The organism is Allobosea sp. Root381 (assembly GCF_001429395.1).
Classification (GTDB): Bacteria; Pseudomonadota; Alphaproteobacteria; order Rhizobiales; family Beijerinckiaceae; genus Allobosea.
The window spans coordinates 446,455-558,329 of record NZ_LMJT01000001.1 but is presented as its reverse complement, the minus strand read 5'-3'; the positions used below and the strand labels follow the sequence as shown (position 1 = coordinate 558,329).

107 protein-coding genes and 1 riboswitch (1 of these 108 running past the window's edge) are annotated in these 111,875 nt (G+C 68.3%); of the genes, 54 read left to right on the top strand and 53 right to left on the bottom strand.

The features are described 5' to 3' along the window. Positions 1-31, bottom strand: partial view of an Mrp/NBP35 family ATP-binding protein gene (locus tag ASE63_RS02635; protein WP_056795989.1) — the 5' portion only. It extends 1,088 nt beyond the left edge of the window; only the first 31 of its 1,119 coding nucleotides appear in the window; it begins with the start codon at positions 29-31; its stop codon lies beyond the left edge, outside the window. Positions 32-58: 27 nt separating this feature from the next. Then, positions 59-289, bottom strand: a complete 231-nt coding sequence (locus tag ASE63_RS02630; protein WP_056795987.1) for a sulfurtransferase TusA family protein — start codon at positions 287-289, stop codon at positions 59-61. 101 nt (positions 290-390) lie between these two features. Between ASE63_RS02630 and ASE63_RS02625 the strand changes: the two genes are divergently transcribed. Further along, positions 391-1,668, top strand: a complete 1,278-nt coding sequence (locus tag ASE63_RS02625) for a c-type cytochrome (protein WP_056795985.1) — start codon at positions 391-393, stop codon at positions 1,666-1,668. Between the two features lie 140 nt (positions 1,669-1,808). On the opposite strand, the gene ASE63_RS02620 is transcribed toward ASE63_RS02625, so the two are convergent. Beyond that, on the bottom strand, positions 1,809-3,848 hold the full coding sequence (locus tag ASE63_RS02620) for a 4Fe-4S binding protein (protein WP_056795982.1): 2,040 nt from the start codon (positions 3,846-3,848) through the stop codon (positions 1,809-1,811). Between the two features lie 291 nt (positions 3,849-4,139). On the opposite strand from ASE63_RS02620, the gene ASE63_RS02615 reads away from it, so the two are divergent. The 12 genes from ASE63_RS02615 to glp all read left to right on the top strand — a co-directional run bounded on the left by ASE63_RS02615 (position 4,140) and on the right by glp (position 15,519). Beyond that, on the top strand, positions 4,140-4,883 hold the full coding sequence (locus ASE63_RS02615) for a biotin/lipoate--protein ligase family protein (RefSeq protein WP_244491244.1): 744 nt from the start codon (positions 4,140-4,142) through the stop codon (positions 4,881-4,883). Further along, a complete protein-coding gene (locus tag ASE63_RS02610) occupies positions 4,880-5,443 on the top strand; it encodes a DUF6505 family protein (protein WP_056795977.1) in 564 nt (187 codons plus the stop codon). Before ASE63_RS02615 ends, ASE63_RS02610 begins: the two co-directional genes overlap by 4 nt. A 22-nt stretch (positions 5,444-5,465) precedes the next feature. Continuing rightward, positions 5,466-6,476 (top strand): DUF6352 family protein, encoded by a 1,011-nt coding sequence (locus ASE63_RS02605; RefSeq protein WP_056795974.1) that lies wholly within the window; start codon positions 5,466-5,468, stop codon positions 6,474-6,476. Between the two features lie 10 nt (positions 6,477-6,486). Next, entirely contained in the window at positions 6,487-7,005 is a 519-nt protein-coding gene (locus tag ASE63_RS02600; protein WP_056795971.1) for a DUF3305 domain-containing protein, read from the top strand. Next, positions 7,002-7,724, top strand: coding sequence for a DUF3306 domain-containing protein (locus ASE63_RS02595; RefSeq protein ID WP_056795968.1), 723 nt, complete (start codon positions 7,002-7,004; stop codon positions 7,722-7,724). The genes ASE63_RS02600 and ASE63_RS02595 overlap by 4 nt, the downstream gene beginning before the upstream one ends. A 109-nt stretch (positions 7,725-7,833) precedes the next feature. Further along, positions 7,834-8,619, top strand: a complete 786-nt coding sequence (locus tag ASE63_RS02590) for a Cro/CI family transcriptional regulator (protein ID WP_056795966.1) — start codon at positions 7,834-7,836, stop codon at positions 8,617-8,619. A 62-nt stretch (positions 8,620-8,681) separates the two neighbouring features. Beyond that, on the top strand, positions 8,682-8,882 hold the full coding sequence (locus tag ASE63_RS02585; protein WP_056795963.1) for a twin-arginine translocation signal domain-containing protein: 201 nt from the start codon (positions 8,682-8,684) through the stop codon (positions 8,880-8,882). Between the two features lie 14 nt (positions 8,883-8,896). Beyond that, positions 8,897-11,875, top strand: coding sequence for a formate dehydrogenase subunit alpha (locus tag ASE63_RS02580; RefSeq protein WP_056795961.1), 2,979 nt, complete (start codon positions 8,897-8,899; stop codon positions 11,873-11,875). Between the two features lie 14 nt (positions 11,876-11,889). Then, entirely contained in the window at positions 11,890-12,486 is a 597-nt protein-coding gene (gene fdh3B / locus ASE63_RS02575) for a formate dehydrogenase FDH3 subunit beta (protein ID WP_056795959.1), read from the top strand. A gap of 128 nt (positions 12,487-12,614) precedes the next feature. After that, complete coding sequence (locus ASE63_RS02570; protein WP_056795948.1) at positions 12,615-13,628, top strand: formate dehydrogenase subunit gamma; 1,014 nt, start codon at positions 12,615-12,617, stop codon at positions 13,626-13,628. Between the two features lie 102 nt (positions 13,629-13,730). After that, positions 13,731-14,261, top strand: coding sequence for a molybdopterin-guanine dinucleotide biosynthesis protein B (gene mobB, locus ASE63_RS02565; RefSeq protein WP_056795945.1), 531 nt, complete (start codon positions 13,731-13,733; stop codon positions 14,259-14,261). 7 nt (positions 14,262-14,268) lie between these two features. Beyond that, positions 14,269-15,519 (top strand): gephyrin-like molybdotransferase Glp, encoded by a 1,251-nt coding sequence (gene glp / locus ASE63_RS02560; protein WP_056795942.1) that lies wholly within the window; start codon positions 14,269-14,271, stop codon positions 15,517-15,519. A gap of 151 nt (positions 15,520-15,670) precedes the next feature. Here the strand turns inward: glp and ASE63_RS02555 are convergent, their stop codons facing one another. The 3 genes from ASE63_RS02555 to ASE63_RS02545 form a co-directional block, all read right to left on the bottom strand. Next, positions 15,671-16,450: a TIGR02186 family protein gene (locus ASE63_RS02555; RefSeq protein ID WP_056795939.1), complete on the bottom strand. Its 780-nt coding sequence runs from the start codon at positions 16,448-16,450 to the stop codon at positions 15,671-15,673. Continuing rightward, a complete protein-coding gene (locus ASE63_RS02550; RefSeq protein ID WP_056795936.1) occupies positions 16,447-17,376 on the bottom strand; it encodes a sulfite exporter TauE/SafE family protein in 930 nt (309 codons plus the stop codon). Before ASE63_RS02550 ends, ASE63_RS02555 begins: the two co-directional genes overlap by 4 nt. Before the next feature lie 278 nt (positions 17,377-17,654). Beyond that, positions 17,655-21,008: an SEL1-like repeat protein gene (locus tag ASE63_RS02545; protein ID WP_082609578.1), complete on the bottom strand. Its 3,354-nt coding sequence runs from the start codon at positions 21,006-21,008 to the stop codon at positions 17,655-17,657. Positions 21,009-21,369: 361 nt separating this feature from the next. On the opposite strand from ASE63_RS02545, the gene ASE63_RS02540 reads away from it, so the two are divergent. From ASE63_RS02540 to ASE63_RS02520, 5 genes are all read left to right on the top strand, one after another. Continuing rightward, the gene (locus ASE63_RS02540) at positions 21,370-21,822 is read left to right on the top strand and encodes a MerR family DNA-binding transcriptional regulator (protein ID WP_244491243.1); all 453 of its coding nucleotides are present in this window, start codon (positions 21,370-21,372) and stop codon (positions 21,820-21,822) included. 248 nt (positions 21,823-22,070) lie between these two features. Continuing rightward, the gene (locus ASE63_RS02535; RefSeq protein WP_056795926.1) at positions 22,071-23,867 is read left to right on the top strand and encodes an acyl-CoA dehydrogenase C-terminal domain-containing protein; all 1,797 of its coding nucleotides are present in this window, start codon (positions 22,071-22,073) and stop codon (positions 23,865-23,867) included. Between the two features lie 137 nt (positions 23,868-24,004). Then, positions 24,005-25,213, top strand: coding sequence for an acetyl-CoA C-acetyltransferase (locus ASE63_RS02530; protein ID WP_056795922.1), 1,209 nt, complete (start codon positions 24,005-24,007; stop codon positions 25,211-25,213). An 11-nt stretch (positions 25,214-25,224) separates the two neighbouring features. Then, a complete protein-coding gene (locus ASE63_RS02525; protein WP_056796601.1) occupies positions 25,225-27,429 on the top strand; it encodes an FAD-dependent oxidoreductase in 2,205 nt (734 codons plus the stop codon). Positions 27,430-27,445: 16 nt separating this feature from the next. Next, positions 27,446-27,955 carry a peptide deformylase gene (locus ASE63_RS02520; RefSeq protein ID WP_056795918.1) on the top strand — a complete coding sequence of 170 codons (510 nt, stop codon included), beginning with the start codon at positions 27,446-27,448 and terminating at the stop codon, positions 27,953-27,955. On the opposite strand, the gene ASE63_RS02515 is transcribed toward ASE63_RS02520, so the two are convergent. Next, the gene (locus ASE63_RS02515; RefSeq protein WP_056795916.1) at positions 27,945-29,150 is read right to left on the bottom strand and encodes an ABC transporter substrate-binding protein; all 1,206 of its coding nucleotides are present in this window, start codon (positions 29,148-29,150) and stop codon (positions 27,945-27,947) included. The two genes, ASE63_RS02520 and ASE63_RS02515, sit on opposite strands and share 11 nt — an antisense overlap. 244 nt (positions 29,151-29,394) lie before the next feature. Then, positions 29,395-30,735, bottom strand: coding sequence for an aspartate aminotransferase family protein (locus tag ASE63_RS02510; RefSeq protein WP_056795909.1), 1,341 nt, complete (start codon positions 30,733-30,735; stop codon positions 29,395-29,397). Between the two features lie 178 nt (positions 30,736-30,913). Between ASE63_RS02510 and ASE63_RS02505 the strand changes: the two genes are divergently transcribed. The 3 genes from ASE63_RS02505 to ASE63_RS02495 all read left to right on the top strand — a co-directional run bounded on the left by ASE63_RS02505 (position 30,914) and on the right by ASE63_RS02495 (position 35,517). Further along, positions 30,914-32,701, top strand: coding sequence for a hypothetical protein (locus ASE63_RS02505; RefSeq protein ID WP_156410149.1), 1,788 nt, complete (start codon positions 30,914-30,916; stop codon positions 32,699-32,701). 445 nt (positions 32,702-33,146) lie between these two features. Continuing rightward, the gene (locus ASE63_RS02500) at positions 33,147-34,532 is read left to right on the top strand and encodes an EAL domain-containing protein (RefSeq protein WP_156410148.1); all 1,386 of its coding nucleotides are present in this window, start codon (positions 33,147-33,149) and stop codon (positions 34,530-34,532) included. Between the two features lie 115 nt (positions 34,533-34,647). Further along, positions 34,648-35,517 (top strand): TIGR01459 family HAD-type hydrolase, encoded by an 870-nt coding sequence (locus ASE63_RS02495; RefSeq protein ID WP_156410147.1) that lies wholly within the window; start codon positions 34,648-34,650, stop codon positions 35,515-35,517. Positions 35,518-35,529: 12 nt separating this feature from the next. Here the strand turns inward: ASE63_RS02495 and ASE63_RS02490 are convergent, their stop codons facing one another. Then, positions 35,530-35,913, bottom strand: a complete 384-nt coding sequence (locus ASE63_RS02490) for a response regulator (protein ID WP_056795901.1) — start codon at positions 35,911-35,913, stop codon at positions 35,530-35,532. 262 nt (positions 35,914-36,175) lie between these two features. Here ASE63_RS02490 and ASE63_RS02485 point away from each other — a divergent pair, with 262 nt between their 5' ends. The 8 genes from ASE63_RS02485 to mutL all read left to right on the top strand — a co-directional run bounded on the left by ASE63_RS02485 (position 36,176) and on the right by mutL (position 46,987). Then, positions 36,176-36,619 carry a MaoC family dehydratase gene (locus tag ASE63_RS02485; protein WP_056795899.1) on the top strand — a complete coding sequence of 148 codons (444 nt, stop codon included), beginning with the start codon at positions 36,176-36,178 and terminating at the stop codon, positions 36,617-36,619. Between the two features lie 83 nt (positions 36,620-36,702). Then, complete coding sequence (locus ASE63_RS02480) at positions 36,703-37,674, top strand: bifunctional riboflavin kinase/FAD synthetase (RefSeq protein WP_056795897.1); 972 nt, start codon at positions 36,703-36,705, stop codon at positions 37,672-37,674. Between the two features lie 207 nt (positions 37,675-37,881). Beyond that, on the top strand, positions 37,882-40,881 hold the full coding sequence (gene ileS, locus ASE63_RS02475) for an isoleucine--tRNA ligase (RefSeq protein WP_056795890.1): 3,000 nt from the start codon (positions 37,882-37,884) through the stop codon (positions 40,879-40,881). After that, entirely contained in the window at positions 40,878-41,360 is a 483-nt protein-coding gene (gene lspA, locus ASE63_RS02470; protein WP_056795883.1) for a signal peptidase II, read from the top strand. Before ileS ends, lspA begins: the two co-directional genes overlap by 4 nt. Positions 41,361-41,435: 75 nt before the next feature. Then, the gene (locus ASE63_RS02465; protein WP_056795880.1) at positions 41,436-42,083 is read left to right on the top strand and encodes a hypothetical protein; all 648 of its coding nucleotides are present in this window, start codon (positions 41,436-41,438) and stop codon (positions 42,081-42,083) included. Between the two features lie 210 nt (positions 42,084-42,293). Continuing rightward, entirely contained in the window at positions 42,294-43,586 is a 1,293-nt protein-coding gene (locus ASE63_RS02460) for a pitrilysin family protein (protein WP_056795878.1), read from the top strand. Positions 43,587-43,632: 46 nt separating this feature from the next. Next, entirely contained in the window at positions 43,633-44,925 is a 1,293-nt protein-coding gene (locus ASE63_RS02455; RefSeq protein WP_056795875.1) for a pitrilysin family protein, read from the top strand. A 256-nt stretch (positions 44,926-45,181) separates the two neighbouring features. Next, a complete protein-coding gene (gene mutL / locus ASE63_RS02450) occupies positions 45,182-46,987 on the top strand; it encodes a DNA mismatch repair endonuclease MutL (protein WP_056795872.1) in 1,806 nt (601 codons plus the stop codon). On the opposite strand, the gene ASE63_RS02445 is transcribed toward mutL, so the two are convergent. The 3 genes from ASE63_RS02445 to ASE63_RS02435 form a co-directional block, all read right to left on the bottom strand. Continuing rightward, entirely contained in the window at positions 46,984-47,895 is a 912-nt protein-coding gene (locus ASE63_RS02445; protein WP_200962510.1) for an EamA family transporter, read from the bottom strand. The two genes, mutL and ASE63_RS02445, sit on opposite strands and share 4 nt — an antisense overlap. A 77-nt stretch (positions 47,896-47,972) precedes the next feature. Continuing rightward, the gene (locus tag ASE63_RS02440; protein ID WP_056795866.1) at positions 47,973-48,716 is read right to left on the bottom strand and encodes a F0F1 ATP synthase subunit A; all 744 of its coding nucleotides are present in this window, start codon (positions 48,714-48,716) and stop codon (positions 47,973-47,975) included. A gap of 182 nt (positions 48,717-48,898) precedes the next feature. After that, a complete protein-coding gene (locus tag ASE63_RS02435) occupies positions 48,899-49,216 on the bottom strand; it encodes a multidrug efflux SMR transporter (protein ID WP_056795864.1) in 318 nt (105 codons plus the stop codon). A gap of 512 nt (positions 49,217-49,728) precedes the next feature. Between ASE63_RS02435 and ASE63_RS02425 the strand changes: the two genes are divergently transcribed. Next, positions 49,729-49,974 carry a hypothetical protein gene (locus ASE63_RS02425; RefSeq protein WP_056795858.1) on the top strand — a complete coding sequence of 82 codons (246 nt, stop codon included), beginning with the start codon at positions 49,729-49,731 and terminating at the stop codon, positions 49,972-49,974. A gap of 219 nt (positions 49,975-50,193) precedes the next feature. On the opposite strand, the gene rsmD is transcribed toward ASE63_RS02425, so the two are convergent. Both rsmD and ASE63_RS02415 read right to left on the bottom strand, forming a co-directional pair. Beyond that, on the bottom strand, positions 50,194-50,754 hold the full coding sequence (gene rsmD, locus ASE63_RS02420; RefSeq protein ID WP_056795855.1) for a 16S rRNA (guanine(966)-N(2))-methyltransferase RsmD: 561 nt from the start codon (positions 50,752-50,754) through the stop codon (positions 50,194-50,196). Between the two features lie 10 nt (positions 50,755-50,764). Beyond that, positions 50,765-52,921, bottom strand: a complete 2,157-nt coding sequence (locus ASE63_RS02415) for a pseudouridine synthase (protein WP_082609576.1) — start codon at positions 52,919-52,921, stop codon at positions 50,765-50,767. Between the two features lie 196 nt (positions 52,922-53,117). On the opposite strand from ASE63_RS02415, the gene ASE63_RS02410 reads away from it, so the two are divergent. Then, a complete protein-coding gene (locus ASE63_RS02410; protein WP_082609630.1) occupies positions 53,118-53,546 on the top strand; it encodes a nucleoside deaminase in 429 nt (142 codons plus the stop codon). 103 nt (positions 53,547-53,649) lie between these two features. Here ASE63_RS02410 and ASE63_RS02405 read toward each other — a convergent pair whose 3' ends face one another. Further along, positions 53,650-54,021: a hypothetical protein gene (locus ASE63_RS02405; RefSeq protein ID WP_056795849.1), complete on the bottom strand. Its 372-nt coding sequence runs from the start codon at positions 54,019-54,021 to the stop codon at positions 53,650-53,652. A 279-nt stretch (positions 54,022-54,300) separates the two neighbouring features. Here ASE63_RS02405 and ASE63_RS02400 point away from each other — a divergent pair, with 279 nt between their 5' ends. Together ASE63_RS02400 and ASE63_RS02395 are read left to right on the top strand one after the other, a co-directional pair. Then, positions 54,301-54,681: a hypothetical protein gene (locus ASE63_RS02400; RefSeq protein ID WP_244491242.1), complete on the top strand. Its 381-nt coding sequence runs from the start codon at positions 54,301-54,303 to the stop codon at positions 54,679-54,681. Between the two features lie 75 nt (positions 54,682-54,756). Further along, positions 54,757-55,461 (top strand): DUF882 domain-containing protein, encoded by a 705-nt coding sequence (locus ASE63_RS02395; RefSeq protein WP_156410146.1) that lies wholly within the window; start codon positions 54,757-54,759, stop codon positions 55,459-55,461. Positions 55,462-55,482: 21 nt separating this feature from the next. Here the strand turns inward: ASE63_RS02395 and ASE63_RS02390 are convergent, their stop codons facing one another. Further along, complete coding sequence (locus tag ASE63_RS02390) at positions 55,483-56,226, bottom strand: sulfite exporter TauE/SafE family protein (protein WP_056795840.1); 744 nt, start codon at positions 56,224-56,226, stop codon at positions 55,483-55,485. A 289-nt stretch (positions 56,227-56,515) separates the two neighbouring features. Between ASE63_RS02390 and ASE63_RS02380 the strand changes: the two genes are divergently transcribed. Next, positions 56,516-57,259, top strand: coding sequence for a helix-turn-helix transcriptional regulator (locus tag ASE63_RS02380; protein ID WP_082609574.1), 744 nt, complete (start codon positions 56,516-56,518; stop codon positions 57,257-57,259). On the opposite strand, the gene ASE63_RS02375 is transcribed toward ASE63_RS02380, so the two are convergent. From ASE63_RS02375 to purD, 5 genes are all read right to left on the bottom strand, one after another. Beyond that, positions 57,219-58,091 carry a patatin-like phospholipase family protein gene (locus ASE63_RS02375; RefSeq protein WP_056795835.1) on the bottom strand — a complete coding sequence of 291 codons (873 nt, stop codon included), beginning with the start codon at positions 58,089-58,091 and terminating at the stop codon, positions 57,219-57,221. The two genes, ASE63_RS02380 and ASE63_RS02375, sit on opposite strands and share 41 nt — an antisense overlap. Positions 58,092-58,115: 24 nt before the next feature. Further along, a complete protein-coding gene (locus ASE63_RS02370) occupies positions 58,116-58,841 on the bottom strand; it encodes a haloacid dehalogenase type II (protein WP_056796591.1) in 726 nt (241 codons plus the stop codon). 203 nt (positions 58,842-59,044) lie between these two features. Next, a complete protein-coding gene (locus tag ASE63_RS02365) occupies positions 59,045-59,959 on the bottom strand; it encodes an alpha/beta hydrolase (RefSeq protein ID WP_056795831.1) in 915 nt (304 codons plus the stop codon). Then, positions 59,956-60,159 carry a type II toxin-antitoxin system VapB family antitoxin gene (locus tag ASE63_RS27660; RefSeq protein WP_162261703.1) on the bottom strand — a complete coding sequence of 68 codons (204 nt, stop codon included), beginning with the start codon at positions 60,157-60,159 and terminating at the stop codon, positions 59,956-59,958. The genes ASE63_RS02365 and ASE63_RS27660 overlap by 4 nt, the downstream gene beginning before the upstream one ends. Positions 60,160-60,217: 58 nt before the next feature. After that, positions 60,218-61,501, bottom strand: a complete 1,284-nt coding sequence (gene purD, locus ASE63_RS02355) for a phosphoribosylamine--glycine ligase (protein WP_056796586.1) — start codon at positions 61,499-61,501, stop codon at positions 60,218-60,220. Positions 61,502-61,730: 229 nt separating this feature from the next. Here purD and xseA point away from each other — a divergent pair, with 229 nt between their 5' ends. Further along, positions 61,731-63,320, top strand: coding sequence for an exodeoxyribonuclease VII large subunit (gene xseA, locus ASE63_RS02350; RefSeq protein WP_056795826.1), 1,590 nt, complete (start codon positions 61,731-61,733; stop codon positions 63,318-63,320). A 150-nt stretch (positions 63,321-63,470) separates the two neighbouring features. Here xseA and ASE63_RS02345 read toward each other — a convergent pair whose 3' ends face one another. Beyond that, entirely contained in the window at positions 63,471-64,376 is a 906-nt protein-coding gene (locus ASE63_RS02345) for a dienelactone hydrolase family protein (protein ID WP_244491241.1), read from the bottom strand. A gap of 56 nt (positions 64,377-64,432) precedes the next feature. Here ASE63_RS02345 and ASE63_RS02340 point away from each other — a divergent pair, with 56 nt between their 5' ends. Beyond that, the gene (locus ASE63_RS02340; RefSeq protein WP_056795822.1) at positions 64,433-64,654 is read left to right on the top strand and encodes a DUF2093 domain-containing protein; all 222 of its coding nucleotides are present in this window, start codon (positions 64,433-64,435) and stop codon (positions 64,652-64,654) included. Here ASE63_RS02340 and lpxK read toward each other — a convergent pair. The 5 genes from lpxK to ASE63_RS02315 all read right to left on the bottom strand — a co-directional run bounded on the left by lpxK (position 64,622) and on the right by ASE63_RS02315 (position 68,896). Continuing rightward, a complete protein-coding gene (gene lpxK, locus ASE63_RS02335) occupies positions 64,622-65,650 on the bottom strand; it encodes a tetraacyldisaccharide 4'-kinase (protein ID WP_056795820.1) in 1,029 nt (342 codons plus the stop codon). The genes ASE63_RS02340 and lpxK overlap by 33 nt on opposite strands. Then, positions 65,650-66,954 carry a 3-deoxy-D-manno-octulosonic acid transferase gene (locus ASE63_RS02330; protein ID WP_056795818.1) on the bottom strand — a complete coding sequence of 435 codons (1,305 nt, stop codon included), beginning with the start codon at positions 66,952-66,954 and terminating at the stop codon, positions 65,650-65,652. The genes lpxK and ASE63_RS02330 overlap by 1 nt, the downstream gene beginning before the upstream one ends. Then, complete coding sequence (locus tag ASE63_RS02325; protein ID WP_056795817.1) at positions 66,951-67,691, bottom strand: lysophospholipid acyltransferase family protein; 741 nt, start codon at positions 67,689-67,691, stop codon at positions 66,951-66,953. Before ASE63_RS02325 ends, ASE63_RS02330 begins: the two co-directional genes overlap by 4 nt. 18 nt (positions 67,692-67,709) lie before the next feature. Next, a complete protein-coding gene (locus ASE63_RS02320) occupies positions 67,710-67,946 on the bottom strand; it encodes a DUF4170 domain-containing protein (protein WP_056795814.1) in 237 nt (78 codons plus the stop codon). A gap of 128 nt (positions 67,947-68,074) precedes the next feature. Beyond that, positions 68,075-68,896 carry a 3'(2'),5'-bisphosphate nucleotidase CysQ gene (locus tag ASE63_RS02315; RefSeq protein WP_056796583.1) on the bottom strand — a complete coding sequence of 274 codons (822 nt, stop codon included), beginning with the start codon at positions 68,894-68,896 and terminating at the stop codon, positions 68,075-68,077. Between the two features lie 255 nt (positions 68,897-69,151). Here ASE63_RS02315 and ASE63_RS02310 point away from each other — a divergent pair, with 255 nt between their 5' ends. After that, the gene (locus ASE63_RS02310; protein WP_056795812.1) at positions 69,152-69,673 is read left to right on the top strand and encodes a DUF6101 family protein; all 522 of its coding nucleotides are present in this window, start codon (positions 69,152-69,154) and stop codon (positions 69,671-69,673) included. Between the two features lie 257 nt (positions 69,674-69,930). Here ASE63_RS02310 and ubiA read toward each other — a convergent pair whose 3' ends face one another. Further along, positions 69,931-70,836, bottom strand: a complete 906-nt coding sequence (gene ubiA, locus ASE63_RS02305; protein WP_244491240.1) for a 4-hydroxybenzoate octaprenyltransferase — start codon at positions 70,834-70,836, stop codon at positions 69,931-69,933. 81 nt (positions 70,837-70,917) lie between these two features. Further along, positions 70,918-71,382 carry a hypothetical protein gene (locus ASE63_RS02300; protein WP_056795806.1) on the bottom strand — a complete coding sequence of 155 codons (465 nt, stop codon included), beginning with the start codon at positions 71,380-71,382 and terminating at the stop codon, positions 70,918-70,920. Positions 71,383-71,621: 239 nt separating this feature from the next. Here ASE63_RS02300 and ASE63_RS02295 point away from each other — a divergent pair, with 239 nt between their 5' ends. The 4 genes from ASE63_RS02295 (at position 71,622) to ASE63_RS02280 (ending at position 75,733) form a co-directional block, all read left to right on the top strand. Further along, entirely contained in the window at positions 71,622-72,368 is a 747-nt protein-coding gene (locus ASE63_RS02295) for a 16S rRNA (uracil(1498)-N(3))-methyltransferase (RefSeq protein ID WP_056795803.1), read from the top strand. Between the two features lie 160 nt (positions 72,369-72,528). Beyond that, positions 72,529-73,698: a carboxylate-amine ligase gene (locus ASE63_RS02290; RefSeq protein ID WP_156410145.1), complete on the top strand. Its 1,170-nt coding sequence runs from the start codon at positions 72,529-72,531 to the stop codon at positions 73,696-73,698. Positions 73,699-73,905: 207 nt separating this feature from the next. Then, complete coding sequence (locus tag ASE63_RS02285; protein ID WP_056795796.1) at positions 73,906-75,303, top strand: glutamate--cysteine ligase; 1,398 nt, start codon at positions 73,906-73,908, stop codon at positions 75,301-75,303. Between the two features lie 256 nt (positions 75,304-75,559). After that, positions 75,560-75,733, top strand: coding sequence for a Flp family type IVb pilin (locus tag ASE63_RS02280; protein ID WP_156410144.1), 174 nt, complete (start codon positions 75,560-75,562; stop codon positions 75,731-75,733). A gap of 25 nt (positions 75,734-75,758) precedes the next feature. Here ASE63_RS02280 and ASE63_RS02275 read toward each other — a convergent pair whose 3' ends face one another. Continuing rightward, on the bottom strand, positions 75,759-76,640 hold the full coding sequence (locus ASE63_RS02275) for a LysR substrate-binding domain-containing protein (RefSeq protein WP_056795790.1): 882 nt from the start codon (positions 76,638-76,640) through the stop codon (positions 75,759-75,761). A gap of 168 nt (positions 76,641-76,808) precedes the next feature. On the opposite strand from ASE63_RS02275, the gene ASE63_RS02270 reads away from it, so the two are divergent. After that, positions 76,809-77,216, top strand: a complete 408-nt coding sequence (locus ASE63_RS02270; protein ID WP_056795788.1) for a DUF1127 domain-containing protein — start codon at positions 76,809-76,811, stop codon at positions 77,214-77,216. Positions 77,217-77,273: 57 nt separating this feature from the next. Here ASE63_RS02270 and ASE63_RS02265 read toward each other — a convergent pair whose 3' ends face one another. Further along, positions 77,274-78,188: a DUF937 domain-containing protein gene (locus ASE63_RS02265; RefSeq protein WP_056795786.1), complete on the bottom strand. Its 915-nt coding sequence runs from the start codon at positions 78,186-78,188 to the stop codon at positions 77,274-77,276. Then, positions 78,185-79,618, bottom strand: a complete 1,434-nt coding sequence (locus tag ASE63_RS02260; RefSeq protein WP_056795781.1) for an MATE family efflux transporter — start codon at positions 79,616-79,618, stop codon at positions 78,185-78,187. The genes ASE63_RS02265 and ASE63_RS02260 overlap by 4 nt, the downstream gene beginning before the upstream one ends. A gap of 206 nt (positions 79,619-79,824) precedes the next feature. On the opposite strand from ASE63_RS02260, the gene ispH reads away from it, so the two are divergent. From ispH to ASE63_RS02240, 4 genes are all read left to right on the top strand, one after another. Further along, positions 79,825-80,790, top strand: a complete 966-nt coding sequence (ispH, locus tag ASE63_RS02255) for a 4-hydroxy-3-methylbut-2-enyl diphosphate reductase (protein WP_200962509.1) — start codon at positions 79,825-79,827, stop codon at positions 80,788-80,790. A gap of 27 nt (positions 80,791-80,817) precedes the next feature. Continuing rightward, positions 80,818-81,783, top strand: a complete 966-nt coding sequence (locus ASE63_RS02250) for a homoserine kinase (protein ID WP_056795775.1) — start codon at positions 80,818-80,820, stop codon at positions 81,781-81,783. Beyond that, entirely contained in the window at positions 81,780-82,226 is a 447-nt protein-coding gene (gene rnhA / locus ASE63_RS02245) for a ribonuclease HI (protein WP_056795772.1), read from the top strand. The genes ASE63_RS02250 and rnhA overlap by 4 nt, the downstream gene beginning before the upstream one ends. 88 nt (positions 82,227-82,314) lie before the next feature. After that, entirely contained in the window at positions 82,315-83,535 is a 1,221-nt protein-coding gene (locus ASE63_RS02240; protein WP_056795770.1) for a sensor domain-containing diguanylate cyclase, read from the top strand. Between the two features lie 21 nt (positions 83,536-83,556). Here the strand turns inward: ASE63_RS02240 and ASE63_RS02235 are convergent, their stop codons facing one another. From ASE63_RS02235 to ASE63_RS02220, 4 genes are all read right to left on the bottom strand, one after another. Further along, positions 83,557-84,006: a GNAT family N-acetyltransferase gene (locus ASE63_RS02235; protein WP_056795767.1), complete on the bottom strand. Its 450-nt coding sequence runs from the start codon at positions 84,004-84,006 to the stop codon at positions 83,557-83,559. A gap of 99 nt (positions 84,007-84,105) precedes the next feature. Then, positions 84,106-84,948, bottom strand: a complete 843-nt coding sequence (locus tag ASE63_RS02230) for a hypothetical protein (RefSeq protein WP_056795765.1) — start codon at positions 84,946-84,948, stop codon at positions 84,106-84,108. A 368-nt stretch (positions 84,949-85,316) separates the two neighbouring features. Then, the gene (locus tag ASE63_RS02225) at positions 85,317-85,802 is read right to left on the bottom strand and encodes a peroxiredoxin (protein WP_056795764.1); all 486 of its coding nucleotides are present in this window, start codon (positions 85,800-85,802) and stop codon (positions 85,317-85,319) included. Positions 85,803-85,851: 49 nt separating this feature from the next. Next, the gene (locus ASE63_RS02220) at positions 85,852-86,703 is read right to left on the bottom strand and encodes a protein-disulfide reductase DsbD domain-containing protein (RefSeq protein ID WP_244491264.1); all 852 of its coding nucleotides are present in this window, start codon (positions 86,701-86,703) and stop codon (positions 85,852-85,854) included. Positions 86,704-86,882: 179 nt separating this feature from the next. Between ASE63_RS02220 and ASE63_RS02215 the strand changes: the two genes are divergently transcribed. Next, the gene (locus tag ASE63_RS02215) at positions 86,883-87,494 is read left to right on the top strand and encodes a YqgE/AlgH family protein (RefSeq protein WP_056795759.1); all 612 of its coding nucleotides are present in this window, start codon (positions 86,883-86,885) and stop codon (positions 87,492-87,494) included. A 148-nt stretch (positions 87,495-87,642) separates the two neighbouring features. Here ASE63_RS02215 and ASE63_RS02210 read toward each other — a convergent pair whose 3' ends face one another. The 12 genes from ASE63_RS02210 to coxB form a co-directional block, all read right to left on the bottom strand. After that, positions 87,643-90,582 carry an EAL domain-containing protein gene (locus ASE63_RS02210; protein WP_082609572.1) on the bottom strand — a complete coding sequence of 980 codons (2,940 nt, stop codon included), beginning with the start codon at positions 90,580-90,582 and terminating at the stop codon, positions 87,643-87,645. Positions 90,583-90,665: 83 nt separating this feature from the next. Next, positions 90,666-91,265: a GNAT family protein gene (locus ASE63_RS02205; RefSeq protein WP_056796579.1), complete on the bottom strand. Its 600-nt coding sequence runs from the start codon at positions 91,263-91,265 to the stop codon at positions 90,666-90,668. 33 nt (positions 91,266-91,298) lie between these two features. After that, on the bottom strand, positions 91,299-92,660 hold the full coding sequence (locus ASE63_RS02200) for a pitrilysin family protein (protein ID WP_244491239.1): 1,362 nt from the start codon (positions 92,658-92,660) through the stop codon (positions 91,299-91,301). Then, a complete protein-coding gene (thrC, locus tag ASE63_RS02195; protein WP_056795753.1) occupies positions 92,657-94,072 on the bottom strand; it encodes a threonine synthase in 1,416 nt (471 codons plus the stop codon). Before thrC ends, ASE63_RS02200 begins: the two co-directional genes overlap by 4 nt. Positions 94,073-94,372: 300 nt before the next feature. Continuing rightward, positions 94,373-95,146 (bottom strand): SURF1 family cytochrome oxidase biogenesis protein, encoded by a 774-nt coding sequence (locus ASE63_RS02190; protein WP_056795749.1) that lies wholly within the window; start codon positions 95,144-95,146, stop codon positions 94,373-94,375. Continuing rightward, positions 95,143-95,517, bottom strand: coding sequence for a DUF983 domain-containing protein (locus ASE63_RS02185; protein WP_056795746.1), 375 nt, complete (start codon positions 95,515-95,517; stop codon positions 95,143-95,145). Before ASE63_RS02185 ends, ASE63_RS02190 begins: the two co-directional genes overlap by 4 nt. A gap of 65 nt (positions 95,518-95,582) precedes the next feature. After that, positions 95,583-96,440, bottom strand: a complete 858-nt coding sequence (locus ASE63_RS02180; protein WP_056795743.1) for a cytochrome c oxidase subunit 3 — start codon at positions 96,438-96,440, stop codon at positions 95,583-95,585. A 52-nt stretch (positions 96,441-96,492) separates the two neighbouring features. Beyond that, positions 96,493-97,107, bottom strand: coding sequence for a cytochrome c oxidase assembly protein (locus ASE63_RS02175; protein WP_056795742.1), 615 nt, complete (start codon positions 97,105-97,107; stop codon positions 96,493-96,495). Then, entirely contained in the window at positions 97,107-97,271 is a 165-nt protein-coding gene (locus ASE63_RS27850; RefSeq protein WP_056795739.1) for a hypothetical protein, read from the bottom strand. Before ASE63_RS27850 ends, ASE63_RS02175 begins: the two co-directional genes overlap by 1 nt. Next, positions 97,268-98,215 carry a heme o synthase gene (locus tag ASE63_RS02165; protein ID WP_056795736.1) on the bottom strand — a complete coding sequence of 316 codons (948 nt, stop codon included), beginning with the start codon at positions 98,213-98,215 and terminating at the stop codon, positions 97,268-97,270. The genes ASE63_RS27850 and ASE63_RS02165 overlap by 4 nt, the downstream gene beginning before the upstream one ends. A 144-nt stretch (positions 98,216-98,359) precedes the next feature. Further along, a complete protein-coding gene (gene ctaD, locus ASE63_RS02160) occupies positions 98,360-99,988 on the bottom strand; it encodes a cytochrome c oxidase subunit I (RefSeq protein ID WP_056795734.1) in 1,629 nt (542 codons plus the stop codon). Positions 99,989-100,080: 92 nt separating this feature from the next. After that, positions 100,081-100,866 carry a cytochrome c oxidase subunit II gene (coxB, locus tag ASE63_RS02155; protein WP_244491263.1) on the bottom strand — a complete coding sequence of 262 codons (786 nt, stop codon included), beginning with the start codon at positions 100,864-100,866 and terminating at the stop codon, positions 100,081-100,083. A gap of 493 nt (positions 100,867-101,359) precedes the next feature. Between coxB and ASE63_RS02150 the strand changes: the two genes are divergently transcribed. The 7 genes from ASE63_RS02150 to ASE63_RS02120 all read left to right on the top strand — a co-directional run bounded on the left by ASE63_RS02150 (position 101,360) and on the right by ASE63_RS02120 (position 108,834). Beyond that, positions 101,360-101,869, top strand: a complete 510-nt coding sequence (locus ASE63_RS02150) for an invasion associated locus B family protein (protein WP_056795729.1) — start codon at positions 101,360-101,362, stop codon at positions 101,867-101,869. After that, positions 101,866-102,477, top strand: a complete 612-nt coding sequence (locus ASE63_RS02145; protein ID WP_056795726.1) for a hypothetical protein — start codon at positions 101,866-101,868, stop codon at positions 102,475-102,477. Before ASE63_RS02150 ends, ASE63_RS02145 begins: the two co-directional genes overlap by 4 nt. 113 nt (positions 102,478-102,590) lie before the next feature. After that, a riboswitch (glycine riboswitch) is annotated at positions 102,591-102,690 on the top strand. 159 nt (positions 102,691-102,849) lie between these two features. After that, complete coding sequence (gene gcvT, locus ASE63_RS02140) at positions 102,850-104,010, top strand: glycine cleavage system aminomethyltransferase GcvT (RefSeq protein WP_056795723.1); 1,161 nt, start codon at positions 102,850-102,852, stop codon at positions 104,008-104,010. Positions 104,011-104,052: 42 nt separating this feature from the next. Continuing rightward, positions 104,053-104,427 carry a glycine cleavage system protein GcvH gene (gcvH, locus tag ASE63_RS02135; protein WP_056795721.1) on the top strand — a complete coding sequence of 125 codons (375 nt, stop codon included), beginning with the start codon at positions 104,053-104,055 and terminating at the stop codon, positions 104,425-104,427. Positions 104,428-104,567: 140 nt separating this feature from the next. Beyond that, a complete protein-coding gene (gene gcvPA, locus ASE63_RS02130; RefSeq protein ID WP_056795717.1) occupies positions 104,568-105,908 on the top strand; it encodes an aminomethyl-transferring glycine dehydrogenase subunit GcvPA in 1,341 nt (446 codons plus the stop codon). Continuing rightward, on the top strand, positions 105,908-107,482 hold the full coding sequence (gcvPB, locus tag ASE63_RS02125) for an aminomethyl-transferring glycine dehydrogenase subunit GcvPB (RefSeq protein ID WP_056795714.1): 1,575 nt from the start codon (positions 105,908-105,910) through the stop codon (positions 107,480-107,482). Before gcvPA ends, gcvPB begins: the two co-directional genes overlap by 1 nt. 92 nt (positions 107,483-107,574) lie before the next feature. Then, entirely contained in the window at positions 107,575-108,834 is a 1,260-nt protein-coding gene (locus tag ASE63_RS02120; protein ID WP_056795712.1) for a L,D-transpeptidase family protein, read from the top strand. A gap of 377 nt (positions 108,835-109,211) precedes the next feature. Here the strand turns inward: ASE63_RS02120 and ASE63_RS02115 are convergent, their stop codons facing one another. The 5 genes from ASE63_RS02115 to ASE63_RS02095 form a co-directional block, all read right to left on the bottom strand. Next, positions 109,212-109,688: an ATP F0F1 synthase subunit B gene (locus ASE63_RS02115; protein WP_056795708.1), complete on the bottom strand. Its 477-nt coding sequence runs from the start codon at positions 109,686-109,688 to the stop codon at positions 109,212-109,214. 11 nt (positions 109,689-109,699) lie between these two features. Then, complete coding sequence (locus ASE63_RS02110; RefSeq protein ID WP_082609570.1) at positions 109,700-110,317, bottom strand: hypothetical protein; 618 nt, start codon at positions 110,315-110,317, stop codon at positions 109,700-109,702. An 88-nt stretch (positions 110,318-110,405) separates the two neighbouring features. Then, a complete protein-coding gene (locus ASE63_RS02105; RefSeq protein ID WP_043231023.1) occupies positions 110,406-110,633 on the bottom strand; it encodes a F0F1 ATP synthase subunit C in 228 nt (75 codons plus the stop codon). A gap of 79 nt (positions 110,634-110,712) precedes the next feature. Beyond that, positions 110,713-111,477: a F0F1 ATP synthase subunit A gene (locus tag ASE63_RS02100; protein WP_056795705.1), complete on the bottom strand. Its 765-nt coding sequence runs from the start codon at positions 111,475-111,477 to the stop codon at positions 110,713-110,715. 46 nt (positions 111,478-111,523) lie between these two features. Continuing rightward, on the bottom strand, positions 111,524-111,874 hold the full coding sequence (locus ASE63_RS02095) for an AtpZ/AtpI family protein (protein WP_082609569.1): 351 nt from the start codon (positions 111,872-111,874) through the stop codon (positions 111,524-111,526). Position 111,875: the final 1 nt, after the last annotated feature.

Here is a 111,875-nt window from a genome sequence, read left to right as displayed (position 1 = left end):
CGCGCAGGATGTCGGCTTGGGTCAGGGCCACGTCGGCTAACTCCGTTCGGCGTGGCCGTCAGGCGGCCGCCTTGCGAATATGGAAGACGAGAAGGTCGCCATCGCTGCGGCTCTCCTCGATCGCGTCTCCGGTTTCGCGCATCAGGTTGGGAATGTCGATTGCCGCCATCGGATCGGTGCATTCGACGACGAACAGCGCGCCGGGCTCAGCGCCTTTCAGCGCCTTGCGCACCCGCAAGGCGGGCAGGGGGCATTTGAGGCCACGGAGATTGAGCGGGGTCGCGGTCATGGGCGGAGCCGGTTGCAGGTCGGATCGCTTCATAGGATGGCTCCTCGCGCGGGAGCAACTGTCCGCTTTGTCACGCCGACGAGCCGGTCCATGATGGTGCGATGCTGAAACCCGCCTCTTGCCTCGTCTTGCTCATGCTGGCCGTCTCGCCTTCGTCGGGGGAAGAGCTGCGCGGCCATGGCGGGCCGGTGCGGTCGGTCGCGGTATCGGGCGACGGGCGTTCCGCGATGACCGGCTCCTTCGACCAGTCGGCGATCCTGTGGAACCTGGCCGATGGCACCGCGCAGAAGGTGCTGCGCTTTCATCAGGGGGCGGTGAATGCGGTGGCGACCGTTCCGGGCGCAGGCTTCGCGACCGGCGCCGAGGATGGTCGCATCGCGCTCTGGCGGGGAGATGCCGGTGAGCCGGCGCAGGTCTTCGAGGGCCATAAGGGCCCGATAGCCGCGCTCGCAATATCGCCGGACGGCCGCCTGATCGCCTCTGCCTCCTGGGACGAGACATTACGCGTGACCGCGCTGGCGGACGGCAAGGCCCGCCTGCTGCAGGGCCATGCCGGCCCGGTCAACGGCGTCGCCTTCCTGCCCGGCGGCGCCATCGTCTCCTCGGGCTATGACGCGACGCTGCGGATCTGGCCGTCCGAGGAGGCGGGAGCGCCGCGGATCATCGCCCTGCCGGCGCCGCTCAACGGCGTCGTGGTCGCGCCCGACGGCGAGATCGCGGTCGCGGCCGCCGATGGCCGGCTGCGGCTGTTCTCGCCCGATAGCGAGGCGCAAGGCGAGATCGCGATCGGCCAGACGCCGATCATCGCGCTGGCGATCTCGGCGGACGGCGCCACGATCGCGGCAGGCGGATTGCGCGGCCAGGTCGCGCTGATCGACCGCAAGACCCGCAGCATCCGCGCGACGCTCGTCGGGCCGGGCCTGCCCGTCTGGTCGCTCGCCTTCCTGCCTGATGGCAGGCAACTCTTGTCGGGCGGAGCGGACCGGTTGGTCCGACGCTGGAACGCGGTCACCGGCGAGCATGTCGGCACGGTCGTGCCGCGCGCCGGGGCCGATCCGCTCGCCGCCTTCAACGGCGAGCGCGGCGCCGAGGTCTTCCGCGCCTGCGCCGCCTGCCACACGCTTACCCCTTCGGACGGCAACCGCGCCGGCCCCACCTTGCACGGCCTCTTCGGCCGCAGGATCGCGAGCGCGCCGGGCTACGCCTATTCCGAGGCCTTCAAGACGATGGACATCGTCTGGACCAAGGAGACGGTGGCGAAGCTTTTCGAGATCGGCCCGAACGCCTACACCCCCGGCACCAAGATGCCCGAACAGACCATCGGCTCGGCGCAGGACAGGCAGGCCCTGGTCGATTGGCTGGAGAAGGTGACGCGCTGAGCGTCCGTCATTCCGGGGCGCTGCGCAGCGGCGAACCCGGAACCCAGGACTGGGCGAGCCGTCGCAGCGGCCAGTCGTAAGCTTTCACCCTGTCGTGGGTTCGGGGTTCATCGCTGCGCGATGCCCCGGCATGACATCTGCTACTGCAGCGGGTCCTCGCCACGCTCGGCCCGCTCGCGCAGATAGTCGTCCGTGGTGCGGACATTTGGCCGCTGCGGCGAGAGATGCGGGTCGAAGCTCTCGTTGACCACCACCTCGACGCGGCAGTCCTCGCACATCCGGATCACCGAGATGCGCCGGGCGGCGTCGCCCGAGAACATCCAGTGCTTGTTCTCCAGCTTCGCCGCGATCTTCTCGATCGTGCTGCGGACGCCGAACGGCTTGGCGCAATTGATGCAGTGGAACGGTTCCTCCTGCTTGAGCACGCGCCGGCCGCCCTTCCACGCCGCGAAGTCGAGCCGTGGCTCCTGCGTGATGACCTTCTCAGGGCAGGTGGCCTCGCAGAGACCGCATTGCACGCAGAGATCTTCCTGGAAGCTCAGCGTCGGGCGGTCGGGATCGTCTGAGAGCGCCTGGACGGGGCAGGCCGAGACGCAAGCCAGGCACAGCGTGCAGCCCTCGGTATCGACATGCACCGCCCCGAACGGCGCGCGCTCCGGGAGTGCGACGGAGGCGACCGGGGTGGGAGCTGCGGCATGGAGCTCGCCGATCGTCTGGCGCAGCAGCGGGCGGCCTTCGCCCATGGGCCGGAAGCGGGCCGGCGTCGGCGAGACGGTGCCCGGCACGAGGCGCGCGAGCGCTGCGGCCAACTGGTCGGGATCGTCGGTTTCGATCAGCCCGGTGCTGCCGGTCCCGAAGCCGAGCGCGGCTGCGAGCGTATTGGCGTAGGAGAGGTTGCGCTGCAGCCCGGAGAGGTCGTGCTTCGGCCTGGCGCGGCCGAGCACGCGCACCGCGCTCGCGCCGAAGGAGAGCGCGGCGGCGAAGGTCTCGAGCCCGATCTGGGTGATCTCGTTGACGCGCAGCGGCAGCACGCGGGCCGGCAGCCCCTCGCCGAAGCGGGCGAGGGCGTCGATCAGCGGCTCGCCATGCTCGCCGTCATGCAGCAGCACGACCGGGGCCCGCCCGCCGGCCTCGGCATAGGTCACGAGCAAGGTGCGCAGGCGGCGCAGCAGGGCGTCGCTCGGCGGCAGGGCGTAGGTCACGGCGCCGGTCGGGCAGACGGCGGCGCAGGCGCCGCAGCCGGCGCAGATCTCGGCCGAGATCGCGACATGGTCGCCATTCGGCGTGATCGCGCCGGTCGGGCAGAGCTCGAGGCAGCGCGTGCAGCCCGTCTTCTTCGAGCGTGAATGGGCGCAGAGATCCTCGTTCAGCCGGACGTAAGCAGGCTTGTCGAATTCGCCGACGAGATGGCCGGCTTCCGCGATCAGCTTCTCGATCGCGGCCGGGCTGTGCGGGTCGGCGCGCAGATAGCCGGCGCGCAGCTCGTCGGCCGGGAACAGCGGGGTTCCGCCGGAGACGTCGATGACGATGTCGCAATGCGAGGTGGCGCCATCTCGCGGCGCGCCGAAGACGAGTTTCGCGCGCGAGGACGGGGCGGGGGCGGCATAGTCGTCTATCTTCAGCTCGAAGGCGCCGAGCCAACCGGTCGCGGTCGCGATCGTGCCCTTCAGCACCGGCGTCTCGACGACGCGCGGCGGCGTGACCTCGCCCGGCCGTGACAGCAGGATGGTGACGTCGAGATGCTCGGCCAGTCGTTGGCCGACCGAGATCGCGGTCTCGTCGCGGCCATAGACCAGGGCCACGCCCTTGCTGGTCAGGGTGGTGAAGGAGATCGGCGGCATCGGCTCGGCGGCGGCTGCGAGCAGCGCCGCCATCTTCGGGCCCGTCGCCTTGGCCTCATGCGCCCAGCCGGCCGCCTCGCGGATGTTGGCGAAGACGAGGTCGCCCGCATAATCGAGATCGGCCGCGATCTCCTCGAAGAGCGGCGCTTCCTGCGTGCAACCGACGGTGACGGCGCCGCTCTCGCCCAGCGCCTTCGTGAACAGCTCAGTCTGCGTCCGGCAGAGATGCCGCGCCGAGCGGATGTCGGCGCCCTTGCAGCCGCGCGCCAGCGCTGCCCCGTCGAGCGGCATCGTGTCCTCGCACGAACAGACCAACAGCGTGCGGGTGGCGTCGGGCATTGGCGGCGTATCCTCGGGCAGGCGGCGTTGTGTCGCCTCTCTTGCGATAATCCATGCTTATATGGAATTGGAGTGGTTCAAAAGAAGCGACGCTTGAGCAATTCGTCGCGCTTTCGGAGGAAACGGTTCGGTGAATTCGATCAACCCTCATCCTGAGGAGCAATTCCGTGGGGAATGGCGTCTCGAAGGATGTTTCAGGAGGCTCCGGAACCAACTGGGGCATCCTTCGAGACAGCCCTTCGGGTTGCCTCGGGATGAGGGCTGGCGGGGGCGGGATCGGAGGAGTTGCCCATGGCCATGACTTCCCAGCGCCCCGACGATCTGCGTCGCGAGCCGGTGCTGCCGCCGGGCTTCTCCCTCGTCTCCCTGCGCGAATCAGGCGATGCCTTCGCGCATGCCTGCGGCATCGCGGCGCAAGCCGGCGCGGCAACGATTGTGTGGACGCGGCGCTTCGACATCATCGAGTTCGCGGTCGTGCTGGAGCCTGAGAATCCGCTGCGTGAGGCGCGGCTCGCCCATTACCTGGCGATGAATGCGCTTGCCGATGCGCTCGCCGTCCACAGCCCGCCCGAGCGGCCGATTCTCTTCCGCTGGCCGGACGCGCTGGTCTACGATCTCGGCCTGATCGGCGGCGGCAGGCTGGCCTGGCCGGAAGGCTGCGCCGAGGACGAGGTGCCGGACTGGCTCGTCTTTGGGGCGATGCTGCGCGCGACCACGATGACGCCTTTCGCGCTCGGGCAGGTCGGCGTCGGCATGGCCGAGGAGGGTTTTGAGGAGGTCGATGCGGTCGACCTGATCGAGGCTTTCGCCCGTCATCTGATGCTCGGAGTCACCCATTGGCAGGAGGATGGCCCCAAGGCCGCGGCGCTGCGCTGGCTCGACCGGCTCGACAAGGTCGTCGGGACGCGCCACGGCATCGAGCCGAATGGCGATCTCGTCGCGACGACGCAGGCCGGCACCGAGCGCCGCAGCCTCAATGAGGCGCTGGGGCGGGTTGACTGGCTCGACCGCGAGAGTGGCGGGCCGAAGCTGTGACCGGCCTCAAGCTCCCGCGCGCCATCCGGCTCGACCCGTCGGACACGTTCGTCTTCCGGCGGGCGGCTGAGCCGGGCGAGTGGCTGGTCACCGGTTCCTTCCTGTTCGATGCGGCCACGCTCGGCAGCCTGGATGCCAAGTGGAAGGCTGCCTTCCGCTCCGGTTTCCTCGGCGTCGCGAGCTTCGGCTGGAGCACGCTGGCAGTGGTCACGGAGGCGACGGAGGCCGAGTATGAGGCGGTCGTCGCGCAACTCGCGGAGCAGCTTGTCGAGAAACTCGGCGCGCCCGATCTCGCGACGGCGCGCGCGGCGGCGGAAGAGGAGATCGCCTTCGCAGCCTCGCTCTGCGATCATCCCGCCCAGACACTGCTGGCTCTGCACCGGGCGCTGGAGGAGGGCGAGATCCGCGAGCGCTTCCGCACGCTCACCCCGCGCGATGCGAGCCAGAGTGAGGGTTTTCGCGCCTTCGAATTCATGGAAGTCGCGGGCGAAGACGACGAGCCCGCCGAGCGGGTCGACCTCGTGAACCTCGGCAAGACAAATCTCGGAAGGTCCCGATGAGGCACGGAAAGATCAGGCTGCCATGACGCATTTCTGGGCCTCATCGGGCCATCTGCTGCTGGACCGCGAGCCGGGCGGCGGGCTCAAGGTCACCGACGACTTCCTCAAGGCCTATCTCGCCCGGCCCGAACTGCTGCCGCCGGAGGAAGCCTGCGCGGCCGAACGGGCCCTGCATGCCCGGCTGATGGACGCGCCGCAGCGCGATGTTTCGCAGGCAGAGCTCGGAGCGATCCTCGATGCCGATGCGCGCGAGAACTGGCGCTTCATGCTGGGCTGGCGCGACCGGCTGCTGGCCGCGCCGACGCTCGAAGCGGCCTATGCCGGCATCATCCGGCAGGGCGTCTCGGGCATTCCGCCGCTGTTCCTCGACCAGCTCGCCCATGTCATCCTGCGCGCCGCGCTGGACGAGGTCGGCGATCCCTTCGTGGTGCGCGCCGCCGAATGCCTGTTCAGGCCCCAGCGCGTGACTCATCACGAGAACACGATCCTGCTGGCCGACGCCGAGATGATCGAGGGCCATGAGGCGGACCGCCACGCCTCGCCGCTGCTGGCCATGCTCGGCGGCCCGGCCGCGACGGCGCTCGACATCCTGAAGACCGCCAATGCCGACCAGTACTGGCAGCGGTCGGATGGCTTCGACATGGTGCTCGACCTTGGCGGGACGCCCTCGGGACGGGCCGCGCTCGGCCAGGCGCTGCGGCACTGGCTACGCCAGATCCATGGCTTCGACGTCGCCATCGAGCCGCTGGACAAGGTCAAGGATGCCGATTGGCGCTGGTTCGTTGGGCTCGATGCGCAGGCGACCACGATCGGCAACGCGCTCTGGAAGGGGCAGGCGGTCGATGAAGAGGCGCTGTCGCGGGTGCTCGCGCTCTACACGATGACGCTGCCCGAGGACGTGCCGGTCTTGCCGGCGGCGAAGGGCAGGCCGATCTATCTGATCATGGCGATGTCGCCCGACAAGGTACTCCGGCTGAAGCCGCAGAATCTTGTCACGGGCCTGCCGCTCGCCGCCCGCGAGATGGCGAACTGAGGAGGGGTCGATGCCCCAGCAGCACATTCAGGTTGGCATCGTGGTCGAGCGCCACACGGTCGATTCGCCCTGGGTCGACCATGCCTGGGCGCCGCTCGCGGTGCTGCCGGAGCCGCCGCCGCTTGCGCCGTGGACAGAGCTGCCGGGCACTCCCGAACGGCGCAGCTTCTATCTGGGTTCCGCGACCCTGACGCTGTATTCCGTCGATACGGCGCATTTCCGCGAGAACTTCCAGGCCGGGGCCGCCAAGCTCTGGGTCGCGATCAGGCCGACCGGCATCGAGCCGGCCCTCGAACTCGTCGGCGTCACGGCGGACCCGTTCGAGAGCGAGGTCTATTCCGAGAATCCCGGCGACATCGTCGAGGCGCTGCCGATGCCGCTGGCGATTGCCGAGCAGGTGCTCGCCTTTTTCGAGGCGCATCATGTCGAGCGCGAATTCGTCAAGCGCCAGCGCAGCGAGCATGATCCGCGCAAGGGTGGGCCCCAGCGTCCCGAACCGGGTGTGCGCCGACGGGAGGTGGGCTCATGAGTGCCGGCGCTCCCGAGGACGAAGGCTTCCTAGGCCGCTGGTCGCGGCGCAAGCGAGAACTGACCGAGCCGGAAGCGACACGTGCTCCCGCCGCCGTTGAGATTCCGGTTCCCGCCGAAGCCGGCCTCCCGGCGACCGAGCCTGCCCAGGCCGAGCCGGAGCCGGAGATCGAGCCGCCCTCGCTCGACCTCATCGACAAGGATTTCGAGCTCGCCCCCTGGCTCAAGCGCAACGTCCCGGAGAGCTGGAAGCTCGCCGCGCTGCGGCGGGCCTGGGAGAGCGATCCCGCTATTCGCGACTACGTCAACCCGGCGCGCGACTATGCGCTCGAATGGAACACGCCCGGCGGCGCGCCGGGATACGGGCCGCTGACGGAATCGGACGATGTCGATGCGATGCTGCGCGCCATTTTCGGCGAGGCGCCAGAGCCCGAAAAACCAGCGGAGGAGGCTGCCGACGCGGCAGGCGACGCAATGCCGCACCAACTTTCGTCTAACGACGAAACTGCGGATTTCGATGCTGCGGTGCGGGATCAGCCGGTGGCGCCCGCCGAACTGGCGTCGGTCCGGTTGAGTGCAACGGGCGACAATCGCGGGGATGCCGGTGATGTGCCGGCGAAAACGCCCCCTCCCTCGCATGTTGCGGTGCAAGATGTGCCCCCCGAAAAGGACACTTCCCTGCGAATTCGCAGACGTGGAGGTGGCGCCGTTCCAATCTGACCACAGATTAGAATGATTGAATTTCGGAGCGATAAGGAGTCATTATCACCACTTGGTGATTGACCGGCCTCCGGGCCGATCGACGAGAAGAGGACGACGGCCAGATTTGATGCGCGACGCGGCACTCGAAAGAGCGATCGACAGCGCCGGCGGTGTGAGAGCACTGGCGCGCAGCTTGGGTGTTTCGCAGCCGGCGATCTCGAGCTGGAAGCGCGTTCCGGCGGACCGCGTGCTCTCTGTCGAAGCCATCACCGGCGTCGCGCGCACCGATCTGCGGCCCGACCTTTATCCCGACATTGCCGTAAACGATGCGCCGCTGGCGCTGGACGAGATCGACGAGGCGCGCGCCCGCGAATGCGAGTTGATCGGCGCCTTGCTCTGGCGCGCCCCGACCGCCGCCACGCTGGCCGCTCTGCGGAACCTCCAGGGCGACGCCTCGCCGCTCGGCATGGCGCATCTGGCCCTGGCCGAGGCCGCCGACGAGGCGACGCCCGAGAGCCTGCGTGACGAGTTCTTCGAGCTCTTCATCGGCGTCGGCCGTGGCGACCTTCTGCCTTACGCCTCCTATTACCTGACCGGCTTCCTGCATGAGCGGCCGCTCGCCCTCGTCCGCGAGGACATGGGTGCGCTCGGCCTCGCGCGCGCCGAGCGCGCCGGAGAGCCGGAGGACCATATCGCCGTCCTGCTCGACATCATGGCGCGGCTGATCCGCGGCGAGGTGGCAGGCGAGGGCATCGATGCCGACCGCTTCTTCGCCCGGCACATCGAGCCCTGGGGCGAGCGTTTCTTCGCCGATCTCGAAATCGCGAAGGCCGCGAAATTCTACAAGGCCGTCGGCCGAGTCGGCAGCCTGTTCGTCTCGATCGAGGCGCAGGCCGCGAGGCTGCCGGCATGACGGCAGCAAGAGTGACGAACGCCAGAGTGACGAACGCAATGCACGATGCGTGGGAGACGACGATGTCGAAGACCAGAGAGCCAGGCAAGCCCGCGGTCGACCGGCGCAGCTTCTTCAAGGCGCTCGGCGCCGGCGCCGCGCTGGCCGCAACGCCCGCGATGGTGACGCCCGCCGCCGCCGTCGATCCCGGCGCGGAGGAGACCAAGGCGCGCTACCGCGAGTCGGAGCACGTCAAGGACTTCTACCGGGTCAACCGTTACTGAGAGGCGCGAAAACCATGCTGATCAAGCGCAAAACGGCCGATGTCCAGCGCGGCCGGCTCCAGTCGGCGATCGCCGGGCTGTCTTCCGGCGTCATGGACCGCCGTGCCTTCCTGCGCCGCTCGGGCCTTGTGGCGGGCGGCATCGCCGCTGCGGGCGCGCTCCAGATCGGCTCCGTGCGCAAGGCGGAAGCCGCTGGCCTCGGCCCGGCGACGGGCACCAAGATCGTCAAGAACATCTGCACCCATTGCTCGGTCGGTTGCACGGTCAAGGCCGAGGTCGCCAACGGCGTCTGGGTCGGCCAGGAGCCGGCCTGGGAGAGCCCGATCAACCGCGGCTCGCATTGCGCCAAGGGCGCCTCGGTGCGCGAGCTGGTCCATGGCGACCGCCGCATCAAGTACCCGATGAAGCTCGTCGACGGCCAGTGGCAGCGCATCTCCTGGGATGTCGCGATCGACGAGATCGGCGACAAGATGATGGAGATCCGCGCGAAGTCGGGCGCCGACTCCGTCTATCTTCTCGGCTCGGCCAAGTTCTCCAACGAGGGCTCCTACCTGTTCCGCAAGTTCGCGGCCTTCTGGGGCACGAACAACGTCGATCACCAGGCGCGCATCTGCCACTCGACCACGGTCGCAGGCGTCGCGAACGTCTGGGGCTACGGCGCCATGACGAACTCCTACAACGACATCCGCAATTCCAAGACCGTCCTGTTCATGGGCTCGAATGCGGCCGAGGCCCATCCGGTCTCGATGCAGCACATCCTGACGGGCAAGGAGATCAACCGCGCCAACGTCATCGTCTTCGATCCGCGCCTGACCCGCACCGCGGCCCATGCGACCGACTATGTGCGCTTCCGCTCCGGCACCGACATCGCGGTGATCTGGGGCCTGATGTGGCACATCTTCAAGAATGGTTGGGAGGACAAGGCCTTCCTCGCCGCGCGCGTCCACGGCATGGACGACGTCCGCAAGGAGGTCGAGAAATACGACCCCAAGACGGTCGAGGACATCACCGGTGTTCCCGAAGCACAGATGAAGCGCGTCGCCGAGACCTTCGCCACGGTCAAGCCGGCGACCTTCGTCTGGTGCATGGGCGTGACCCAGCACTCGGTCGGCACGGCGAACGTCCGCGCCATCTGCAGCCTTCTGCTCGCGACCGGCAATGTCGGCGGCATGGGCAACGGCGCCAACATCTTCCGCGGCCACTGCAACGTGCAGGGCGCGACCGATTTCGGCCTCGATATCTCGAATCTGCCTTGCTACTACGGGCTGGTCGAGGGCGCATGGCGCCACTGGGCCCGCGTCTGGGACGTGCCTTACGACTATTTCGTCTCCCGTTTCGACGAGGTTCCGGCCAAGGGCGGCCGGCCCGCCCGTACGCCGAAGCAGAACATGGAGACCTCGGGCCATACCTCGACCCGCTGGTTCGACGCGGCCAATCTTCCGGCCGAACAGGTCGACCAGAAGGACAATCTCAAGGCCATGTTCGTCATGGGCCATGGCGGGAACACCATTCCGCGCATGCCAGACGCCGTGAAGGGGCTGGAGAAGATCGAGCTCCTCGTCGTCTGCGATCCGCATCCGACCAACTTCGTCTCGCTCGGCGGGCGCAAGAACGGCACCTATCTCCTGCCGATCGGCACGCAGTTCGAATGCTCGGGCTCGCGTACCTGCTCCAACCGCTCGGTGCAGTGGGGCGAAAAGGTCGTCGATCCGATCTTTGAGGCGGCGACCGACTACTGGGTCATCTACCGCTTCGCGCAGAAGCTCGGTTTCGCCGAGGCGATGCACAAGAACCTGGAACTGATCCAGGGGAAGTACGGCCCGGAGCCCTCGGCCGAATCGATCCTCAAGGAGATCAACCGGGGCGGCTGGTCGACCGGCTATACCGGCCAGTCGCCGGAGCGCCTCAAGCTGCACATGCAGCATCAGGACAAGTTCGATCTGGTCAGCCTGCGTGGCGCCAAGGGCTCGCCGGTCGAGAACGATTTCTACGGCCTGCCCTGGCCGTGCTGGGGAACGCCGGAGCTCAAGCATCCCGGCACCCACATCCTCTACAACACCTCGCTCGAGGCCGGTAACGGCGGCGGCACCTTCCGCCCGCGCTTCGGCCTCACCCGCGAGCGCACCCTGCCGGACGGCAGCAAGGTCAACGACACGCTGCTGGCCGAGAACGGCTCGTTCTCGCTGAATTCGGAGATCCGGGACGGCTATCCCGAGTTCACCATGGGCGTGCTGAAGAAGCTCGGCTGGGATGCCGACCTGACGCCCAAGGAACTCGAGACGATCACCTGGATCGGCGGCAACAACATCGACACGGTGAGCTGGTCCACCGACCTGTCCGGCGGCATCCAGCGCGTCGCGCTCAAGCATGGCTGCGTGCCCTATGGCAACGGCAAGGCCCGCGCCAATGCCTGGAACCTGCCGGACCCGGTGCCGACCCATCGTGAGCCGATCTACTCGCCGCGCGTCGATCTGGTCGCGAAATGGCCGGCACGCCCCGACGAGCGCACGCTGCGCATCCCGAACCTCCATACTTCGGTCCAGAAGGCCGCGGTCGAGAAGGGCATCGCCAAGTCCTTCCCGATCGTGCTGACCTCCGGCCGCCTCGTCGAATACGAGGGCGGCGGCGAGGAGACGCGCTCGAACCGCTGGCTGGCCGAGCTGCAGCAGGACATGTTCGTCGAGATCAACCCTGCCGATGCCAGCGCGCGTGGCATCAGGGATGGCGCCTTTGTCTGGGTCTCGGGCCCCGAGAACAACTCCAGGGCACGGGTCAAGGCGCTGGTGACCGAGCGCGTCGGCAAGGGCGTGGCCTTCATGCCCTTCCACTTCGGCGGCTTCTTCCAGGGGCAGGACCAGCGCGGCAACTACCCGAAGGGGGCGGACCCGATCGTGCTCGGCGAGTCGGTCAATACCGTCACGAGCTATGGCTACGACCCTGTGACGGCGATGCACGAAGGCAAGGTCACGCTCTGCCAGATCGCGGCGGCGTGAGGAGGAACTGAACCATGGCCCGGATGAAATTCCTCTGCGACGCTGACCGCTGCATCGAATGCAACGCCTGCGTCACCGCCTGCAAGAACGAGAACGAGGTGCCCTGGGGCATCAACCGCCGCCGCGTCGTCACCATCAATGACGGCAAGCCCGGCGAGCGCTCGATCTCGATGGCCTGCATGCACTGCACGGATGCGCCCTGCATGGCCGTGTGCCCGGTGGACTGCTTCTACAACACTGCCGACGGCGTGGTCCTGCACAGCAAGGATCTCTGCATCGGCTGCGGCTACTGCTTCTACGCCTGCCCCTTTGGCGCCCCGCAATATCCGAAAATCGGCAACTTCGGCACGCGCGGCAAGATGGACAAGTGCACCTTCTGCGCCGGCGGGCCGGAAGCCGATCTCTCGCCGGCCGAGTTCCAGAAATACGGCTCGAACCGCCTGGCCGAGGGCAAGCTGCCGCTCTGCGCCGAGATGTGCTCGACCAAGTCCCTGCTCGCAGGCGACGGCGAGATCATCGCCCAGATCTACAAGGAGCGGGTGGTGAAGCGCGGCTATGGCTCGGGCGCCTGGGGTTGGCAGACCGCCTACAAGGAAACGATCGCCATCTGATCGGCGCCGTCGCGGCCTCCCTTCCGGGTGAGCCATGGCGGTGTCCTGAACGTCCGGAGACCGCTTCGGAACGTTGCCATGAAACGAAACGGCTCCTCGGGACCTGTCCTCGGGAAAGGATTTTCGCAATGCGTTTCGGCGCTGTCCTTCGTCTCCTTACAGCAGCCTTGCTGCTGACGTTCGCCGCGGCGGTGGCCGTTCCGGCCCTGGCGCAACAGCAGGTCAACCCGACCGCTCAGGCCGTCCAGGAGCGGCAGTTCCTCGATGCGCTGAAAAACAATCCGCAGGCCGAGCTGCAGGGCCGCATCAGCATTCCCGACCAGCGGGCGGCGACGCTCGAGCGGCCGGCCGGCCGTGATTGGCGCGCGTTCCACCAGGGCACGATGCTGCGCATCACGGCCATCGGCATCCTCGGCATGCTCGCCGTCCTCGTCGCCTTCTACCTGATCCGCGGACGCGTCCGCACCGAGGCCGGCCCGGCCGGGCGGACGCTCACGCGCTTCAACGGCTTCGAGCGCTTCATGCATTGGCTGACCGCGGCCTGCTTCATCCTGCTCGCGCTCTCCGGCCTCAACGTCACTGTCGGCAAGCACCTGCTGCTGCCGCTGGTCGGCCCGCAGGCCTTCACCAACCTGTCGGTGGCGGCGAAATGGGCGCACAACTTCCTGGCCTGGCCCTTCATGCTCGGCATCGCGCTGATGTTCGTCGTCTGGATCAAGGACAACATCCCGAACATGGTCGATATCCGCTGGTTCCTCGCCGGCGGCGGCATCGTCGGCAAGGGCCATCCGCCGGCACAGCGGTTCAACGGCGGCCAGAAGGCCCTGTTCTGGGTCGTGGTGCTGGGCGGTGCCGCGCTCTCGGTATCCGGCTTCTTCCTCATCTTCCCGGCGCTCGCGGGCGGCGTCCTGAACCTGCAGTTCTGGAACGTCGTGCACGGCATCGTCTCGGTGCTGATCATCGCGGCCATTCTCGGCCACATCTATATCGGCACCATCGGCATGGAGGGCGCCTTCGATGCGATGGGGTCCGGCGAGGTCGATCTCAACTGGGCCAAGGCGCATCATTCGCTCTGGGTCGAGGAGGAAATGCGCAAGGGCCAAGTCGCCCCCGGCGGGCCGCGGCTTCAGCCGGCCGAGTGATGGCGTCGCACCCCGGCCCGGCTGCTTGACCCGGCCACCCAACCTGACCGAAGACAACCGGGCGCGAAGGCGCCCGGTTTTTCTTTTGGATGAAGGCTCTCGATGCGCGTGATCGGTCTGGCGGGGTGGAGCGGCGCGGGCAAGACCACCATGCTGACCCGCCTGTTACCCGAATTGGCCGGGCGCGGCGTCTCCGTCTCGACCATCAAGCACGCCCATCACGCCTTCGATCTCGACACGCCCGGCAAGGATTCCTATGCGCATCGCGAGGCTGGCGCGCGTGAGGTCCTGATCACATCGGAACGCCGCTGGGCGCTGATGCGCGAATTGCGGGGCGAAGCCGAGGCGACGCTGCCGGAGCTCCTCGCCCGCCTCTCGCCGGTCGATCTCGTCATCGTCGAGGGCTTCAAGCGGCAACCGCACGTCAAGATCGAGATCCACCGCTCCGCCAACGGCAAGCCGCCGCTGCATCCGGGGGACCCCTCGATCGTCGCGATTGCCAGCGACATCGGTTTCCCCGAGGCCGGGCGGCCGGTCGTCCACATCGACGATGTCGCGGCCATTGCCGATATCATCCTGGCGCGGGCCGAGCCGCTCGCGGCGGTGCTGGCACGCGCCGGCGGGCAGGAGTAATCAAGCCATGGCGCAGTTGAGCAGGGACGCCGAGGCCTTCGGCACATTGATGACGCTGGAAGAGGCCGGCGCGCGCGTCGCGGCCCTGGTAGGGCCGGTGGCCGGGACGGAACGGATCGCCCTCGCGGAGGCGGATGGCCGCGTGCTGGCCGAGGAAGTCGCGGCCCCGCTCGACCTGCCGCCCTTCGCGAATTCCGCCGTCGATGGCTATGCCGTGCGCTTTGCCGACCTGACCGCGGGGGAGACGCGGCTTCCGGTCGCGGGCCGCGTCGCGGCCGGTGTTGATGCGGATGGCGTGACGACGAAGGGTGTCGCGGTGCGCGTCTTCACCGGGGCGCCGATGCCGCCCGGCGCGGATACGGTCTTCATGCAGGAGGATGTCGCGCTGGAAGACGGCGTCGCGATCCTGCCGTCCGGTCTCGCGCGCGGCGCCAATGCCCGCCCGGCCGGCGAGGACATCGCGCGCGGCGCGCTCGCGGCGAAGGCCGGCACCCGCCTGCGCCCGCAGGACTTGGCGCTGCTCTCGGCGCTCGGCGTGACCGAGGTCGGCGTGCGCCGCCGGCCCCGGGTCGCGATCTTCTCGACGGGCGACGAATTGATGGAGCCGGGTGCGCCGCTTGCCCCCGCTGCGATCTACGACGCCAACCGCGCCTTGCTGCGCGCCATGATCGTCCGGGCGGGAGCGGAGGTGATCGATCTCGGCATCCTGCGCGACGAGCGCGACAGCCTGTCCCGGCAGCTTGCGGAAGCGGCGCGCGGCTGCGACCTCGTGCTCACCTCGGGTGGCGTCTCGACCGGCGAGGAGGATCACGTCAAGGCCGTCGTCGAGCGGGCAGGGGAGCTCGCCTTCTGGCGCATCGGCATCAAGCCGGGCCGGCCGGTGGCGCTGGGTCGGCTCGGTGCCACGCCCTTCATCGGCCTGCCGGGCAATCCCGTCGCCGTCTTCGTCACCTTCGCCTTCGTGGCGCGGGCGATGATCGCGCGGCTCGCCGGCACGGAACCGGCGCGGCCGGTCGCGCTGCCAGTGCGGCTCGGCTTCACCTATCGCAAGAAGGAGGGGCGGCGCGAATATGTACGCGTCTCGCTGGAGCCGGCGGCGGACGGCGTCATGGTCGCCCGCAAGCACCCCCAGGACGGGGCGGGCGTACTGACCTCGCTCACCCGCACGGACGGCCTGGTCGAGCTGGCGGAGGACCTGACCACCATTTCCGAGGGAACGGTGGTGCCCTTCCTCGACTATGGGTTGCTCGTCGGCTGAGCCGGCGGGAGTTCGCGGCGCGTCACTTGCCGTCATTGCGAAAAGCGTCAGCGACGAAGCAATCCAGGGGGGCGTAGAGCGCTACGACACTGGATTGCTTCGCTGGCGCTCGCAATCCGCAATCGGTCAGCCCGGTCTTGTCGGAGAGCGCTCAGTCGCGCCGGAACACGACGCTGGCGAGCCAGCCCAGCAGCAGCGCCACCAGCACCGTCACGAGGCCGTACGGCAGCGGAAGCTCATGCGCCGCGGAGGCCAGGCGCTGCTCCATGCCGCTCTTCACCACCTCGAAATTGGTGCTCTGCCGCGCGAGCGGCACGCCGCCGGCATAGAGCACGATGTCGATGTCGTAGGAGCCCGTGGGCGCCGTCGCCGGGACGTTGATCGGTGCGCTGAACAGGGTGCCGGAGAGGAAGGTGACGCCACGATCCTCGGTGGAATAGAGGCCCTTCTCGCTCAGGATGCGGATCAGCCCCTCCTGGAAGCGAGCTGTGGTCGCATCGAGGGCGAAGGGGGCATCCTTCGGCCGCTGGGCGTTCTCCAGCCCGATGCGCTCGCGCCGCGCCACGTCCTCCGTCATGATCTCGCTGAGCGGCCGGTTGCTCGCCACCAGCAGGAAGATCGAGCCCTCGGGGAAGCGCCGCTGGGTGCGGTTGATCCAGATCGGGCCCATCCGCTCCTTTTCGCGCACCAGCAGCATCTGCCGTGGCCCACGAACCGTGACGACGATGTCGTAGGGGTCGCCGCGTGCGGCCGTGCGGCCCTCGCGTTCGACCACGCCGAAAACCGTGAGCTGGCTGCCGGTATAGTTCGAGGTGATCTGGATCTGGTGGCTCGACATCGCCGCGATCAGCGACTCGGCGCGCAGCGGTGCTGTCGCGAAGGCGGCGAGCGCGAGCGCCAGCAGCGCCGCGATGCGTGCGGCCGGGCTCATCGCGGGCTCTCCGTCAGCACGACCGAGAACGGTTCGCCCGGCGGGATGAACAGCTCGATGGCGAAGCGCAGGCCGACCGAGAGGATCAGCAGTGCCAGGAGCAGCCGGAAGGATTCGACGTTCAGGTTTCGCGCCGCGCGCCCGCCGAACTGCGCGCCGATCACGCCGCCGAGCAGCAGCAGCAGCGCCAGAACGAGATCGACCGACTGGTTGGTCAGCGCGTGCAGGATGGTGGCGCCCGACATCGTCACCAGGATCTGGAACAGCGAGGTGCCGACGACGACGGCAGTCGGAATGCGGAAGAAATAGATCAGCGCCGGCACCAGGATGAAGCCGCCGCCGACGCCGAGCACGGCGCCGATGAAGCCGATCACCACGGCGAGCCCCGCGATCGGGATGACGCTGCAATAGAGCTGCGAATGCGGGAAGCGCATCCGCCAGGGCAGGCCCATCCACCAGGGATGCGTTCCCGCCCGGCGCCTGAGCCGCGCGGGCTTCCCCGCCCGGACGCGCATCAGGGCCCGCACGGCGTCGTAGAGCATCAGCCCGCCGATGATGCTGAACAGCGTGACGTAGGACAGCGTGATGACGAGCTCGAGCTGGCCGAGGCGGCGCATCGAGTTGAAGAACAGCACGCCGAGCAGCGTGCCGACGATGCCGCCGGAGACGAGGATGCCGCCGAGCCTGAGGTCCAGCGCACGCCTTCGCCAGTAGGTCAGGACGCCGGTGGTCGACGAGCCGGCGACCTGCGCCGCGACGGTGGCGACGGCGACGGCCGGCGGGATGTCGAGGAAGATCAGCAGCGGTGTCAGCAGGAAGCCACCACCGACGCCGAAGAGTCCGGAGATGAAGCCGACCGCGCCGCTGAGGCCCAGCACCGTCAGGATGCTGATCGGCAGTTCAGCGATCGGTAGGTAGATCTGCACCGCAGCTCCTCATCGAGCGCTGCGCCAATCGAGGAATGGGCGCAGGCTCGTGCGACTATGCGCCGATAGGGTTAAGGCAAGGTGCTCTGGCGGCGGAGCCATGGCACCTCGACCTGCGACCGGCAGGGCGTTCGTCCTGATGGCGCGCCAACGCGTCGAAACCATGACGGGCCGGGCTGTCGCGGGGCTTGCATTCTCCCGAACAGCGCCGTCATTCCGGGCTCAGGCCTGCGGCCTGCCCCGGAAAGACGGAGGGGTTCCTCGCGGAAACGGCCGCACTAGCTGCGCGCCGGTCGGGCGGGCTTCTTCGCGGCGGCCGCCGTCGGCGTCTCGTCCCAGCCCTTGGCGGGCGGCGTGACCTCGTTGGCGGCGAGATCAAGCGTCTTCGGCCGCCAGTTCGCGGCCTCGGCCTTGGCGGCGGCGAGGTCGGTCGTGCCGAGTCGCTGCCCGACTTCGTCTCGCTTGCGGGCGGCGTCTTCGTCGCCCTGGCTCGCGCCCACCGTGAACCAGAGATAGGACTGGGCGAGATCGGGCGGGCCGCCGAGGCCGCGCTCGAGCAGGACCGCGAGATTGTACTGGCTGTCGCGCACGCCGAACTCGGCGGCGCGGCGGAACCACTCGCTGGCCGTGGCGTAGTCGGGCTTCCCGGAAACGCCCTCGGCATGCAGCACGGCGAGATTGTGCATCGCCTTGGCGTTGCCCCGCTCGGCGGCGCGCATGTACCAGACCCGGGCGAGCGAGAGGTCCCGCTCGGTCCCGATGCCCTTCTCGAACATGTTGCCGAGGCGGAACTGCGCCGGCGCGAGACCGGCCACAGCAGCCCGTTCGAACAGGCGCAGCGCGAGCTTGGGATCGCGCGGGGCGCCCTGGCCGTCGGCGGACCGGCTCGCCAGCTCGTAGACGGCGCGGGCGTTGCCCTCGAGGGCCGCCTTGCGCAGGCCGGGGCTGCCGAGGCCGGCCGGCAGTTCGCCGAGGCCGGTCACGGCCTGGACAGGCTCGGGAAGCGGCGCCTCGGCGGCTGCGCTCGCGGGCGGCTGCGGCTGGGCGGTCGCGCTCTCAGCTCCCGGCTGCGGGAGGGCAGCGGCCGGAGTGGGCGACGCCGGGTTCACGGGGCCGGGCGGCAGCGCCGACGACTGGTCGTTGGCCGGCTTTTCGGCCGGCGTCTCGGCCGGTGCCTGCTGCTGCGGGGCGATCGGGCTCTGTACGGCTTCGCCGACATTCGCGCTGCGGGACTTCTTCAGCGTGCCGTTGACGAGATGAGCGGTGCCGAGAGCGAGCACCAGGGCGGCGAGGCCGAGCAGCAGCGGCCGCTTGCGCTTCTCCAGTATCTCCTTGAGCCGGTTGCCGCCCTTTGCGGCTTCCGGTTCGGCGGCGGGAGCGGCGGCGGCTTCCGCGGCGGCCCTTGCGGAACGCCTGGCGGCCGCGATCAGGTTCTGCCGGACCGACTGGGGATCATGCCCGCCGGCGAGAGCGGAGTCGGGGCGCGGCCGGCCGGAGCCCGGCTCCAGCGGCAGGTCCAGGGCAGCTGCGAGCGGCGGCGTGATCGCAGGCTCGGCCTTGGGCGCAGCAGTGCTGCGTCCGGAAGCGGCGATGCGGTCTTCCTTGTCGAGACTCATCGCCGCGGGCATGGCGGGCGCCTTGACGGCAAGCTGCCCGGCGTCGGCGATGCGCGGCGGCATCGGCATGCGTGCGGCAGGCGCGGCAGGCTGCCGGTCCGCGACGAGCTCGGCCTCGAGGCTCGAAAGCCGGGAGATGATTGTCTCGAGCGTCCGATGGACCGCGCCGATCGCATCCTGCGTCTCGCGGCCGCTCGAGACGTGGCTCTGGTGCAGGCCCGAAACCAGCGTGCTGAGTTCGGCGAGGCCGCTTTGCGGCGGCGCCACCCTGCCCAGATGGTCCGACATGGCGGTCCGTGCGGCGCGCGCGGCGGCTTCGGTCGTTTCCTCGCGCATCGAGCGCAGATGTACGACGAGGTCCTGCAGCGTCCGTTCCATGCCGCTCTCGGCGGAGCGCGTCGCGGCGGCTTCGTCGAGCCGCTGGGCAAGCCCGGAGATCTGCTGCTCGAGCGCATCGAAGGCGCCCGAATCCGCGCCGGGCCGGCCGGCTTCGTCGATCTTGTCGGCAAGCTTGCGCAGCATCGCCTCGACTGGCCCGAGATCGACCTGCGCTACGGTCAGGGCCTGGCCCTCGCCGAGCTTATGGACGACGCTGTTCGCGACTGCGAGACTCTCGACGCGCCCGGCCAACGCCTCGATCTGCTGGGTCAGCCCGGCGGCCCCCGTCTCCGTCAGGGCCTCGATGCGGTGCTGCAGCGAATCGATCCGGCTCTCGATCTGGTTGTCCGGGAAGGTGTCGAGCTTGCCAGCAAGACCTTCGATCTGGAGCGAGAGCGCCGCGAGCGGTTCCAGGTCCTGCAATCGTGCCGGCCCGCTTCCCTGGCGGAAGGCATCGCGGATCTCGTCCACCGAGACGGCAAGGCTGCGCAGTTCGTGCCCGTCGGGCTGGTTATCGCGCAGACGGTTGATCTCGAAAGAGAGCCCGGAAACCTGTTGCGACAGTTCGGAAAGCCGGGCTTCCTCGCCGCCCGAGGCGAGCATGTCGCGCAGCTCGCCGATGTCGCGCAGCACGGGGGCGAGCATCGTGCGGTCGCTGCCGCGCGCGGCAAGCGCATCGACCTTGGCGGCCAGATGCGAGATCTCCAGCTCGATCCGCTGATAGCCCTCGTCCGAGCGGTCGCGCGCCAGACGGGACACCTCGGTCTCGATGCGGGCGAGCGGTTTCAGAACCGGGTCGAACCGGTCGCGCTGATCGATGCGCCCGCCAAGCTCGGCGAGCATCGCCTCGATCTGGCCGAACTGCGCTTCGAATGCCGTCGACGCGGGTACGGGCGCAGGCGTTGGCGCGGCCGGACGCTGCCCGCGGGGAGCCTGCGGCGCGATACGGGCACTGAGCTCCCGCAGATCGTCGCGCAGCGCGGCGATCCGGCTCTCGCTCATCGGCTGCTGGCGCGCAGGCGTGGCGTCGTCGCCATCGAGCGTGCGCTGGCGGGTGCGGATGTCGGTCACCGCGGCGGCGAGGCCGTCACGGCTGAAGGCGAGGCGGGGCGCCTGCTCCTGTCGAGCGGCACGAACGGCTAGCGCCTCGCCCGATCCGCGCTCGATCTCAGCGAGGCGATCGCCCATGGTCTTGATGGCGTCGGCGATGACGCTGGTCGCGCGCTCCTGGCGTTCCGCCGCGGCCCGTTCGCCGCTGCTCATCCGGCCTTCGGCCTTCTCGATCCAGCGCGTGATCGATTCGAGCGCACCGGCCGTCCTGGCGCTTGATTCGCGCGTCAGCTTCTCGATGCTCGCGGCCTGGGCGAGAACCGCGTCGATCTCCGAACGCGAAGGCAGGGATGTGCTTCCGCCCGGGCCGACAGGGTGCTGCGGCGCCGTTTCCATCTGGCTCTGGGCGAGACGCGCAAGACGGTCGGACAGCGCGGCGATGTCGAGTTGCTCCGGCGCGGATTCTTCGCCCAGCTTATGGTCCAGCCATTCGCCGAGCGTCATCCCGGCGCGGCGGGCGGCAGCCTTCGCGGCATCGCGGGTACGGGGGTCCACGCCCTTCACGCTCCAGGGCAAGCTATTGGCCATGATCACGCTCGCCTACGGGGGCTTGGGGTCTCGGGCGGAAGGTGCAGGCCCCGAATGCCGCCCCTTCGCCGCGGATTCGGCGACACTTTAAGAAGCGTTGCCGCGCCGGCGACGCCGATCCGCGAGGCCGACTTTTTGGCTGGCGTAGTAAACAGCGGGTTAAAATCCGGCCACGATCCGTTAATTTTGTGCGAACGCCGGCCTGATGGCGCTGCCGGGCAGCCCGCATAACCGTAACTTACCCCACGGCAGGGGGACATTACCTGACGTTAGGGGATGGGCTGACCTATCTCCCGGTCATCGATCGCCGCCGCGTCGCGTTGCCGACGGGCGCCTCATCCACGTCAAGGAATGTACCCAAATGTCACGCCAAAGCAGCGCTATGGCGGCCGCTTCGACTCTTGAAGGCCGCTCGATCAACGTCGTCGAATCGGAGGATGCCGGCGGCTTCACCATCAGCGATCTCGCCCGTGACTTCAGCGTGACGCTGCGCACGCTGCGCTTCTACGAGTCACGCGGCCTGCTCTCGCCGGCTCGCTCCGGCATGACCCGCATCTATTCCGGCCGCGACCGGGCCCGGCTCGCGCTGATCCTCAAGGGCAAGCAGCTCGGCTTCACCCTGGTCGAGATCCGCGCGATGCTCGCCAATGAGGAGAAGAAGGGCGCCGAGGCCGGTGCGGCCAGCGTCGGCGGGCTGCAGCTCAGCCGTGAGCAGGTCGTCGAGCAGCTTGAGCTGCTGCGCGCGCAGCGCGAAGAGATCGACAGCGCCATCGCCGAGCTCGAGGCCTCGGCCGCGCGCTTCGCCAAGAGCTGACTTCCAAGAGCTGCGCTCCAAGGCTGAGTCTCGAGGGCGGTCGCGCCCGGACATCCAGGCTCGTCATGACAAAGCCTCGGCCTCCCGGCCGGGGCTTTTTTCTGTTTTGGGCCCCTGCCAGGCGTGCGTCGCGGACGTGGCCGCGCAAAGTTCCCGCCTGCCCCTTTGCGATGGCGTCGGAATAGTTTATATATGAACAATAAGGTAGCCTGCACGAGCGGGCGGCAGCGTCAGGGAGGAAAAGCGCCATGCCGGTCTACAAGGCCCCCGTCGAGGACACGCTCTTTCTCCTGAACGACGTCTTCAACATCGGCCGCTACAACAACCTGCCGGGCTTCGCGGATGCCACGCCGGACGTGCTGGAGGCGGTGCTGAGCGAGGGGGCGAAGGTCTGCGAGGAGATCCTCCAGCCTTTGAACATGTCGGGCGATCGCGAGGGCTGCGTGCGCCATCCCGATGGCACGGTCTCGACCCCGAAGGGCTTCAAGGCGGCGCACGAGGCCTATGCCGGCGCCGGCTGGATCGGTCTGGCCATGGACCCGGAGTATGGCGGCCAGGGCCTGCCCTACACGCTGGGCGCCGTGATGAACGAATATTCCTCCGCGGCCAACATGGCTTTCGCGATGTATCCGGGCCTCACCATGGGTGCGATCGCGGCGCTCCATGTCCATGGCAGCGACGAGCAGAAGCGCATCTATCTTCCGAAGATGATCGAGGGCGTCTGGTCGGGCACGATGAACCTGACCGAGCCGCATTGCGGCACGGATCTAGGCCTGATCAAGACCAAGGCCGTGCCGCAGGCTGACGGCTCCTACGCCATCACCGGCACCAAGATCTTCATCTCGGCCGGCGAGCAGGACATCACCGAGAACATCATCCATCTCGTGCTCGCCCGCATCGAAGGCGCGCCGGCCGGCACCAAGGGCATCTCGCTCTTCGTCGTGCCGCGCAACGCGATCGGCGCGGACGGCTCCATCGGCGCGAACAACCACGTCTCCTGCGGCTCGATCGAGCACAAGATGGGCATCCACGGCAACGCGACCTGCGTCATGAATTATGACGGCGCGCAGGGCTGGCTCATCGGCACGGAGAACAAGGGCCTCAACGCCATGTTCGTGATGATGAACGAGGCCCGCCTCGGCGTCGCGATCCAGGGGCTGGCCCAGTCCGAGGTCGCCTATCAGAACGCCGTCGCCTATGCGAAGGAGCGCCTGCAGGGCAGGGCGCTGACCGGCCCGAAGGCCGCCGACAAACCGGCCGACCCGATCATCGTCCACCCGGATGTCCGCCGCACGCTGATGTCGATCAAGGCCTTCAACGAGGCCGCGCGCGCCTTCATGCTCTGGAACGCGATCCAGTCCGACGTCGCGCATCGCTCTGGCGACGCGGCCGAGCGTCAGGCAGCTGAGGACCAGCTCGGCCTGATGACGCCGGTGCTCAAGGGCGTGCTCACCGACATCGGCTTCGACAATGCGGTGAAGGCCCAGCAGATGTTCGGCGGCCATGGCTATATCGCCGAGCACGGCATGGAGCAGTTCGTGCGCGACGCCCGAATCGCCATGATCTATGAGGGCGCCAACGGCGTGCAGGCGATGGACCTCGTCGGCCGCAAGCTCGGCCGCGACGGCGGGCGCGCGGTGATGGCCTTCTTCAATGAGGTCGGCGGCTTCCTCAAGGAGAACGTCGAGGACGAGGCGCTGAAGCCTCTGCTCGGGCCTCTCCAGGTCTCATTGGGCCACCTGCAACAAGCGGCGATGTGGTTCATGAACAACGCCCTCGCCAAGCCCGACAATGCCGGCGCGGGCGCGACCGATTTCATGCACCTGCTCGGCCTGGTCTCGCTCGGCTACATGTGGGCGCGGATGGCGAAGGTCGCGCAGGACAAGCTCGCGGCCGGCGCCGACGGCGCGAGCGAGCGGCTGAACGCCAAGCTGGTGACGGCGCGCTTCTTCATGGAGCGCAGCCTGCCAGAGACGGCGGCGCATCTGGCCCGGATCACCTCGGGCGCGGATTCGACTATGGCGCTGAGCGCGGACCAGTTCTGAACACGCGGTCATGGTCGGGCTTGACCCGACCATCTCTTGCAGAACCCGCTGGATGACGAGATGGTCGGGGCAAGCCCGACCATGACGTCCGGCACGAGAACGAGCCGCTTGGCAGCGGTCAGCCCGGGAGGCCCTCGATGGCAGACGCATTCATCTACGACCATGTCCGCACGCCGCGCGGCAAGGGCAAGCCTGACGGCTCCCTGCACGAGGTCACGGCGATCGAACTCGGCACCCAGGCGCTCCGCGCCATCAAGAGCCGCAACGATCTCGATCCGAAGCTGGTCGAGGACGTCGTCTTCGGCTGCGTCGACCCGGTCGGCGAGGCCGGCGCCGACATCGCCCGCACGGTCGCGCTCAAGGCCGGCTACGGCAAGGAGGTGCCGGGTGTGCAAATCAACCGCTTCTGCGCCTCGGGTCTCGATGCGGTGAATCTCGCTGCGGCGCAGGTGATGTCCGGCCAGAAGGAGATGGCGATCGGCGGCGGCGTCGAAAGCATGAGCCGCGTCGGCATGGGCGCCTCGGGCTTCGCCATCGCCTGCGACCCTTCCGTCGCCATCGATACCTATTTCATGCCGCAGGGCGTGTCGGCCGATCTGATCGCGACGAAATACGGCTTCTCTCGCGACGATGTCGATGCCTATGCCGTGCGCTCGCACAAGCGCGCCGCCGCCGCCTGGGAGGCCGGCCGCTTCAAGAACTCGGTGATCCCGGTCACCGACGTCAACGGGCTGATCCTGCTCGACCGCGACGAGACCATCCGCCCCAGCACCGACATGCAGGCGCTTGCCGCGCTGAAGGCCTCCTTCGTCCAGATGGGCGAGATGGGCGGCTTCGATGCCGTCGCGACGGCGGCTCATCCGGATGTCGAGTTCGTCAACCACGTCCATCACGCCGGCAACTCGTCCGGCATCGTCGACGGTGCGGCGGCGGTCCTCGTCGGGTCGAAGAAGGTCGGCCGGGCCGCCGGTCTCAAGCCCCGGGCCCGCATCAAGGCCTTCGCGACCATCGGCTCCGACCTCGCTTTGATGCTGACCGGGCCGGTCGACGTCACCGAACTGGTCCTGCGCAAGGCCGGCATGACCATCGACGACATCGATCTGTTCGAGCTGAACGAGGCCTTCTCCTCGGTCGTGCTGCGCTACCAGCAGGCCTTCGACATCGACGACGAAATCCTGAACGTGAATGGCGGCGCGATCGCGATGGGTCACCCGCTCGGCGCGACCGGGGCGATGGTCCTCGGTACAGCCCTCGACGAGTTGGAGCGCACGGACAAGAGCACCGCGCTGGTGACGCTCTGCGTCGCCGCCGGCATGGGCGTCGCCACCATCATCGAGCGGGTTTGAGGAGAATGACGATGAACCTCACCAATTTCCGCTTCGAGACCGATTCCGACGGCATCGCGACCCTGACGTGGGACATGCCGGAGCGCTCGATGAACGTCATTACACCCGAGGTGATGGCCGAGCTCGACCAGGTCGTCGACAAGGTCGCCGCCGACGAAGCCATCAAGGGCTGCGTCATCGTCTCCGGCAAGGAGAGCTTCTCCGGCGGCGCCGACCTCACCATGCTCCAGGGCCTGCGCGACCTCTATATCCGCCTCGCCAGGGAAAAGGGCGAGCAGGTCGCGATGCAGAGCTTCTTCGATGAGAGCCGCAAGCTCAGCCAGCTCTACCGCAAGCTCGAAACCTGCGGAAAGCCCTTCGCCGCCGCCATCCATGGCGTCTGCCTCGGCGGCGCCTTCGAGCTCGCGCTCGCCTGCCAGCTGCGCGTCGTCTCGGATGATGCCTCGACCCGCGTCGGCCTGCCCGAGATCAAGGTCGGGCTGTTTCCGGGAGCCGGCGGCACCCAGCGCGTCGCGCGCCTGATGCAGACTGGCGACGCGCTGCAGATGATGTTCAAGGGCGAGCAGCTGAAGGCGCTGCCGGCCCGCAATATGGGCCTCGTCCACGCGGCCGTGCCGCGGGACCAGATGGTGGCCGCCGCCAAGGAGTGGCTCAAGGCCAATCCGCAGGCCAAGGCGCCCTGGGACGACCCGAAGTTCAAGCTGCCCTCGAACAAGGTCTATTCGCCGGCCGGCATGCAGATCTGGCCGCCTGCCTCCGCGATCTATCGCCGCGAGACCAACGACAACTATCCGGCCGCCCGCGCGATCCTCTCGTCCGTCTATGAGGGGCTGCAGCTCCCGATCGACCTCGGACTTAAGGTCGAGAGCCGCTACTTCGCAAAGATCCTGCGGACGAAGGAGGCGGCCTCGATGATCCGCTCGCTCTTCGTCTCGATGCAGGAGCTGAACAAGGGCGCGCGCCGTCCGGCCGATATCCCGCCGAGCAAGCTGAAGAAGGTCGGCGTCGTCGGCGCCGGCTTCATGGGCGCCGGCATCGCCTATGTCACGGCGCAGGCCGGCATCGAGGTGGTGCTCGTCGACCGTGACCAGGAGGCCGCCGACAAGGGCAAGGCGCATTCGCACAAGCTCGTCTCCGACCAGATCAGCAAGGGCCGCGCCAAGACGGCCGACCGCGACGCGCTGCTCGGCCGGATCACCGCGACCGCCGACTATGCCGCTCTCAAGGGCTGCGACCTCGTCATCGAGGCCGTCTTCGAGGATCCGAAGATCAAGGCCGAGGTCATTGCCAAGGTCGAGGCCGTGGTCGGCCCGAAGACGATTTTCGGCTCCAACACCTCGACATTGCCGATCACCGGCCTCGCCCAGACCAGCCAGCGGCCGCAGAACTTCATCGGCGTGCATTTCTTCTCGCCGGTCGAGAAGATGCTGCTGGTCGAGGTCATCATGGCGAAGAAGACCGGCAAGAAGGCGCTCGCCATGGCGCTGGACTATGTCCGCGCCATCAAGAAGACGCCGATCGTCGTCAACGACACGCGCGGTTTCTACGCCAATCGCTGCGTCGGCAACTACATCCGCGAGGGCCACCTCATGCTGATGGAGGGCGTGCCGCCGGCGATGATCGAGGCCGCCGGCAAGCAGGCCGGCATGCCGGTCGGCCCGCTTTCGCTGAACGACGAGGTCGCGGTCGATCTCGCCTGGAAGGTGCTGAAGGCGACGAAGGCCCAACTCGGCGAAGGCGCGGTCGATCCGGCGCAGGAGAAGCTGCTCTCCGACATGGTCGAGAAGCACGGCCGCCTCGGCCGCAAGAACGGCAAGGGCTTCTACGACTATCCCGAAGCCGGCCCCAAGCGGCTCTGGCCCGGCCTTGCCGATCTCGTCGGGAAGCAGCTCGATCCCGAGCAGGTCGACATGGCGGAGCTGAAGAACCGCCTGCTCGTCACCCAAGCGCTCGAGGCCGCGCGCACCTATGAGGAAGGCGTCGTCACCGATCCGCGCGAGGCCGATGTCGGCTCGATCATCGGCTTCGGCTTCGCGCCCTATTCGGGCGGCACGCTCTCCTTCATCGACAATATGGGCGCGGCAGCCTTCGTGAAGCTCTGCGAGGCGCTGGCGAAGAAGCATGGCGAGCGCTTCAAGCCCAACCGCCAGCTCAAGCGCATGGCCAAGACCGGTGAGAGCTATTACGGCGCGGCCGCGGCCAAGGTCGCCGCCTGAACATGGCGTTCTGACCATGGCGATCCTGCCGATCGTCCGGTTCCCCGACCCGCGTCTGCGCGCGGTCGCGGAGCCGGTCGAGCATTTCGACGACGCTCTGAACCGCCTTGCGGAGGATCTGCTGGAGACGATGCGGGCCGCGCCCGGCATCGGCATCACCGCGCCGCATCTCGGCGTGATGCGGCGGCTGGTTGTGCTGGAACTCGCGCCGGGGGAGGTCTCGACCTACGTCAACCCGGTGCTGCTCTGGTCCTCGCCGGAGACGCAGCGCGCCACCGAAGGCAGCGTCTCGATGCCGGGCGTCACCGAGGAGATCGAGCGTGCCGCCCGCATCCGCCTCACCTACCGGGACCTCGACGGCAACGAGCGGACGGAGGAGGCGGACGGCTTCCGCGCCGTCTGCCATCTGCACGAGATCGACCAACTCGACGGCATCTTCTGGATCGACCGCCTGTCGCGCCTCAAGCGCGACAGGGTGATTGCGCGCTACAACAAGCTGCGGCGAGGGGAGCCCCCTACTTCTTGACGAGCGGGCACTCGCCATCGGCCAGCGGCCGGAAGGCCTGGTCGCCGGGGATCGTGCGGATCAGCTTGAGGTAGTCCCAGGGGTACTTGGACTCCGACGGCTTCTTGACCTCGAGCACATACAGGTCGTGCACCATGCGGCCATCCTCGCGGATCACGCCGTTCTTGGCGAAGAAGTCGTTGACCGGCGTCGCCTTCATCTGCGTAGCGACCTTCTCGGTCTCCGCGGTGCCGACAGCCTTCACGGCGTTGAGATAGTGCAGGATCGAGGAGTAGGTGCCGGCCTGGCCCATGGTCGGCATCGCCTTGTGGCGCTCGAAGAAGCGCTTCGACCAGGCACGGGTCTCCTCGTTGAGGTCCCAGTAGAAAGCCTGGGTCAGGATCAGCCCCTGCGCATCCTGCAGGCCGATGGCGTGGATGTCGGTGATGTGGAGATACAAGCCGGCAAGCTTGGTGCCGGTCTGCGGCAGGCCGAATTCCGTCGCCTGCTTGATGGTGGCGATCTGGTCGGCGCCCGAGGAGGCGATGCCGACCATCTTGGCGCCTGAGTTCTGCGCCTGCAGCAGATAGGAGGAGAAGTCGCTGGTGCCCTGCGGATGCTTGACGCCGCCGACGATCGTGCCGCCGGCCTTCTTCACCGCATCGGAAGTGTCGCGCTCCAGCGCATGCCCGAAGGCGTAGTCGGCAGTGATGAAGAACCAGGGGCCTTCCTTGGCAAGCGGCAGCCCGGTGCCGACCGCCAGCGCATAGGTGTCATAGGTCCAGTGGATGCCGGTCGGCGCGCAGAACTTGCCGGTGAAGTCGGAGGAGCCGCCGGTCGAGGCCAGGACGAGCTTGTTCTTGCGCCGGCCGATCTCCTGGATGCCAAGCAGCACCGACGAGGTGGGGATGTCGGCGATCACGTCGACGCCGTCCTCGTCGATCCATCGGTTGACCAGCGCCGAGCCGACATCCGGCTTGTTCTGGTGGTCGCCGGCGAGGATCTCGATCTTGCGGCCGAGCACTTCGCCGCCGAAATCCTCGACCGCCATCTGCGCGGCGATGACCGAGCCCGGGCCGGCCATGTCGGCATAGATGCCGGCCATGTCGTTGAGAACGCCGATGCGCAGGGGTTTCTGTGACTGGGCGAAGGCCGAGCCGGTTAAGGCGGGAACGAGAAGCGCGGCGAGGCCGGCGGCGGCGAGACGAAGCGACATGATGATCCGGAGAGGGCTGCGGAGGGAGCGCAGGCTCTACGGAATGGTCGCAGGGAGGGTCAAGCATTCGTTCTGAATAAAGAACGATAAGCAAAGACATTGTTCGCCATAGAGAACAAGAATCTACACGCGTTGTCGCGGGTGGTGATTTATTCCCCCGCGTGGCACCGCCTTGCGCCGCCATTGCAAAAGCGGGCCTCGCCCCCTTCGAAATGACGGCGCAATTCGTCGAGACAAATGCGCCTCAGTTCGCCACGGCGCGGATCACCGCGCGCAGCTTGCCGATCAGCTCCTCGATCTGGCTCTCGGTGATGATCAGCGGCGGCGAGAAGGCGATCGTGTCGGCGGCGGTGCGGATCATCAGCCCGTGCTCGTGGAAGGCGCGGTCGATCACCTCGAAGCCGCGCTTGCCGACGCCCTCGGCGCGCGGCGCGAGATCGACCGCGCCGACGAGGCCGAGCGTGCGGATGTCGACGACGTTCGGCTCGCCCTTCAGGCTCATCACGGCGTCGGCCCAGGCATCTTCCAGGCTGCGCGCCCGCTCGAACAGACCTTCCTCGCGATAGATGTCGAGCGCGGCGAGACAGGCGGCGGCCGCGAGCGGATGGCCCGAATAGGTGTAGCCGTGGAACAGCTCGATGACGTTGTCCGGGCCGTTCATGAAGGCGTCGTAGATGTGCTTGCGCACGATCACGCCGCCCATCGGCACGGTGCCCGAGGTCACGCCCTTGGCGAAGGTGATCATGTCGGGGATCACGCCGTAGCGCTCGGCGGCGAAGGCGAAGCCGAGGCGGCCGAAGCCGGTGATGACCTCGTCGAAGATCAGCAGGATGCCGTGCTTGTCGCAGAGCTCGCGCAGGCGCTTGAGGTAGCCCTTCGGCGGCGGCAGCGCGCCGGTCGAGCCCGCCATCGGCTCGACGATCACGGCGGCGATGGTCGAGGCGTCGTGCAGCGCGACGATGCGTTCGAGATCATCGGCGAAATGCGCCCCGTATTCCGGCTCGCCCTTGCTGAAGGCCTGCTTTTCGCGGTCATAGGTGTGGGCGATGTGGTCGACGCCGGTGAGCAGCGAGCCGAAGAACTTGCGGTTGTTCGACATGCCGCCGACCGAGATGCCACCGAAGCCGACGCCATGATAGCCGCGCTCGCGGCCGATCAGCCGGGTCTTCGCGGCCTTGCCCGAGACGTTCCAGTAGGCCAGCGCGATCTTGAGTGCCGAGTCCGCCGCTTCCGAGCCTGAGCCGGCGAAGAAAACGTGGTCGAGGTCGCCCGGTGCCAGAGCGGCGATGCGGGCTGCGGCAGCGAAGACCTTCGGATGGCCGTACTGGAAGGATGGGGCGTAGTCGAGGTCGCGCGCCTGGGCCTGGATCGCCTGGATGATGGGCTCGCGCGAATGGCCGGCATTGCAGCACCAGAGCCCGGCCGTGCCGTCCATCACCGGCTTTCCCTCGGGAGTATAGTAGTACATTCCCTCGGCCCGTGCGACCATCCGCGGGTTCGTCTTGAACGCGCGGTTCGCGGTGAACGGCATCCAGTAGGCTTCGAGGTCGTTCGGCGTCGAGATCGGGGAGGGCGCTGCGGTCATCGGATCATCCTGGGATTAATCTTCCTTCAACCTAACAGTCCGACACCGGGTGTAAATTGCCCGCACGTCGCGACGCATCTGCGCGCAGCGAGAATCGTCGGGCTTCTCTCGCGAAAGGGTGACGTTGGGTCGCTTCTGGCGTAGGCTGAACAAGGGGCGAAAGCTGGACCCGACCCCCATGGTTGAAGGCGACGCATTGCCGGAGCGGCCGGGAGACGGGTTCCCGACGCATATCCGCGCCGGGCTGGCGCGGGTTCTCGCATCCGATGCGTTTCGGGCTGCGCCGCAGCTCTCCGCCTTTCTGGGCTTCGTCGTCGAGAGCGCTCTCGAAGGCCGCGGCGCCGAGCTGAAAGGCTACACCATCGCCGTCGAGGCCTTTGGCCGGTCGGCCGATTTCGATCCGCAGTCGGACCCGATCGTTCGCGTCGAGGCCGGCCGCCTGCGCCGGGCGCTGGCCCAGTACTATGCCGGCGAAGGTGCCGATGATCCGGTCAGGATTTCGATGCCCGTCGGAGCATATATCCCGGTCTTCGATCTGGCCGGCGCTGCGCCTGGAGCCGGCGAGGATCGGGCGGAGCCTGCTGCGGAAGCGGCCGCCGCGCCGCTCTCCGAGCCCGCCGGCGATGTGGCGCCGGTTCCGGCACGGCCGCGATTCACCGGGGCCTGGAAGCGCTGGTCCGTCCTGCTTGGCGTCGGGTTCTGCGCCGTCCTGGCGTTCGCGGCGGCATGGCACTTTGGCTGGCCGGCCGCGACGCCGCGCCATCAGGCGGCGTCGGTGCTGGCGGCTGGCTCCGAGCCGCCCGCTCCGCGGCAGGCCGTGCCGGGAGCGCCGCTGCAGGTGACGGTCGTGGCCGTCCTGCTTCCGGAACTTTCGGCCGATCCGAAGCTCGGCGCGCTCGCGCAGCGGTTCTCGCGCTTCCTCGTCGATGCGTTGACCAGGTTCGACGACCTCCTCACCGTCAAGGCGCCGCCCGCCGGCGAGGCCGCGCCCGCCGATGCAGACTACGTCTTCGAGATGACGGCCCAGGCGATCGACGGCACGCTCGAGAGCTTCGGGCGGCTCCGTTCGGTTCGCGACGGCCGAATCGTCTGGTCGTCCTCCTCGTCGCGGGCGCTGAGCGCCGAGGACGGCGATCTGCCCGAGCTCGCCCGGCGCGTGGCGATCCGGCTGGCCGAGCCCTTCGGCATCATCCACGCCGATATCCGCCAATACGCGCAGCCCGGGACGATGCGCTGCCTCTATCAGGCGATCGATGTCCGCCGTACGCTGAAGCCCGAGGACCATCTCGCGGCGCGCAAATGCCTCGAGGAACTGGTTGATCGGGATCCAACCTTCTTCCCGGCCTGGGTGCAGCTCGCCTTCCTCGCTTTGGGCGAATACAGCAGCGGGCTCAATCCGCTGCCGGGTCCGCCGCTGGACCGGGCGCTGGCCGCAGCCCTGACAGCGGTCCGGCTGGCGCCCTCGAGCGGGCGGGCCCAGCAGGTCATGATGGACGTCCTGTTCGCGCGCGGCGCGACGGAGGAGGCGATCAAGGCCGGGCAGAGCGCTCTGGTCCTCAACCCCTACGACTCGGACATCAAGGCCGCGCTCGGCGCGCGCTACATCCAGATCAACCGGCCGGCGGAAGGGTTGCAGCTCATGCAGCGCGCGATCGAGCTCAGCGCCGGGCGCCCGCCCGCCTATGATTTCTACGCCCTGCTCGGCGCCTATCTGCTTGGTGACAAACAGGTTTCGCAGAGCTACGGCGCCTTTCTGGCAGCGGGGGACGACGTCTACGCCCTGCTTGGCCGGGCCTTGCTCGCTGCCCAGGCTGGCAACGAGGCCGAAAAGGCCGAGGCCGTCATGGCGCTGGGGAAGAACTTCCCGCTCTTCGCGATCGATCCCCGGCTCTGGATGATGCGTAGGGGCTTCCGCCCGGAGGTGGTCGATCGGCTCGTCGCCGATATCGCCCTGGCGCCCCCCTGAGGCCGGCCGCAATTTCCCCAGCCCTCATCCTTTCAGACAGCCCTTCGGGCTTCTTCATCCCCACGCCGTCATTCCGGAGCGGCGCCGCCGGCGCGGCCTGTCGGAAGACGGCGAGCTTGTTGACAGGCCGTCGCAGATTCTTGGGATTGCGCGATTTGATTCAGGCCAGTCTTTCAGGATGAGGGCGCGCGTTTCCAGGCGGGCTCCAAGGCCGGGAAATGCACGTCCGGTCTGGTCCAGGGATTTTCGCGCATGCCGAGCATGCGCAAATCCTCGCTTGCAGCCTGGCGCAAGGGTACTCTCGCCAAAGTGGTGTGATTCGCCCTCCCGTCCGATCAACCTTGCCGTGCGATCAGCTGCCTTGGCCCGTCTCCGACCGAATGCCCTGCATCCCCTCGCCAGCGCCGTAGCCGGGCTGTCCGCGGGCGCGGTCCTGATGCTTCTGATGCCGGCTCCCCTCGGCAGCGCGCTCGGCCTGCTGCTGGCCGGCGCGGGCGCATTCGGCTCGACCCTGCTGTATGAGCGCCGTGGTCTTGCGCAGCGCGAGCAGGTTCTGGCCGCCGTCGGCGAGGTCAAGGTCCGGCTCGCGACCAACGCCATCCGCATCGATTCCCTGTCGCAGAGGGTCGAGCAGATGCCGATGCGCGAGGCCGATGCGGTTCCGGCACGTGCCGCCATCAACGAGCTGACGGCCGAGGTCGGCCTGCTCGGCGATCTGATCCATCAGGTCGCGACGACTTTGGCCGATCACGATGCCGCACTCGCGAGCGTCCAGTCGCGGCTCGCGGCCGCCGCGCCCGTGCCTGCCCTGGCCCCCGTCCCGGTCATCGATCCGGAGGTCGCGCGGCAGGAACGCCTGCGCGCGCAGGCAGCCGAGCGGGCCGAGGCCGCCCGGCAGGCCGAGGATAAGGCCGCAGCCGAGCGAGCCGCCGTCATCGGGACCGCGCTGTCCGAGGGCAAGGTCGAGGTGCATCTGCAGCCGATCGTGCAGCTGCCGCAGCGGCGCACCCGCGGCTACGAGGCGCTGGTCCGCCTGCGGCTCGACGAGAACACGCTGCTGCTGCCGCATGAATTCCTCTCCATCATCGAGGAGCGTGGTTTCGGGCCGACACTCGACGCGCTCGTGCTGACACGCGCGCTCGCCATCGCCCGGCATCTCGGCTCGAAGGAGGGCGAGCTCTTCGTCTCCTGCAATTTCAGCCAGGCGACCTGGAACTCGTCGAAGGCGCTGGCGACGCTGTCGCGCATCCTCGACAAATATCGCGAGCATACCGGCCACCTCATCGTCGAGATGCCGCAGACCGTCTTCCGCGGCCTCGACCCGACGAGCCTGGGACTGCTCGGCGCGATGTCGGCCAATGGCGTGCGCTTCGCCCTCGACCAACTTGTCGATTTGCGCCTCGATCCGATCGCGCTGTTCGACCGCGGCATCTGCTTCGTCAAGGCGCCGGCTGCGCTGCTGATGGAGCATGCCGATGGCCATGCCGCGACGGATATCGCCGCCGGCGATCTTTCTATGCTGCTGGCGCGCGCCTCCGTCGTGCTGATCGCCGAGCAGGTCGAAGACGATCCGATGGTTGCCGACATGATCGATCTCGGCGTGATGATGGGGCAGGGGCTGGTCTTCTCGCCGCCTCGACCGGTCAAGCCGGATGTCTTCGCGGAGCCGGCCGCCGCCCCGGTCCCGGCTGCTGCGCCCGAACCGCCCCCTCCGCTGCCGGAGCCGCGCCCCGCCGCCGAGATCATCGGCTATCCAGCGCCTCCCCCGGCCCCGGAGGCGCCGCCTGCGCGGGTCTCCTTCCGTTCCGTCCTGCGCCGCGCCAGCGCCTGAAGCAATGGTGCCTGCGGTTCCGGCAGGGCGCCGTCGCATCGCCGCGGGTGCCGCGGACCGCCCGATGCTGTAGAGCGATGCCACCCGCCCGAGCCGCCAAAGGGAGTGACACGCCTTGCCGCCATCCGAGATCGCCACCACCCGGCCCCTTCCGGGCTATTCCGAGATCGCCGATCGCTTCGATCTGTGCCTCTGCGATGTCTGGGGTGTCGTCCATAACGGCGTCGCGCCCTTCGCCGGGGCGGTCGAGGCGCTGGTCGCGATGCGCGCACGCGGCACCACCGTGGTGCTCGTCACCAACGCGCCGCGCCCGAGCGCCGCGATCGAGCGCCAGCTCGCCGGCCTCGGCGTTCCGCAAGCGGCCTGGGACGCGATCGTGACCTCCGGCGATGTCTGCCGCGCCCTGATTCAGGCGCGCGCCGGCCGGCCGATGTTCCGGCTCGGCCCCGATCGCGACCTGCCGCTGATCGCGGGGCTCGATGCGCCCGAGGCCGGACCGGATGAGGCGGACTACGTGCTCTGCACCGGCCTGTTCGACGACGAGAAGGACACGGCCGAAACCTATTCCGGGCTGCTGGCCGGCTTCGCGGCGCGCGGCCTCGAGATGATCTGCGCCAATCCCGATCTGGTGGTCGAGCGCGGTGGCCGCATCGTGCCCTGCGCCGGCTCGGTCGCGCTGGCCTATGAGGAATTGGGCGGCAAGGCGGTCTATGCCGGCAAGCCTCACCGGCCGATCTACGAGGCGGCGCTGGCGCTGGCCGAGGGCAAGCGTGGCGTTCCGATTGCGCGGGACCGTATATGCGCCATCGGCGACGCGATCCGCACCGATATCGCCGGCGCCGATGCCTTCGGCGCGACCGGCATCATGGTGCTGGCGGGCATCCATGCCCAGGACCTGATGGAGGCATCCTGGGACGAGCGGCACGGCTGGTTCGGACGGCAGAGCCACCGCCCGGCCTATGCGTTGCCGCATCTGGTGTGGTGAGCCGTAAGGCGCTCAGGCAGCGCAGACGGACTCGATCTTCGTCTTCAGCGTCTGGGCGTTGAACGGCTTGACGATGTAGTTGTTCACCCCGGCCTTCTTGGCGGCGATGACGTTCTCGGTCTTGGATTCGGCCGTGACCATGATGAAGGGCGTGCTGGCGAGGGCATCCTCCTCGCGCACGCGCCGCAGCAGCTCGAAGCCCGTCATCGGCTCCATGTTCCAGTCGGAGATTACGAGCCCGTACTGCTTGCCGCGCATCTTGGCGATCGCAGCCTGCCCGTCCGAGGCATCGTCGACATTCTCGAAGCCAAGCTGCTTCAGCAGGTTGCGGATGATCCGGACCATGGTCTGGTAGTCGTCGACCACGAGGATGGGCATGGACGGGTCGAGAGCCATTGCGTTGCTCCAGGCAGAGATTACGGCGTCGGGCAACCCGCGCCGCGCCGCCCCTGCCGGGGCAGCGGCTATCGATCGCCTGATAGCGCCCCCGGCTTTCAAAGCGGTTAATTCGATACCGGACTGACCCAGCGTAAGTGTTTTTTGCAGTGCAGCACGAAAGTCCAATGGCCGGCCCGCCGCCATTATGCGACTCTTGGTCAGGACAGATCGAGCCGGGCCGAGAACTCTCGATGTCGCGCCCGTGGCGAAGGCAAGCCCCATGAACGACGCTCTCTATACCGTCCACGCTTTCGAGGACCTCGTCCTCGGTCAGAGCGAAAGCCTGATGCGCACGGTGATGGAACGCGACGTCTCGCTCTTCGCCGACCTCTCCGGCGATGCGAACCCGATCCATCTTTGCGATCGCTATGCCGCGGGCACGAAATTCGGCCAGCGCATCGCCCATGGCATGCTGACCGCAAGCCTGGTCTCGGCCCTGCTCGGCACGCGCCTGCCCGGGCCGGGCGCCGTCTATCTCTCGCAGACCCTGACCTTCCTGGCGCCAGTCAAGATCGGCGATGTCGTCACCGCCCGGGTCGAGGTCGCCGAGCTGGTGGCCGAGCGCCGCCGCGTCCGGCTGTTCTGCGAGTGCCTGGTCGACGGCAAGCCGGTTCTGGAGGGAGAGGCCTGGGTCGCCATGCCGCCGGCGCGCCCCGCCGCTTGACCCGGCCGGCTTGACGCCTCCGCCGCGTCTGGCCAATGACGGGGCTGTCCGGCGGCTGCCGGGCGCCCGGACCTTCCTGCTCGATGACCTCCACCACCGCAGACGCGCATTCGACCTTCGTGCTCGACCTCGACAAGCCGCTGCCTGCCGCCCTGCGCGGCGCGGTGATCGCGCTCGGCAATTTCGACGGCGTGCATCGCGGCCATGCCGAGCTCGCCCGCGTCGCCCGCGAGATGGCGTCGCAGCGCGGCGCGCGGGCCGCGGCGCTGACATTCGAACCGCATCCGCGCAGCGTCTTCCGCCCTGAGCAGCCGGTCTTCCGGCTGACGCCGCCCGTGGTGAAGGCCGAGCTTCTTGCCGGGCAGGGGCTGCCCCTGACCTTCGTGCTGCCCTTCGACCGCGACATCGCCGCGATCCATGCCGAGGCCTTCATCGACGATCTCCTGCTGGGCCGTCTCGGAGCGGGCGGGCTGGTCTGCGGCTACGACTTCCATTTCGGCCAGGGCCGCAGCGGTTCGCCGGAAATGCTCGAGGCGCGCGCGATGCGCGCCGGCGTGCCGGTCGCGGTCGTGCCGCCCTATTCCTGGCATGGCGAGCCCGTCTCCTCGACGCTGATCCGCGCAGCGCTGGAGCAGGGCGACGTCGCCCGCGCCGCCGAATTCCTCGGCCGGCCCTGGTTCGTGCGTGGCGCCGTCGCCCATGGCGACAAGCGCGGGCGCGATCTCGGCTATCCCACGGCCAACATGCATCTGCCCCGCGATTGCCGCCTGCGTCACGGCATCTATGCGGTGCGAGTGCGGATCGACGCCGTCTGGCATGACGCCGTCGCCAGCTTCGGCAGCCGCCCGACCTTCGACGACGGCGCGCCGCGGCTGGAAACCTTCGTCTTCGATTTCGCGGGCGACCTCTATGGCAGGAAGATCGATGTCGCCTTCGTCGCCTGGCTGCGCGGCGAGGCGAAGTTCGATAGCCTCGAGGCCCTGATCGTGCAGATGGACGCCGACAGCCTGGCGGCTCGCGACATCCTGGCCGGCACGCCGCACTTCCTTCCGTAACGCGCGCCTGCTAGAAGCCGCTCATGCTCGCCTTTTGCGCCCAGATCATCGATGTTTTCCGGCGAATTACGGGCCCGGCTGCCGCCCTGCGCTGATGCGTGGGCGCTTGCGCAAGCCGGGTGACGATCGCTTCTCCTGATTTACTCAGCGGATCGGCGCCAAGCCAGGCAACCATGGCAGGCTCATCCGCATTGCCCGAGCCGGACCATGACCGACAAGCACGCCGAAAAGACCGAAGCCGTCGACTATTCTCAGACGCTGTTCCTGCCGCAGACCGAGTTCCCGATGCGCGCCGGCCTGCCGCAGCGCGAGCCCGAGCTGCTCGCGCGCTGGGCCAAGATCGACCTCTACCGCAAGCTGCGCGAGGCCGGCCAGGGTCGCGACCGCTTCGTCCTGCATGACGGCCCTCCCTATGCCAACGGCAACATCCATATCGGCCACGCGCTGAACAAGGTCCTCAAGGACCTCGTCACCCGTTCGCAGCAGATGCTCGGCTACGACTCCAACTACGTGCCGGGCTGGGACTGCCACGGCCTGCCGATCGAGTGGAAGATCGAGGAGCAATATCGCGCCAAGGGGCTGAACAAGGACGACGTTGATGTCGTCGAGTTCCGCAAGGAATGCCGCTCCTTCGCCGAGCACTGGGTCGACGTCCAGCGCAAGGAGTTCAAGCGTCTCGGTGTCGAGGGCGACTGGGACGATCCCTACCTGACGATGGCCTATCCCGCAGAAGCGCAGATCGCCCGCGAGATCATGAAATTCGCCGAGACCGGCCAGCTCTATCGCGGCTCCAAGCCGGTGATGTGGTCAGTGGTCGAGAAGACCGCGCTGGCCGAGGCCGAGGTCGAGTACGAGGAACATACGAGCGATACCATCCATGTCGCGTTCCCGGTGCTTGACGGGCAGGGGCCGCTCGCCGGTGCTTCCATCGTCATCTGGACGACCACGCCCTGGACGATTCCGGGCAACCGCGCGATCTCGTTCCACAACAGGATCGCCTACGGCCTCTACCGTGTCACGGCAGCGCCGGAGAACAATTGGGCGAAGCTCGGAGCGAGCTATGTCCTCGCCAAGAACCTTGCCGAAAGCGTCTTCAAGGCCGCCAAGGTCGATAGCTTCGAGCTGGTTGCCGAGGTGCCCGCCGATCAGCTCGCCGGGCTGACGGTCGCGCATCCGCTGCGCGGCCAGGGCTATGGCTTCGACGTGCCCCTGCTCGACGGCGATCATGTCACGGACGATGCCGGTACCGGTTTCGTCCACACCGCGCCGGGCCATGGCCGCGAGGACTTCGACGTCTGGATGGCGAATGGCCGCAAGCTGGCCGAGCGCGGCATCGAGACCCGCATCCCCTACACCGTCGATGCCGATGGCCGCTTCACCAAGGATGCGCCGGGCTTCGAGGGTGCGCAGGTCATCACCGACAAGGGCGAGAAGGGCAACGCCAACGACGTCGTCATCAAGGCGCTGGTCGAAGCCGGCAACATCATCGCGCGCGGCCGCCTCAAGCATCAGTATCCGCATAGCTGGCGCTCGAAGAAGCCGGTGATCTTCCGCAACACGCCGCAATGGTTCATCGCCATGGACAAGCCGATCGGCGACGTCGGCGCCCCGGATGCGGCCGATCCGAAGCCGGTCGCGGGCGGCAATGCCGACACGCTGCGCAACCGCGCGCTGAAGGCGATCAAGGACACCGAATGGGTGCCCGCCGCCGGGGAGAACCGCATCAACGGCATGATCGCCAACCGGCCCGACTGGGTGGTCTCGCGCCAGCGCGCCTGGGGCGTGCCGATCACCGTCTTCGTCGAGAAGGAGACGAAGGCGATCCTCGTCGACGCCAAGGTCAACGCCGCGATTGCCGAGGCCTTCGAGGCCGAAGGCGCCGACGCCTGGTTCACCGACACCGATGGCGCCCGCTTCCTCAAGCCGCATGGCTATGATCCGACCAAGTACGAGCGCGTCACCGACGTGCTCGACGTCTGGTTCGATTCAGGCTCCACCCACGCCTTCACCCTGGAGAAGCGCGCCGATCTCGCGACGCGGCGCGTCGTCGATGGCGGCCGCGACAAGGTGATGTATCTCGAAGGCTCCGACCAGCATCGCGGCTGGTTCCATTCGAGCCTACTGGAAAGCTGCGGCACGCGCGGCCGCGCGCCCTACGACATCGTCCTCACCCATGGCTTCTGCCTGGACGAGAAGGGCGAGAAGATGTCGAAGTCGAAGGGCAACGTCACGGCCCCGCAGGACATCATCAAGGACTCCGGCGCCGACATCCTGCGCCTCTGGGTCGCCGCGGCCGACTATTCCGACGATCTGCGCATCGGCAAGGAGATCCTGAAGACCTTCGTCGAGACCTATCGCAAGCTGCGCAACACGATGCGCTGGATGCTCGGCACGCTCGCTCATTTCGACGAGGACATCCGCGTCGCCTCGCCGCAGACCATGCCGGAGCTGGAGCGGCTGATGCTGCACCGGCTGGCCGAACTCGGCCCGCAGGTCGAGGAGGCCTATCGCACCTACGACTACAAGAAGGTCGTGACACTGCTGTCGCAGTTCATGAACACCGAGCTTTCGGCCTTCTATTTCGACGTCCGCAAGGACGCGCTCTATTGCGATCCGCGCTCCAGCCATGTCCGCCGCAGCGCGCTCACCGTCGTCGACCATCTCTTCCGCTGCCTGACGACCTGGCTCGCGCCGATCCTGGTCTTCACTGCCGAAGAGGCCTGGCTGGAGCGCTATCCGGATCAGAAGACCGGCGAGGGCTCGGTCCATCTAGAGCGCTTCGCCGAGGCGCCGGCCGCTTGGCTCGATCCGGAACTGGCCGAGCGCTGGAGCAAGATCCGCAAGGTCCGCCGTGTCGTCACCGGCGCGCTCGAACTCGAACGTGCCGCCAAGCGCGTCGGCTCCTCGCTCGAGGCTGCGCCGCAGGTCTTCGTCAGCGATGTCGATCTCCTGGCGGCACTGTCCGGCGTCGACCTCGCCGAAATCAGCATCACCTCCGGCATCAGGGTCGAGAACGGGGAGGGGCCGACTGATGCCTTCCGCCTCGCCGATGTGCCGGGCGTCGCCGTGGTTTCGCATCGGGCCGCCGGCATCAAATGCGCCCGGTCGTGGAAATATTTCGACCCTGCCGAGGCCGATCCCGCCTATCCGGAGGTGACGGCGCGCGATGCCAGGGCGCTGCGCGAGCTCGGGCGCCGCGGCAAATGAGCAGCACCCGCCGCCTCGGCGTCAGCATCGTGCTGGTCGTCTTCCTCGCCGACCAGGCGTTGAAGCTCTGGCTGCTCTTCGGCCTGCGCCTTGCCGAGACCGGTCCCTTTGCGGTCACGCCGTTCATGAACATCGTGCTCGCCTGGAACCGGGGCATTTCCTACGGCCTCTTCCAGCAGAGCACCGATATCGGCCGCTGGGGCCTCGTACTGGTCTCGATCGTCGCGGCGATCTGGCTCTGGCGCTGGATGTGGCGCGAGCCGCGCCCGCTCACTGTGGCCAGCCTCGCGCTGGTCATCGGCGGAGCGCTCGGGAACGGGGTCGACCGCACCGTCTATGGCGCGGTGGTTGATTTCGTACACCTGCATTACGGCAGCTTCAGCTGGTACATCTTCAATATCGCCGACGCGGCCATCGTTGTCGGGGTGGTCGGGCTCCTGTATGAGTCCTTCCGCCCGGGCGTTGGAAAGACGGCATAGTTGCGTCTTCGCCATCCTTTTGCCGTTCGTCTGGGGTTTGAGACGGGGAAGCGATTGCCCCGAGGGAGGTTTGATATGGCTCACCGCATCCGCGTGACGCATCTGCTGCTGGCCGGCGGCTTTCTGCTTGCGGCCCAGCCTGCGTTCGCCCAGGAGGGCATGCTCTTCAAGAATCTGATGGAGGGCGTCATCGGCGGCGGCCGGCCGGGAGATGATATCGAGTACCGGCAGCGCCCGCCGCTGGTCGTGCCGCCGAGCTCGGTGCTGCCGCGGCCGCAGGAGCCGGCGAGCGCCCGCAACACCGCCTGGCCGAACGACCCCGACGTTGCCCAGCGCCGGGCCGATGCCGAGGGCACGCGCGCGCCGGTCTTCAACCCCAACTATCGCAACAATCCCCTGCTCAGCCAGGAGGAGCTGCGTCGCGGCCGCACCGCGCGCGATGCCGGCCGCCCGATGGTCGCCGAGGAGTCCAACAACTACAGCAACCAGATCGAGCCGATCAAAATCGGCCGTGACCTGGCCGCGCGCCGCAACCAGGATGCCGCCGACCAGCTGGTCCATGGCGAGGAGCCGCCGCGCCGTCTGCTTTCCGAGCCGCCGGTGGGCTACCGCCGCCCGGCCGGTACGGCTGCGCTCGGCCCGGGCCGCGCCGGCCCCGTCGAGGACAGGCAGTCCACCGGCCAGCGCGAGTTCCTGACCGGCAGGATTCCGGTGCAGCAGTGAGGCGCGATGTCGGGCCGGTTGCCGCATGGCGGAACCGCCCGGCTCGCCGATTGCAGCTGACGGCGCATGGCTCTGGCGTTTCGTGCAACGCCGCCCTATCTCGCCTTTGAACATCCCCGCGGGCGCGGCAGCATTCGTGCGCCTATCAATTCGTGTAGCCATTGCATCCGCGCGTTCTCAGCAGCCGCGCAACTCGGGAGACGGCCTCAGGTGAACGTGCATCCGCAGCAGAGCCAGGCCGCCCAGCCCGTCACAGCCTTCCAACTCGATAACGGCCTGGATGTCGTCGTCGTGCCGGACCACCGCGCTCCGGTGGTGACCCATATGGTCTGGTATCGCAACGGCTCGGCCGATGATCCGGCGGGCAAGTCCGGCATCGCGCATTTCCTCGAGCACCTGATGTTCAAGGGCACGGCCAAATGGCCGGCGGGCGAGTTCTCCAAGATCGTCGCCGGCTTCGGTGGCCAGGAGAACGCCTTCACCTCCTTCGACTACACCGCCTATTTCCAGCGCGTGCCGAAGGAGCATCTGCGGGCGATGATGGATTACGAGGCCGACCGGATGACGGGGCTGGCCTTCGACGAGAGCGTCGTTGCGCCTGAGCGCGACGTCGTCCTCGAAGAGCGCAAGATGCGCGTCGATGCGGACCCGGCCGCGCAGCTCGGCGAGGAGTTCTCCTCGGCCCTCTTCGTGCACCATCCCTACGGCACGCCGATCATCGGCTGGGAGCACGAGATCGAGGAACTCGGCCGCGGCGACGCCTTCGCCTACTACCAGCGCTTCTACACCCCCGAGAACGCGATCCTCGTCGTCGCCGGCGATACCGATGCCGCAACCGTGCGCCGCCTCGCCGAGGAAACCTATGGCGCGATCCCGGCGCGCGGCGAGAAGCCCGTCCGCAAGCGCCCGGCAGAGCCCGATCCGCGCGCCGCGCGCCGTGTGTCGCTCAGCGATCCGCGCGTGCGCCAGCCTTCGCTGCGGCGCGCCTGGCTGACCCCGACTTATCTCAGCGGGGACCCGGGCGAGGTTTTCGCGCTCGAGATCGCCGCCGAAATCCTCGGCGGCGGCACGACCTCGCGGCTCTATCGCACGCTCTGCGTCGAGGACGAGCTGGCCTCCGGCGCCAGCGCCTATTTCATGGGCTCGATGGTCGACCGTGCCGCCTTCCAGCTCTCGACCAGCCCGCGCCCCGGCGTCGAGATGGCCGCGCTCGAAGCGGGGCTGGACGCCGCGCTGGCGACCTTCCTCGCCGAAGGGCCGAGCGAGCTCGAGCTCGCCCGCGCCCGCACCCGGCTCGTCGCCGAGACGATCTTCGCCCGCGACAACCAGTCCTCGCTCGCCCGCATTTTCGGTGCATCGCTCGCGGTGGGCGAGACCGTCGAGGACGTGCTGGCTTGGCCGTCCCGGATCGAGGCCGTGCCGCGCGACGCCGTGATCGAGGCCGCCCGCCGCTATCTCCGGCCGGACCGTGGCGTCACCGGCCTGCTGCTGCCTTCCGCCTGAACACGCCGTTCCCGCCCGAGACCGGCGCCTGCCGTCAGGACATGACATGAACGCACCCATTCCCGCTGCAATCAACCTCGCCGGCCCCGCTCTGGCGGTCCAGAAGGTCCGCTCGGCTAACGGCGTCGAGGCCTGGCTCGTCGAGGAGCACAGCCTGCCGCTGATCGCCGTAGATTTCGCCTTCGACGGCGGCGCCACGCGCGACCCCGACAATGCCGCCGGCAGCGCCTATCTTGTGTCCGGCCTTCTCGATGAGGGCGCGGGCGATCTCGACGCCGAGGCCTTCCACGGCAAGCTCGCCGACCATGCGATCAGCCTCGGCTTCGATGCGCGCCGCGACGATTTCCATGGCCATCTGCAGACGCTGTCCAGCCATCGCGACACGGCCTTCGAGCTTTTGTCGCTCGCTGTCGGCGCCCCGCGCTTCGATGCCGACGCCGTGGAAAGGGTCAAGGCGCAGGTCGTCGCCGGGCTGCAGCGCCAGGCGCAGAATCCCGAGACGCTCTGCCGCAACGCCCTCTATGCCGCGGCCTTCGCCGGCCATGCCTATGCCCGCCCCGAGCGCGGCGATGTCGACAGCGTTTCGCGGCTGGAACCGGCTGCGCTGAAGGCGATGTCGCAAGGGCTTCTCGCCCGCGCCGGCCTCAAGGTCGTCGTCGTCGGCGACATCACGGCTGACGAGCTCGCCCGCCGCCTCGACCAGGTCTTCGGTGTGTTGCCGGAAGGCCGGCCGCGCGACCTGCCGGGCCAGCCTCTGCCGATCCAGGGCCTTGGCGAGACCCATGTTATCGATCTCGACGTGCCGCAGACCGTGCTGCGCTTCGTCGGCCCGGGTCTGATGCGGCATGATCCGGACTTCATCACCGGCAGCGTGCTGAACCATATTCTCGGCGGCTCTGCCTTCACCTCGCGGCTGTTCCAGGAGGTCCGCGAGAAGCGCGGGCTCGCCTATGGCGTCTCCTCGACGCTGATGCCGCTGCGCGAGGGCGCCATGCTGGTCGGCGGTACCGCCACCCGCAACGACCGCGCCGCCGAATCGATGAAGGTGATCCGCGACGAGATGGCCAAGCTCGCAGACGAGGGCCCGAGCGAGCACGAGGTCGAGGAGGCCAAGCGCTACATCATCGGCTCCTACCCGCTGCGCTTCGACACCTCGCCGAAGATCGCCTCCGAGCTCCTGAGCCTCGCGGTCAACGGCTTCGAGCCCGACTTCTTGGCCGAGCGCAACCGGCTCTTCGCCGCAGTGACGCTGGCCGAGGTCAAGCGTGTCGCCGAGCGCCTCTTCGGCGACCCGCGCCTCTTGGTCCAGGCGGTGGGTCGACCGGTCGATCTGGTCTGAGAAGCGCCCGCAATTCGAATTGCGGTCCATCCCTCAGCCCTCATCCTGAGGAGCGGGCAAGGCCCGCGTCTCGAAGGATGTTCCAGGATGCTCCGGATAAAGCTGGAGCATCCTTCGAGACGCCGCTTTGCGGCTCCTCAGGATGAGGGTTGAGGAGAACGCTCACGCTGCGAGCGTCGAGCGCCCTCCGCCGCTATCCTCCCTGAGGAGGCGGCACGATTCGCTGTCACCCTGACTCGCTCTTCCGGATCGCCCCATGTCCGTCCGCCGCCTCGATCCCGTCCTGGTCGACCGCATCGCCGCCGGCGAGGTGATCGAGCGGCCGGCCGCGGCCGTGAAGGAGCTGGTCGAGAACGCGATCGATGCCGGCGCCCGCGCGATCTCCGTCACGATCGCCGCCGGCGGGCGCGAGCTGATCCGCGTGGTCGATGACGGCGCCGGCATGACGCCGGAGGACCTCGCGCTCGCCGTCGAGCGTCATGCCACCTCCAAGCTCCCCGATGGCGATCTCTTCGCGATCCGCTCGCTCGGCTTCCGCGGCGAGGCGCTGCCCTCGATCGGCTCGGTCGCGCGCCTCTCGATCGCGACCCGCCGGCACGACGCCGCCCAGGGCTCCGGCCTCGTCGTCGAGGCCGGCGAGAAAGGCGTGGTGCGTCCCGTCGCCGCCGCGATCGGCACGCGCATCGAAGTCAGCGACCTTTTCATCTTCACCCCCGCCCGCCTGAAATTCCTGAAGAGCGACCGGGCCGAGGCGCAGGCCGTCTCCGAGATGCTGCGCCGCCTCGCCATCGCGCATCCCGAAATCCGCTTCGCGTTGGAGGGCGAGCATGTCTCGCCCTTCGACTGGCCGGCCGAGGCTCTGGGTGAGGACGGCCGGCTGCGCCGGCTCGGCCGGGCGCTGGGGCGCGACTTTCCGGAGAATGCGCTTCGGCTCGACGCGGAGCGCGAGGGCTTCCGCGTCACCGGATTCGCCGGCCTGCCGACCTTCCACCGCGGCACCTCGGCTGGCGTGCATCTGGCCGTCAACGGCCGCCCGGTGCGCGACAAGCTGCTGCTCTCGGCGGTGCGAGGCGCCTATGCCGACGTCGTGCCCTCCGACCGCCACCCTGTGCTCTTCCTCGACATCGCCTGCGACCCGCGCCTCGTCGACGTCAACGTCCATCCGGCCAAGAGCGAGGTCCGCTTCCGCGACCCGGGGCTGGTGCGCGGCCTCGTCGTCTCCGGGCTGAAGGGCGCGCTGGCCGAGGCAGGCCACCGCGCCACCACGACCGGCGGCGCCCGCACGCTGGAAGCCTTCCGCGCCGTCTTCACTGGCGCCGGTAACGCCAACACGCCGATGCGGCCGAACCTGCCATCCGGTCCCGCCTGGACGGCTCCTGCGGGGCGCTACGATGCCGGCAACCAGCAGGGCTTTTCCGATCTCGCCGCGCCCTCCGCCGACGCCCGTGCCCATCTCGCAGAGCCTGCGCCCGATGCGCTCGACCGCCCGCTCGGCGCGGCGCGCGCCCAGCTCCACGAGACCTATATCGTCGCGCAGACGCGGGAAGGCGTCGTCATCGTCGACCAGCATGCGGCCCATGAACGCCTCGTCTATGAGCGGCTGAAGGGCGAGCGTGCGAAGAACGGGATCGCTCGCCAGCCCCTGCTGCTGCCGGAGGTGGTCGAGCTCGACCCCGTCGATGCCGACCGGCTGAACGCCGCCGGCGAGGAGCTCGAGACGCTGGGCCTGCGGCTCGAACCCTTCGGACCGGGCGCCGTTCTGGTGCGCGAGGCACCGCAGCAACTCGCCGGCGGCAATCTCCAGAAGCTGGTCCGCGACGTCGCCGATGCGCTGGCCGAGCACGGGACGGCCGGCTCGCTGGAACGTCGCCTCGACCATGTGCTGGCGACGATGGCCTGCCACAACTCCGTCCGCGCCGGCCGCCGGCTCCGTCCCGAGGAGATGGACGCGCTGCTGCGCGAGATGGAAGTCACGCCCAATTCCGGCCAGTGCAACCACGGCCGGCCGACCTATGTCGAACTCAAGCTGGCGGATATCGAGCGTCTTTTCGGGCGCCGCTAGGCCGTCCCTTTCGCCTTCCGTACCGGCAGCATGATCGAGCCCGAGGCCGTTATCACCAGTGCGAGGCCGAGCCAGTCGCTCGGCGTCGGGCGCTCAGCCAGCAGCGCGACCGAACCGAGCACGCCCACGGCCGGCACCATCAGCGTGCCGAGGCTGGCGATGCCTGCCGGCAACCGCGCGATCACCGTGAACCAGAGGAAATAGGCCAGCGCCTGCGCGCCGAGGATGTGGAAGCCGAGCGCGGCGAAGGTCCGCGGCTCCAGCATCTTGGGAACGGGCAGGCCTTCGAAGGCGAGCATGCCGATGCCGGCCGCCGCCCCGCCGATCAGCAATTGCCAGGCGGCGATGGTCACGGCGGGCGCATCGACCGGCCAGCGCTTGGTGACGATCGTGCCCAGCGCCCAGCTGACGCTGGCGATCAGCGCATAGAGCAGGCCGACCGAGAGGTTGCCGCTCGCGATCAGCGGCAGGCCGAGGCAGAGAAGGCCGGCCGCACCAAGCCCGAGCCCCAGCAGCCGGCGATGGTCGAGGGGCTCGGCCAGCATGAAGCGCGCCAGGATCGTCGCCCAGATCGGCATGGTGAAGGTCAGGATCGCGGCGCGCGAGGTCGGCGCCGCGAGCTGGGCGAAGGCGAGCAGCACGTTGAAGGCGGCGATCGAGAGAAAGCCCGCGACCACCAGCCGCAGCCATTGCCGCCGCGGCACCGAAAGAGACTTGCCGCTCGCCAGCGCGATTGCGACCAGCGCCAGCCCGGCGAAGGCCATGCCGCCGGCCCGCAGCGTCCAGGGCGCGATCTCGGTCAGCGAGATCCGCACCGCCGGCCAATTGAAGCCCCAGAGCAGGCCGAGCAGCGGGACGAGCAGGAGAGAGCGGGCAGGGGCGTGCGGCATGGCGCGACTATGCGTCATGCCGGCGCTGCCGCGTCATGCCATTTCGGCGCGAGGCCGATGCGGGAGCGGCGCGTCTCCGCTGAGGTTCGCCGCCGTCAGTGGTGGGGATGCAGCGCGTCGTTGAGATAGATGCAGGTCAGCACCGCGAAGATATAAGCCTGCAGCGCCGCCACCATGAACTCGAAGGCGGTGAGCGCCACCGCCATGATCAGCGGCAGCGGCGCCAGCAGCGAATAGCCGAGACCCGCGCCGGTCAGCCCGACGACGAAGCTGCCGAAGACCTTCAGCGCGATGTGCCCGCCGAGGAGATTGGCGAACAGGCGCAGGCTCAGGCTGATCGGGCGTGACAGGAACGAGACGATCTCGATCAGCACGATGAAAGGCAGCAGCGACGCCGGGACATCGGGCACGAACAGCCTCAGGAAGCCGACGCCGTGGCGGACGATGCCGGTCGCGATCACCACCGCCATCACGAGTAGCGCCAGCGCGAAGGTCACGACGATCTGGCTCGTCACGGTGAAGGCGCCGGGGATCATGCCGAACAGGTTCAGCACGAGCACGAAGCTGAAGAGCGAGAAGACGAAGGGCAGGAAGCGCATGCCCTCGCGCCCGGTCGAATCGGTCACCGTACGGGCGACGAACTCGTAGAGCATCTCGGCCAGGGCCTGGCTGCGGCCGGGAACGATCGCGGCGCGGCTCAGCGCGAGCGACAGTCCGCCGGCGATGGTCAGCGTCGCCGCCGCCATCATCAGTGCCGAATTGGTGAAGCTGAGATCGATGCCGCCGATCTGGATCGGCACGATCGTCTTGACGAGGAACTGGTCGGTCGGGTTCGCCATGGCCCACTCCGCTTGGAGCTACGCCCTGCGGATGCAGGGCGTGGGGCCGTCCCCTTTGCGTCTGGGGCCACGGGTCGTCCCGCGGCGCGCCCGCACTAGCAACCGCCGGGCGCCGCGGCAAGAGGTGGGAGCATTTTCAAGCGAAGTGGCTACCGGTTCGCGTGAAGAAAATGCGTCGAATTTTAGTGCGCCGAGATCTTCATCATTACCAGGCCGGAGACGATCAACAGTGCGGCGATCATCCGCATGGGCGTCAGCGCCTCGCCGAGAAACAGGACACCGACCGTGAAGGCGCCGACCGCACCGATGCCGGTCCAGATCGTATAGGCGGTGCCAAGCGGCAGGCTGCGCATGGCGAGCGCCAGCAGCGCGAAGCTGCCGATCATCGTCACGATGGTGATGGCGGACGGAGTCAGCTTCGTGAACCCGTCCGATTGCTTCATCGAAAAGGCCCAGACGATTTCGAGAGCGCCTGCGGCAAGCAGATAGACCCAAGCCATGACTTTTACCCCATTGGGCAAAGCCGGGCCGTCCCGGCATGTCGACCCGAAATGGGGAGGTCGTCCTCGCGAGGGGAAAGATGGAGGAGAGGGGCGAGGAGATCAAGGGGCAGGCGAAAGGTCGCATCTGCGGGAGTTTCGTTTTCGGGCATCTCAGAGATCAATGTGAGTGCGGCAGACGCGGTTCTCGTGCTGCGTCCGGCGTCAGCTTTCTCCAGCAGAACGGGGGGCCGCGCTCCTCGATCACCTCGACGAACCGGCTGACCGAGGCCTTGGCGGACTGCATGAAGTCGATCTGTGGCACCCCGTCTGCGAGCATCCTGTCTTTGTGAAAGAGCGCGTCAGCTTGACACACGGCGCACCAAACCTGCCGATACTCAGGAGTATCCTAACGTGATCCGGCATTTTCTGCAGGCCTCTTGCATCGCCGCTTACGTCAGATAATGAGCTATCGTCGATAACGACCAGTGCAGAGCCGGGGGGCTACTATGAAACTACTTCGACCGTCGAGCGTGATTGCGCTCCTGCTGATTGCAGCGCCCGCGCTGGCTCAACCGGCCGGCATGGGCGCAGGGTGCATCAAGGGCTACGACGTCTACGCCGGATCCAAAGGCTCGAAGGCTTTTGCCAAGGGCAAGACCAAGGGTTGCGGCTATGCGTATGGCAAGGCGGATGTCGCCGAAGCGCGCAGGGCGGCTCTGAACTTTTGCCGTGGGCATGGGGGCGATAGCTGCCGCGTCGTCGAAAGCAGCAGATAGCAGGGCGCGATATTGCTGCCGTCCAGGGCTGACGAAGCAGCTTCAAATTCGTGAAGTCCCAACCATCAGCGCAGAGGCCCGTCGCCATCCAGCGGCGGGCTTTTCCCAGGTCGGAGGCTTCGGGCGAGCATCGCCGAACAGACCAGATTTCAGTCGTTGCGCGGACTTTCCAAGCGACCGATGACGGCCGCTGTCGGCCCCGGCTCTCGCTCGCCACCCTCACACCACCCGCAGCACCACCACCACCGTCTCGCCATAGGCCCGCCGCTCCAACTCCTCGAAGCCGTCGGGCAGGGTGATTTCGGCGTCCGCCGCCTCTTCCAGTATCACCAGCGCGCCGGGCGCGAGCCAGCCGCCGTCGCGGGCGGAGGCCAGCGACTTCTCGCCCAGCCCCCTGCGATAGGGCGGGTCGCAGAACACCACCTCGAAGGGCGCCATGCCGCTGATCGGCCCGAGCTTCGTCGCGTCGCGCCGGAAGACGCGACTGTGGCCGGCGAGGCCGAGCGTCGTCTGGTTCTCGCGGATCAGCCCGCGCGCCTCGGCGCCGTCATCGACCAGCAGCGCGAAGGAGGCGCCGCGCGACAGCGCCTCGAAGGCCATCGCGCCGGTGCCGGCGAAGAGGTCGAGCACGCGCGCGCCGTCGAGCGGGTCGTCATAGGCATGCGCCAGCACGTTGAAGAGGGATTCGCGCAAGCGATCCGAGGTCGGGCGGATGCTCCCGACCCCCGGTTTCGGGCTGGCGAGCGCCCGCCCGCCAAAGCGCCCGCCGACAATCCGCATCGGCTAGCTCTCAGCCACGCTTGCCGCCGGGGCGAGAGCCGCCCCCGCCGGGACGGCCGCCACCCGGACGCCCTCCGCCGCCGGGCTTGCCACCGAAAGGCTTGCCTCCGCCGGGCTTTCCACCGAACGGCCGGCCACCCGATGGCTTGCCGCCGAACGGTTTCCCGCTGCGCTCGCCCGTGCTGCTGCGTCCCGCAGGCCGTTCGCTGGAGCGCGCGGCATAGCTCTTGCCGGCTCCGCCCGGCTTGTCGCCGAAGCTGCGCCCGCCAGGCCGCCTGTCACCGCCGCGCTCTTCGCCGGGCCGCTCGCTGAAGCGGCGGGGAGGCCGCTCGCCGCCCTCGCGTGGCCCGCGCTCGGGCCGGTCGCTCCCGGGCCTGTCGTGGCGTGGCCCGCGCTCGGGGCGTTCACTGCCGCTGCGCTCCTGCATCCGGGCTGGACGTCCCTCGGCGGCGCCGCGCTCGCTGCGCGGCAGCCGGTCGGGCCTGCGCTTCGGATCGACGCCCTCGCGGGCCGGCCGCTCCTCGCGCGCCGAAGTGCTGACGCGTTCGACCAGCACGCGGCGGCCGTTGGGATCCTCGATCGCCTTGTCCCGCCGGCGCACGATCTCGCCGGTGGCCTCGCGCGTCTGGCGCTCCAGCTTGGGATCGGAGCCGCGGCGCGGCGGCGCCTTGCGCTCGCGCTGCGGCTGCGCCTCCTCGTCACGCCAGACGGTGCGCTTCCACGGCTTGTCGCTGCGGTCGTCGAGCGAGGGCGTGCGAACCGCGTCGCTCTGCCAGCGCTCGCGCTCGGGCTTGCCGTCGCGGTCGCCCGCCTCGCGCCGGCGTGGCCGGTCGTCGCCGCTCGGCGCGCGCGGCCTTGGCGGGGCGGCCGGCAGCTCGTCGCGACGCGGCGCCTCGAGATCGACGCCGGCTTTCGCGATCAGCTCCTCGCCGAGCTGGTCGCGGATCACGCGCGAGCGAATCTCGTCGGCCTCGCCCTCGGGCAGGTCGCCGAGCTGGAACGGCCCGAACGAGACCCGGATCAGCCGGTTCACGTCGAGGCCGAGATGCTCGAGCACCGTCTTGACCTCGCGGTTCTTGCCCTCGCGCAGATCGACGGTCAGCCAGGTGTTCGAGCCCTGCTGGCGCTCGAAGCGTGCCACAACCGGGCCGTAATGGACCCCGTCGATGGTGACGCCGTCGCGCAGCGTATCGAGCTTGTCCTGCGTGATCGAGCCGAAGGCACGCACGCGGTAGCGCCGCAGCCAGCCGGTTTCCGGCAGCTCGAGCATCCGCGCCAGCCCGCCGTCATTGGTCAGCAGCAGCAGGCCCTCGGTGTTGATGTCGAGTCGCCCGATCGAGAGCACGCGCGGCAGGTCCTCCGGTAGCGTCTCGAACACGGTCGGCCGGCCTTCCGGGTCGTGGTTGGTCGTCACCAGGCCGCGCGGCTTATGGTAGAGCCACATCCGCGTGCGCTCGCGCGCCGGCAAGGGCTCGCCATCGACCAGCACGACATCGTCCGGGCCGATATCGAGAGCCGGGCTCTCCAGCACCTTGCCGTTCACGACGACGCGGCCTTCCGCGATCATCGCCTCGCAATCGCGGCGTGAGGCGACGCCGGCGCGCGCCATCACCTTGGCGATGCGCTCCGGCTCCTGGATCAGCGAGGGCAGCAGCTTGGCATCGGAGACGGGCGCCTCCTCGCGGGGCCGCCGGGGGCGCTCGGGCCGATCGGAGCGGGGCCGGTCGAAGCGCGGTTTGTCGAAGGATTTTCCGCCGGAACGCTCGCCACGCGGCGCAAAACCCTCGCGCGGCGGCCGGCTCGAACTGCGCTCGCCGTCCGGGCGGGCGCGAAACGGCCTCTCGCCGCCTTCGCGGGTAGGCCTGCTCGAACTACGCTCGCCCTCGGGCCGGGGCCGGAACGGCCGCTCCGTGCCGCCCTCGCGGGGAGGGCGCTCGCCGCCGGCGCGGTCGCGGAAGGGCGCTCGGGCGCGCTCGGGCTTGTCGAAGCTGCGGGCAGGGCGCTCGGCGCTCTCGCTGCGGCCCCTGAACGGCTTGCGCTCGCCGCTCGCCGGGGCGCCGGCACGCGGGCCCTTGCCGAAACCGCCGCCATCGCGCCCGCCGCCACGGCCGCCGGTGCCGCCGCCCTTGCGCGGGCCGCGGCTTTTCTGGTTGTTGTCGTCGCTCATGACCGCTCCTGAGCGTGCCGCGCGGGAAGTGCCGAACACTTTCGCGAATGGGACAGGCTCGAATTCTTGGTATAGCCGGCGCTTGTAGCAGAGCGCCCCGGCGCCTGCGAGCGCCAAAACGGAAGACTTCATGCCGCAGCCGCGCCCATCACCTGCGCCCGACGCCAAGCAGATCGACGCCAAGCCGCTCGACCCGATGGCACTCGCCTTCGACGAGGCGCGCGCCGCGGCTGATCGCGGCGAGGTGCCGGTCGGCGCGGTGGTGACGCGCGACGGCACGGTCCTCGCGAGCGCCGGCAACCGTACGCTGGAGTTCAAGGACCCGACGGCCCATGCCGAGATGCTGGCGCTGCGGCTGGCCTGCGAGGCGATCGGCTCCGAGCGGCTGACCGGCTGCGATCTCCATGTCACGCTCGAACCCTGCCCGATGTGCGCGGCCGCGATCTCCTTCGCCCGCATCCGCAGGCTCTATTTCGGCGCGAGCGACCCCAAGGGCGGCGCCGTCGAGAACGGCGTCAGGCTCTATGCGAGCCCGACCTGCCACCACGCGCCCGAGGTCTATGGCGGCCTGCGCGAAAGCGAGGCGGCGGCGCTCCTGCGCAGCTTCTTCCAGGGGCGGCGCTAGGACAAGCATTCTCCAATCGCGCCGTCATCCGAATCCGCGCTGCTTCGCAGCTTGTCCGGGATGACGTTGCGGTTCTCGCTGAACAAGCGGGCCGAGGCGATCCTCACGCCCCCGCCCGGGTCTCCGCCGCAAGCAGGCTCTGATGCCCGTCGAAGTTCGCCACGCCGCTTCGCTTAGCACTGGCGAGGATGACGGCCAGGGTATCGATCGCCAGCAGCGCATTGCGCCGCGCCTGCTCGATTTCGCGGATCTCGGCCTGACCGTAGAGCGCGCGCGCGAAGATCGCGATATGCGAGACCGCCAGGAACGTCGCCTCTTCCAGTTCCGGCGAGATGGCGACGAAACGCAGGACGTTCCCGAGATGCAGCTCGGCGCTGCGCCCAAGTGCCTTCGCGTTGAGGGCTCCCGCACGGAAGGCCTCGCTGCGGAGCGTCTCGATCTCGGATGTGAGATATTGTTGGACCTCGTCGACCATCCACGCTCCCGCGACGGTTTTCACGACACAACCGGAGCCTAGCACGCGGTCGTTCCGGCCTCAGGGCTTCACACGGATCGCGGTTAGCAGCTGGTGAAACCAGTCCAGAAAAAGCGCCGGGATCGGCCATCGCATTGCCATTTTCCGGGCGTCCCATCGCTGCGTGGCGACGTATTAGGGGCACGATATCGTCACGGAATGGCCAAATCCGCCTCGGCTTCCCGACCCATTCGCGCGTTTCAATCGGCAGCATCACTGCAATCGATGGAAGGAAGCGCCATGCGCATGATCACGCTGGCGGCCGCCGGAGCCGCTCTCCTCATCACCGGTGCTGCGAACGCCCAGGCACCCACGGCGCCGCCTCCCGCATCGAAACCCGAAGCGCCCGCGACGGTGCCCCAGTCTCCCGGGGCTGCGCCGGCGATCAAGAGCGTGAGCGTGGTCGATCTCGACGAGCTGCCGGCCGAGACCAAGGACCAGATCAACCAGCTGCTGGCGACCCGCACCGCGGATCAGCTCGAGCGGCTGCGCAAGGCAATCGATGGCGCGCCCGATGCGAAATCGGCGCTGGAAGCCAAGGGCTTCACGTCGCGCGACATCCTGATCGCCCAGATCGACGACAAGGGCGAACTGACCATCGTCGCCAAGAAGGCCGGCTGACGAGAAGACTGGCTGACGCCGCTCGCCGTCCGGCGCAGCTGGAGCATCGGATGAATCCGATGCCGAAACAATGAGTTGGATCGACGCGCGTCCGATAGGGCGCGCGTCGATTTTGAGGTGCCGGACAGTTCTCCCGCATTCAACCTCAGCCGCGCGGGAGCGGCAGAATTTCCGAACAATCTGGAGACCGTATTTCAGCTGGAGCATCCAAGCACGGGGGGCGTCATGGCTATTGAGGCAGATCATCTGTCGGGACGGTGCCTTCATTTTGCCTTGCGGTCAGTCTATCCGGCCGGAGAACTGCTCAGCCAGACCACGAGATGGTGGCTTGAGCCTTCCAATTTTCCCCATATCGTCAGGTTAGTAATGCGTTGTATTGTTGCGGTCGTGGCCCTGTCGGCCTTCTTGCCTGTTCTTGCCTATGCGGATTCCCCTATCAAGCAGGTTTCCTTTCAGCCTCAGGTCAAGGGGCTGGGCTGCCTCAAGCCCGAAACGATCGCAATGATCAAGGATCTCACCGACAGGATCGGACCCATCCAGATCACCTCGACCTGCGGCGGGCGCCACGCCAAGCGGTCCCAGCATTATAGCGGCAAGGCGATCGATTTCCGCCCGCTCGCCACGACGCCGCGCAAGGCCGCCGCCGTCGCCAAGACGCTCGACAATATCGGCGGTGTCGGCACGTATTCGAACGGTCTCGTCCATGTCGATGTCGGCGATCTGCAGATCTCCTGGTACGGGCACAAGCGCGCCAAGCGCCGCTACGCCTATAACCGCTGAGGCCGAGCGCGGGCGCCGGGCTCAGCTCGCCGCCCGCAGCACCAGATAGCCGCCGAGCGCCAGCAACCCGGCGAAGAAGCAGAGCTTGAACGCCGCCGCCGAGATGCGGCTGCGGACAGCGGTGCCGGCCGCCATCCCCGCCAGAGCCGGGGCGAGCGCCAGCAGCGAATTCCACGCCACCTGCATGTCGAGCGCTCCGGCTCCGACCAGTCCGATCGAGAGGGCCAGCGTCGAGACGATGAAGGATATCCCGAGCGCCTGCACCAGCTCGTCCTTGTCGAGCCCGAGCGCCTGCAGATAGGGCACCGCAGGTAGCACGAAGACGCCTGTGGCGGCGGTCGCGATGCCCGTCGCGATGCCGATCAGCGGCGCCAGCCAGATCTCCGCTCCTGTCGGGACGCGCAGCTTCGCCGCCTTGAGCCCTACGAGCGCGTAGAGCACCAGCGCGATGCCCAGCCAGAGCGTGGCCGAGCCGTTCTTCTGCTGCTCGAGCAAGCCGGCGCCGGCCCAGGTGCCCGCGCAGATGCCGGCGAGCATCGGCCAGAGGCGGATCAGCATCGCCTTCAGCCGCGGCCCGGCCGCGATCTGCCAGCCATTGGTGATCAGGTTGGGCACGACCAGCAGCGCCGCCGCCTGGGCCGGAGCCATCACCACGCCGAGAATGCCGACCGCGATGGTCGGCAGCCCGAGCCCGATGACGCCCTTGACGAAGCCGGCCAGCAGGAAGGTGGCGGCGATGAAGAGGATGAGATCCGCGTCGTTCATGGGTTGGTTCTGGCATTGCCGGCGCGCAATGTCGTGGTGTGATGCTACGGCGGAGACCGTAGTGTTGTCGCTTGCGTTCGCGCCGTACCGGAGCAAGATGACAGAGGCTCACGTCCCCTCAGTGCTCATCCTGAGGAGCCGCATCGCGGCGTCTCGAAGGATGCCCCAGATGTCTTGGTAGCTTTCTGAAGCATCCTTGGAGACGCAATCTTCCAGATCGGTCCTCAGGAGGAGGACTAAGCGGATCTGCGACGGCGAAGCTGGCACCCGCTGTGAAAGCAAACGCACTATGAGCACGAACGGACCTTATCTTGCCGAGATCGCGCATCTGATGGGCGATCCCGCACGCGCCAATATGCTGCACGCGCTGATGGACGGCCGGGCGCTGACGGCCAAGGAACTCGCCTTTCTCGCCGGCGTCGCGCCGCAGACCGCGAGCGGGCATCTCGCCAAGCTGATGCAGGGCGGCCTGCTCGCGGTCGCGCTCCAGGGCCGCCACCGCTATTACCGCTTGGCCGGCGCCGAGGTCGCCCAGGCGCTGGAAGGGCTGATGGTCCTGGCCGGCGGCGACACGGCTCGGCGGCGGCTGCCTTCGCGCGTCGGCGAGGAATTGAGCCGGGCCCGGACCTGCTACGACCATTTCGCCGGGCGGCTCGGCATCGGCATCCATGACGCGCTCGTCGCGGGCGGGCATCTGAATATCGCCGATGGCGGCTACGGCCTGACTGGCTCGGGCGCGGCGATCTTCGGCGAACTCGGCATCGATCCAGCGCGGAAGACCGGGCGTCGCGCCGGCTTGCGGCCCTGCCTCGACTGGAGCGAGCGCCGGCCGCATCTCGCCGGCTCGCTCGCGGCCGCCCTGGCCTGCCGCTGCTTCGAGATGGGCTGGGTCCTGCGCCGCAAGGACAGCCGTGCGGTGACGTTGACGGAAGAGGGCAGGGCGGTGCTCGCGAAGGCGCTGCCGGGCTTCCGCTGCGATGCGCCGGAGCTGCTCAGCCCTGCCGTTCCAGCGCCTGCGCCAGCTTTCGCTTGACCTCGTCCTTGACGGGAGCGGCGGCGGCGAGGATCGCCTTCGCCTTGAAGAAGTCGAGCAGGCCGACGCCGTCCATCCCGGCGCGGATCAGGATGTCGGGCGGCCGCCGCTCGATCATGCGCTGGACGATCGAGCGGGATCGGATATGGCTGACGCCGACGATTGCCTCCAGCGCGCCGGGAATGCGGGTCTCGTCGCCGGCTGCGGGAGCGCTGGTATCGACCGCCATGACGATGCGGCCGGGCCGCATCAGTCGCTCATAGGGCAGGGGATCGAGCGCAGCGCCGTCGATCAGCACGCGGCCTTCGACCATCACGGGGCGCACCAGCCCTGGTATGGCGAGCGAGGCGGCGACGGCAGGCGTCAGCGGCCCGCGGCCGAGCGTGACCTCGGCATGCAGGTGATAGTCGGTCGCAATCGCCGTGAAGGGGATGGCGAGCTCCTCGAAACGGTCGGGCACGGCCTCGGGCCAGAACAGGTCGAGCAGGCGCTCGCCGTCGATCAGCACGGGGTTGCCCAGGCCTCGCACCAGATCGGCGAGCTTGCCGATGCGGGCATCGAGCAGCCGCGCGATCGCCCGCGCCCGGTCGCGGAAAAGTCCGATCGTATGCTCGTGCAGGTCGCGGCCGGAGAGGCCGGCGGCATAGGCGGCGCCGATGATCGCCCCCATCGAGCAGCCGGCGATGAACGCCGGCCGCACGCCCATTTCGTCGAGCGCCTCCAGCACGGGGATATGGCTCAAGCCCCGCGCGCCACCGGCGCCGAGCACCAGGACGAGTTCGGGTGTGGTGCCGCCGGGAAGGGCAGCGGAGCCTGCGCTCGCTTGCGCCATCCTGCGCCTCCCCGTTGCTGCGCTCTAACCCGCGTCGCTTTCCGTCTGCACGGCCTGCGCCATCTCGCCGAGGCTTTTGAAGCGGAAATCATGGCGCGGCATCGTGCCGGGATTCATCGTTGCGCCAAAACCTTCGTCGGCATGGCGGCGATGGATCCAGCAGGAGGCGAGGCCGGCGGCATTCGCCGGCTTGTGATCGTGGAACAGGCTCTCGGCGGTGTAGAGGATGTCGCCCTTGCCGATGCCGCGCGCCGCCAGCGCCTCCAGCATGTAGTCGAAATTCGCCGCGGCCGGCTTGTAGCTGCCGATGTCCTCGGCCGTGTAGATCGCGTCGAAGGTCACGCCGAGCCGGCGGTTGCTGAGCGCGAAGGATTCGTTGTCGACATTGGAGAGGATGACGAGCTTGTAGTGCCGTTTCAGCAGCTGCAGCGCGGCCTGCGTGTCGGGAAAGGCCGGCCAGTCTCCGATGGAACGGCCATAGGCAAGGCATTCCTCCCAGGCGGCCGGAACCTCCCATTCTTCCGCGAGGCGCTTGTAGACGATCGCGAGCAGCTCGCTGTAGCGCTTGGTCGGCGTGTGGCGCTGCTGCGCCGATTCATGCCGGGCATGGGCCTCGAGCACCGCGTTGCGGCCGAGCGGCCGCCCCACCTTCCCGACCAGCGGCGAAAGCGCCGCGACCATGCCGCTCTCCCAGTCGATCAGCGTGCCGTAGCAGTCGAAGGTCAGAGTGTTGAAATCGGTGAGCTTCATCATGGTCTCCGGTTCGATCGGGCTCGGCTCGGCGTCATTCCGGGGCATTGCGCAGCAATGAGCCCGGAACCCATAACCGCTGAACTGGCCGGAAAAGATCGACGGCTGCGGAGCCTCGTTTCGGTGCGGCAATGTTCATGGGTTCCGGGCTCGGGCCTGCGGCCTGCCCCGGAATGACCATCATGTCCGGATGGTGCCATCTTCTACGCAGTTCTATCCGACAAGAACGGGATCAGCGCCTCGAGCGTCGCCGCCGGGTTCTCCTCGGGCAGGAAATGGCCGCTCTCGATCGCCTGACCTTCGGCCTGCGGGGCGAATGTCGCCCGCCAGATCTCCAGCGGGCTCGCCTCCTTGGCCGGGATGCCGGCCTCGCCCCAGAGGATCAGGACCGGGCAGAGGATGCGGTTGCCCGCCGCGAGATCGGCCTTGTCATGCGCGACATCGGTGGTCGCGCCGGCGCGATAATCCTCGCAAGCCGCATGGATGCGAGCCGGATCGTTGAAGGATTCGCCATAGGATCGCAGCGCCAGCGCGTCGAACAGGTCGAGCGACTTCGCCCGCGTCCAGCTCGCGATGGTGTGGTCGAGCCAGCCGAGCGGATCGGCCTTGATCAGGTTCTCCGGGACAGGCTCGGGCTGGGCGAGGAAGGTCCAGTGATAGACCTGCATCGCGCGCGCCGCGCTCATGCCCTCCCACATCGAAACCGTCGGGATGATGTCGAGCAAGGCGAGCTTCTCGACGCGGCCGGGATGGTCCAGCGCCAGCCGGTAGGCGACGCGCGCGCCGCGGTCATGCCCGACCACGGCAAAGCGCAGATGCCCGAGTGCCTGCATCGCGGCGACGACGTCCTCGCCCATGCCGCGCTTGGTATAGGTCTCGCGGCCGCCATCGCCATGCGGCGCCGCCGACCAGCCATAGCCGCGCAGGTCCGGGCAGACGACGGTATGCGTCTTCGCCAGCTCGCCGGCGATCCTGTGCCATTCGGCATGGGTCTGCGGGAAGCCGTGAATCAGCACGACCGGCGGCCCCTCGCCGCCGACGCGCGCGAAGATTTTGCCGACGGGCCCGTCGATCCAATGCGCCTTGAAGCCAGGGAACAGGCTGTCGAGATTGCTCATGTCGACCGGGCCTTATTCGACCGAGCGTCCGGATCGACCGGATTCGCGGTCGTGCGGTCCGTTCGTTGGGTATCGGCGATTAGTCGCTGGAGCCGTTCCTCCGCCGCGATCTTGATTGCAGTGTCGATAGGCTCGCCCATTCGCGCCGAAAGCTCTCTGATGAGCGCTTCGGTTTCCGCGTCGTCGATTTCAAAGGTCACGGAAAGGCTCCCAAGCACACCCTCTCGCTCGAAAGCTACTATGACGGCCGCTGACTTGTCAGCTTTCGCGCTCGCGCTTGACCGCCTGCCAGCCGATGTCGCGGCGGCAGAAACCGCCGGGCCAATCGATCGCGTCGACGCCCCGATACGCCTTGGCCTGTGCCTCGCTCACCGACTTCGCGGTCGCCACGACATTCAGCACCCGCCCGCCATGGCTGAGGATTGCGCCCGTGGCGTCCTGCTTCGTGCCGGCATGGAAGACGAGCACGTCGTCCTGCGCCTCGGCCTGCTCGATGCCCTTGATGACCGTGCCGGTTTCCGGCTTGCCGGGATAGCCCTTGGCGGCGAGCACCACGGTCAGCGCCGTCTCGTCCGACCAGCGCAGATCGAAGGTGTCGAGCACGCCGTCGCAGGAAGCGAGCAGCGCCGGCACGATGTCGCTCTTCAGCCGCGGCATCAGCACCTCGCATTCGGGATCGCCGAAGCGGACATTGTATTCGATCAGCTTCGGCCCCTGCGCCGTGATCATCAGCCCGGCGAAGAGCACGCCCTTGAACGGCGTGCCGCGCTTGGCCATGCCCGCCAGCGTCGGTCGCACGATCTCGGCCATGACCTGCTCTTCCAGCGCCTTGGTCATCACGGGGGCGGGCGAATAGGCGCCCATGCCGCCGGTATTGGGGCCGGTATCGCCGTCGCCGACGCGCTTGTGGTCCTGCGCCGAGGCCAGCGCCAGCGCATGCGTGCCGTCGCAGAGCGCGAAGAAGCTCGCCTCCTCGCCGATCATCCATTCCTCGATCACGACCTCGGCGCCGGCGGCACCCAGCCCGCCGCCGAACATCATCTCGATCGCCTCGTTCGCCTCTTCGAGCGTCTCGGCCATGACCACGCCCTTGCCGGCGGCGAGCCCGTCGGCCTTGATCACGATCGGCGCGCCTTGGGCGGCGACATAGGCCTTGGCGGCGGCGGCATCCCGGAAGCGGCCGAAGCCGGCGGTCGGGATGGCGAACTCGGCGCAGAGCTCCTTGGTGAAGGCCTTCGAGCCTTCGAGCTGGGCAGCCGCCTTCGATGGACCGAAGACCTTGATGCCGGCTGCAGCGAGGTCGTCGGCGATGCCCGCGACGAGCGGTCCCTCCGGCCCGACCACGACGAGGTCGATGCGCTGCAGCTTGCAGAAATCAGCCACGGCCTTGTGGTCGGCGATGTCGAGCACGACGTTCTCGCCGCATTGCGCCGTACCGGGATTGCCGGGCGCGATGAAGAGCCGGTCGCAGAGCGGCGAGCCGGAGATCGCCCAGGCCAAGGCATGCTCGCGGCCGCCCGATCCGATCAGAAGGATGTTCATCGTCGTCTCCTCGCGTGCGGACATCCGTCCACGGCTGTCATCCGGGGCGACCGGAGGGAGACCCGGGATCCATGCCTGAACCGTTCTGGAATGGATCCCGGATCTCCGCTTCGCTCCGTCCGGGACGACCCGCATCGGTCCTAGAGCTGCGTTCTGATAGCGGCAATAGCCGCCGATGATGCCCACGGCAACGCTTCTGCCCGCGTGTCGCCCCCGCTATGGTCCGGCAATGGACAGCGAATCGCAGAAGCCTTCCGGCAATGTTCCGGAATGGTCGGTCTCGGACCTCTCGGGCGCGCTCAAGCGCACGCTGGAGGACGCTTTCGGCTTCGTGCGGGTGCGCGGCGAGATCTCCGGCTATCGCGGGCCGGTCGGCTCCGGCCATGTCTATTTCTCGCTGAAGGACACCAACGCCAAGATCGACGCGGTGATCTGGAAGGGCGTCTTCGGCCGCCTGAAGACGAGGCCCCAGGAGGGGCTGGAGGTCATCGCCACCGGCAAGATCACGACCTTCGCCGGCAAGTCGAGCTACCAGATCATCATCGACTCGCTCGAGCCAGCCGGTATAGGCGCGCTGATGGCGCTGCTGGAAGAGCGCCGCAATCGGCTGGCGGCCGAGGGGCTGTTCGCGGTCGAGCGCAAGCGGCCCATCCCCTATCTGCCGCGCGTCATCGGCGTCGTCACCTCGCCGACCGGCGCGGTGATCCGCGACATCCTGCACCGTCTGGAAGACCGTTTCCCGCGCCATGTCCTGGTCTGGCCGGTGCGCGTGCAGGGCGAGACCAGCGCGGCCGAGGTCGCCAATGCCATCGCCGGCTTCAATGGCCTGCCCGAGGGCGGGCGCATCCCGCGGCCGGACGTCATCATCGTGGCGCGCGGCGGCGGCTCCCTGGAAGACCTGATGGGCTTCAACGAGGAGGCGGTGGTGCGCGCCGCCGCCGCATCGCTGATCCCGCTGGTTTCGGCCGTCGGTCACGAGACCGACGTTACGCTCATCGACCATGCATCCGACCTGCGCGCGCCGACGCCGACGGGGGCGGCCGAAAAGGTCGTGCCGGTGCGGGCCGAGCTGATGGCCTTCGTAGCGGACCTGTCGCGCCGGCAAGGCGGGGCGATGCGCCGCCTCTCCGACCGTCGCCGCAGCGATCTGCGCGCGCTCGCCCGGGCGCTGCCGGGGCCGGAAGCCGTGCTCTCCGGGCCGCGCCAGCGGCTCGATCTCGCGGCCACGCGCCTGGCACCGGCTCTGGCGCGCAATGCGCGCGTCCATGAGCAGCAATTGGGGCTGGTCGCACAACGGCTCGCCCGGCAGTCGCCGGTGGCGCGGCTCGCCGGTTTCGCGGCCAGGCTGGACGGTCTGTCGAAGCGCCTGCGGGCGGGCAGGGATGCCCTGCTGCGTGCCCAGCGCGAGCGGGTCGGCCGGGCCTTCGAGCGTATCGCGGACCTCGACCAGCGCGCCGCGCGTGCGCTTTCGCGCGATCTGGTCCAGCGCGGCGAGCGTCTTCTCGGTCTCGAAGACAGGCTGCAACGCGCCTTCGCGCAGAATCTGGCGCGCCGGCGCGAGCGTCTGCGCTCTTCCGCCTCGCTCCTCGCCTCGCTCGGGCCCGATGCCGTCCTGGCGCGCGGCTATGCGCTGGTGCGTGACGAGGCCGGCGCGCTGGTCCGTGGCGTCGGCCAGGTGCGGCCGGGGCAGGCGCTGAGCGTGCAGGTCAGCGATGGGCGCTTCGGCGTCATGGCTGCGGGAGACGGCAGTACCCCGGCGCGCCCCGCACGGCCGCTGCGGCGGGAAAGCCCCAAGGGCGGGCAGGGCGATCTGTTCTGAGCGACGCCCTGGTCGCTTCTACCCGTGGAATTTCAAGTTGCAGCGCGGGGTCGTCCGGGATGACGGCGCTTTTTGTCTGATGTTCAATCTGTCCAAAAGAACCCCATTATTGCTCTACCTCGCAGGACAAGCGCCGGAGTTTCGAGTCAGTTATCGAACCGGGGATGAAGCGAAGGGCGCGCTGGACAAGGGCTCAGGCGCTTTGAGGAAGGCCGTCACGCGCTGGATCGCGTCGTCGCGCGCCGCCGGATTGGTCCCGACCGTCGCCTTGCCGGTTCCTGTGGCGGAATAGGCGATGTCGCTGCGTTCCTTCACCTCGAGGCGCGGATGGTCGAAATCATGCAGCGCGCCGGGATAGATCACCAGATCGACCTTCTCGCCGCGGGCGTTCGCCGCCTTGGTGAGGTGGTCGCAGGGCGCCGGCGGGGTCCAGTCGTCGGCGTCGCCCATCAGGATCATCAGCGGCAGGCGTGCCGCGAAACTCGTCGATTCCGACTGTGACCGGCAGCCGGGATAGAAGGCGATGCCGCGCGCGAAGTCGGGCTTCGCATCGGCCGGGCGGCGGTCCTTGCGGACGGCCGCCAGGACCGTCGAGCCCCCGCCGGACCAGCCGAGCAGCGCGATCCTGTCCGGTCGGATGTCGGCGCGCGATTGCAGCCAGTTGCGTGCGGCGGCGGCGTCGGCGACGCGCTCGCGGCTGGCCCGGACGGGCAGTTCCCGCACGCCGCACTGCGAGCCGAGCCGGCGCGAACCGTAGCTGTCCGGCATCAGGACGGCGAAGCCAGCGCGCGCCAGCCGCTCTCCCCAGTCGGAATGCCGGGCCGAGAGCTTGCCATTGTCGCGCCACAGGCCGCCGCAACCATGCAGCGCGACGACGGCCGGAAACGGCCCCTGGCCCTGGGGCAGATAGAGGACCGCATCGAGATCGGCGTCGTAGCTCGGGACGCGCACGCGCTCGAAGCCGCCGGCCAGGGCAGCGCTCGTCGCGACCGCGAGCCCCAGAAGGGCCCCGGCGAGGCGTGTCAGGCTGGACATCATCGGCTGGGACGCTATCACGGAAGACTGATTATCCCGATAATGCGCACCGCGATCAATGTGCTAGACAGATCGTCATGAATATCAGCGAACGCCCCCCTTTGCCCGGCCCCGAAGCCGCGCTCGATTACGGCCATGGCGAGTTTCGCGTCGTGCGGCCGGGCGCCTTCGTGCGCTGCGCCGTCACCGGGTCGCCGATCCGGCTCGAAGACCTGCGTTACTGGTCGGTCGACTGGCAGGAACCCTATGCCTCGCCCGAGGCCGCGTTATTGCGGTTGCGCCGCGCCGGTCGGGCCTGAGCGTCCCGATAAGGCCTCTGCTGCCATCGCCTCGATCCGCCCCGGTTCGTCGAAGACCAACGTGACCGGCACGGGCAGCAGCCGGTGGCGCTCGGCATGAGGCCAGAGCGGCCCGAGCTTCACCATGTCCTTCTCCGTCGTCGCGATCAGGCAGTCCAGCTCGCTGGCCTGCGCCACCAGCGCCGCGACATCCTCTGCCGTATAGGGGTGATGATCGGGGAAGGCGCGCTCTGCGACGATGCGGGCGTCGGCCTGCCGCAAGGTGTCGGCGAATTTCTCCGGCCGGCCGATTCCCGAGACCGCCAGGACGGCCTGCTCTGACAGGCGCGCCTTGGCCTCCGGCGAGGGTTGTAGTCGTGCCGTCAGCGTCGCGACCCCCGCTTCCGTGGCGGCTGCGGCGACCTCTTCTCCGGCCGCGCCGGCGCCGATGACGAGCACCGCATCCGTCTGCGCCAGCTGGCCGGCCAGCGGCGCGCGCAGCGGGCCCGCCGGCAGGCAATACCCGTTGCCGGCGCCGCCCGCCCCGTCGACCACCGCGAGCCGCAGCCGCTTGGCCAGAGCGGGATTCTGCAGCCCGTCATCCATGACGATCACGCTCGCGCCGAGCGCCCGCGCCAGCGAGGCCCCCGCGACACGGTCCCGCGCCACGACGGTGCGGGCATGGCGTGCCATCAGCAGCGGCTCGTCGCCGACGGCATGGGCGGCGTGATAGGCGGCATCGACTTCGACCGGCCCGGCGAGCGAACCGCCATAGCCGCGCATCAGCACGAAGGGCGTCTCACCGTGCCGTGCCAGCATGGCCGCGAGCGCGATCGAGGTCGGGGTCTTGCCGGCGCCGCCCGCGACGAAATTGCCGACGCAGATCACCGGGATGCCGGCGTCGGTGCCGGCGCGACGCATCCGCTGCAGCGTGATCGCGCCATAGAGCCGTCCGAGCGGAGAGAGGAGCCGGGCGAGGGCGCCCGGCGGCCGCCACCAGAAGCCCGGGGCGCGCATCAGGATGCGGCGTCGCGCTGGCCGAGCGCGATGCGCATGAGCAGCGGTTCGATCGCCTGGATCGTCCGGTTCAGGGCGCCGCCGAGCTCGGCGCTGGTCTGGGCCGCGGTGCGGGCCGCCTGCCGGGCGCTCGCCGGGTCGCTGAGCCAGCGATGCACCGCGCCGGCGAGCCCCTGCGCATCGGCGACCTCGCGCGCGCCGCCATCCTGGTCGAAGGCAGCGAAGATCTCGGCATTGTTGTGGACGAAAGGCCCGTGCAGCAGCGCACAGCCGAGCTTTGCCGGCTCGATCGGGTTGTGGCCGCCGATCAGCGGCACCAGCGAGCCGCCGAGATAGGCCACCTGCGAGAGGCGATAGAGCAGGCCGAGCTCGCCCACCGTATCGGCGATGTAGAGCTCGGTGTCGCGCTCCGGCAGCTGGCCCGCGGCGCGCCGCGCCACGGCGATGCCGTTGGCCTGCGCCAGCGCCTCGATCTCGATGCCGCGCTGCGGATGGCGCGGGGCGATGATGGTCAGGAGCTTCGGCAGGTAGGGCTTGATCCCGAGATGGGCGGCGATGACCTGCTCTTCCTCGCCCGGATGCGTGCTGGCCGCGACCCAGACCGGCCGGCCCGTGGTCAGGCCGTCGAGGATCGCCAGCGTATCGGCATCGGCGGGAGGCGCCGGCACGTCGAATTTGAGATTGCCGGCGACGCTGACGCGCGGCGCGCCGAGCTGTGCCAGCCGCTCCGCGTCGCCCTGCGACTGCGCGAGGCAGGATTCGAAGCAGGAGAGCAGGTAGCGCGAGGTCTGCGGCGCCTTGTACCAGCGCGCGAAGGAGCGCTCCGACATCCGGGCATTGACCTGCACCAGCGGCACGTCGCGGCGCTTCGCCTCGATCAGCAGATTTGGCCAGATCTCCGATTCGCAGATCAGCCCGAGATCCGGGCGCCAGTAGTCGAGGAAGCGGCGCATGTAGCGTGGCACGTCCAGCGGAAGGTACTGGTGGATCACGCCGGCCGGCAGCCGCGCCGCGAGCAGCCCGGCCGAGGTCACGGTGCCCGAGGTCACGAGCACGGCGAAGCCGCGCTTCTGCAGTTTCGCGATCAGCGGCAGCAGGGTCACCGTCTCGCCAACGCTCGCGCCATGCAGCCAGACCAGCGAGCGATTGGGACGCCTGACGCCGGGATAGCCGCGGCGCTCGGCGAAACGCGTCGGGTCCTCCTTGCCGCGCCGCCGCCGCCAGACCAGCAGGCCGGCCGCCGCCGGTTCGAGCAGGCCGGTCAGCAGCCTGTAGCCTGTGAGGATCGCGCCCTTGCCGCTCATGCCGCGACTCCCGCGCGAGCGATCTGGGCCTCCCGAAGTCCAGCACCGGGATCCTGGGCGCCGACCAGCGCATAAGCGCGGGCATGCACGGCGTCGAGCCCGGCCTCGAGCGCCAGCCGCGCCGCCTCGCAGGTCGCCTCGTCGGCCTCGCGCGCGACGTGGATCGCCTCGCCGACCACGATCGCGCCGCGGCCGAAGGGCAGCCCGATCGAGGCCCGGTCCCAGCTCTTGAAGTCGATGCGCCGGCTCGTCACCACCGCGATCGGATGTACCGGGCGGCCCGAGGCGCGCGCGAGCTGGATGATGCCCGGCCCGGCGATGCGGGCGCGCTTGGGAATGTCGGCGGTCAGCACCATCGTCTCGCCCGCGGCGAGCCGCCTGACCATGGCGAGGAAGGCGCTGGCGCCGCCCTTCTCGCGGATCTTCTTGCCGAGCGCACCCGAGCCGCGGATCGCGCCGATGCCGAGCTCGCGCAGCGCCACCGCGTTGAAGCCGCCGTCGCCATGGCGCGAGACCAGCGAGCACGCCGGCATCCAGTCCGGTCGCGAGAACGGGATCATGATGTGCTGGCCGTGCCACATCGCGATGATCAGCGGCAGCTCTGGGCGGACGCGCTCATAGATGTCGGCCGGCTCGACCACGAAACGGTTCGTCCGCTGCACGAGGCGGAGGTAGCCGGCGAGGAGCCGGCCCAGCGTTTCCTGCGCCGCGCGCGTCTTGAGGAGCGAAAAGCCCATGGAGCTGGCGTCGGAACCTTAGACTGTCTCGGGGTTGAGCAGGCGGTGCAGGTGCACGATGAAGTAACGTGTCTGCGCCTGGTCGACGGTCGCCTGCGCCTTCGCCTTCCAGGCGGTGTGGGCGGTCGCGTAGTTCGGGAAGATGCCGACGACGTCGAGCTTGGCGAGGTCCTTGAAGGTGATGCCTTCCAGCGAACTCAGTTCGCCGCCGAAGACGAGGTGGAGGAGCTGTTTCTGTTCGGGTTCGGCAGCCATTGTTCTCTCCGCTACGAGCGGTTCTGATCCGGAACCGCGCGGCACCAGTTAAGCCATACGCGCGTCACACGCGAGTGCCGAGCGGCGCAGATCGGCACAGCAATAGCGCCATTGCCGACAAAAAGGCGTCAGAGCCGCTGCGGCCCTGCGTCGCGCAGGCGTCGCATCGCCGCCAGCAGGGGCGCCGACAGCCCGCCGGCGCTCGCGATCAGCCTGCCATGGATCGGCGTTTCCCTGTTGTAGACGACCGCTTCGCCGTCGGTTCCGCTCAGCAAGCCGCCCGCCTCCTGCAGGATCAGGTCGGCGGCGGCGAGGTCCCAGTCGCGCGCATCGGTCGAGATCAGCCCGGCATCGATCGTCGCATCCGCGATCCGTGTCAGCCTGAGAGCGAGCGACGGAATCTTGTCGACCGGCTCGATGCGCGCGATTTCCGCCAGCGCATCGACCATCGGCTTCGGCCCGGCGATGCGGGCGGCGGCGAGCGTCGTGGCGGCCGAGGTGGCGATGGCGTTGCCGTTACGCGTCGCGCCGCCGCCGCGCAGGGCCTGGTAGGTCGCGTCGCAGGCCGGCGCATGGACGATGCCGAGCACGGGCTCGCCCTGGTCGAGCAGCGCCACGCAGACCGCCCAGTCCGGCAGGCCGTTCATGAAGGCGCGCGTCCCGTCGATCGGATCGACCACCCAGACGAAGCGTCGCTTCAGCCGCAGCGCGTCGTCGATGGTTTCCTCCGACAGCCAGGCTGCCTCCGGGAGCAGGGCTTCGAGCCGGATGCGCAGGAAGGTATCGACCCCGATATCGGCTTCGGTCACGGGAGAGCCGCCGCTCTTCGACCATGTCCGGGCGGCGGTCCGCTCGCCAGGGCGGAACAGGTCGACGGCGATCTCGCCCGCCTCCAGGCAGGCCGCGTGGACGGCTTGCAGGAGGTCGGTGGCGTCGGGCAGCGGGGGCATGCTCATGCTGGTTCCGTATGGATGGCGATGCTGCGCTTCAAGCCGAAAATGCGCAGAAGAAACGAAAGATTCCGTCAAGCATCCTGCTTGAAACCGGCCATTGAGGCCATTGGAAGGCGCAGATCACGCTCCTTTAACCCAACCGCTTAAGCGCTCGGAGACACCTGGGACCCAACTCTCGCCCAGCAAGCACGAGAGCCCCGGACTGCACAGAGGGCTCCGTCGCGGCAGGGATTAGAGAGAGGCGTTACACAGATGGCGAGAGTCACGACGGCCGCCGGGGAGTTCGGTTTCATGCCGAATTGTCCCGGTTTCGCGACCGACCCCACGACCGTTCCACGCAATCCGATGCCGGCGCAGCCGGATGCGCCGCGGATCGAGCGCATCGGCTCCGTACGCATCCTGCGCGGCGCCGCCGGCTGGCGCGGCGTGGCGCTGCGGCTGGCGAATGCCGCCGGAGACGACGAGCTGTTCCAGCTTGCGCTGACCGCCGGAGACGGGCGCTCGATCGTCGTCGCCACGGTGGATCAGGAGGATGCGGTCGCGCTGTGGCGCGATTTCGGCCGCGCCAGCGGCATGCCGCTGCTGCTCGAGACCAGCGACGGCGACATCAGCGAGCCCTTTCCGCAGATCGGCCGTGTCGCACTCGGGCCGATCCGCGTCCGTCGCCGCCATTCCTTCCTGAACGGCCGCCGCCCCCGCTTCCTCGTGCGGCGCAAGACCGGCCGGCTGGCCGAGCGGCCCGTGGTCGTCGGCGGAGAGCGCCTGACGGACTGACGTCGCCATCGGTGGAGACCTCCTCGTCATTCCGGTTCGGGCCTGCCGCCCGTCCCGGAGTGAGCGCGCAATCGCGTGACGATGCGATACTGTCGCGCTCCAAGCTTGTGCCGGGCTTGAGTCGCATCAACTGCCGTCATTGCGAGCGCAGCGAAGCAATCCAGGGAGGCGTAGAGCGCTGCCGCCCCTGGATTGCTTCGCTGCGCTCGCAATGACGGAACAGCGCTTCAGCGCGGTTTCGTGAAAACGGACCGCTCCTAGAAGGCGGAACGTGCCAGCGCGTCGAGCGCGAAGCCTGTCGCCAGCAGCAGCCCGGCATTCTGGTTCGACCGGAAAATCGCGAGCGCCACCGGCGAGGTTGCGCCTTTGATCCTGGAGACCTGCCAGCCGAGATGGCCGGCGAAGGCCGCAAGGCCGGCGAAGGCGATCGGTCCGCCTCCGGCTGTCCAGGCCGCAAGACCCGCAAGCACCACTGCGAGCGCGAAGCACAGCGCGATGGCCTCCCGGCCATGATCGCCGAAATAGCGCGCGCTCGACTTGATGCCGGCGATCACGTCGTCCTCGATGTCCTGCAGCGCGTAGATCGTGTCGTAGCCGACCGTCCAGACCACGGCGGCGGCGTAGATCAGGAAGGCCGGCGCATCGAGGCGTCCGAAGACCGCGCTCCAGCCGAGCAGTCCGCCCCATGAGAAGGCGAGGCCGAGCACGAACTGCGGCAGGTTGGTGATCCGCTTCATGAACGGATAGATCGCCACGATCACGAGCGAGGCGATCCCGGCCGCGATGGTGAAGGCGTTGAACTGCAGCAGCACGACGAGCCCGATCAGCGACAGCCCGACCATGAACAGCGCGGCGGCCCGCACCGTGACCTGGCCCGAGGGCAGGGGCCGCCCGCGCGTGCGCGCCACCTGAGCATCGAGCTTGCGGTCGATGATGTCGTTGAAGGTGCAGCCGGCGCCGCGCATCGCGATCGCGCCGATCAGGAAGAGCAGGCAGTGCCAGGGATCAGGGTAGGGATGCCCGGCTGCGATGGCCGCAAGCCCCGCCGCCCACCAGCATGGCAGCAGCAGGAGCCACCAGCCGATCGGCCGCTCCATCCGCGCCAGCTTGAGGAAAGGCCGCGTCGCCTGCGGCGCCCGCGTATCGACCCAATGGCCACTCAACGCGTCCGGCAAAGGCGCGCCCGGGCCGTTTCCGAGAGGGGCGGGTGCCGGTTCGGGCGTGGCCGTCACGAGGGCGGACGCTTAGAGAGCGCCCTGCGGGATGCGCATGCCGCCGCCGGTGATAGCATCGGCGCCGCCGAACGGATTGCCTGCACCCTGCTGGGCCTGCTTCTGCGCCCGGCGCATCATCTCGGCCTGCTGCTTCACCGCATTGCAGGCCTGATTGCGGATGCCGCTCGCCTTCTCGTTGTCCGCCTTCATGCCGTCGATGAAGGAAGCCGGGATCTGGCACCAATCCTGGTTGTCGGTGGCGAACTTCACGGCGGCGTTGCCGTTGCTGACGAGCTTGCCCAGGGTGCCGCAGGCCTGCTGCGGCGTCAGCTTGCGCTTCGCTTTCTGCGAGGCGTTCAGCGAGGCGACGATCGTCTGCCTCTCCTGGAGCAGCTTCTGGATCTGCTCACAGCCCGAGGCCTGCGCACGCGCAGGGGTGGCATCGATGAAGGCAGCCACAGCGAGCCCCATCGTCGCGATCACCCCGGAAGCCATCCTTAGCCGCATCTTGTCACGCTCCGAAATTGCCTGCGAGGGCGCGGGCCCTGCGCGATTTCCTTAACAGCAAGGCTGTGTTGGCGCCAAGGACCAATGCAAGTCCAACTCTTGCGGGCCGGACTTTTCCATTCCATTCGGCGATGATGCTTGCCGATAACCCGAGATTGTGGCGGTTTTCGCGCGAGCGTTGCCGTAACTGGCTGCCCATTAAAAGTCTTCAGGAAGCCGTCCAGCCGATGTCCGTTCCCGATTTCGCCCGCTATCGGCTCTTCCTGGAGGGCGACCTCGCAGAAGGAGGGCGACTGCCGCTCGAGCGCGAGCAGGCGAATTACCTCCTCAACGTGCTGCGCCTGAAGCAGGACGACACCGTGCTGATCTTCAACGGGCGCGACGGCGAATGGCTGGCCGCGATTTCGGCCGAGGGCCGCAAGCAGGCGAGCCTGACCGCGCTGCGCCGGACGAAGGACCAGCCGCCGGCGCCCGATCTGATCTATCTCTTCGCGCCGCTCAAGCATGCGCGCCTCGACTACATCGCGCAGAAGGCAATCGAGATGGGGGCAGGCGTGCTGCAGCCCGTCCTGACCCGACGCACCCAGGTTTCGCGGCTCAATCTCGACCGCTTGCGCGCCAATGCGATCGAGGCCGCCGAGCAGTGCGGCATCCTGACCCTGCCGGAAATCAGGCCCGAGCGCCCGCTCGATGCGGCGCTCGACGCGCTCGAGCCCGGCCGCCTGCTGGTCTTCTGCGACGAGGCGATGGCGCAGGAAAGCCCGCTGGCTGCGCTGGCGGGTCGGAAGCCCGGGCCGCTGGCCGTGCTGATCGGGCCGGAGGGCGGCTTCGACGAGGCCGAGCGCCGCCGGATACTGGCGCGGCCGGAGACGCTGCCGCTGTCGCTCGGCCCGCGCATCCTGCGCGCCGACACGGCCGCCGTCGCCGCGCTGACACTGGTCCAGGCGGTTCTGGGCGACTGGCCGCGGCAATAGCCCGCAGCGGCGGAACGTGCCGCCGGCTTGGCCGTTTCCCGCTCATGCTGGGGACGCATTCTCGACTCAATCGGGAGCAGGCTGGCGCGCCGGTCTGCAGCCGGGGTGCGGGCGATTCGCCGGCACCCCTGATGCGAGCGACCCGACGAGGATGAATGCCATGAACGAAGCCTGCCGCTTCGGAATCGAGGAAGAGTATTTCCTGTCGGATGCCGGGAGCAGGGGGGTCGTGCGCAAGGTATCTCCGACCTTCATCGCCGCCACCCAGGCGATGTTCCCCCACGAGGTCCAGCGCGAGATGCTGCAATCGCAGATCGAGGTCGCGACGCCTGTCTGCAAATCGATGGGAGAGGCGCGGAGCGCGCTGACCGCCCTGCGGACCGGCCTGGCCGGCCTCGCCCTCGAGCACGACATGCTGTTGCTCGCCTGCGGTACGCATCCGAGCGCGGCCTGGGCGCGCCAGCACGCCACCGAGGCATCCCGCTACGACACGCTGATGCGCGACCTGCAGATGCTCGGCAGCCGCAACCAGCTCTGCGGGCTGCACGTCCATGTCGAGGTGAAGGACGAGGACGAGCGTATCCGCCTGATGGCGCGGACCATGCCGTTCCTGCCGCTGCTGCTGGCGCTCTCCACCTCCTCGCCCTTCTGGCAGGGCCGGCGAACGGGGCTGATGGGCTATCGCCTCGCCGCCTATGGCGAATTGCCGCGCACCGGCCTGCCCGAACTGTTCACCGAGCCGGAGGATTATCGCGCCTATGTCGAGACGATGGTCGCAGCCGGGGCGATCAAGGATGCGGGCTATATCTGGTGGGCGATCCGCCCCTCCCACAAGCATCCGACGCTGGAACTGCGCATCGCCGACAGCTGTACGCGCCTGGAGGACACGCTCGCCATCGCGGCGCTCTATCGCTGCCTGGTCCGGCACCTGCTCCGTCAGCCGAAGCTCAATGCGAATCTGACCGCGGCCGCGCGCGCCATCGCGGCGGAAAATCTCTGGCGCGCCCAGCGCTATGGCGTCCATGGCGGGCTGATCGATGCCGAAAGCCGCAGCATGCGCAGCGTGCCGGAGATCGTCGACGATCTCGTCGCCCGGCTCGCCGAGGATGCGGCGGCACTCGGCTGCCGCGCCGAGCTCGCCAGCTGCCGCGAGCTCGCGGCCGCCGGCACCAGCGCCGATGTGCAACTCGCGGTCTATGAGGAGGCGCGCCTGCGCGATGGCGGCCAGGCGGCCGGGCTTTCGGCGGTGGTCGACTGGATCGCCTCCGAGACGAGGCTCGACCGCACCGGCTGGGGCCACGACGCAGCGCTCCGCCGCGGTGCTGCCTGAGCGAATTCCAGACCGCTGCGTGACTGAAGGCGATGTCCGCGGCCCGCACGCCCTGCGCCGGCCGTTCGTCGCTCTTCCGCGAACGCAAAGCGGAGGTCGTTGTCGAGCGTGGCGCGCTCGCCTATGTCTGGCTCTCCTGGAGCCTGATCCACCGCGCAGCGAAGCGCGGGCGGAAGCCTGGCCTCTCGTTTTTCTGCCGGAGCGCCCATGGCTCGCGATGTGTCCGATTCGACCCCGGTCGGTTCCAAGGACGAACTGATCTCCTGGATCGCCGCCGGTGAAAAGCCGGCCTCGGCCTTCCGGCTCGGCACCGAGCACGAGAAATTTCCTTTCTATCGCGACGATCTCTCGCCCGTTCCCTATGAGGGGCGCCCAGGTTCTGACGGGCGCAAAGCCGCCGGCGGCATCCGCCATCTTCTGGAGGGCATGCAGGCCAGGCTCGGCTGGGAGCCGATCGTGGACGCCGGCCACGTCATCGGCCTCGGCGGGCCGGCGGGCGGCGGCGCGATCTCGCTGGAGCCCGGTGGCCAGTTCGAGCTGTCCGGCGCGCCGGTCGAGACCGTCCATGAGACGGCGGCCGAGCTCGCCCAGCACCTCGCCGACGTCAAGGCGGTGGCCGAGCCGCATGGCATCGGCTTCGTCGCGCTCGGCCATTCGCCGCTCTGGACCCGGGCACAGACCCCGGTGATGCCCAAGGGCCGCTACAAGATCATGGCGAACTACATGCCGAAGGTCGGTACGCGCGGCCTCGACATGATGTTCCGCACCTGCACGGTCCAGGTGAATCTCGATTTCGGCACCGAGGCCGACATGGTCCGCAAGCTCAGGGTCTCGCTCGCCCTGCAGCCGCTGGCCACCGCGCTCTTCGCCGCCTCGCCCTTCACGGAAGGGCAGCTCAACGGCTTCCAGTCGATGCGCTCTGAGATCTGGCGCGACACCGACAAGGCCCGCTCCGGCATGATCGCCTTCGCCTTCGACGAGGGCATGTCCTACGAGGCCTATGTCGACTGGGCGCTCGACGTTCCCATGTATTTCGTCAAGCGTGGCGATATCTATCACGACGTTGCCGGTGCCTCCTTCCGCGACCTGCTCGCCGGCAAGCTGGCGCAGCTGCCGGGCGAGCGCGCCACCATTTCCGACTGGGCGAACCATCTCTCGACGCTGTTTCCCGAGGTCCGTTTGAAGCGCTTCCTCGAGATGCGCGGCGCCGATGCCGGCCCGCCCGAGATGCTGAACGCGCTCCCGGCCTTCTGGGTCGGGCTGCTCTACGACCAGACCTCGCTCGATGCGGCCTGGGACCTGGTCAAGGGCTGGACCGACGAGGAGCGCCAGGCGCTGCGCGATGCCGTGCCGAAGGCGGGCCTCGGCGCGACCATTGCCGGCCGGAAGCTGCGCGACCTCGCACGCGAGGTCCTGGTGCTGTCGCGCGCCGGGCTCGCGCGCCGCGCCCGCCGCAATGAAGCGGGTGCCGACGAAACCATCTTCCTCGACCCGCTCTACGCCATCGTCGCCGGCGACCGCACGTTGGCGCAGCAGCTCGCCGCGCGCTACCGCGCCGAATGGGGCACCGAGATCGCGCCGCTTTTCCGGGACTGCGCCTTTTAGCGCGCCTTCCGATCAGGCTGGACCCTACCGCCAGGAATATGCCGTCTTTCCGGGGCTTCGCGGAGCGAAGAGCCCGGAATCCAAGAACGCTGCGGCCTCAGGATAATGTGCGGCACCGGGCTCAGGCCTGCGGCCTGCCCCGGAAAGACGGTGCGACCCGTCAGGACGCTGTCCACGCGCACGAAATCCGTGTGTTCCAGCGATTTGCGATTTCGCATTAACAGTTTGGCGGGACTCGGCCGGTATGGTCCGGCGCATGCGTCAGATCGCAGCCATCCTCGTGACCTTTACCCGCGATGAACGCGGGGCGACGGCGCTCGAATATTGCTTCATCGCCGCCCTGATCTCGATCGCCGCCGTCGCCGTTCTCACCCAGATCGGCATGAACGTCAGCGCGATGACCGGCGGCGTCCTGGACGGTCTTCGCTGATCCGGGCAAGCCCGGCCGATCAAGCCTATTCCGCCGCGGTCTTGAAGCTGGCCAGGTTGTCCAGGCTCTGGATGATGTGCTCGGCCAGCGCGTTCGAGAGCACCGAGGGGTCGAAGCGCGTACGCAGCAGCCCGATCTTGCAGGAGGGTAGCGTCGCGAATCCGTCGGCGGGCCCGAGGATGCGCATGCCGGGCCTCACCGCGCTCTCCGGCAGCACCGATATGGCGAGGCCTGCAACAACGGCGGCGCCGACGGCGGTCGAGTTCCAGCTCGCATAGAGAACTCTGAAGCGGCGGCCCTTGGTCTCCAGCGCATCGACCGCCGCCTGCCGCCAGTTGCAGGTCGGCCGCCCCAGCGCCAGCGGCAGCGGATCCTCCTCATGCACCGCATGCCGCGCCGAGGTCACCCAGAGCAGCGGCTCGATGCGGATGATCTCGCCCTGGCCGCGGCTTTCGGTATGGGTGACGATGGCGAGGTCGATGTCGCCGGTGGCGATCCGCTCGGCCAGCATCGGCGTCGGCTCGCAGACGACCGTGACCTCGGCCCGCGGATTCGAGCGCGCGAACCGCGCCAGGATCTCCGGCAGGTAGCGATCGGCGTAATCGTCGGGTACGCCGAGTCGGATGCGGCCCTTGAGATCGGCATCGGTGAAGCTGGCGACGCATTCGAGGTTCAGCCGCACGATCCGTCGCGCATAGTCGAGCAGCCTCTCGCCGTCCTCGGTCAGCTTGGCATGGCGCCCGTCGCGCCCGAAGAGTGGCCGGCCGACCCTTTCTTCCAGCCGCTTCATCTGCATCGAGACGGCCGATTGTGTCTTGAAGACGATCTCGGCCGCACGCGTAAACGACCCCGTATCGGCGATCGCGACGAAGGTCTTGAGCTGGTCGGCGTCGAGCACATGCGCCATGTCGGGCCTCAAATCGGTTCATCAATAACCGTGGTGTCAAGCATCATAAGCATTCGTTTGGCTTATGGCTAGGGCGGAGCTACCCTTTGGTCAGTTACCGGCTTCTGCCAGCGGCGCGTCCGGGCAGGGCCGGCGGCTCCCGTAGCCCTGATCCATCTGGAGGCCGTCATGCTGCTCATGACCTTTGCCACGAAGTCGCTCTCGTCCGTTTCGGCGGGCGTCACGCGTGTCGCTGCCTTCTCGATCAACCCGTTCGTGTCGCTCGCGAAAGCCCTGATCCACCGCCGAGAGGTGCTGCGCCTGGGCGAGCTCGACGAGCGCAGCCTCAAGGATATCGGCCTCGTCCGCTCCGATCTCGACGGGGCGCTGGCGGTGTCCTGGCTCTCCGATCCTACCCTCGTGCTGGCGGAGCGCTCAGCCACCCGCTCGGGTGTCGCCACGCGCCGCCGTGAGGCGAGCCTTCAACTTGCCGCCGCGAAGGAGCCTGCTGCGCCTTCGCGCCCGGTGGTGGCCCTGGCGGCGAAGCCTCCCGTGATGCGCGGCGAGGTCGTCAATTCGGTTGCGTGCAGCGCCTGACCCCTTGGGGCTGCATGTTCCTGCGGGCGGAGGCTTCGTGCCTCCGCCCTTTTTTGTTCAACGCCCCTTCTGGCCGCCGAGCATCGCGTCGAGGATCGACTTCAGCGCGTCCTGGTGGCTGTCCTGCACCTTGCGGCCATGCTCGAACATCTGGTTCAGCGCATCGAGGCCGATCGGGCCGGGGCCGGGCGCGGCGGCGGAAGGCGCATCCTCCGGCTCGGGTTCCGGGGCGCGCCGGGGGGGCGGTTCCGGGCGCGGTTCCGCTTGCGCCTGGGGCTGCTGCGCCCCACCCAGCATCCCGGTGAGGATCTGCCCGAGCATCCCGCCGCCCATCTGGTCCATGTTGAGTTGCCCGCCCGGCATCTGCCCGCCGCCGAAGGGGCCGCCGCCCGGCACCTGGCCCTTGCCCTGCTCCTGGCCGAAGAGGCCTCCTAGAATCGCCTCGAAGGGATTGACCGGACTCGCCGGCTGCGGCGCCGGGGCTGGCTGCATGCCGGGCATCTGGCCGCGCATCATTTCGGCGAACTGGCCGAGCATGCCGCCCATCCCCTGGCTGCTCATCGACTTCGACAGCCCGCCCATCACCATGGCGGCGATCACCGGCATCATCTGCTTCAGCACCGCCTGGGCGACGCCGCTCGTCGCCGCCGCCTGGGCCGCGACCGCGCTGCTGACCTCCTTGGAGCCGAAGAGCTGGCTCAGCGCGTCGTTGCCGGCGGCCCTGGCATTGTCGGGGATGCCGTCGCCATCGGTGTCGAAGATGCGGCCGAAGGGCGATGCGGTCATCATCTGGGCGAGCGAGCCGAAGGCATAAGGGTCCTGCGTCTTGCGCTGCAGGCCCATCGAAAAGGCCGGCAGCAGCGCGTCGATCGCGGCCTGCGTCTGCTGCTGGCTGAGCCCGTATTGCCGGGCGAGGTTCTGCATCGCCTGGCCGTTCTGGGCCTGAAGCATCATCTCGTAGAGATTCATCATGGCGTTCCTCCGGCTCGAGCGCGGTCTGCCGCCGCCTGTGCCGGGACGATAGCAGCGTCCGGGGGCGTGGCAAGGGAAGCGGGGCGCGCCTCCCGCTCCAGCCGGGCGATGCCGCGATAGGCGAAGACAAGCGCCAGGATGCCGAAGGCGACCGCTCCCAGCGCCGAGCCGACGAGCGCCCCCTTCGCCCCGCCATATTGCGCGCCGAGCCAGGCGAGCGGCATCGTGCCGAGCGTCGCGCGGCCCCAGCTGAACAGCGTCGACAGGAAGGGCATGCCGAGATTGTTGAAGGCGGCGTTGGCGACGAAGAGCAGCCCGACGAAGATCCACATCGGCCCGGCGATCAGGCAGAAGAACATCACGAGCTCCGCCGTCAGCCCGGTCGCGCCGAAGGCGGCCGCGATCGGCCCGCGCAGCAGCGTCAGCAGCACCCAGGAGATGACGACGCAGCCGATCGCGAAGATCGCCGAGGCGGTCAGCCCGCGCCGCATCCGGTCGAAGCGGTCGGCGCCCCAGTTCTGCGCCAGGATCGGGCCGACGGCGCCGGTCAGCGCGAAGAGCACGCCGAAGGCGACCGGGACGAGCCGATCCATGATCGCCAGCGCCGCCACCGCGCCGTCGCCGAAGCGGGCGAAGATGCTGGCGAAGACGGCGTTGGCGATCGGGTTCGAGAGATTGGTCAGGATCGCCGGCCCCGCGATGGCGAAGGTCCGGCCCGTATCCCCGCGGAGGGACGCAAGGTTCGGCCGCGCGACGATACCGTGCACCTTGATTGCGCCATGCAACCCGGTGGCGACCATCACCACGCGGGAGACGACCATCGCCCAGGCCGCGCCGTCCGGCCCGAGCCCGAGCCAGAAGATCAGCAGCGGATCGAGCGCCGCCGTCACCACCCCGCCGCCGAGCGTGACGAACATCGCGCGGCGCGCGTCGCCCACGGCCCGCAGCACGCTCGAAAGCCCCATGGCGATTGCCATCAGCGCGTTGGATGGCAGCACGATCCAGAGGAAGGAGAGCGCGACGGCGTAGCTCTCGCCCTGCGCGCCGAGCAGATGCAGCAGCCATGGCAGGCAGGGCAGGGCGACCACGCTCAAGCCGAGCCCGGCCACCGCCATCAGGGTCAGCGTCGAACCGGCGAGCCGCCTTGCGCCTGCACGGTCCCCGGCGCCGAGCGCGCGCGAGGTCAACGCCGCCACCGCGATCATCAGCCCGATATTGATCGAGATCATCAGGTACAGGACGATGGTCGCGAAACCGACGCCGGCGGTCGCCGCTGGCCGGCCGAGCCAGGAGACGTAGAGCAGCGACAGAAGGTCGACGGCAAACACGGCCATCAGCCCGATCGCGCCCGTCCCGGTCATCACCGCGACATGGCGCATCAGCGAGCCGCTGACGAAGACCGCCTGCTGCGTGCCGGCGGTGGCGCTCATGCGAGCCTCCGGGGGTGCGCGCGGAACGGGGTTGTGCGGCAGGCATGGTCCATGGCGGGTCCCGGGGATCGAAGTGGCGTGCTGGCGCGGCCGGCTGGAGAGGCGCCGACCGGCACCCTATCTAGACTGTGTCGTCCGGGCTTTCTTGACATCCCCGGCGCGAGCCCGAAAGAAGACGCATCGACCATCGGAGCCCCGCCGGACGCGTGACCAAGCCGCCGCTCGACATCCTGCTTTGTGCGCCGCGCGGTTTCTGCGCCGGCGTCGTGCGCGCCATCGACGCGGTCGAGAAGGCGCTGAAGCTGCATGGCGCGCCGGTCTATGTCCGCCACGAGATCGTCCACAACAAATACGTCGTCGAGTCGCTGAAGCGGAAAGGCGCGGTCTTCGTCGCCGAGCTCTCGCAGGTGCCGGATGCGACGCGGCCCGTCATCTTCTCCGCCCATGGCGTCGCCAAGTCCGTGCCGGCCGAGGCGAATGCGCGCAATCTCTTCGCCATCGATGCGACCTGTCCGCTGGTGACGAAGGTCCATCGCGAGGCCGAGGTCCATCACAAGCGCGACCGCCATATCCTGCTCGTCGGCCATGCCGGCCACCCGGAGGTGATCGGCACGATGGGCCAGCTGCCCGAGGGCGCGATCACGCTGATCGAGACGCTGGACGACGTCGCGACGCTCGCGCCGCCCGCCGGCAAGCCACTCGCCTATGTCACGCAGACGACGCTGTCGGTCGACGACACCCGCGGCATCGTCGAGGCGCTGCAGGCCCGCTTCCCGGAGCTCATCGCCCCGCACAAGGAAGACATCTGCTACGCCACCACCAATCGCCAGGAGGCGGTCAAGCGCGTCGCCCCGCTGGTCGAGGGGCTGATCGTGGTCGGCTCGCCCAACTCCTCGAACTCGCAGCGCCTGCGCGAGGTCGCCGAGCGCGCCGGCTGCCCAGTCGCCCGCCTCGTGCTGCGCACCGACGAGATCGACTGGTCCGCCTTCGGCAATATCCGCAGCCTCGGCATCACCGCAGGCGCGAGCGCGCCTGAAGTGCTGGTCGAGGAGATCATCGACGCCTTCGCCGAGCGCTACGATGTCCGCGTCGAGACCGTCTCGACCGCCGACGAGAACGTCTTCTTCCCGCTGCCGCGCGAATTGCGCGACACGCCGGCCGCTGCTGAATAACAAGCCTTTACCCGAGAGAGCGAAGCCTTGGCCGTCTATACCGAAGTGCCCGATGACGAGATGGCGGCGTTCGTCGCCCGCTATGGCATCGGCGATCTGCTCGCCGCCAAGGGCATCGCCGAGGGCGTCGAGAACTCGAATTTCCTGCTGCACACCACGCAGGGCTTCTTCATCCTGACGCTCTACGAGAAGCGGGTGAACCCCGATGATCTGCCCTTCTTCCTCGGGCTGATGCAGCATCTGGCGGCGCGCGGTCTGATCTGCCCGCAGCCGGTGAAGGACAGCCGTGGCGAGATGCTCGGCCAGCTCGCCGGGCGGCCGGCCGCGATCGTCACCTTCCTCGACGGGCTCTCGGTGCGAAGGCCCACCGCGACGCATTGCCACGAACTCGGGCGCGGGCTCGCCCTAATGCACGAGGCCGGCGCCGATTTCGAGCTGGAGCGTGTCAATGCGCTGTCCGTGCCCGGTTGGCGACCGCTGGTCGAGCAGGCCGGCTCGGCGGCCGACAAGGTTTCCGCCGGGCTTGCCGGCCGGATCGCGGCCGAGCTCGCGGTGCATGAGGCGAGCTGGCCGGACGGGCTGCCGCGCGGCGTCATCCATGCCGATCTCTTCCCGAACAACGTCTTCTTCATCCAGAACAAGCTCTCGGGCCTGATCGACTTCTACTTCGCTTGCACCGACGCCTTCGCCTACGACCTCGCCATCTGCCTGAATTCCTGGTGCTTCGAGGCCGATGCGTCCTTCAACCTGACCAAGGGCCAGGCGATGCTCGCCGGCTACGAGAGTGTGCGCCCGCTCACGGGCCCGGAGGTCGAGGCCCTGCCGCAGCTCTGCCGCGGCTCGGCGCTGCGCTTCCTGCTGACGCGCCTGGTCGATTGGCTGAACGTGCCGCCGGGCGCGCTGGTCAAGCCGCATGACCCGCTCGAATACGACCGCAAGCTCGCCTTCCACCAGCGCGTCGCCGACGCGCGGGACTACGGGCTGAGGCGATGACCGACACCGTCGAAGTCTGGACGGACGGGGCCTGCTCGGGCAATCCCGGTCCCGGCGGCTGGGGCGCGATCCTGTCCTTCAAGGGCACGGAGAAGGAGCTTTCCGGCGGCGAGGCCATGACCACCAACAACCGCATGGAGCTGATGGGCGCGATTGCGGCGCTGGAGGCGCTGACGCGGCCCTGCACCGTCGCGCTCCACACCGACAGCCAGTATCTGCGCCAGGGCATCACCGCCTGGATCCATGGCTGGAAGAAGAATGGCTGGAAGACCGCCGACAGGAAGCCGGTGAAGAACGAGGAGCTCTGGAAGCGCCTCGATGCCGCGCTCGGCCGCCACAAGATCGAGTGGAAATGGGTCAAGGGCCATGCCGGCGACGCGATGAACGAGCGCGCCGATGCGCTGGCGCGGGCGGGCATGGCGCCGTTCAAGCCGGGGCGGTGACGGGGGGCTTAACCCTCTGTTCACACTTGCTGGCGAACCTCGCCGCGAAAACCCACGGCCTCCCTCGGCAGCCGGAAGGGAATGGAAGATGCCTGCCCTCGACGCCATCGGCGAGCAGAAGCGCCTCGACGCGCTTGCGCGCTACGACATTCTCGACACGCCGGGGGAGGAGGGCTTCGACAGGATCACGCGTCTCGTCCGGCGCCTGCTCAGGGTGCCGATAGCGACGGTGACCTTCGTCGATGCCCATCGCCAATGGTTCAAGTCGAGCCAGGGCCTGGCCTATTGCGAGGGCGAGCGCCGCCATGCCTTCTGCGGCGTGACGATCCGGCAGCCCGACATGCTGATCGTCCCCGATACGCGCTTGGACAGCCGTTTCGTCGACAATCCCGCGGTCACCGGCGATCCGCATCTGCGCTTCTATGCGGGCATGCCGCTGATCAGCGCCGAAGGCCATGGCATCGGCACGGTCTGCGCGGCCGACACCGTGCCGCGCCTGATGGAGCCCGAGGATGTCGGGGCGCTGACCGATCTCGCCGCGATCGCGATGGAGCAGCTCGAACTGCGCCTGCAGGTGGCGACCGATCCGCTTTCGGGAGCCTTGTCCCGCCGCGCCTTCCGCGACGAACTCGGCCGCGCGCTCGCCCTGGCGAACCGCCATCGCCACGAGCTCAGCCTCGTCACCTTCGATCTCGATCACTTCAAGTCGATCAACGATACCCATGGCCACCATGTCGGCGACCGTGTCCTGGTCGAGAGCGTTGCGGCGTGCCGCGGGCTGCTCAGGCAGAGCGATCAGATCGGCCGTCTCGGCGGCGAGGAGTTCGCCGTTCTCCTGCCGCTGACCGGGAGACAGGCCGCGATCGGCGTGGCGGAGAAGCTGCGCGCCGCGATCGCGGATCTGTCCTTCGAGGGCGCGCAGGGCCCATTCAGCGTCACAGCCAGCTTCGGGCTGACGTCGCTGGATAACGCGCAGGAGGATGGCGACAGCCTTCTCCAGGCGGCCGACGAGGCGCTCTATGCCGCCAAGGCGACGGGTCGCAATCGCTGTGTGGCAACGCAGCCCACGCAGGGTGATGCGGGGCTCGGCCGGCGCGTGTTGAAGGCCGGCAAGATCGTCTTCAACGGCGGGCAGTCCGTGGTCGACTGCACGGTGCGCCGCCTTTCGGAGCGCGGCGCCAGCCTCGCCGTCATCAGCACGGCCGGGGTGCCGGAGCGCTTCAAGCTCGCGATCGAGGCCGACGCCTTCTCGCGCCTGTGCCAGATCACGCGCAAGGCCGGCCCGGAGCTGGACGTCGCCTTCGCCTGAGGCAGCCGCCGCGCTTCCGCCTCAGCCCAGAGGCTGGCGGTAGACGATGAAGCCCGACTTCTCGGCGACTTTGTCGTAGAGTTCCTGCGCCTGCAGGTTGCTCTCATGCGTCTGCCAGTAGACGCGGAAGCAGTCCTTCGCCCGCGCCGTCGCATTCACCGCCTCGATCAGCTTGCGCCCGGCGCCGCTGCCGCGCGCCTCCGGAACGGTGAAGAGGTCCTGCAGGTAGCAGATGTTCCTGATGTTCCAGGTGCTGCGGTGGATCACCCAATGCACGATGCCGATCAGCTTGCCGTCGCGCTCAGCCACGAAGCCGCCCATCGGCTCTCGGCCCCCGGTTAGGCGCTCGAAGGTCTCCGCGGTGATTTCGGCGCTCAGCGAGGCCTTGTAGAACGTCAGATAGCCCTGCCAGAGCGGCTCCCAGGCGGAGTGGTCGGCGGCGGCGAGGGGGCGGATGATGGTCTCGGACATGGCAGGCTCCAGCGGCGGCCCGCCAAGCTAGCGCGGGCCGCCGAGCCTGTCTCATGACAAGGCGCTATCGCATCGATCAAGCAGCCTGGAGTTTGGGTTTCACTGCGCCAAAGCCACCGCTTGCCTTCGCACCACAGCGTCGCGCTTGGCGGCGAAGAACGCAGGATCGGACGCCAGGCCGATGGCCTTGTCGCAGAGTGACAGGGCAGTGTCGAAACGGCTTCGCCGCGCGCAGCGATCGGCCAGGTTCGCCAGCCAGAAGGGCGAGTTCGCGCGCTTCGGGCGCAGGGCCGCCGCGATGTTCGGCGTCCGGCGGTCCTGTACGAAGTCGAGCACCAGCGGGCCGAGCAGTCCCATTCCGTTGAGGCATCGGCTCACCGGGTGGCCGGCTCCGGGCGCCAGCGCGATCGTGGCGTCCGGGAAGGCGGGGATGATCTCCTCCCGCATGTACAGGGCATCCAGATGGACGCGCGGATCGAAGACGATGAAGACCGGCTTTTCGGATTTGGGCGCGTCGGCAAGATCGCACTGCGTTGCGGTCAGTTGCGCCCGGTATTCCTGCGCTCCGAGCTGCGGAAAGCGTGGATGGATCGAGCACAACGGGCTCAGCGCAAGGATCGAGGCGTCGATGGAGCCACCGAAATACAGCGCCGCAAAGGCGCCCATGCTGATGCCGTAACAGGCGACGTCGCGATACTGCGCCGCGATGCCGGAAACGGAATCGCGGAACTCCGCGACCTTCAGGTCCTGATACCAGCTTTCCGACCGCTTCTGGACGATGACGAGGTCGTAGCCTGCCTTCAGGAAGAACTTCTCTCCGAACCCCGCCGCCGACGGATCGTTCATCAGCATCTCGGCGAAGGTGACGACCAGCGTATCGCGCGTCCGCGCCGGATTGCGGAGGTGCCGGATGACCGTCTGGCCGTTATCCAGAAGCGTCACGCGCTCCAGGGCTGCCGGAGCCTTGGCAGATAGGGAAATTTGCATCGAATTGCGATCTCGAATGATGAGGTGCAAGAAAGATCGGAGGTCGGAGCGTTCGGATGAATAAATACCTCATCTTCTCTTGTCAAAATGTGGGACCGAGATGCTTTTGTCGTGATGTAATTCACAATGAAATGTTTCGGTTATGTTTTCAATTTCTGAATATTGGGAGCCATCATCTTTGATGGCCGAGCCGGCCCTTCGCTTCGGTGGCCGGAGGGCGATCCGCCGGCCGGGTCATGGGATGTCCCTCGCTCCCACGGCCCAATAAAAAACCCGCGCCGCCCCGGAGGGAGACGCGGGCCATCGATTGAAATGCTCGGCTCTCAGAGCTGTGCCAGAAGCGCCTCGGCGCCGGAGATCTCGGCCTTGCCGGGGCCCTCCTCGACATTGAGCGCGGTCACGACGCCGTCTTCGACGATCATCGAATAGCGCTGCGAGCGGGTGCCGAGGCCGAAGCCCGAACCGTCGAGCGAGAGGCCGATCGCCTTGGCGAAGTCGGCATTGCCGTCCGACAGGAACTCGATCACGCCGGCGGCGCCGGTTGCTTTCGACCAGGCATCCATGACGAAGACGTCGTTGGTGCTGGTCACCATGATCGCGTCGACGCCCTTGGCCTTGATCTCGGTCGACTTGCCGAGATAGCCCGGCAGGTGGTTCTTGTGGCAGGTCGGCGTGAAGGCGCCCGGAACGGCGAAGAGCACGATCTTCTTGCCCTTGAACAGGTCGTCCGTGGTCTTGGCGGCGGGGCCCTCGGCAGTCATGAGCCGGAACGTCGCCTGCGGAAGCTTGTCACCCACCTCGATGGTCATCGTGCCTGTTCTCCGTGAAGCCTGCGGCAGCATGCCGCCCGATGCGGCTCTACGGCTTGGCGGCGGGGATGTCGAGTTCGAGACGCGTCTCGATGGCGCCGGGCCTGCCGCGCACGGTGATGATGAAGGGCACCGGGCCCGCCGCACCCTTGGGCTGTTCGAGGATGCGCAGCAGCGCCACCGTCGTGCCGTCCGGCTTCTGGGTGAGCACCGGCTTGCCGAAGGACCACATGCCGGCGCCTTCGATGAAGACGTCCTCGACCATTCCCTCGGGCGGCGCCTGCAGCACGAGCCGCAGTCCCGGTTCGCCCGGAGTTTCGTCGAGCTTGGTCTCGAGGAGCGCGAGCTTGTCCTTGCGCGGGCCGAGCTTGGCGGGCACCGGCACGCGCGCCTCGAAGCTCTCGAGGCGCGGCGAGGTGACGGAGGTCACGCCCGGCTCCAGCCAGAGCCGCGCTTCGCCCTTGATCGGAATGCAGATCTTGTCGCAAACGGCGTAGTCCAGCTTCAGCACGAGCATGACCGGCTTGTTCGGATCGACCGGTTGCACCGAGATCGGGATCACCACCTCGCCGACATAGCCGGTCGAATGGCCGTTTGCGTCCTTGAAGCGTTCGGGTGCCGGCCAGCGCACGTCGAGCCCACCGACATTGGTCGATCCACTCCAGTCGAAGGCCGGAGGCACCCCGTAATCGCCGGGGCTGCGCCAATAGGTCTTGTAGCCCGGCGCCATGACGATCTCGATGCCGACGCGCTGCTTGCCGGAGGCGGCGGTCGGGCCGGCGATCAGGCGCAGCGATGCATGGTTGCTCTGCGACCAGGAGGACACGGCGCCATCCTCGGCCCGAGCCGCTGCCGCCAGCGCCATCAGGGCGAGTGCCAGGAGGGAGAGGATGCGTTTCACGCTCAAGATTTAATCGCTCTCCTTGCAAAATGCGACCGGAACCAGCCGAGCCGTCGAGGAATTGTGAGTAATAGCCATCAGCATAAGTCCTGCCGCAGCAATGGGGCGCAAAGGCGGTCGTCGAATTTCCAATGCGGAACCCCTGTTCCCAGCGCAGGCAAATGATCTAGCATGCACACATGAAGATCAGCTCACATCAGCGCGTCGGCGGCCGCAGCTATCTTGACGGGCAATGCCTGATCGCGATGCCCGGCATGTCGGACACGCGCTTCAGCCGCAGCGTGGTCTATGTCTGCGCCCATTCCGAGGATGGGGCGATGGGCATCATCGTCAACAAGCGGGCGGCGGATACCCGCTTCCCCGATCTTCTCGTACAGCTCGAAGTCATCCCGGCCGAGGAGCGGATTCGCCTGCCGAGCCAGGCCGAACGCATGCAGGTCCTGCGCGGCGGCCCGGTCGAGACCAAGCGCGGCTTCGTGCTGCATTCGGCCGATTTCTTCCTCGAATCGGCGACGCTGCCGATCGATGAGGGCATCTGCCTGACCGCGACGCTGGACATCCTGCGCGCCATCGCGCTGGGCAGCGGGCCGGAGAACGCCGTGCTCGCGCTGGGCTATGCCGGCTGGGGCGCGGGCCAGCTCGAGGCGGAGATCCAGTCGAATGGCTGGCTGCACTGCGCCGCCGACCACGCCCTGCTCTTCGACGACGGCGTCGACACGAAATACAACCGCGCCCTGCACAAGATCGGCATCGACCCGGCTTTCCTGTCGAGCGAGGCCGGCCACGCCTGATTGCTTCTCCCCTCGGGGGAGAAGATGTCTGCGGAGCACACGGATGACAGAAGGGCCGCAAGCGCGGCCCTTCTGTCATTTCAGGTCGAGGCTCTGCCCTCAACCGTCAGCGCTTTGCGCTGCCCCTTCTCCCCAAGGGAAGAAGGGCTCAAGCCGCCTCGCTGGAACTTGCCGCGGCCGCGCCCATCAGCCGGCGCGCCTCGGCTGCCGTCATCGGCTGGCCGAAGATGTAGCCCTGCGCGTACTGGCAGCCGAGCTGGTAGAGCTCGATCGCGTCCGACTCGCTCTCGGCCCCTTCCGCGACCACGTCCATGCGCAGATCGGCCGCGAGCTGGACAATCGAGCGCAGGATCACCGGCGGCTTGCCGTTGCCCATCTGGCGCACGAAGCTCTGGTCGACCTTGATCGTGTCGAAGGGGAAGCGCTGCAGGTACGACAGTGAGGAATAGCCCGTGCCGAAATCGTCGAGCGACAGGCCGGCGCCGAGGTCGCGGATGCGGCCGAGCATCTGCGCGGCGTATTCCGGGTTCTCCATCACCAGGCTTTCGGTGATCTCGAGCTTCAACGTGCCGGGCAGGATGCGGCGGCGCCCCAGCACGGTCTTGACGTCGTGCAGCAGGTCGTGCCGCAGCAGCTGGCGCGAGGAGACGTTGACGCTGGCGAAGATCGGCGGATCGACCTCGAGCGCCGCCTGCCAGGCTTCGAGCTCGCGCGCGGTGCGGTCCATCACATAGACGCCGAGATCGACGATCAGCCCGGTCTCCTCGGCGATGGCGAGGAAGTCCTGCGGCATCAGCCGGCCCTCGCGCGGATGGTCCCAGCGCACCAGCGCCTCGAACCCCGCGATGGTGCGGTCCTCCAGCCTGACGATCGGCTGGTACATCACCTGGATCTCGCCGCGCTCGATGGCGCGCCTGAGATCGCTCTCGAGCGCCAGGCGGTCGTTGCGGTCGGTCCGCATCGCCGGCACGAAGACCTCGATCTTGTTGCCGCCATGGCGCTTGGCATGGGCCATCGCCAGCTCGGCGTTCTTCAGCGCGTCGTCCTTGCGGGCGGCCGGCGCGGGGTCGAACAGGGCGAGCCCGATCGAGGGCGTCAGCAGGATCTCCCGTTCCGCGAAGGTGATCGGCGTCGAGACGGCCCGCCGCACGAGCTCGGCGAGCGCCAGGATGCGCTCCGGGTCGCGCTCGGAGACCAGGATCATCGCGAAGGTATCGCCGCCGATGCGGGCGAGCGTGTCCTGCGCCCGCAAAAGCCGGCCGAGCCGGCGCGCCAGCGTCAGCAGGATCGAGTCGCCGGCCGAGAAGCCCACCGATTCGTTGACCTGCTTGAACCGGTCGATGTCGATCACCAGCACGGTCGGTCGCAGGCTGTCATCGGCGCGGGTGAAGCCGAAGACGGCCCCTAACCGGTCCTGGAACAGCTTGCGGTTGGGCAGGCCGGTCAGGTTGTCATGGACCGCGTCGTGCAGCATGCGCTCCTGCGCGGTGCGTTGCTCGGTGACGTCGGAGAGCGTGCCGATGACGCGGATCACCTCGCCGTCGGAGCCGATCACCGGGCGGGCCTTGAGGTTGAACCAGTGATAGGCGCCATTGGCGGAGCGCAGGCGCAAATCGACGCTGAGCTTGCCGCGGCGCTGCTCCAGCACGGCGTCGAGCGTCACCCGGTAGCGGTCGCGGTCGGCGACATGCATATGCTCGAGCCAGCGCGAGGCCGAGCCTTCGAGCGCGCCGCGCGGCAGCGCCAGCAGCGACTCGATCTGCGGCGAGACGAAGATCTTGTCGGCGCTGACGTCCCAGTCGAAGACGAGGTCGCCGGAGCCCGACAGCGCGAGCGCCCGTCGCTCCGTGTCCGAGACCAGTCCCTGCGAGAGCGCCCCGCCCGCGAAGGCATGCTGGATCACGGTGAAGCCGATCAGCAGCACGATCAGGACGAGACCGCCCAACAGGGCGGGCGCCACCAGGTCGCGCTGGAACTGCCCGGTGACGGTGAAGCCGGCCGCCGTGACCCAGACCGCCAGCAGGAACCAGGTCGGAATCAGCATCACGGCGCGCTCATAGCCATGCGTCGCCAGATGCAGGATCAGCACGAAACCGACCGCAGCCACGGCCGCGATCGAGATGCGCGCGATGCCGGACGCCATCGGCGCGTCGAAGACGGCCAGCCCGACGAGCGCCGCCAGGCCGAGCATCCAGACGATGGTGATATGGCTGTAGCGCACATGCCAGCGCGCCAGATTGAGATAGGCGAAGAGGAAGACGAGCAGCGTCGCCGCCAGCACCACCTCGGCACCGGCCCGGTATATTCGCTCGATCGCCGGCGTGAGCGGGAAGATGCGCTGGAAGAAGCCGAAATCGAGCCCCGCATAGGCGAGCACGGCCCAGGCGAGCGCCGCCGCCGCCGGGAAAATCACCGCGCCCTTGACCACGAAGATGATCGTCAGGAAGAGAGCGAGCAGGCCGGCGATGCCGATGATGATCCCTTTATAGAGGGTCAGGCCGTTGGTCTTTTGGCGATAGGCTTCCTGCTCGTAGAGATAGAGCTGCGGCAGGTTGGATGATTTCAGCTCGGCGACGAAGGTCACCGTCGATCCCGGATCGAGCGTGATCAGGAAGACGTCGGCGTCCGGGCTCGGTTCGCGCTCTGGGCTGAGGCCCTGGCTCGCGGTCACGGCCTCGATGCGGCTGTCGCCGAGATCGGGCCAGATCACGCCGGAGCCGATCAGCCGGTGGAAGGGCGCGACCAGCAGCCGGTCGATCTGCTCGTCGGAATCGTTGGTCAGCGCGAAGACGATCCAGTCCGGCCGTGCGCCGGATTCGCGCGCCCTGACCGCGATGCGACGCACGATGCCGTCGGGCCCCGGCGCGGTCGAGATCTGGATGACGTCGCCGTCGGACTTGTTGCGTTCGATGACGTTGGTGAGGTCGAGCACCGTGGAATCGATCGGGACGCGCACGGCCTCGACCGCTGCCGCGGGGAAGGTCGCCAGCGCGAGCCACAGGGCCAGCCCGGCAATGGCGAGGCAGAACCTGAGCAGTCGATCGGAGAGGGTCAAGCGGTGCTCGAAGCTGGGGCGGGAAACGGTCATGCGTGGTCCGGCGTCTGTCCTATCGGCGGCTCGTGGCGAGGGCAAGGCATGCGGTGCGTCGCCGGCATGCTGTGCACCGCCGCTCACCGGGCTTCGCCCGGCAGTTTGTCGCTCGCGAGGGCGGCATAGAGCAGGTGGTCGGTCCAGGCGCCGTTGATTCGGAGATAGGCCCGCGCCAGTCCCTCCTTCTGGAAACCGACACGTTCGAGCAGCCGGCGCGAGGCCTCGTTGTTGGGCAGGCAGGCGGCCTCGACGCGGTGCAGCGCGAGATCGGCGAAGGCGAAGCGCAGCGCGCCGCGCACCGCCTCGCTCATATGGCCCCGGCCGGCATGGCGCTGCCCCATCCAGTAGCCCAGCGTGCAGGCCTGGGCCACGCCCCGTCGAACGAGGCCGAGCGTCAGCCCGCCGAGCAGGGCCTCCGTCCGGCCATCGAGGATGAAGAGCGAATAGGCCTCGTCGGCCGCGATCTCGCGCGCGGCCCGCTTGACCCTCAGGCGGAAGGAGGCGCGCGTCAGGTCGTCCTCGTGCCAGGTCGGCTCCCAGGGCGTCAGGAATTCCCGGCTCTCTATCCGCAGGACGGCCCAGGCGGCGTAGTCCGTCGCCTGGGGGGCCCGCAGGATCAGGTTCTGCGTCCGGATCAGCGGACGCGTCGGCGGTTCCGTCGAGAAGCGGAAGAGCGCCATGGCCTCAAGCTCCATTCACCATGAGCAGGAGCCTCAATCCGCCGGCCGGGCCGCATGCTGCAGCCGCTTGGCCGTGGGCAGTCCCTGGAGCGGGCCGACCGCTGCGACGGTGGGCTGGTGGCCGAGCAGCGAGCGGCCGGCGGCGCGCACATCCTCGAGCGTCACCGCGTCGAGCCTCGCCGCAAGCTCCTCGCGCGGGATCGCGCGGCCGAACAGCAGCACCTGCCGCGCCATCTGCTCCAGCTTGCCGCCGGGGCTTTCGAGCGAGGCGAGCAGCCCGACCTTCATCTGCGCGCGGGCCCGCGCCACCTCGACTTCGGTCGTATCCTCGGCGGCCTGCCGCAGGCAGGCGAGCGCGACCTCGATCAGTTCGCCGACATCCTCCGGCGCGGTGCCGGCGCCGATGCCGAAGACGCCGCAATCCGAGAAGGGCCAGTGGAAGGCATCGATCGCATAGGCCAGGCCGCGCTGCTCGCGCACCTCCTGGAACAACCGCGACGACAGGCCGCCGCCGAGCACCGAGGCGAAGATCTGCATCGGGTAATGCACGCCGTCCTTGAACGGCCTGCCGGGGAAGCCCAGCACGAGATGGACCTGTTCCTCGTCGCTGCCGACCCGCGCCTCGCCGCCGAGATAGCGGCCGTCCTCGCGCGGCGGCGGCGCGGCGGGGCCGGGCGGCAGCGCGGCGAGATGGGCTTCGGCCAGCTTCACCAGTTCGGCATGATCGACGGCGCCGGAGGCGGCGAGCACCATGTTGCCGGCGTGATAGTTGCGGGAGAGATAGGCGCGGATCGCGTCCGGCGTGAAGCTCTTCACCGTCTTCGGCGTGCCGAGGATAGGGCGGCCCAACGGCTGGTCGGGGAAGGCCGCCTGCAGGAAGCGGTCATAGACCAGGTCATCCGGCGTATCTTGGACGGCGCCGATCTCCTGCAGGATTACACCCTTCTCGCGCTTCAGCTCCTCCTCGGTGAGGGCGGGCGCGGTCAGGATGTCGGCGAGGATGTCGACGGCGAGCGAAAGGTCCTCGGCCAGGACGCGCGCCGTATAGCAGGTGTATTCGACCGATGTCGCGGCGTTCAGGTCGCCGCCGACGCTTTCGATTTCCTCGGCGATCTGCCGCGCGCTGCGGCGCGCCGTGCCCTTGAAGGCCATGTGCTCGAGCAGATGGGCGAGGCCGTGCTCATGGGGCAGCTCGTCGCGCGAGCCGGAGCCGATCCAGATACCCAGCGAAACCGTCGCGGCATGCTCCATGCGCTGCGAGACGATGCGCAGCCCCGAGGGCAGGGTGGTCAGCGCGACCTCGGGATCGTGCTTGCCCCGCGCGCCCGCTGCGGCGACCTCCGCGGTTTCCGCCGGCCCGGTCGCGCTCATCTCGGAGCCCTTGTCGGCGCTCATGCCGCCGCCCCCCGCACCGCCCGCGCCTTGCTGCGCACGAAGGCCTCCAGCGCGCCCTGGTCGTTGGGCAGCCGGGTGAAACGCTCCTCGCGCTCCATCAGGTCGCCGAGATGCGCGGGCAGGGCCGGCGTCACGCCGCTCGCGGCCTTCACCGCCTCCGGGAACTTGGCCGGATGGGCGGTGCCGAGCACGATCATCGGCGTGGCCGGGTCGCGGGCGAGGCCGCCACGCGCCGCCACGACGCCGACTGCGGTATGCGGGTCGAGCAGATAGCCGGCCTCGTTCCAGACCCGTCCGATCTCGGCTGCAGTCGCGGCCTCGTCGACGGCTGCCGCATCGAACTCGCTGCGGATGGCTGCGAGCGGACCTGCCGCGATCTCGAAGCGGCCGGATTGCTGCAGCGACTGCATCAGCCGGCGCACCGTCGCGCCGTCGCGGCCATGCGCCTCGAACAGCAGCCGCTCGAAATTCGACGAGATCTGGATGTCCATCGAGGGCGAGGTCGTGGCGTGCACGCCCTGCATCTCATAGGCGCCGCTGGCCAGCGTCCGCGTCAGGATGTCGTTGGAGTTGGTGCCGATCAGCAGCCGCTCGACCGGCAGGCCCATGCGCTTGGCGACGAAGCCGGCGAGCACGTCGCCGAAATTCCCGGTGGGCACCGCGAAGGAGACCTTGCGCCCCGGCCCACCCAGCGCCACAGCCGAGGTGAAGTAGTAGACCACCTGCGCCGCGATCCGCGCCCAGTTGATCGAGTTCACGCCCGAAAGCCCGATCTCGTCGCGGAAGCTGTGGTGGTTGAACAGCGCCTTCACCAGGTTCTGGCAGTCGTCGAAGGTGCCGTCCACGGCGATGGCGTGGACATTGTCGGCCTCGACCGTGGTCATCTGCCGGCGCTGCACGTCGGAGACGCGGCCATGCGGGTAGAGGATGAAGACATCGACCCGCTCCAGCCCCTTGAAGGCGTCGATCGCGGCGCCGCCGGTGTCGCCCGAGGTCGCGCCGACGATGGTGGCGCGCTCGCCGCGCAGCTTCAGGACATGGTCCATCAGCCGCCCGAGCAGCTGCATCGCCACGTCCTTGAAGGCGAGCGTCGGGCCGTGGAAGAGCTCGAGCACGAAGAGATTGTCGCCGATCTGCGTCAGCGGGCAGACGGCCGGGTGCCGGAAGGTCGCATAGGCCTCGGCGATCATCGTCTTGAGCGCCGTATCCTCGATGTCGCCATCGGCGAGCGCGCCGACGATGCGCTCGGCCACCTGCGCATAGCTCTTGCCCGACAAGCCGGCGATCTCGTCATGGCCCAGCGTCGGCCAAGCTTTCGGGACATAGAGGCCGCCATCGCGGGCAAGCCCGGCCAGCAGGGCGTCGGCAAAGGAGAGGGCGGGGGCTTCCCCGCGGGTGGAGACATGCAGCACGGCGTGGGCTTTCAGTGGTCTGGGCTCGTGGTGATCTAGGCGGAAGCTATAGGCCGCTCTGTCGCTTTCGGCAAAAGGCACGATGCGAGAAAGTGCGCCACCGTCATGCTAGCCCTCGTGGCGAGGATCCACGCCTTGAACACAGGTCTCGACGAGCGAAGGCGTGCATGGCCGGGACAAGCCCGACCATGACGGTGAGCTGGCTAGAGCGTGATGACTTCAGTGTGAAGCACGCCGCCATCCTGGCGAGTGCAGTTCGTCCCGGGATGACGGTACGTTTCCTCGCGAAATAATCGCCCGCTAGGAGCCGCTTCCGCCGTTGCCGCGCCGCGCCTGCAGCGCAAATGCCCCGAACACGCCGATCAGCGTCGCAGCCAGCCCGAACCAGGTCAGCGCGTAGGAAAAATGGTTGTCGGGAATGCGCCCGATCAATTCCTTTGCGTCGACGCCGGCCGGCGGTGTGAGGCCGTCGCCCTGCCGCTCCGCCTCCAGGTAGAACGGCGCCGCCTGAAGGCCGAGCGCCGCCGCGATTCCGGGCGGGTCGCGGGTGTAGAAGGTGCGGCTGGCCGGCAGGTCGTCCGGGGTGAAGCTGTTGCGGGTCTCGGGTGCCCGCAGGAATCCGGTCACCGTCGCAGGTCCCGAGGCCGGCTTGATCTCGCCGAGCCGGCCCTCCGGCACGAAGCCGCGATTGACCAGCACCACGCCGCCGTCGGTCAGCCGAAAACCCTGGAAGATCCAGCGGCCGAAGCCGGAGAGCTGGCGCGTGCCGGGAGCCCCCGCGGCGATGGTGGTCTGCACCCCGGCGACGGGGCCGTCGACGAAGCTGCCCTGCACCGACACGCGCGTCAGGTCGAGCGCGGCGAGGTCGAGTTTCGGCCAGTCGGCGCTGGCCGGCATCGGCGCTGGCGTCCCCGCCGCCTGGGCGGCGAGCCGCTCGATGAAGACGCGCTTCTCGCTCATCCGCTGCAGCTGCCAGGAGCCGAGCGTGCACAGCACGCCGACGCCGAGAATGGTCAGCAAGGCGGGCCAGAGCAGCCGCTGGCGGCGCTGCGGGGTGGTGGCGGCGGCGCTCATCGTTCGCGCCGGCCTTCCTCGGCCTTGTGCGCGAACTGCAGCGCCACCGCGAGCCCCTTCATCGGGCGCAGCAAGGCGAGGCAGGTGATCACGGCCAGCGGCAGCCAGATTGCCATATGCAGCCAGATCGGCGGCTCATAGGCGATCTCGACGTAGAGCGCCGCGCCCAGCACCGCAAAGCCCGCGATCAGCATGATGAAGACGGCCGGGCCGTCGGCCGAGTCGGCGAAGGCGAAGTCCTGCCCGCAGGCGACGCAGCGTGGGCGCAGCTTCAGGTAGCCGTCGAACAGCTTGCCCTCGCCGCAGCGCGGGCAGCGGCCGGCGAGGCCGGTCGAATAGGGCGAGGGCAGGCTGGGCTGGTCGTCGGCCATGGCGGCTCCGGAAACGGGAAAGGCGGCCGAAGCCGCCTTTCGTTGATTGCGGTGTGGGCGCCGGCTCAGTGAGCGGCCGGCGTTCCAGCGGCCCAGACATAGATCGCCGCGAACAGGAAGAGCCAGACCACGTCGACGAAGTGCCAGTACCAGGCGGCGAACTCGAAGCCGAGATGCTGCTCCGGCTTGAAGTGGTTGAGATAGACCCGGTAGAGGCAGATCGCGAGGAAGATCGTGCCGATGATCACATGGAAGCCGTGGAAGCCGGTCGCCATGAAGAAGGTCGAGCCATAGATGTGGCCGCCGAAGGCGAAGGAGGCATGCGCGTATTCGTACGCCTGGCAGATCGAGAACAGCACGCCCAGGATCACGGTCAGCCACAGGGCCTGCTTCAGCCCCTTGCGGTCGCCATGGATCAGGGCGTGGTGGGCCCAGGTCACGGTGGTGCCCGAGGTCAGCAGGATCAGCGTGTTGAGCAGCGGCAGGTGCCAGGGATCGAAGGTCTCGATGCCGACCGGGGGCCAGACGCCGCCGGTGAACTCCTTGCGGGTGTAGTTGATCGCCTCGCCGGCGAACAGGCTGGCATCGAAGAAGGCCCAGAACCAGGCGACGAAGAACATCACCTCGGAAGCGATGAAGAGCAGCATGCCGTAGCGGTGATGAACCTGCACGACGCGGGTGTGGTGGCCCTCGTGCTCGGCCTCGCGCACCACGTCCATCCACCAGGCGAGCATGGTGTAGAGCACGCCGATCGTGCCGATGCCGAAGATCAGCGGGCCGAGCGCCATGCCGCCCAGCGTCATCGTCTTCATCCACATCACGGCGCCGATCGCCATGATCGTCGCGCTGACCGAGCCGAGAAGCGGCCAGGGGCTCGGGTCGACGAGGTGGTAGTCGTGGTGCTTGGTATGGGCCCCGGCCATGGTATTCAGTCTCCGCGTCCGACTTTGCAGCGCTCGTTTCCGGCGCCGTTCCTTACAGATTCGACTTTGCCGCGTCACCCTTGGCGGGGGCTGCCCCGCTTTGGGCGAGCGGCTGCCCCGCCTTGGAGGCGAAATAGGTATAGGAGAGCGTGATCGCTTTCAGCCCGTCCATTTCGCGATTCGCCGCGATCTCGGGGTCGATATAGAACACGACCGGCGCTTCCAGGCTCTCGCCCGGCTGCAGCGTATGCTCAGTGAAGCAGAAGCACTGGATCTTGACGAAGAAGGCCGCGCCCTTCTCGGGGGTGATGTTGTAGCTGGCGATGCCGGTCGAGGGCCGGTCGGTCCGGTTGGTGATCTTGTAGAACACCGTCTTGGTCTCGCCGACGCGCAAGGAGATCTCGGGGCTCTCCGGTTCGAACTTCCAGCCCAGCCCCGGTGCGACATTGGCGTCGAACCGCACCGACATCGTCCGGTCCAGGATCGTGCCGGTCGCTGCCGTACCGATCATCGGCGTGCCGCCGAAGCCGGTGACCCGGCAGAACAGGTCGTAGAGCGGCACCGCCGCGAAGGAGGCGCCGAGCATGCCGAAGGCGACGCCGCCGAGGATCAGCGCCGTGCGGGCGTGACTGACCGGCTTCTGCACGGGCGGGCGCGGGGTCGTCATTACAGCGGCCTGTTCAGGATCGCGGGGCCGGTCTTCACCAGCGTCACCACGAAGAAGAACACCACCAGCCCGCCGAGCACGAGCGCGAGCGCGATCGAGCGACGGCGACGGCGCGCCATGTCTTCCGGCGAGAACGCCGCCGGTTGCTTGCGCGGCTCGGTCATCCGATCACCTTGGGCAGCGCCCACATCAGGCCGAGGCCGTTCTCGACCAGCAGCACGGCGAAGAGGCCGAACAGGTAGAAGATCGAGAAGGCGAACAGCGAATAGCAGGCCTTGGTCGCCGCCTCGCCTTCGGTCCTGCGCCAGACGCGGATGGCCAGACCGATCATGGCGAGCCCGGTGGTGACCGAGACGACGAGATAGGCGAGCCCGCCGAAGCCCATCAGGGCCGGCAGCACCGCCACCGGCGCCATCACCAGCGAGTAGAGCACGATCTGGCGACGCGTCGAGGCCGGGCCGGCGACGTTCGGCATCATCGGGATGCCGGCGCGGGCGTAGTCGGCCGACTTCACCAAAGCGAGCGCCCAGAAATGCGGCGGCGTCCACAGGAAGATGATCGCGAACAGCACGATCGAATGCAGGCCGAGATCGCCGGTGACGACCGCCTCGCCGATCATCGGCGGGAAGGCGCCGGCGGCGCCGCCGATCACGATGTTCTGCGGCGTCCAGCGCTTCAGCCACATCGAGTAGATCACGGCATAGAAGAAGATCGTGAAGGCGAGCAGCGCGGCCGCCAGCAGGTTGGCGACGAGGCCGAGCACAAGCACCGAGCCGACCGAGAGCGTCAGGCCGAAGGACAGCGCCTCCGACGGCAGCACGCGGCCGGCCGGGATCGGCCGCTTGGCCGTGCGCGTCATCAGCGCGTCGATATCGGCGTCGTACCACATGTTCAGGCAGCCGGATGCGCCGGCGCCGACGGCGATCGCCATCAGCGAGGCCAGCGCGATCACCGGATGCACCGAGCCCGGCGCGGTGGCCATGCCGGCGAGCGCCGTGAACACCACGAGCGACATCACCCGCGGCTTGAGCAGCGCGAAGAAATCGCGCGCCTCGCCGGTGGAGGTCGCCGCGATGCCGTCGGTGCGGGTATCGAAGGCAGCAGACATCTGTTTTGTCGTCTTCGTTCCTGAGGGCGCGGACAATGCACCCTTTCGGCCTTGTTCGGCGGCTGTGCCGCCCGTCTCCGGAGCGCCTCGTGCGGGCGCTCGGGGGAAGGGCGGCGGCGGGCCTCGTGGCCCGCCGCCAGGAAGTCAGTGGTCCGAGCCCGTGATGCGCGGCAGGGTCTCGAACTGGTGGAACGGCGGCGGCGACGAAAGGGTCCATTCCAGCGTCGTCGCGCCTTCGCCCCACGGATTGTCGCCGGCGAGCTCCTTCTTCGTGAAGGCGACCCACAGGCCGTAGAAGAAGATCAGCAGACCGGCGGCGAAGATGTAGGAGCCGATCGACGACCAGAAATGCCATCCCGCGAAGGCGTCCGGATAGTCCACATAGTGACGCGGCATGCCGGCGAGGCCAAGGAAGTGCTGCGGGAAGAACAGCAGGTTGGCGCCGATGAAGGCCACCCAGAAATGCAGCTGGCCGATCCAGTCCGGGATCACGTAGCCGCTCATCTTCGGGAACCAGTAGTAGAAGCCCGCGAAGATGCCGAACACCGCGCCGAGCGACAGCACGTAGTGGAAGTGGGCCACGACGTAGTAGGTCGCGTGCAGCGAGCGGTCGACGCCGGCATTGGCCAGCACGACGCCGGTCACGCCGCCGACGGTGAACAGGAAGATGAAGCCGATCGCCCAGATCATCGGCGCGGTGAAGCGGATCGAGCCGCCCCACATCGTCGCGATCCAGGAGAAGATCTTGATGCCGGTCGGCACCGCGATGACCATCGTCGCGAACACGAAATAGCGCTGCGTGTTGAGCGAGAGGCCGGCCGTGTACATGTGGTGCGCCCACACGATGAAGCCGACGACGCCGATCGCGACCATGGCGTAGGCCATGCCGAGATAGCCGAAGATCGGCTTCCTCGAGAAGGTCGAGATGATGTGGCTGACGATGCCGAAGGCCGGCAGGATCATGATGTACACTTCGGGGTGGCCGAAGAACCAGAACAGGTGCTGGTACAGGATCGGGTCGCCGCCGCCGGCCGGGTCGTAGAAGGTCGTGCCGAAATTGCGGTCGGTCAGCAGCATGGTGATCGCGCCGGCGAGCACCGGCAGGGCCAGCAGCAGCAGGAACGCGGTCACCAGCACGCCCCAGGCGAACAGCGGCATCTTGTGCAGCGTCATGCCGGGCGCGCGCATGTTCAGGATGGTCGTGATGAAGTTGATCGCGCCCAGGATCGAGGCGGCGCCGGCGAGGTGAAGCGCGAAGATGCCGAAATCGACCGAGGGGCCGGGATGGCCGGAAGAGGCGAAGGGCGGATAGATCGTCCAGCCCGTGCCGACGCCGCGGGCGCCGGGCGCGCCTTCCATGAACATCGACATGATCAGCAGCACGAAGGCGGCGACCGTCAGCCAGAACGAGATGTTGTTCATGCGCGGGAAGGCCATGTCCGGCGCGCCGATCATCAGCGGCACGAACCAGTTGCCGAAGCCGCCGATGACGGCGGGCATGACCATGAAGAAGATCATGATCAGGCCGTGGCCGGTGACGAAGACGTTGTAGCTCTGCCCGTTGGCGAAGATCTGGAGGCCCGGCTCCTGCAGCTCGATGCGCATCATGATCGAGAGGAAACCACCGACAAGGCCCGCCATGATCGAGAAGATCAGATAGAGCGTGCCGATGTCCTTGTGGTTGGTGGACATCAGCCAGCGGCGCCATCCGGTCGGGTTGGCGTGTTCCTCGTGATGTCCGTGGGCGTGAGCGTGCGGAGCCGCTGTTGCCATCGCCTTGGTCTCCTTGTGCGAAATCGCTTCGCGACAGTCAGTCAAATCAGGTTCGGTGCGGGCGTTGTTGCCCGCGACAGGGTCTCAGGCCGTCACTTCGCCGCGGCGGCGACCTTGCCGGCCGCATCGCCGGCATTGGCGAATTTCTGCTTCGATTCGGCGAGCCAGGCGTCGTAGCGCTCCTGGCTGACGACGCGGAAGGCAATCGGCATATAGGCGTGGTTCTGTCCGCAGATGAACGAGCACTGGCCGTAATAGATGCCCTCGCGGTCGGCCTTGAACCAGGTCTCGTTCAGGCGGCCGGGAATGGCGTCGATCTTGATGCCGAAGGACGGCACCGTGAACTTGTGGATGACGTCGGCGCCGGTGACCTGCACGCGCACGATCTTGCCGACCGGCACCACCGCCTCGTTGTCGACGGCGAGCAGGCGCGGGGCCTCATCGGCGGCGATCTTCTTGGACGCGATCGCCTCCGCGCGCTGCTTCTCGTCGAGCATCAGCGAGTCGAAGCCGAAGCCGCCACCGTCCTGCGCGTACTCATAGGACCAGTACCACTGCTTGCCGGTCACCTTCATGGTGATGTCGGCCTGCGGGATCTCGAGCTGCAGCTTCAGCAAGCGGAAGGAGGGAATCGCGATAACGACGAGGATGAGGACGGGAATCACCGTCCAGGCCACCTCGAGCAGGGCGTTGTGGGTGGTCTTGGAAGGCGTCGGGTTGGCCTTCTCGTTGAACTTCCACGCCACGTAGATCAGCAGCCCGAGCACGAAGATGGTGATCGCGAAGATGATGACGTTCAGCCAGTCGTGGAACCAGTGGATGTAGTGCGCCACCTCGGTGACGGCGCCCTGCAGGTTGAGCTGCCAGGGGCTCGGCATGCCGGTTCCGGCGAGCGCGGCGTCGGAGACGATCGTCGTCACGGCGACGGCAAGGGCCGATGCGGCCACGGTTGCAAGGGTCCTGCTCAGAAAACGCATCGATCCGACATAGCTCCTTATCGCGCCCCCACATGGCCGCCCGTCATGATGCGTCCGTCGGGGCGCTGATGAAGGGATTGTTCCATGCCTGGCCGGTGCGGCCGCGAGGCCACCTTGTTCTCTGGGATTGCGATAGATCAAAGATCGCGCTTGCGCCAGAGGCTCAATGCGGGGTCGCAACTCATCCTGTGCGGCATAATCGCGCGAGCGCGGGGCTCCGTCGCCGCCGGAATGATCGGCCTGCCTTGACAGGACCGGGCCTGCATGGTCCCAACGCAGGCCATCATGGGGCGAAGCGGGATTGTGCCGTGTGAAGCCGGCTTTCCGCCCGAATTTCGCTCTTTAGTTACGGTGCAGCTGCGGCGGTGGGCACCGGTTTGGAGGAATCGCAGGGATGGGTAGGATCATCGGGCCTGTCTGCGCGGCGGCTCTCGCGCTGGCCGGCTTCGGTCTGGCTGCGGCCCCCGCGCTGGCGCAGGGGGCGGTCAAGTCGACGCATGGCGACTGGCAGATGCGCTGCGAGGTGCCGCCCGGCGCCAAGACTGAGCAATGCGCGCTCGTCCAGAACGTCGCGGCCGAGGACCGGCCGAATCTGACGCTGCTCGTCATCGTGCTCAAGACGGCCGACCAGAAGAGCCGACTCCTGCGCGTGGTCGCTCCGCTCGGCGTGCTGCTGCCCTCGGGGCTCGGCCTGAAGATCGACGACAAGGACATCGGCCGCGCCGGCTTCGTGCGCTGCCTGACGACGGGCTGCGTCGCCGAGGTCGTGATGGACGATACCCTGCTCGGCCAGCTCAAGGGCGGAAAGAGCGCCACCTTCATCGTATTCCAGACGCCGGAAGAGGGGGTGGGCGTGCCCGTCTCGCTCAACGGCTTCGGCCCCGGCGTGGAGACCCTTCCGTGACTGATGCGCTTTTTCGCCTGCCTGCCTCGCTGGTCGTTCCCGTTCTCTGCCTGGGCCTCGCCGGATGCGGTTCCTCGAGCTCGTCCACCGGCGAGCCGGGCGCGCTGCAGAAATTCGGCAATGTCGTGATGTTCCAGTCGACGACGCCGCCGGCTGCTCAGCCGTTGCCGAAGGAAGAGGAAGACGAGCAGCTGGTCTGCCCGCAGGTCATCATCGCCGAAGGCGGGGCCGCGATCCGGGCCCAGGCCGGGCAGGATAGTGCCGGGCTCCGCCACCAGATCTCGATCCTCAACGTTGCGCGCGAATGCACGCCCACCGGCGATGGCGGTTTCCGCCTCAAGGTCGGCGTCGAGGGCCGCGTGCTGCTCGGCCCGGCCGGTGGTGCCGGCAGCTACAGCGCGACGCTGACGACGCTGGTCACCCGCGGCACGACGCAGGTCGCGCGCCGCACCGCCCGCGTCGGCGGCACTGTCCCTTCCGGCCAGGGCGGCACCGACTTCTCGCATGTCGAGGACGGCATCATGGTCCCGCCCGGGCGCAGCGATGTCGAGATCTTCGTGGGCCTCGGCACCGGCTCCGCAGCGCCGGCGCGTTCGCGTCGCCGCTGATGCCGTCGGGCCATCGGGTCCAGCCGATGCAAAGACGCGCGTGGATTGCCTCCGAACCGGGCGACGCCGCGATTGACTAAGGCGCGGCGTCTTGTATCTGTGCGGGCAGCCGCAACATCCCCGCGGGAGAGACCGGGTCCGGACTTGTCCGGTTCCGGCGCCGAAGGCGCAACCGCCCCGGAAACGCTCAGGCAAACGGACCGCGTGGGAACTGGCGCTCTGGAAAGCGGCGGAGGAAACTCCGCCCACCGACGGGTGTAACCTGTCCGGCCGCTTGGTCGGTATGGGGAAATCTCTCAGGTCCCAAGACAGAGGGGGCGCGCTCCGGACAGTTCCGTCCGGGGCTTGCGCTCGACTCTGGAAGGGGCCGCCATGGCGACCGAAGCCGCTCTATCCGATGCCGCCGGCTCTGACGCCGCGCCGCTCAAGACCCCGCTGCATGCGCGCCACGTCACGCTGGGCGGCAAGATGGTGCCCTTCGCCGGCTACGACATGCCGGTGCAGTACCCGACCGGCATCCTCACCGAGCACAACTGGACGCGCGAGAAGGCCGGCCTCTTCGACGTCTCGCATATGGGCCAGTGCTTCCTGATCGGTCCCGATCACGAGACCACGGCGCGCGCGCTCGAGGCGCTGATCCCCGCCGACATCGTCAACCTCGCCCCCGGCAAGCAGCGCTATTCGCAGCTCCTCAACGAGGAGGGCGGCATCCTCGACGACCTGATGGTGACCCGCTCGATCGATCCCGACGAGGACGGCGCGCTCTATCTCGTCGTCAACGCCGCCTGCAAGGATGCCGACTACGCCCATATCGAGGCGCGGCTGCCTGCCAATGTGAAGCTGGTCAAGGCCGAGCATCGCGCGCTGATCGCGCTGCAGGGACCGGGCGCCGAAGCCGCGCTTGCCGCCATCGCCCCCGAGGCGGCCGAAATGGGCTTCATGACCTCGCGCACCATGAAGGTCGCCGGTCACAAGGCCAATGTCAGCCGCTCCGGCTATACCGGTGAGGACGGCTACGAGATTTCCGCCGCCGCGACCAAGATCGGCGAGATCTGGGACACGCTGCTGCTCGACGCCAACGTCAAGCCGATCGGCCTCGGCGCCCGCGATTCGCTCCGGCTGGAAGCGGGGCTTTGCCTTTACGGCCACGACATCGACACCACGACCTCGCCGGTCGAGGCCGGGCTGAACTGGTCGATCCAGAAGCGTCGGCGCGAGGAGGGCGGCTTCCCCGGCGCGGCGCGCATCCAGCGCGAATTCGCGGACGGCGTCTCGCGCATCCGCGTCGGCCTGAAGCCCGAGGGCCGGGCCCCGGCCCGCGAGGGCAGCGAGATCGCGACGCCGGAAGGCGAGATCGTCGGCAAGGTGACATCCGGAGGCTTCGGCCCGACGCTGAACGGCCCCTGCGCCATGGGCTACGTCGCCAAGGCCCATTCCGCGCCGGGCACGCAGCTCAACCTGATCGTGCGCGGCAAGCCGCTGCCGGCCGTCGTCGCCGCGATGCCCTTCGTCCCCAACGGCTACAAGCGCTGAGCCTTTCAAACCCTTTTCTGAATTCTCCCGGAGACTGATCCCATGGCCGAGACCCGCTACACCAAGGACCACGAATATATCCGCATCGAAGGCGACACCGGCACCGTCGGCATCTCCGACTACGCCCAGGGCCAGCTCGGCGACGTCGTCTTCGTCGAGCTTCCCGCGGTCGGCAAGGCGCTGGCCAAGGGCGGCGAGGCTGCCGTGGTCGAGAGCGTCAAGGCGGCTTCCGAAGTCTATGCGCCGGTTTCCGGCGAGGTCGTCGAGGTCAATGCCGAGCTCGAAGCCGCGCCCGGCACCGTCAACGAGGACCCTGCCGGCAAGGGCTGGTTCCTCAAGATCAAGCTCAAGGATGCCGCCGAGCTTGAGAGCCTGATGGGCGAGGAAGAGTACCAGAACTACGTCAAGACGCTTTGACCGCTGCACCGTCATTCTCGGGCGAAGCGAAGCTTTGACCCGAGAATCTCGGGACGAGAAGAAACTGGTTTCCGAGATGCTCGGGGCAAGCCCGAGCATGACGCCGGTTGGAAGCCACGACGGAACACGAAGGACATTCCATGCGCTACCTTCCCCTGACCGACACCGACCGCGAGGACATGCTCGCGCGCATCGGTGTGCCCGATATCGACGCGCTGTTCTCCGACGTGCCCGGCGGCAAGCTCCTGAAGGCGCCGCTCGATCTGCCGCGCACCAAGGGCGAGCTCGAGGTCGAGCGCATCATGGCCCGCATGTCGGCGAAGAACACCGCCGCCTCCGCCGTGCCGTTCTTCGTCGGTGCCGGCGCCTACAAGCATCATGTCCCGGCGACGGTGGACCACCTGATCCAGCGTTCGGAGTTCCTGACCAGCTACACGCCCTACCAGCCCGAGATCGCGCAGGGCACGCTGCAATATCTCTTCGAGTTCCAGACGCAGATTGCGGCGCTGACCGGCATGGAGGTCGCCAACGCCTCGATGTATGACGGCTCGACCGGCACCGGCGAGGCGGTGCTGATGGCGCATCGCGTCACGCGGCGTCGCAAGGCGGTGCTCTCCGGCGGTCTGCACCCGCATTATACCGAGGTGGTGAAGACGCTGTCGGAGATGGCGAATGACGATGTCGTGGCGCTGAAGGCCGACGTCTCGGCCAGCGAGGACATCCTCTCCCAGATCGACGACAGCGTCTCCTGCGTCGTCGTCCAGTCGCCGGACGTCTTCGGCAACCTGCGCGACCTGAAGCCGATCGCCGAGAAGGCCCATGCCCATGGCGCCCTGCTGATCGCGGTCTTCACCGAGGTCGTCTCGCTCGGCGCGGTGACGCCGCCCGGCGCCCAGGATGCCGACATCGTCGTCGGCGAGGGCCAGTCGATCGGCAATGCGCTCAACTTCGGCGGCCCCTATGTCGGCCTCTTCGCCGCAAAGTCGAAATATATCCGCCAGATGCCGGGCCGGCTCTGCGGCGAGACGGTGGATGCCGACGGCCAGCGCGGCTTCGTGCTGACGCTCTCGACCCGCGAGCAGCATATCCGCCGCGACAAGGCGACCTCGAACATCTGCACCAATTCCGGCCTCTGCGTGCTGGCCTTCACCATCCACATGACGCTGCTCGGGCAGGCCGGCTTCACCCTTCTCGCCGAGGTCAACCACGCCAATGCGGTCAAGCTCGCCGATGCGCTGGCCGGCGTGACCGGCGTCACGGTGCTGAACGAGACCTTCTTCAACGAGTTCACGGTGAAGCTGAAGAAGCCCGCCGCCGAGGTCGTCGAGGTCCTGGCCGCCAAGGGCATCCTCGCCGGCGTCCCGGTCTCGCGGCTGCTGCCGCATGCCGGGCTCGACGACCTGCTGATCATCGCCTCGACCGAGGTGAATACCGATGAAGACCGGGCAGCCCTCGTGGCCGCGCTCGTGGAGGTGCTGTGATGCTGAACCGTCAGGGACGTCCCACCCAGGCCGGCGCCGCCTCGCATGAGGATCGCGCCACCTTCACCGGCAACAAGGCCCTCCAGCAGATCGAGCCGCTGATCTTCGAGATCGGCCATCACGAATCGACCGGCGTCGACATCGAGAAGCCGGCTGCCTTCAAGCCGCGTCTCGGCAGCCATGCCCGCCAGGGCGAGATCGGTTTGCCCGGTCTCTCCGAGCCCGAGACGATGCGCCACTATGTGCGCCTCAGCCAGAAGAACTACGGCATCGACACCGGGCTCTTCCCGCTCGGCTCCTGCACGATGAAGCACAATGCCCGTCTCAACGAGAAGACGGCGCGCCTGCCCGGCTTCTCCGACGTGCATCCGCTACAGCCGCTCTCGACCGTGCCGGGCGCGCTCGACGTCATGCTTGAGCTGTCGCGCTACCTGATGACGCTGACCGGCATGCCGGCGGTGGCGCTTTCCCCGAAGGCAGGCGCCCATGGCGAGGCCTGTGGCATGATGGCGATCAAGGCCGCGATCGCCGCCAAGGGCGAGGGCGCGACGCGGACTGTCGTGCTCGTGCCCGAATCGGCCCACGGCACCAACCCGGCGACGGCGGCCCTGATCGGCTTCTCGGTGAAGGCCGTGCCGGCCCGTCCGGACGGCACCGTCGCGGTCGAGGACGTCAAGGCCCTGCTCGGGCCGGACATCGCCGCGATCATGCTGACGAACCCGAACACCTGCGGCATCTTCGAGCCGCAGATCGTCGAGATCGCGGCGGCCCTCCACGAGGCCGGCGCCTATTTCTACTGCGACGGCGCCAACTTCAACGCGATCGTCGGCAAGGCGCGTCCGGGCGATCTCGGCGTCGACGCCATGCACATCAACCTGCACAAGACCTTCTCGACGCCGCATGGCGGCGGCGGGCCGGGCGCGGGGCCGGTCGTGCTCTCGGAGCGGCTTGCTCCGTTTGCGCCGGTCCCCTTCATCCATGTTGTGAACGACAAGCCGCATCTGATCGAGACGCGCGAGGAAGCGCCCGCAGGCAACGAGCCCTTCGGCCGCATGACCGCCTTCCACGGCCAGATGGGCATGTATGTCCGCGCGCTGACCTATATGCTCAGCCACGGCGCCGACGGCATGAAGCAGGCCTCGGAGGATGCGGTCCTCAACGCCAACTACATCCGCGCCTGCCTGTCGGACCTGATGTCGCTGCCCTATCCCGACCATCCCTCGATGCACGAGGTGCTGTTCGACGACGAATGGCTCAAGGGCACCGGCGTCTCGACCCTCGATTTCGCCAAGGCGATGATCGACGAGGGCTACCATCCGATGACGGTCTATTTCCCGCTCGTCGTGCATGGCGCGATGCTGATCGAGCCGACGGAATCGGAATCGAAGGCCTCGCTCGACCTCTTCATCGCGACGCTGCGCGACCTCGCCATCTCGGCCAAGGGCAACGACAAGGAGCGCTTCACCAGTGCGCCGCATCACGCCCCGATCCGGCGCCTCGACGAGACCCGCGCGGCGCGCCAGCCCGTGCTGAAATGGGTGAAGCCGGCGCCGGTCGCGGAGGCCGCGGAGTAGGGTTACCGTTAGGTCCGGTGATCTTAAGCCTTCCTTGACCATGAGGATGAATGATCCCCCCGTGCCGCTCTCTGCGGCCCGGGGGTTTTTTTATGTCCGTGCGTCCCTCCATCCTCGCTGCGGCGGCCGCTCTGCTGCTAGCCTCGACGGCGATCGTCCGTGCGAACGAGCCGAGCTACGGCCCGAACACCTATGATCGCACGCTCGAGGCGCTGATCGCGCATGAGGATATCGCCGGCCGTGGCGGCTGGCCGAAGGTGCCGTCCACCGTCACCGCGCTGAAGCCCGATGCGCAGGGGCCGGATGTCGCCGCGCTGAAGCAGCGGCTGCTGCTGAGCGGCGATCTCGCGCCCGAGGCGGTCGCGGGCGATGTCTATGATGTCGCCGTCGTCGAGGCGGTGAAGCGCTTCCAGGTCCGCCATGGCCTGTCCGATCTCGGCACGGTCGGTCGGCTGACGCTGCGGGCGCTCAACACCCCGGTCGAGGTCCGGCTGAACCAGCTCACCGCCACGCTGGAGCGGCTGAAGGGCAACGGCTTCTCCTTCGCCGAGCGCTATGTCGTGGTGAACATTCCCGGGGCCAGCGTCGAGGCGGTCGAGAACGGCCAGGTCCAGCGCCGGCACCTCGCCATCGTCGGCCGGGCGGACCGGCCATCGCCGGTGCTCCAGGCCAACATCACCTCGGTCAATCTCAACCCGTACTGGACCGCGCCGACCTCGATCGTGAAGGCGGACATCATCCCGAAGATGCGCAAGGAGCCGGATTTTCTGGCGAAGTCGCATATGCGTCTGCTCGGGGCGGAGAACAAGGAAATCGACCCCGCGACCGTCAACTGGGCCACGCTGAACTCGCCCTATTTCACGGTTCGGCAGGACCCCGGCCCCGACAATTCGCTCGGCCAGATGAAGATCGACATGCCCAATACGGAGGCGGTCTATCTCCACGACACGCCGAAGAAGTCGCTCTTCCGCAACGACGTCCGCTTCAACTCATCGGGCTGCGCCCGTGTCGAGGGCGTGCGCGATCTCGGCGCCTGGCTGCTCGAGGGCACGGAATGGACGCTGCCGACGATCGAGGCCGAGATCGCGAAGGGCGAACGCAAGAACATCGCGCTGAAGAAGCCGGTGCCGGTCGCCTGGGTCTATCTCACCGGCTGGCAGGGGGCGGACGGTCTCGTGCATTTCCGCGAGGACATCTACAGCCTCGACACGCCCCAGGGCATCGTTACCTCGACGATCCAGCCGCGCAAGCCGAAGCCCAAAGCGATGGCCGTTCCGGTGCCGCGCCCGACCGTGATCCCGGTGACGGCGGCAGGCAATCCCCCGGCGGCGCGCGTCAGCGCCAGCAATTGACGTCTCCGGCCTACAGCGTCTTCCGCGGCCTGAACGTCACTGCGGGGAGGCCGCAGGCCTGAGCCTGGAACTGTTGAGCACGCCGTTGGTCCAATGAGCGCGGGGAACCCTCTCCCGGAGAGAGAGGGCAGGGTGAGGGGTAGGCCGTTGGACACCGTAAGCCGTGACCCCACCGCAGCCACCGTCAGGCCGGTGCTCGGCTCGTCCAAGGGCCTAAACCTCACCCCTGCCCCTGTCCTTACAGGGGAGGGGTTCCTCGAACTGTCCGCACTCGACGTCGTATAGAGCGGTTCGAGGGGCTGTTGCTTGTAGATCGAAACGAAAAACGCCGCGCCCCGAGGGGCGCGGCGTCGATCTCTTGAAGCTTGAGCCTGAGCTCAGTTGAGCTTGGCCTTGACCTCGTTCAGTCCGGCGGCGAACAGCGTGTCGCCGGTCTTGCCGCTGACCTGCCCGCGCAGGATGACCTCTGCGGCGCGGGTGGCAGCCTCGGCCGCCGCGGCGCGGACATCGGCCTCGGCCTGGCTTTCGGCGAAGGCGATCTTCTCCTCGGCAGCCTTGGTGCGGCGCGCGACGAAGTCGTTCAGCTTCGCCTCGGCCTCGGCGGCGAGGCGCTTGGCCTCCTCATTGGCGGCGGCAACGATCTCCGCGGCCTCCGACTCGGCTGCCTTGCGCTTGGTCTCGAACTCGGCGAGCAGCTTCTCGGCCTCGGTGCGCAGGCGGCGCGCCTCGGCGAGCTCCTGCGCCACCTTCTCGCCGCGCGAATCGAGCGCGGCGACGATGGCCTTCGGCACGCCGAAATAGGCCAGGATGGCGAGGAAGATGACGAGCGATACGGCGACCCAGAAAGTATCCATCTGTCTTCTCCTCAGCCGCGCGCCAGGACCTGGTCGACGGCCTCGGACGCCTCGGCGGCGGTCGGGGCTTTGCCGGTCAGCTTGGTGACGATCGCAACCGCGACGTCGGTGCCGAGGCCGCGGACGTTCGTCATGGCCTTGGCCTTGGTGTCCGCGATCGTGGCTTCAGCCGTGGCGAGCTTGCCGGAAAGCTCGCTCTCGACGGCATGGCGGCGTGCATCCGAGGCCTTGGCGCCGGCATCGCGCGCCTGCTGGGCGATGCCCTGCGCATTCTTGCGGGCTTCGGCCAGGGCCGTCTCATAGGCTTTGGCCGTCTCTTCGGCCTTGGCCTGCATCTGGGCTGCGTTGTCGAGATCGCGCGCGATCGTATCGGCGCGCTCCTCGAGCACGGAGCCGATTCGGGGCAGGGCGACCTTCGACATCAGCCAGTAGAGCGCGCCGAAGGTGATGGCGAGCCAGAACAGCTGGCCGGTGAAGGTCGTGGCGTCGAAGGGAGGGAAGGCGGCCTTTTCGCCGCTCAGGGGCGGCGTCTGAGCCGCAGCGGCTCCCGCCAGCAGCGTGGCGGGCAGCGCCGAGGCGACGAGACCGGCCCATCCTTGCCTGACGAACCGTGAAGATCGAACCGGCATGGGCTGCCTTTCAGCGGAAGGAAATGGAGGCCGCGCCCGATCCCGTCATGGGATTCCGGGCGCGGCGGGAGGCAAGCGGTCGGACGCGTCAGACCACGAAGAGCAGGACGAGCGCCACGACGAAGGCGAAGATGCCCAGGCCTTCGGCGAGCGCCGCGCCGATGAAGGCGCGCGGGAACTGGCCGTCGGCCGCCGAGGGGTTGCGCAGCGCGCCGGAGAGGAAGTTGCCGAAGATGGTGCCGACGCCGATGGCGGCGAGGCCCATGCCGAGCGAGGCGAGGCCAGCGCCGATGTACTTGGCTGCAACGGGATCCATGGTCTTTCTCCAGTGTGAATAAGGCTAGATGGCGGGGTTGGAAACGGGCGTGTTGGAAACTCTCGGCGGTCTGACCGGCTCAGTGGCCCGGATGCAAGGCGTCGTTGAGATAGACGCAGGTCAGGATCGCGAAGACATAGGCCTGCAGGAAGGCGACGAGGAACTCGAGCGCGGTCAGCGCGACCGCCAGGAACAGCGGCAGCGGCGCGATCGCATAGCCGAGGACGCTGCCGCCGGCGAGCAGGGCGACGACGAAGCCGCCGAACACCTTGAGCGCGATATGGCCGGCCAGCATGTTGCCGAACAGACGAAGCGAGAGCGAGATCGGCCGCGACAGGAAGGAGACGGCCTCGATCAGGACCATGAAGGGCAGCAGCCAGCCCGGCACGCCCGACGGCACGAAGAGCCCGAAGAAATGGCTGCCATGCTTGACGATGCCGTAGACCAGGACGGTGCCGATCACGAGGAAGGCGAAGGCCGCAGTCACGATGATGTGGCTGGTCACCGTGAAAGAGCCGGGCACCATGCCGAGCATGTTGGCCATCAGCACGAACATGAACAGCGAGAACACCAGGGGGAAGAACTTCATGCCGTCCTTGCCCATCACGCCGGTGACGGTCGAGGCGACGAATTCGTAGATCATCTCGGCGAGCGACTGCAGCCGGCCGGGGACGACCGAACGCTGGCTCGAGCCATGGATCATGATCAGCGAGACCGCGGCGACGATGAGGACCATCATCAGCGACGCGTTGGTGAACGACAGGTCGAGGCCGAACGGCCGCAAGCCGACGATCGGCTTGATCTCGAATTGGTGGATCGGATCGATTCCGCCGCCAGCCGCCATGTCACTTCAGCCCTTTGTCCTGCGGCCTCTCGGCCGCCAGCCTCGGTCATTCCTTCGGCGCGCCGCCCTTCGACCCGGAGGTCGGACGCGAACCGAGCCGATAGACGGAACGCAGCCCCGCAATGGCCCCGATCACCAGAAAGGCGATCAGCAGGAACGGGGACGTTCCCAGCCATCGGTCTGCGAGGACCCCGATCAGGGCGCCTGCGATGATGCCGCCTGCGAGATCGGTGGCGGCGCGTAAGCCTGAGGACATGGCACCAGCGAAGGCCCCGTCCGGTCCAGCCTGGCTCGCGCCCGGCTTTTCGTTCTTCTCGGCCTTCCCGAGGGCGGCCTTCAAGGAACCCAGTCTTGCGCGCAACTCCGAGTCTGAAGCGTTTTTGTCGGGTTCGGACATG

Coding starts and splice junctions, on each gene's coding strand:
- ASE63_RS02280 (WP_156410144.1), top strand. CDS start 75,560: ATGCGTCAGATCGCAGCCATCCTCGTGACCTTTACCCGCGATGAACGC.
- ASE63_RS02200 (WP_244491239.1), bottom strand. CDS start 92,660: ATGAGCGCCGACAAGGGCTCCGAGATGAGCGCGACCGGGCCGGCGGAA.
- ASE63_RS02525 (WP_056796601.1), top strand. CDS start 25,225: ATGAACCTCACCAATTTCCGCTTCGAGACCGATTCCGACGGCATCGCG.
- lspA (WP_056795883.1), top strand. CDS start 40,878: ATGAGCAGCACCCGCCGCCTCGGCGTCAGCATCGTGCTGGTCGTCTTC.
- ASE63_RS02480 (WP_056795897.1), top strand. CDS start 36,703: ATGACCTCCACCACCGCAGACGCGCATTCGACCTTCGTGCTCGACCTC.
- ASE63_RS02570 (WP_056795948.1), top strand. CDS start 12,615: ATGCGTTTCGGCGCTGTCCTTCGTCTCCTTACAGCAGCCTTGCTGCTG.
- ASE63_RS02330 (WP_056795818.1), bottom strand. CDS start 66,954: ATGAGCGGCAAGGGCGCGATCCTCACAGGCTACAGGCTGCTGACCGGC.
- ASE63_RS02210 (WP_082609572.1), bottom strand. CDS start 90,582: ATGACCGTTTCCCGCCCCAGCTTCGAGCACCGCTTGACCCTCTCCGAT.
- ASE63_RS02410 (WP_082609630.1), top strand. CDS start 53,118: ATGGCACTCGCCTTCGACGAGGCGCGCGCCGCGGCTGATCGCGGCGAG.
- ASE63_RS02445 (WP_200962510.1), bottom strand. CDS start 47,895: ATGACGCATAGTCGCGCCATGCCGCACGCCCCTGCCCGCTCTCTCCTG.
- ASE63_RS02340 (WP_056795822.1), top strand. CDS start 64,433: ATGAATATCAGCGAACGCCCCCCTTTGCCCGGCCCCGAAGCCGCGCTC.
- ASE63_RS02225 (WP_056795764.1), bottom strand. CDS start 85,802: ATGACCATCGAGGTGGGTGACAAGCTTCCGCAGGCGACGTTCCGGCTC.
- ASE63_RS02465 (WP_056795880.1), top strand. CDS start 41,436: ATGGCTCACCGCATCCGCGTGACGCATCTGCTGCTGGCCGGCGGCTTT.
- ASE63_RS02315 (WP_056796583.1), bottom strand. CDS start 68,896: ATGCCCCCGCTGCCCGACGCCACCGACCTCCTGCAAGCCGTCCACGCG.
- ASE63_RS02535 (WP_056795926.1), top strand. CDS start 22,071: ATGCCGGTCTACAAGGCCCCCGTCGAGGACACGCTCTTTCTCCTGAAC.
- ASE63_RS02175 (WP_056795742.1), bottom strand. CDS start 97,107: ATGACGACCCCGCGCCCGCCCGTGCAGAAGCCGGTCAGTCACGCCCGC.
- ASE63_RS02290 (WP_156410145.1), top strand. CDS start 72,529: ATGAACGAAGCCTGCCGCTTCGGAATCGAGGAAGAGTATTTCCTGTCG.
- ASE63_RS02240 (WP_056795770.1), top strand. CDS start 82,315: ATGCCTGCCCTCGACGCCATCGGCGAGCAGAAGCGCCTCGACGCGCTT.
- ASE63_RS02165 (WP_056795736.1), bottom strand. CDS start 98,215: ATGTCTGCTGCCTTCGATACCCGCACCGACGGCATCGCGGCGACCTCC.
- ASE63_RS02180 (WP_056795743.1), bottom strand. CDS start 96,440: ATGGCCGGGGCCCATACCAAGCACCACGACTACCACCTCGTCGACCCG.
- ASE63_RS02325 (WP_056795817.1), bottom strand. CDS start 67,691: ATGGGCTTTTCGCTCCTCAAGACGCGCGCGGCGCAGGAAACGCTGGGC.
- ASE63_RS02295 (WP_056795803.1), top strand. CDS start 71,622: ATGTCCGTTCCCGATTTCGCCCGCTATCGGCTCTTCCTGGAGGGCGAC.
- ASE63_RS02105 (WP_043231023.1), bottom strand. CDS start 110,633: ATGGATCCCGTTGCAGCCAAGTACATCGGCGCTGGCCTCGCCTCGCTC.
- ASE63_RS02235 (WP_056795767.1), bottom strand. CDS start 84,006: ATGTCCGAGACCATCATCCGCCCCCTCGCCGCCGCCGACCACTCCGCC.
- ASE63_RS02185 (WP_056795746.1), bottom strand. CDS start 95,517: ATGGCCGACGACCAGCCCAGCCTGCCCTCGCCCTATTCGACCGGCCTC.
- ASE63_RS02320 (WP_056795814.1), bottom strand. CDS start 67,946: ATGGCTGCCGAACCCGAACAGAAACAGCTCCTCCACCTCGTCTTCGGC.
- ASE63_RS02100 (WP_056795705.1), bottom strand. CDS start 111,477: ATGGCGGCTGGCGGCGGAATCGATCCGATCCACCAATTCGAGATCAAG.
- fdh3B (WP_056795959.1), top strand. CDS start 11,890: ATGGCCCGGATGAAATTCCTCTGCGACGCTGACCGCTGCATCGAATGC.
- lpxK (WP_056795820.1), bottom strand. CDS start 65,650: ATGCGCGCCCCGGGCTTCTGGTGGCGGCCGCCGGGCGCCCTCGCCCGG.
- ASE63_RS02435 (WP_056795864.1), bottom strand. CDS start 49,216: ATGGCTTGGGTCTATCTGCTTGCCGCAGGCGCTCTCGAAATCGTCTGG.
- ASE63_RS02205 (WP_056796579.1), bottom strand. CDS start 91,265: ATGGCGCTCTTCCGCTTCTCGACGGAACCGCCGACGCGTCCGCTGATC.
- gcvT (WP_056795723.1), top strand. CDS start 102,850: ATGGCGACCGAAGCCGCTCTATCCGATGCCGCCGGCTCTGACGCCGCG.
- ASE63_RS02390 (WP_056795840.1), bottom strand. CDS start 56,226: ATGAACGACGCGGATCTCATCCTCTTCATCGCCGCCACCTTCCTGCTG.
- ASE63_RS02285 (WP_056795796.1), top strand. CDS start 73,906: ATGGCTCGCGATGTGTCCGATTCGACCCCGGTCGGTTCCAAGGACGAA.
- ASE63_RS02600 (WP_056795971.1), top strand. CDS start 6,487: ATGCCCCAGCAGCACATTCAGGTTGGCATCGTGGTCGAGCGCCACACG.
- ASE63_RS02590 (WP_056795966.1), top strand. CDS start 7,834: ATGCGCGACGCGGCACTCGAAAGAGCGATCGACAGCGCCGGCGGTGTG.
- ASE63_RS02500 (WP_156410148.1), top strand. CDS start 33,147: ATGCCGGCTCCCCTCGGCAGCGCGCTCGGCCTGCTGCTGGCCGGCGCG.
- ASE63_RS02540 (WP_244491243.1), top strand. CDS start 21,370: ATGTCACGCCAAAGCAGCGCTATGGCGGCCGCTTCGACTCTTGAAGGC.
- ASE63_RS02375 (WP_056795835.1), bottom strand. CDS start 58,091: ATGGCGCAAGCGAGCGCAGGCTCCGCTGCCCTTCCCGGCGGCACCACA.
- ASE63_RS02415 (WP_082609576.1), bottom strand. CDS start 52,921: ATGAGCGACGACAACAACCAGAAAAGCCGCGGCCCGCGCAAGGGCGGC.
- rnhA (WP_056795772.1), top strand. CDS start 81,780: ATGACCGACACCGTCGAAGTCTGGACGGACGGGGCCTGCTCGGGCAAT.
- ileS (WP_056795890.1), top strand. CDS start 37,882: ATGACCGACAAGCACGCCGAAAAGACCGAAGCCGTCGACTATTCTCAG.
- gcvPB (WP_056795714.1), top strand. CDS start 105,908: ATGCTGAACCGTCAGGGACGTCCCACCCAGGCCGGCGCCGCCTCGCAT.
- rsmD (WP_056795855.1), bottom strand. CDS start 50,754: ATGCGGATTGTCGGCGGGCGCTTTGGCGGGCGGGCGCTCGCCAGCCCG.
- ASE63_RS02580 (WP_056795961.1), top strand. CDS start 8,897: ATGCTGATCAAGCGCAAAACGGCCGATGTCCAGCGCGGCCGGCTCCAG.
- ASE63_RS02595 (WP_056795968.1), top strand. CDS start 7,002: ATGAGTGCCGGCGCTCCCGAGGACGAAGGCTTCCTAGGCCGCTGGTCG.
- ASE63_RS02620 (WP_056795982.1), bottom strand. CDS start 3,848: ATGCCCGACGCCACCCGCACGCTGTTGGTCTGTTCGTGCGAGGACACG.
- ASE63_RS02630 (WP_056795987.1), bottom strand. CDS start 289: ATGACCGCGACCCCGCTCAATCTCCGTGGCCTCAAATGCCCCCTGCCC.
- coxB (WP_244491263.1), bottom strand. CDS start 100,866: ATGCCGAGCCCCTGGCAGCTCAACCTGCAGGGCGCCGTCACCGAGGTG.
- ASE63_RS02265 (WP_056795786.1), bottom strand. CDS start 78,188: ATGATGAATCTCTACGAGATGATGCTTCAGGCCCAGAACGGCCAGGCG.
- ASE63_RS02585 (WP_056795963.1), top strand. CDS start 8,682: ATGTCGAAGACCAGAGAGCCAGGCAAGCCCGCGGTCGACCGGCGCAGC.
- gcvH (WP_056795721.1), top strand. CDS start 104,053: ATGGCCGAGACCCGCTACACCAAGGACCACGAATATATCCGCATCGAA.
- ASE63_RS02485 (WP_056795899.1), top strand. CDS start 36,176: ATGAACGACGCTCTCTATACCGTCCACGCTTTCGAGGACCTCGTCCTC.
- ASE63_RS02405 (WP_056795849.1), bottom strand. CDS start 54,021: ATGGTCGACGAGGTCCAACAATATCTCACATCCGAGATCGAGACGCTC.
- purD (WP_056796586.1), bottom strand. CDS start 61,501: ATGAACATCCTTCTGATCGGATCGGGCGGCCGCGAGCATGCCTTGGCC.
- ASE63_RS02490 (WP_056795901.1), bottom strand. CDS start 35,913: ATGGCTCTCGACCCGTCCATGCCCATCCTCGTGGTCGACGACTACCAG.
- ASE63_RS02625 (WP_056795985.1), top strand. CDS start 391: ATGCTGAAACCCGCCTCTTGCCTCGTCTTGCTCATGCTGGCCGTCTCG.
- ASE63_RS02120 (WP_056795712.1), top strand. CDS start 107,575: ATGTCCGTGCGTCCCTCCATCCTCGCTGCGGCGGCCGCTCTGCTGCTA.
- ASE63_RS02380 (WP_082609574.1), top strand. CDS start 56,516: ATGAGCACGAACGGACCTTATCTTGCCGAGATCGCGCATCTGATGGGC.
- ASE63_RS02110 (WP_082609570.1), bottom strand. CDS start 110,317: ATGCCGGTTCGATCTTCACGGTTCGTCAGGCAAGGATGGGCCGGTCTC.
- ASE63_RS02190 (WP_056795749.1), bottom strand. CDS start 95,146: ATGAGCGCCGCCGCCACCACCCCGCAGCGCCGCCAGCGGCTGCTCTGG.
- ASE63_RS02555 (WP_056795939.1), bottom strand. CDS start 16,450: ATGAGCCCGGCCGCACGCATCGCGGCGCTGCTGGCGCTCGCGCTCGCC.
- ASE63_RS02365 (WP_056795831.1), bottom strand. CDS start 59,959: ATGAGCAATCTCGACAGCCTGTTCCCTGGCTTCAAGGCGCATTGGATC.
- xseA (WP_056795826.1), top strand. CDS start 61,731: ATGGACAGCGAATCGCAGAAGCCTTCCGGCAATGTTCCGGAATGGTCG.
- ctaD (WP_056795734.1), bottom strand. CDS start 99,988: ATGGCAACAGCGGCTCCGCACGCTCACGCCCACGGACATCACGAGGAA.
- ASE63_RS02310 (WP_056795812.1), top strand. CDS start 69,152: ATGGCGAGAGTCACGACGGCCGCCGGGGAGTTCGGTTTCATGCCGAAT.
- ASE63_RS02520 (WP_056795918.1), top strand. CDS start 27,446: ATGGCGATCCTGCCGATCGTCCGGTTCCCCGACCCGCGTCTGCGCGCG.
- ASE63_RS02615 (WP_244491244.1), top strand. CDS start 4,140: ATGGCCATGACTTCCCAGCGCCCCGACGATCTGCGTCGCGAGCCGGTG.
- ASE63_RS02095 (WP_082609569.1), bottom strand. CDS start 111,874: ATGTCCGAACCCGACAAAAACGCTTCAGACTCGGAGTTGCGCGCAAGA.
- ASE63_RS02260 (WP_056795781.1), bottom strand. CDS start 79,618: ATGAGCGCCACCGCCGGCACGCAGCAGGCGGTCTTCGTCAGCGGCTCG.
- ASE63_RS27850 (WP_056795739.1), bottom strand. CDS start 97,271: ATGACCGAGCCGCGCAAGCAACCGGCGGCGTTCTCGCCGGAAGACATG.
- ASE63_RS02605 (WP_056795974.1), top strand. CDS start 5,466: ATGACGCATTTCTGGGCCTCATCGGGCCATCTGCTGCTGGACCGCGAG.
- mutL (WP_056795872.1), top strand. CDS start 45,182: ATGTCCGTCCGCCGCCTCGATCCCGTCCTGGTCGACCGCATCGCCGCC.
- mobB (WP_056795945.1), top strand. CDS start 13,731: ATGCGCGTGATCGGTCTGGCGGGGTGGAGCGGCGCGGGCAAGACCACC.
- ASE63_RS02370 (WP_056796591.1), bottom strand. CDS start 58,841: ATGAAGCTCACCGATTTCAACACTCTGACCTTCGACTGCTACGGCACG.
- ASE63_RS02440 (WP_056795866.1), bottom strand. CDS start 48,716: ATGGCGAACCCGACCGACCAGTTCCTCGTCAAGACGATCGTGCCGATC.
- ASE63_RS02455 (WP_056795875.1), top strand. CDS start 43,633: ATGAACGCACCCATTCCCGCTGCAATCAACCTCGCCGGCCCCGCTCTG.
- ASE63_RS02150 (WP_056795729.1), top strand. CDS start 101,360: ATGGGTAGGATCATCGGGCCTGTCTGCGCGGCGGCTCTCGCGCTGGCC.
- ASE63_RS02300 (WP_056795806.1), bottom strand. CDS start 71,382: ATGGCTTCCGGGGTGATCGCGACGATGGGGCTCGCTGTGGCTGCCTTC.
- ASE63_RS02400 (WP_244491242.1), top strand. CDS start 54,301: ATGCGCATGATCACGCTGGCGGCCGCCGGAGCCGCTCTCCTCATCACC.
- ASE63_RS02505 (WP_156410149.1), top strand. CDS start 30,914: ATGGTTGAAGGCGACGCATTGCCGGAGCGGCCGGGAGACGGGTTCCCG.
- ASE63_RS02510 (WP_056795909.1), bottom strand. CDS start 30,735: ATGACCGCAGCGCCCTCCCCGATCTCGACGCCGAACGACCTCGAAGCC.
- ASE63_RS02215 (WP_056795759.1), top strand. CDS start 86,883: ATGAAGATCAGCTCACATCAGCGCGTCGGCGGCCGCAGCTATCTTGAC.
- ASE63_RS02270 (WP_056795788.1), top strand. CDS start 76,809: ATGCTGCTCATGACCTTTGCCACGAAGTCGCTCTCGTCCGTTTCGGCG.
- gcvPA (WP_056795717.1), top strand. CDS start 104,568: ATGCGCTACCTTCCCCTGACCGACACCGACCGCGAGGACATGCTCGCG.
- ASE63_RS02530 (WP_056795922.1), top strand. CDS start 24,005: ATGGCAGACGCATTCATCTACGACCATGTCCGCACGCCGCGCGGCAAG.
- ASE63_RS02515 (WP_056795916.1), bottom strand. CDS start 29,150: ATGTCGCTTCGTCTCGCCGCCGCCGGCCTCGCCGCGCTTCTCGTTCCC.
- ASE63_RS02275 (WP_056795790.1), bottom strand. CDS start 76,640: ATGGCGCATGTGCTCGACGCCGACCAGCTCAAGACCTTCGTCGCGATC.
- glp (WP_056795942.1), top strand. CDS start 14,269: ATGGCGCAGTTGAGCAGGGACGCCGAGGCCTTCGGCACATTGATGACG.
- ASE63_RS02115 (WP_056795708.1), bottom strand. CDS start 109,688: ATGGATACTTTCTGGGTCGCCGTATCGCTCGTCATCTTCCTCGCCATC.
- ASE63_RS02545 (WP_082609578.1), bottom strand. CDS start 21,008: ATGGCCAATAGCTTGCCCTGGAGCGTGAAGGGCGTGGACCCCCGTACC.